Annotated in this window: 90 protein-coding genes and 1 other RNA gene (2 of these 91 running past the window's edge); 30 read left to right on the plus strand and 61 right to left on the minus strand. The window is 43.3% G+C overall.

Going from position 1 to position 115,343, the window contains the following annotated elements:
• Nucleotides 1-678, minus strand: the 5' portion of a protein-coding gene (locus PJIAN_RS00385; protein ID WP_068701056.1) for a helix-turn-helix domain-containing protein. Its footprint begins 426 nt before the window's first position; the window shows 678 of its 1,104 coding nt (coding positions 1-678); its start codon is at nt 676-678; its stop codon lies off the left edge, out of view.
• A gap of 311 nt (nt 679-989) precedes the next feature.
• On the opposite strand from PJIAN_RS00385, the gene gltX reads away from it, so the two are divergent.
• Nucleotides 990-2,507, plus strand: coding sequence for a glutamate--tRNA ligase (gene gltX / locus PJIAN_RS00395; RefSeq protein WP_068701058.1), 1,518 nt, complete (start codon nt 990-992; stop codon nt 2,505-2,507).
• A 59-nt stretch (nt 2,508-2,566) separates the two neighbouring features.
• Here gltX and PJIAN_RS00400 read toward each other — a convergent pair whose 3' ends face one another.
• The 9 genes from PJIAN_RS00400 to PJIAN_RS00440 all read right to left on the minus strand — a co-directional run bounded on the left by PJIAN_RS00400 (nt 2,567) and on the right by PJIAN_RS00440 (nt 12,960).
• Complete coding sequence (locus PJIAN_RS00400) at nt 2,567-3,796, minus strand: FtsX-like permease family protein (RefSeq protein WP_068701059.1); 1,230 nt, start codon at nt 3,794-3,796, stop codon at nt 2,567-2,569.
• A gap of 41 nt (nt 3,797-3,837) precedes the next feature.
• Entirely contained in the window at nt 3,838-4,173 is a 336-nt protein-coding gene (gene rbfA, locus PJIAN_RS00405) for a 30S ribosome-binding factor RbfA (protein ID WP_068701060.1), read from the minus strand.
• Between the two features lie 87 nt (nt 4,174-4,260).
• Entirely contained in the window at nt 4,261-4,806 is a 546-nt protein-coding gene (locus PJIAN_RS00410; RefSeq protein ID WP_236714351.1) for a DNA-3-methyladenine glycosylase, read from the minus strand.
• A gap of 94 nt (nt 4,807-4,900) precedes the next feature.
• Nucleotides 4,901-5,893 carry a class II fructose-bisphosphate aldolase gene (locus PJIAN_RS00415; RefSeq protein WP_068701061.1) on the minus strand — a complete coding sequence of 331 codons (993 nt, stop codon included), beginning with the start codon at nt 5,891-5,893 and terminating at the stop codon, nt 4,901-4,903.
• 84 nt (nt 5,894-5,977) lie between these two features.
• The gene (locus PJIAN_RS00420; protein WP_068701062.1) at nt 5,978-6,517 is read right to left on the minus strand and encodes a CvpA family protein; all 540 of its coding nucleotides are present in this window, start codon (nt 6,515-6,517) and stop codon (nt 5,978-5,980) included.
• Nucleotides 6,518-6,608: 91 nt separating this feature from the next.
• Entirely contained in the window at nt 6,609-9,605 is a 2,997-nt protein-coding gene (gene infB, locus PJIAN_RS00425) for a translation initiation factor IF-2 (protein WP_068701063.1), read from the minus strand.
• 101 nt (nt 9,606-9,706) lie between these two features.
• Nucleotides 9,707-10,957: a transcription termination factor NusA gene (gene nusA, locus PJIAN_RS00430; protein ID WP_068701064.1), complete on the minus strand. Its 1,251-nt coding sequence runs from the start codon at nt 10,955-10,957 to the stop codon at nt 9,707-9,709.
• A 2-nt stretch (nt 10,958-10,959) separates the two neighbouring features.
• Entirely contained in the window at nt 10,960-11,427 is a 468-nt protein-coding gene (gene rimP, locus PJIAN_RS00435) for a ribosome assembly cofactor RimP (protein ID WP_068701065.1), read from the minus strand.
• Between the two features lie 345 nt (nt 11,428-11,772).
• A complete protein-coding gene (locus tag PJIAN_RS00440) occupies nt 11,773-12,960 on the minus strand; it encodes an aminotransferase-like domain-containing protein (RefSeq protein WP_068701066.1) in 1,188 nt (395 codons plus the stop codon).
• Nucleotides 12,961-13,182: 222 nt separating this feature from the next.
• Here PJIAN_RS00440 and PJIAN_RS00445 point away from each other — a divergent pair, with 222 nt between their 5' ends.
• The 8 genes from PJIAN_RS00445 (at nt 13,183) to PJIAN_RS00480 (ending at nt 20,881) form a co-directional block, all read left to right on the plus strand.
• On the plus strand, nt 13,183-13,335 hold the full coding sequence (locus tag PJIAN_RS00445) for a hypothetical protein (protein WP_153802435.1): 153 nt from the start codon (nt 13,183-13,185) through the stop codon (nt 13,333-13,335).
• A gap of 130 nt (nt 13,336-13,465) precedes the next feature.
• On the plus strand, nt 13,466-14,488 hold the full coding sequence (ruvB, locus tag PJIAN_RS00450; protein WP_068701068.1) for a Holliday junction branch migration DNA helicase RuvB: 1,023 nt from the start codon (nt 13,466-13,468) through the stop codon (nt 14,486-14,488).
• 37 nt (nt 14,489-14,525) lie between these two features.
• Nucleotides 14,526-16,019, plus strand: a complete 1,494-nt coding sequence (locus tag PJIAN_RS00455; protein WP_068701069.1) for a lipopolysaccharide biosynthesis protein — start codon at nt 14,526-14,528, stop codon at nt 16,017-16,019.
• Entirely contained in the window at nt 16,016-17,134 is a 1,119-nt protein-coding gene (locus PJIAN_RS00460; protein ID WP_068701070.1) for a glycosyltransferase family 4 protein, read from the plus strand. Before PJIAN_RS00455 ends, PJIAN_RS00460 begins: the two co-directional genes overlap by 4 nt.
• Nucleotides 17,135-17,183: 49 nt before the next feature.
• The gene (gene glf, locus PJIAN_RS00465; protein ID WP_068701071.1) at nt 17,184-18,290 is read left to right on the plus strand and encodes a UDP-galactopyranose mutase; all 1,107 of its coding nucleotides are present in this window, start codon (nt 17,184-17,186) and stop codon (nt 18,288-18,290) included.
• On the plus strand, nt 18,280-19,056 hold the full coding sequence (locus tag PJIAN_RS00470) for a DUF4422 domain-containing protein (RefSeq protein ID WP_068701072.1): 777 nt from the start codon (nt 18,280-18,282) through the stop codon (nt 19,054-19,056). The genes glf and PJIAN_RS00470 overlap by 11 nt, the downstream gene beginning before the upstream one ends.
• A gap of 46 nt (nt 19,057-19,102) precedes the next feature.
• The gene (locus PJIAN_RS00475; RefSeq protein ID WP_068701073.1) at nt 19,103-19,966 is read left to right on the plus strand and encodes a glycosyltransferase; all 864 of its coding nucleotides are present in this window, start codon (nt 19,103-19,105) and stop codon (nt 19,964-19,966) included.
• A gap of 105 nt (nt 19,967-20,071) precedes the next feature.
• On the plus strand, nt 20,072-20,881 hold the full coding sequence (locus PJIAN_RS00480; protein ID WP_153802436.1) for a DUF5672 family protein: 810 nt from the start codon (nt 20,072-20,074) through the stop codon (nt 20,879-20,881).
• Nucleotides 20,882-21,150: 269 nt separating this feature from the next.
• Here the strand turns inward: PJIAN_RS00480 and PJIAN_RS00485 are convergent, their stop codons facing one another.
• Nucleotides 21,151-22,323 (minus strand): glycosyltransferase family 87 protein, encoded by a 1,173-nt coding sequence (locus PJIAN_RS00485; RefSeq protein WP_068701075.1) that lies wholly within the window; start codon nt 22,321-22,323, stop codon nt 21,151-21,153.
• Nucleotides 22,324-22,563: 240 nt separating this feature from the next.
• Here PJIAN_RS00485 and PJIAN_RS00490 point away from each other — a divergent pair, with 240 nt between their 5' ends.
• Complete coding sequence (locus tag PJIAN_RS00490) at nt 22,564-23,922, plus strand: M16 family metallopeptidase (protein WP_068701076.1); 1,359 nt, start codon at nt 22,564-22,566, stop codon at nt 23,920-23,922.
• Between the two features lie 42 nt (nt 23,923-23,964).
• Entirely contained in the window at nt 23,965-25,269 is a 1,305-nt protein-coding gene (locus tag PJIAN_RS00495) for a M16 family metallopeptidase (protein ID WP_068701077.1), read from the plus strand.
• A 69-nt stretch (nt 25,270-25,338) separates the two neighbouring features.
• Here PJIAN_RS00495 and PJIAN_RS00500 read toward each other — a convergent pair whose 3' ends face one another.
• From PJIAN_RS00500 to PJIAN_RS00510, 3 genes are read right to left on the minus strand one after another with little or no spacing between them, the layout of a single operon-like run.
• Nucleotides 25,339-26,322, minus strand: coding sequence for a M20 family metallopeptidase (locus PJIAN_RS00500; protein ID WP_068701078.1), 984 nt, complete (start codon nt 26,320-26,322; stop codon nt 25,339-25,341).
• A 12-nt stretch (nt 26,323-26,334) separates the two neighbouring features.
• Nucleotides 26,335-27,831 carry a DUF3943 domain-containing protein gene (locus tag PJIAN_RS00505; protein WP_068701079.1) on the minus strand — a complete coding sequence of 499 codons (1,497 nt, stop codon included), beginning with the start codon at nt 27,829-27,831 and terminating at the stop codon, nt 26,335-26,337.
• Nucleotides 27,828-28,970, minus strand: coding sequence for an LA_2272 family surface repeat-containing protein (locus PJIAN_RS00510; protein WP_068701080.1), 1,143 nt, complete (start codon nt 28,968-28,970; stop codon nt 27,828-27,830). The genes PJIAN_RS00505 and PJIAN_RS00510 overlap by 4 nt, the downstream gene beginning before the upstream one ends.
• Before the next feature lie 137 nt (nt 28,971-29,107).
• On the opposite strand from PJIAN_RS00510, the gene gldF reads away from it, so the two are divergent.
• Nucleotides 29,108-29,833, plus strand: coding sequence for a gliding motility-associated ABC transporter permease subunit GldF (gldF, locus tag PJIAN_RS00515; RefSeq protein WP_068701081.1), 726 nt, complete (start codon nt 29,108-29,110; stop codon nt 29,831-29,833).
• An 83-nt stretch (nt 29,834-29,916) separates the two neighbouring features.
• On the opposite strand, the gene nadC is transcribed toward gldF, so the two are convergent.
• The 7 genes from nadC to kduI all read right to left on the minus strand — a co-directional run bounded on the left by nadC (nt 29,917) and on the right by kduI (nt 37,064).
• Nucleotides 29,917-30,759 carry a carboxylating nicotinate-nucleotide diphosphorylase gene (nadC, locus tag PJIAN_RS00520; RefSeq protein ID WP_068701082.1) on the minus strand — a complete coding sequence of 281 codons (843 nt, stop codon included), beginning with the start codon at nt 30,757-30,759 and terminating at the stop codon, nt 29,917-29,919.
• Nucleotides 30,760-30,812: 53 nt separating this feature from the next.
• Nucleotides 30,813-31,208: a DUF4783 domain-containing protein gene (locus PJIAN_RS00525; RefSeq protein ID WP_068701083.1), complete on the minus strand. Its 396-nt coding sequence runs from the start codon at nt 31,206-31,208 to the stop codon at nt 30,813-30,815.
• A gap of 64 nt (nt 31,209-31,272) precedes the next feature.
• Nucleotides 31,273-33,360 (minus strand): NAD-dependent DNA ligase LigA, encoded by a 2,088-nt coding sequence (gene ligA / locus PJIAN_RS00530; RefSeq protein ID WP_068701084.1) that lies wholly within the window; start codon nt 33,358-33,360, stop codon nt 31,273-31,275.
• A 99-nt stretch (nt 33,361-33,459) separates the two neighbouring features.
• Nucleotides 33,460-33,966 (minus strand): 5-(carboxyamino)imidazole ribonucleotide mutase, encoded by a 507-nt coding sequence (gene purE / locus PJIAN_RS00535; protein ID WP_068701085.1) that lies wholly within the window; start codon nt 33,964-33,966, stop codon nt 33,460-33,462.
• 150 nt (nt 33,967-34,116) lie between these two features.
• Nucleotides 34,117-35,250: a BT3233 family polysaccharide utilization protein gene (locus tag PJIAN_RS00540; protein WP_068701086.1), complete on the minus strand. Its 1,134-nt coding sequence runs from the start codon at nt 35,248-35,250 to the stop codon at nt 34,117-34,119.
• Between the two features lie 97 nt (nt 35,251-35,347).
• Entirely contained in the window at nt 35,348-36,130 is a 783-nt protein-coding gene (locus tag PJIAN_RS00545) for a gluconate 5-dehydrogenase (protein WP_068701087.1), read from the minus strand.
• A 91-nt stretch (nt 36,131-36,221) separates the two neighbouring features.
• Nucleotides 36,222-37,064, minus strand: a complete 843-nt coding sequence (gene kduI / locus PJIAN_RS00550) for a 5-dehydro-4-deoxy-D-glucuronate isomerase (protein ID WP_068701088.1) — start codon at nt 37,062-37,064, stop codon at nt 36,222-36,224.
• 303 nt (nt 37,065-37,367) lie between these two features.
• On the opposite strand from kduI, the gene PJIAN_RS00555 reads away from it, so the two are divergent.
• Nucleotides 37,368-37,997 carry a TetR/AcrR family transcriptional regulator gene (locus PJIAN_RS00555; RefSeq protein WP_068701089.1) on the plus strand — a complete coding sequence of 210 codons (630 nt, stop codon included), beginning with the start codon at nt 37,368-37,370 and terminating at the stop codon, nt 37,995-37,997.
• A 53-nt stretch (nt 37,998-38,050) separates the two neighbouring features.
• On the opposite strand, the gene rlmB is transcribed toward PJIAN_RS00555, so the two are convergent.
• The 8 genes from rlmB to PJIAN_RS00595 form a co-directional block, all read right to left on the minus strand.
• Complete coding sequence (rlmB, locus tag PJIAN_RS00560; RefSeq protein ID WP_084252194.1) at nt 38,051-38,866, minus strand: 23S rRNA (guanosine(2251)-2'-O)-methyltransferase RlmB; 816 nt, start codon at nt 38,864-38,866, stop codon at nt 38,051-38,053.
• Between the two features lie 132 nt (nt 38,867-38,998).
• On the minus strand, nt 38,999-39,913 hold the full coding sequence (locus PJIAN_RS00565) for a ribonuclease Z (protein ID WP_068701090.1): 915 nt from the start codon (nt 39,911-39,913) through the stop codon (nt 38,999-39,001).
• 44 nt (nt 39,914-39,957) lie between these two features.
• Complete coding sequence (locus PJIAN_RS00570; RefSeq protein ID WP_068701091.1) at nt 39,958-41,127, minus strand: AIR synthase related protein; 1,170 nt, start codon at nt 41,125-41,127, stop codon at nt 39,958-39,960.
• Nucleotides 41,128-41,277: 150 nt separating this feature from the next.
• Nucleotides 41,278-41,676: a transfer-messenger RNA gene (gene ssrA / locus PJIAN_RS00575) on the minus strand.
• Nucleotides 41,677-41,881: 205 nt separating this feature from the next.
• Nucleotides 41,882-42,421: an ORF6N domain-containing protein gene (locus tag PJIAN_RS00580; protein ID WP_068701092.1), complete on the minus strand. Its 540-nt coding sequence runs from the start codon at nt 42,419-42,421 to the stop codon at nt 41,882-41,884.
• A gap of 219 nt (nt 42,422-42,640) precedes the next feature.
• Nucleotides 42,641-44,173 (minus strand): ribonuclease Y, encoded by a 1,533-nt coding sequence (gene rny, locus PJIAN_RS00585; protein ID WP_068701093.1) that lies wholly within the window; start codon nt 44,171-44,173, stop codon nt 42,641-42,643.
• Between the two features lie 99 nt (nt 44,174-44,272).
• Nucleotides 44,273-44,569, minus strand: coding sequence for a cell division protein ZapA (locus PJIAN_RS00590; protein ID WP_068701094.1), 297 nt, complete (start codon nt 44,567-44,569; stop codon nt 44,273-44,275).
• 5 nt (nt 44,570-44,574) lie between these two features.
• The gene (locus PJIAN_RS00595) at nt 44,575-44,871 is read right to left on the minus strand and encodes a coiled-coil domain-containing protein (protein WP_068701095.1); all 297 of its coding nucleotides are present in this window, start codon (nt 44,869-44,871) and stop codon (nt 44,575-44,577) included.
• 181 nt (nt 44,872-45,052) lie between these two features.
• Between PJIAN_RS00595 and PJIAN_RS00600 the strand changes: the two genes are divergently transcribed.
• From PJIAN_RS00600 to PJIAN_RS00610, 3 genes are all read left to right on the plus strand, one after another.
• Nucleotides 45,053-46,234 (plus strand): hypothetical protein, encoded by a 1,182-nt coding sequence (locus tag PJIAN_RS00600; RefSeq protein WP_068701096.1) that lies wholly within the window; start codon nt 45,053-45,055, stop codon nt 46,232-46,234.
• A gap of 985 nt (nt 46,235-47,219) precedes the next feature.
• Nucleotides 47,220-47,483 (plus strand): hypothetical protein, encoded by a 264-nt coding sequence (locus PJIAN_RS00605; protein WP_068701097.1) that lies wholly within the window; start codon nt 47,220-47,222, stop codon nt 47,481-47,483.
• Between the two features lie 88 nt (nt 47,484-47,571).
• Entirely contained in the window at nt 47,572-47,898 is a 327-nt protein-coding gene (locus PJIAN_RS00610) for a thiol-activated cytolysin C-terminal domain-containing protein (protein ID WP_068701098.1), read from the plus strand.
• Nucleotides 47,899-48,215: 317 nt separating this feature from the next.
• Here the strand turns inward: PJIAN_RS00610 and PJIAN_RS00615 are convergent, their stop codons facing one another.
• The 11 genes from PJIAN_RS00615 to PJIAN_RS00665 all read right to left on the minus strand — a co-directional run bounded on the left by PJIAN_RS00615 (nt 48,216) and on the right by PJIAN_RS00665 (nt 68,114).
• The gene (locus PJIAN_RS00615) at nt 48,216-48,836 is read right to left on the minus strand and encodes a trimeric intracellular cation channel family protein (protein WP_068701099.1); all 621 of its coding nucleotides are present in this window, start codon (nt 48,834-48,836) and stop codon (nt 48,216-48,218) included.
• 139 nt (nt 48,837-48,975) lie between these two features.
• The gene (locus PJIAN_RS00620) at nt 48,976-50,286 is read right to left on the minus strand and encodes an acetyl-CoA hydrolase/transferase family protein (protein WP_068701100.1); all 1,311 of its coding nucleotides are present in this window, start codon (nt 50,284-50,286) and stop codon (nt 48,976-48,978) included.
• A 155-nt stretch (nt 50,287-50,441) separates the two neighbouring features.
• Complete coding sequence (nfo, locus tag PJIAN_RS00625; protein ID WP_068701101.1) at nt 50,442-51,287, minus strand: deoxyribonuclease IV; 846 nt, start codon at nt 51,285-51,287, stop codon at nt 50,442-50,444.
• Between the two features lie 171 nt (nt 51,288-51,458).
• A complete protein-coding gene (locus PJIAN_RS00630) occupies nt 51,459-52,646 on the minus strand; it encodes an alginate lyase family protein (RefSeq protein WP_068701102.1) in 1,188 nt (395 codons plus the stop codon).
• Between the two features lie 21 nt (nt 52,647-52,667).
• Nucleotides 52,668-55,085 (minus strand): polysaccharide lyase family 8 super-sandwich domain-containing protein, encoded by a 2,418-nt coding sequence (locus tag PJIAN_RS00635; RefSeq protein WP_068701103.1) that lies wholly within the window; start codon nt 55,083-55,085, stop codon nt 52,668-52,670.
• Nucleotides 55,086-55,177: 92 nt separating this feature from the next.
• Entirely contained in the window at nt 55,178-56,347 is a 1,170-nt protein-coding gene (locus tag PJIAN_RS00640; RefSeq protein WP_439951387.1) for a glycoside hydrolase family 88 protein, read from the minus strand.
• 178 nt (nt 56,348-56,525) lie between these two features.
• On the minus strand, nt 56,526-58,742 hold the full coding sequence (locus tag PJIAN_RS00645; RefSeq protein ID WP_101750727.1) for a glycoside hydrolase family 3 N-terminal domain-containing protein: 2,217 nt from the start codon (nt 58,740-58,742) through the stop codon (nt 56,526-56,528).
• 58 nt (nt 58,743-58,800) lie between these two features.
• Nucleotides 58,801-59,436 (minus strand): hypothetical protein, encoded by a 636-nt coding sequence (locus tag PJIAN_RS00650; protein ID WP_068701106.1) that lies wholly within the window; start codon nt 59,434-59,436, stop codon nt 58,801-58,803.
• 130 nt (nt 59,437-59,566) lie between these two features.
• A complete protein-coding gene (locus PJIAN_RS00655; protein WP_084252270.1) occupies nt 59,567-61,390 on the minus strand; it encodes a RagB/SusD family nutrient uptake outer membrane protein in 1,824 nt (607 codons plus the stop codon).
• A gap of 65 nt (nt 61,391-61,455) precedes the next feature.
• Nucleotides 61,456-64,557, minus strand: coding sequence for a SusC/RagA family TonB-linked outer membrane protein (locus PJIAN_RS00660; protein WP_068701108.1), 3,102 nt, complete (start codon nt 64,555-64,557; stop codon nt 61,456-61,458).
• Between the two features lie 710 nt (nt 64,558-65,267).
• Nucleotides 65,268-68,114 (minus strand): helix-turn-helix and ligand-binding sensor domain-containing protein, encoded by a 2,847-nt coding sequence (locus tag PJIAN_RS00665; protein ID WP_068701109.1) that lies wholly within the window; start codon nt 68,112-68,114, stop codon nt 65,268-65,270.
• A 392-nt stretch (nt 68,115-68,506) separates the two neighbouring features.
• Between PJIAN_RS00665 and PJIAN_RS00670 the strand changes: the two genes are divergently transcribed.
• The 7 genes from PJIAN_RS00670 (at nt 68,507) to PJIAN_RS00700 (ending at nt 79,407) form a co-directional block, all read left to right on the plus strand.
• Complete coding sequence (locus PJIAN_RS00670) at nt 68,507-68,971, plus strand: Lrp/AsnC family transcriptional regulator (protein WP_068701110.1); 465 nt, start codon at nt 68,507-68,509, stop codon at nt 68,969-68,971.
• 175 nt (nt 68,972-69,146) lie between these two features.
• Complete coding sequence (locus tag PJIAN_RS00675; RefSeq protein ID WP_068701111.1) at nt 69,147-70,997, plus strand: glycoside hydrolase family 13 protein; 1,851 nt, start codon at nt 69,147-69,149, stop codon at nt 70,995-70,997.
• Between the two features lie 494 nt (nt 70,998-71,491).
• Nucleotides 71,492-74,179, plus strand: coding sequence for a TonB-dependent receptor (locus tag PJIAN_RS00680; RefSeq protein WP_068701112.1), 2,688 nt, complete (start codon nt 71,492-71,494; stop codon nt 74,177-74,179).
• 4 nt (nt 74,180-74,183) lie between these two features.
• Nucleotides 74,184-75,356, plus strand: a complete 1,173-nt coding sequence (locus PJIAN_RS00685) for a DUF4249 domain-containing protein (RefSeq protein ID WP_068701113.1) — start codon at nt 74,184-74,186, stop codon at nt 75,354-75,356.
• A 43-nt stretch (nt 75,357-75,399) separates the two neighbouring features.
• Nucleotides 75,400-77,061: a hypothetical protein gene (locus PJIAN_RS00690; protein WP_068701114.1), complete on the plus strand. Its 1,662-nt coding sequence runs from the start codon at nt 75,400-75,402 to the stop codon at nt 77,059-77,061.
• A gap of 85 nt (nt 77,062-77,146) precedes the next feature.
• Entirely contained in the window at nt 77,147-77,782 is a 636-nt protein-coding gene (locus PJIAN_RS00695; RefSeq protein ID WP_153802437.1) for a hypothetical protein, read from the plus strand.
• A gap of 197 nt (nt 77,783-77,979) precedes the next feature.
• Nucleotides 77,980-79,407 (plus strand): transglutaminase-like domain-containing protein, encoded by a 1,428-nt coding sequence (locus PJIAN_RS00700; protein ID WP_172795545.1) that lies wholly within the window; start codon nt 77,980-77,982, stop codon nt 79,405-79,407.
• A 64-nt stretch (nt 79,408-79,471) separates the two neighbouring features.
• On the opposite strand, the gene PJIAN_RS00705 is transcribed toward PJIAN_RS00700, so the two are convergent.
• The 14 genes from PJIAN_RS00705 to PJIAN_RS00770 all read right to left on the minus strand — a co-directional run bounded on the left by PJIAN_RS00705 (nt 79,472) and on the right by PJIAN_RS00770 (nt 94,810).
• Nucleotides 79,472-79,684, minus strand: coding sequence for a hypothetical protein (locus PJIAN_RS00705; protein ID WP_068701117.1), 213 nt, complete (start codon nt 79,682-79,684; stop codon nt 79,472-79,474).
• A 276-nt stretch (nt 79,685-79,960) separates the two neighbouring features.
• Nucleotides 79,961-80,437, minus strand: coding sequence for a DUF2147 domain-containing protein (locus tag PJIAN_RS00710; protein WP_068701118.1), 477 nt, complete (start codon nt 80,435-80,437; stop codon nt 79,961-79,963).
• A 39-nt stretch (nt 80,438-80,476) separates the two neighbouring features.
• A complete protein-coding gene (locus PJIAN_RS00715) occupies nt 80,477-81,727 on the minus strand; it encodes an Nramp family divalent metal transporter (protein WP_068701119.1) in 1,251 nt (416 codons plus the stop codon).
• Between the two features lie 90 nt (nt 81,728-81,817).
• A complete protein-coding gene (locus PJIAN_RS00720) occupies nt 81,818-83,092 on the minus strand; it encodes a magnesium transporter (protein ID WP_068701120.1) in 1,275 nt (424 codons plus the stop codon).
• 366 nt (nt 83,093-83,458) lie between these two features.
• Nucleotides 83,459-84,820, minus strand: coding sequence for a protoporphyrinogen oxidase (hemG, locus tag PJIAN_RS00725; protein ID WP_068701121.1), 1,362 nt, complete (start codon nt 84,818-84,820; stop codon nt 83,459-83,461).
• Nucleotides 84,820-86,196, minus strand: a complete 1,377-nt coding sequence (gene hemN, locus PJIAN_RS00730; protein WP_068701122.1) for an oxygen-independent coproporphyrinogen III oxidase — start codon at nt 86,194-86,196, stop codon at nt 84,820-84,822. Before hemN ends, hemG begins: the two co-directional genes overlap by 1 nt.
• A gap of 4 nt (nt 86,197-86,200) precedes the next feature.
• Nucleotides 86,201-87,232 carry a uroporphyrinogen decarboxylase gene (gene hemE / locus PJIAN_RS00735; protein WP_068701123.1) on the minus strand — a complete coding sequence of 344 codons (1,032 nt, stop codon included), beginning with the start codon at nt 87,230-87,232 and terminating at the stop codon, nt 86,201-86,203.
• 256 nt (nt 87,233-87,488) lie between these two features.
• Complete coding sequence (gene hemL / locus PJIAN_RS00740) at nt 87,489-88,781, minus strand: glutamate-1-semialdehyde 2,1-aminomutase (RefSeq protein WP_068701124.1); 1,293 nt, start codon at nt 88,779-88,781, stop codon at nt 87,489-87,491.
• A 14-nt stretch (nt 88,782-88,795) separates the two neighbouring features.
• The gene (hemB, locus tag PJIAN_RS00745; RefSeq protein WP_068701125.1) at nt 88,796-89,779 is read right to left on the minus strand and encodes a porphobilinogen synthase; all 984 of its coding nucleotides are present in this window, start codon (nt 89,777-89,779) and stop codon (nt 88,796-88,798) included.
• 32 nt (nt 89,780-89,811) lie between these two features.
• Nucleotides 89,812-90,567 (minus strand): uroporphyrinogen-III synthase, encoded by a 756-nt coding sequence (locus tag PJIAN_RS00750; protein ID WP_068701126.1) that lies wholly within the window; start codon nt 90,565-90,567, stop codon nt 89,812-89,814.
• Between the two features lie 15 nt (nt 90,568-90,582).
• Nucleotides 90,583-91,521, minus strand: a complete 939-nt coding sequence (gene hemC, locus PJIAN_RS00755) for a hydroxymethylbilane synthase (protein ID WP_068701127.1) — start codon at nt 91,519-91,521, stop codon at nt 90,583-90,585.
• Nucleotides 91,511-92,788: a glutamyl-tRNA reductase gene (hemA, locus tag PJIAN_RS00760; protein WP_068701128.1), complete on the minus strand. Its 1,278-nt coding sequence runs from the start codon at nt 92,786-92,788 to the stop codon at nt 91,511-91,513. Before hemA ends, hemC begins: the two co-directional genes overlap by 11 nt.
• A gap of 91 nt (nt 92,789-92,879) precedes the next feature.
• On the minus strand, nt 92,880-93,887 hold the full coding sequence (locus PJIAN_RS00765; protein ID WP_068701129.1) for a DUF3667 domain-containing protein: 1,008 nt from the start codon (nt 93,885-93,887) through the stop codon (nt 92,880-92,882).
• 80 nt (nt 93,888-93,967) lie between these two features.
• Nucleotides 93,968-94,810, minus strand: a complete 843-nt coding sequence (locus tag PJIAN_RS00770; RefSeq protein ID WP_068701130.1) for an MBL fold metallo-hydrolase — start codon at nt 94,808-94,810, stop codon at nt 93,968-93,970.
• A gap of 131 nt (nt 94,811-94,941) precedes the next feature.
• On the opposite strand from PJIAN_RS00770, the gene PJIAN_RS00775 reads away from it, so the two are divergent.
• Complete coding sequence (locus tag PJIAN_RS00775) at nt 94,942-96,168, plus strand: peroxiredoxin family protein (RefSeq protein ID WP_084252195.1); 1,227 nt, start codon at nt 94,942-94,944, stop codon at nt 96,166-96,168.
• 60 nt (nt 96,169-96,228) lie between these two features.
• Here PJIAN_RS00775 and PJIAN_RS00780 read toward each other — a convergent pair whose 3' ends face one another.
• The 4 genes from PJIAN_RS00780 to PJIAN_RS00795 all read right to left on the minus strand — a co-directional run bounded on the left by PJIAN_RS00780 (nt 96,229) and on the right by PJIAN_RS00795 (nt 99,643).
• On the minus strand, nt 96,229-96,759 hold the full coding sequence (locus PJIAN_RS00780; RefSeq protein WP_068701131.1) for a pyridoxamine 5'-phosphate oxidase family protein: 531 nt from the start codon (nt 96,757-96,759) through the stop codon (nt 96,229-96,231).
• Nucleotides 96,760-96,840: 81 nt separating this feature from the next.
• Nucleotides 96,841-97,503, minus strand: a complete 663-nt coding sequence (locus PJIAN_RS00785) for a pseudouridine synthase (RefSeq protein ID WP_068701132.1) — start codon at nt 97,501-97,503, stop codon at nt 96,841-96,843.
• Nucleotides 97,504-97,775: 272 nt separating this feature from the next.
• Nucleotides 97,776-98,237 (minus strand): IS200/IS605 family transposase, encoded by a 462-nt coding sequence (gene tnpA / locus PJIAN_RS00790; RefSeq protein ID WP_068701133.1) that lies wholly within the window; start codon nt 98,235-98,237, stop codon nt 97,776-97,778.
• Nucleotides 98,238-98,662: 425 nt separating this feature from the next.
• The gene (locus tag PJIAN_RS00795) at nt 98,663-99,643 is read right to left on the minus strand and encodes a hypothetical protein (protein ID WP_153802438.1); all 981 of its coding nucleotides are present in this window, start codon (nt 99,641-99,643) and stop codon (nt 98,663-98,665) included.
• A gap of 422 nt (nt 99,644-100,065) precedes the next feature.
• On the opposite strand from PJIAN_RS00795, the gene purT reads away from it, so the two are divergent.
• The 4 genes from purT to PJIAN_RS00815 all read left to right on the plus strand — a co-directional run bounded on the left by purT (nt 100,066) and on the right by PJIAN_RS00815 (nt 106,296).
• Nucleotides 100,066-101,244, plus strand: a complete 1,179-nt coding sequence (purT, locus tag PJIAN_RS00800; RefSeq protein WP_068701135.1) for a formate-dependent phosphoribosylglycinamide formyltransferase — start codon at nt 100,066-100,068, stop codon at nt 101,242-101,244.
• A gap of 124 nt (nt 101,245-101,368) precedes the next feature.
• Nucleotides 101,369-102,403: an agmatine deiminase family protein gene (locus tag PJIAN_RS00805; protein WP_068701136.1), complete on the plus strand. Its 1,035-nt coding sequence runs from the start codon at nt 101,369-101,371 to the stop codon at nt 102,401-102,403.
• 91 nt (nt 102,404-102,494) lie between these two features.
• Nucleotides 102,495-105,311, plus strand: a complete 2,817-nt coding sequence (locus tag PJIAN_RS00810) for a DUF8487 domain-containing protein (protein WP_068701137.1) — start codon at nt 102,495-102,497, stop codon at nt 105,309-105,311.
• 109 nt (nt 105,312-105,420) lie between these two features.
• Complete coding sequence (locus PJIAN_RS00815; RefSeq protein ID WP_068701138.1) at nt 105,421-106,296, plus strand: carbon-nitrogen hydrolase; 876 nt, start codon at nt 105,421-105,423, stop codon at nt 106,294-106,296.
• 123 nt (nt 106,297-106,419) lie between these two features.
• On the opposite strand, the gene PJIAN_RS00820 is transcribed toward PJIAN_RS00815, so the two are convergent.
• The gene (locus tag PJIAN_RS00820) at nt 106,420-106,887 is read right to left on the minus strand and encodes a GNAT family N-acetyltransferase (protein ID WP_236714353.1); all 468 of its coding nucleotides are present in this window, start codon (nt 106,885-106,887) and stop codon (nt 106,420-106,422) included.
• Nucleotides 106,888-107,012: 125 nt separating this feature from the next.
• Entirely contained in the window at nt 107,013-108,584 is a 1,572-nt protein-coding gene (locus tag PJIAN_RS00825; protein ID WP_068701139.1) for an aromatic hydrocarbon degradation protein, read from the minus strand.
• 367 nt (nt 108,585-108,951) lie between these two features.
• Here PJIAN_RS00825 and PJIAN_RS00830 point away from each other — a divergent pair, with 367 nt between their 5' ends.
• Nucleotides 108,952-110,307 carry an MATE family efflux transporter gene (locus tag PJIAN_RS00830; protein ID WP_068701140.1) on the plus strand — a complete coding sequence of 452 codons (1,356 nt, stop codon included), beginning with the start codon at nt 108,952-108,954 and terminating at the stop codon, nt 110,305-110,307.
• Between the two features lie 9 nt (nt 110,308-110,316).
• Here the strand turns inward: PJIAN_RS00830 and PJIAN_RS00835 are convergent, their stop codons facing one another.
• Entirely contained in the window at nt 110,317-111,780 is a 1,464-nt protein-coding gene (locus tag PJIAN_RS00835; RefSeq protein WP_068701141.1) for an ATP-binding cassette domain-containing protein, read from the minus strand.
• Nucleotides 111,781-112,698: 918 nt separating this feature from the next.
• On the opposite strand from PJIAN_RS00835, the gene gltB reads away from it, so the two are divergent.
• Nucleotides 112,699-115,343, plus strand: the 5' portion of a protein-coding gene (gltB, locus tag PJIAN_RS00840) for a glutamate synthase large subunit (protein ID WP_068701142.1). It continues 1,882 nt past the right edge of the window; the window shows 2,645 of its 4,527 coding nt (coding positions 1-2,645); it begins with the start codon at nt 112,699-112,701; its stop codon lies beyond the right edge, outside the window.

The following is a 115,343-nucleotide window of genomic DNA, read 5'->3' on the forward strand; positions in this document are numbered from 1 at the left end:
CGCAATAAAGAAAACAACAAGAACTGAGAAGAAAGTCATCAACGCAAGCGGAGAACTGATTAAACTGATGACCAACGCATATCCTCCAAACAACAGAGCTACATCATAGCAAATGCGAACCCAGGTCAAATGCAACTTCATATTTTCAGAAAAACACTCATCCAGGCGGGAATTATACAATGTTACTTCCTTCTGAAAAGAACAACAAAAATAGACTAATTGCGTAACACACATCAGCCAGGTGGCAATCCGGATTAAAATTTGAGGATGAGTCAGATTCTGCATCACCAGAGACAAATTTCCAAGTATAGGATTGCCAAATTTTATTGCACCAATCCAATACAAAAGATTGCAGAACACAAGAGGAGAAAGATGTAGGAGAATAAACTTTCGGGTGATGCGTTCAGGATGCAACAAATTGATCAATGCCATAGAAAACAGCATGATAAGAAAAGAACAAATGGAAAGAAGTACCATGGACAATACATTCACCAATACTTTATCGACAATCGCAATAAGAGCGGAAGCAACATAAGCAACAAACAAAATACGTAATGAGATGCGATAGCTCTTCAAACCCGCATTTCCCGGCAATGGAAGAGTGATAAATATGATAGCAAGAATCAGACAGGAAGCTGCTAATGCATTTGTCAACAAGACATACAGTAGATGATTCATAACTCAGGACAAATAAGAAGAATGTTTATCCAACAAGATCAGCCCGACGGCTGCTTAAAAATCGTCATGCAAAGATACATTTTTCGCAGCATTATATTTCACAAAACATATTGGGCCGACTGGCAAATGCCTATTTTTCAGATATTGACTCCACCCATACTTACAAATTAGCTAATGATATACAAAAGTAAATCTTTCGGGGGTCAACCCTTTTTGTTATCTTTGCAGGTCTGTTTGAAACACAAAAACAACAATTAAATCAATATAAAACAGACAATTACACAATCAATCATATAATAAACACCATACAAATGAAAGTAAGAGTTCGTTTTGCCCCTAGCCCTACAGGCCCGCTCCATATCGGAGGCGTACGCACCGCGTTATACAACTATCTTTTTGCCAAACAAAACGATGGAGACATGATTCTCCGTATCGAAGATACCGACTCCAACCGTTTCGTTCCCGGAGCGGAAGCGTATATTGAAGAATCGCTGGCCTGGCTGGGAATCAAAATCGACGAAGGCGTGCAACAGGGAGGCCCTCATGCGCCTTACCGCCAAAGCGAACGCAAAGATATTTACCGCAAGTATGTTGATCAGTTACTGAACGACGGCAAGGCTTATATTGCATTCGACACCCCCGAGGAACTGGATGCCAAGCGCAACGAAATCAAGAATTTTCAATACGATGCTTCCACCCGCGGCATGATGCAGAATTCACTAACTTTATCTGCAGAAGAAGTTCAAAACAGAATCGATGCCGGCAAACAGTATGTTGTCCGCATTAAGATAGAACCGAACGAAGAGGTACATGTACAGGATCTGATCCGCGGCGAAGTAGTGATTAATTCATCTATTCTGGATGATAAGGTGCTCTTCAAGTCTGCCGATAGCCTACCGACTTACCATCTTGCAAATGTGGTAGATGACCACCTGATGGAAATTTCACACGTTATCCGTGGCGAAGAGTGGCTACCCTCGGCTCCACTACACGTATTGCTTTACCGTGCGCTGGGTTGGGAAGATACGATGCCGCAATTCGCGCACCTACCCCTGTTGCTCAAACCCGATGGCAACGGTAAACTCAGCAAGCGCGACGGCGATCGTCTCGGATTCCCTGTATTCCCATTGGAGTGGAAAGATCCGAAAACGGGCGACATTTCGAGCGGCTACCGCGAAACAGGTTACGAACCAGAAGCGGTTATCAACTTCTTGGCACTGCTGGGATGGCATGCCGGTTCCGATCAGGAAATTTTCTCGATGGAAGAGTTAATCAAAGAATTTTCGATGGATCGTTGTAGTAAGAGCGGTGCCAAATTCGATTTCGAAAAAGGAAAATGGTTCAATCACCAGTACCTGCAACTAAAACCCATTGAAGAGCTTGCTGCTAAATTCAAGAAAGTATTAGAGGTAAAAGGTGTAGTTGCAACCGACGAAACTATCACGAGCGTAATTGCACTTATGCGCGAGCGCATCAACTTTATCAGCGAATTGTGGGACACGACCTCTTATTTCTTTGCCGCTCCGACAAGTTATGACGAAAAGTCGGTTCAAAAACGCTGGAAACCATTTACCGCGCAACAGCTTACCGAACTGTCTGCCTATATTGAAACGCTGGATACCTTTGTAACCGACAAAGCAGATACAGAAGCAAAGGTAATGGAATGGATTGCCGCCAAAGAGTATAAAACGGGCGACGTGATGAATGCTTTCCGCATTGCATTGGTAGGAGAGTCTAAAGGACCTCACATCTTCGATCTGACAACGATTATCGGTAAAGAAGAGACGCTGCGGCGTATTCAACAGGCAATAAACACCATTAAGCTCTAAAACACAAAAAAGGATGTCTTCTGCAAGGCATCCTTTTTTGTTATTAATTTTCAGTTCGCTTATCTCACCTTTTCAAGCAAGTTTCTCCTCAGGTAACGTACCGGATAAAGCGCCGCCAGGAATCCCATTACACTGACTGTTAAAAGCACAATTATAAGATCCGTCCAGACTACTTCCACAGGATAGGAATCGATAATAAAACCGGAACCCTGCAGTTTGATCCATCCAAAATAATATTGGCCCAAGCAAAGCATAACACCTAGCGCAACGCCTAGTAAAGCACCCCCCACGGAGATCATCCAACCTTCCAACAAAAAGATTCGTTGTATCAAACGATTGTCTGCGCCTAAATTTCGTAAAGTCTTAATATCATTCTCTTTATCAATAATCAGCATAGACAACGACCCGATAATATTAAATACTGCTATCAACAGAATGAAGGACAAAATGAGGTAAGTCATCCACTTCTCTATTTTCATAATACGAAAATAGTCGCTTTGCTGTTCATAGCGATTCAACACGGAGAACTTATCGCCAAGAATATCCCGTACCTCTTTCTTTACAACGTCGGGCTCTACTCCCGCCTTCAGCTTCAGACTTACCGAGGTCGCCACATTATCAGGATAATCAAACATACGACGTGCAAAAGGCAGTGATACCAAAAAATATTTATCATCGTAAGCGGCCTGTTTGATGGCAAAAACGCCTGAAACAAATATCTTATCGCTATTGAAGCTATTTTCCGGATTTACCAGATTAATCGCAGATGTACGTTTAGGCACATACACCAAAACCGGATCGAGCGCTTTAGAGCCGGTACCAAGAGCACCAGCAAGCCCCACACCCATAATACCATTTTCAAAAACGCCATCATTCAACACAAAACTGCCCGACACAAGCAGACTGTCAATTGCGGTCATTGCCTGAAAATGACTTCCAATCCCCTTGATGGTGGCAGGTAATTGTTTATCTTTATACCGAAGCATGGCATTATCTTCCACTACTTCGTCATAAAACGCAATATCCTTGAGCTGACGCACCGCATCCCACTCTTTGGTATGCGTATCGAAGGCTTTACCCTGCACCAATTCAATTTTCAAATCAGGATCAAATGCACTGAAAAGCTGCTGAATCAGCCCTTCAAAACCATTGAATACCGAAAGCACACAAATCATTGCCATGGTACCCACACACACACCTCCTGCAGAAATACCGGAAATAATATTGATCGCATTATGCGATTTCTTGGCAAACAGATAACGACGGGCAATATGAAATGCTAAATTCACTGGGATCTAAGTTTGAAAATTCGAATACGCTCTAACCTCTCTTACTTCTTCAACAACTTGTCGATATTTTCAAGATAATCGAGTGTATCATCCAAATAAAATGCCAGCTCCGGTACCACACGCATCTGATGGCGAATCTTTACGCCCAATTCGTAACGTATTGTTTTGGAATGTTCCTTGATAAGCGCCAAAGTTGATTCGGCCTTATCTCCGGGAAAGATACTCAAATACACCTTAGCTATGCTCAAATCGGGTGTAATCCGTACATTGGTAACGGTAATCATCACACCCGGATAGTTGCGGGCGATGCCGAGAAACATGCTACTCAGCTCTTTTTGCAACATCCGTCCTATTTTTTCTTGTCTTGTACTGTCCATAATTTGTTTTTATTTCAAAGCTCCAAAATTTCAGATTCCACACCGGCATTTCCGCGTGTCATTGATCTTTCGGATTATTATCTCACATTAATCATTAGCAATAAATCGCCATTCCATATCTTTCCATTCTTTGGCGTAATCTACCCCCACCCGCGGGGCTGTAGCAAAAGTGGTTATAACCGGTGTATCTTCCACCCACAATCGGTTCGAAGCACATAAGTCCTCTCCATAAAAGGATTTGTCGAGTTGCAACAAACGCCCTACCCTGCCCGAACCAATCACCTTATCGACACCTCTGATGAGTACTGCTTGCGGATGACCATCACCACCGGTAACAAAATTGAGCATCCAATACATGCCGTAAATAAGATACACGTAAATTTTGCCGCCTTCGTGGTACATCACTTCGGTACGTGGCGTACGCCCTTTACTTGCATGACAGGCCAAATCGTCTTCACCCAGATATGCTTCGGTTTCCACTATAACAAAACGTTTCTCCTCTCCGCTTTCAAAGCGACGCACGATGGTTCTTCCCAGCAACTCGCGGGCGACGGTAACGGCATCTCTTCTGAAAAAATCAGGATGTAAACGAGGGAAAGCGGTCATGTCTGTTTTACCTGCAAAATTAGGCATAATTTCTTGTTAGTGAAAGCACAAAAAAGCCGTCTGTTTCGAGACGGCTTTTATCCGTTCCCTGCATAAAGCAGGGAACTTAAGGAATATCTAATTAAGCTTTACCTGCGCTACCCAAAACGTTAACAGTTTTGTGCATGTAGAGTTTTTTCAACTCGTCGCGAGCCGGACCTAAATATTTACGAGGATCGAATTCGCCTGGTTTTGTTGCCAAAACTTCACGAACTGCAGCTGTCATAGCTAAACGACCGTCTGAGTCGATGTTAATTTTGCAAACAGCTGAAGAAGCTGCGTGACGCAATTGTTCTTCAGGAATACCGATAGAATCTTTCAATGCACCACCGAATTTGTTGATAGTTTCAACATATTCCTGAGGTACAGAAGAAGAGCCGTGCAATACGATAGGAAATCCAGGAATTTGTTTTTCGATTTCTTCGAGGATATCGAAACGCAATGGAGGCGGGATCAACACACCGTTTGCATCACGTGTACATTGTGCAGGTGTAAATTTGTTTGCACCGTGAGAAGTACCGATTGAGATAGCCAAAGAGTCAACTCCCGTACGTGTTACGAAGTCAACTACTTCTTCTGGTTGAGTATATGTGTGATGTTCTGCAACAACATCATCTTCAACACCTGCCAACACACCTAACTCACCTTCAACAGTTACGTCATGAGCATGAGCATATTCTACCACTTTCTTTGTCAAAGCGATATTTTCTTCGTATGGGAAGTGTGAACCATCGATCATTACAGACGAGAAGCCCATATCGATACAATCTTTACACAATTCAAAGCTATCGCCATGATCAAGGTGCAATACAACCGGAATTGCATAACCCAATTCTTTTGCATATTCAACAGCTCCCTGAGCCATGTAACGCAACAAGGTCTGGTTTGCATATTTACGTGCACCGCTTGAAACCTGCAAAATCACGGGTGATTTTGTTTCAACACAAGCAGCAATAATTGCCTGCATTTGCTCCAGGTTATTGAAATTGAAAGCCGGAATAGCATATTTACCTTCGATCGCTTTCTTAAACAACTCTTTCGTGTTTACTAATCCTAATTCTTTGTAGCTTACCATAGTATTTATTGTTTATTGTGTTTGAATTTTACGAGTGCAAAGATACTCATTTTAAGCAAGGAATCCCAGAAAAATAACATTTTTTCACGACACAGAAGCTGCATCGTTTGCATTCTTCCCGGCCGTCGGGGGCTTATTCCATTTGTCAAAATCCATGTATGGAAGAACAAGATCCGGAAACTGCTTCAAGGGCTTATACAGCAACGATCCGGGGGCATTTTCGGCCTCTTTACCGGTCACTTTATGGTGCGCCGACGAATATACATTTATCAAAACGCCCAACACCAACGCCACCTGTAAGACACCAATGGCACCGCCACACAAACGATTGAGCCACGAAAGTGCTACAGCTTTCGACACCTTGGTCATCATTCGCCCTAATAAATACAAGCCTAACCCGACTCCCACAAACAAAATAAAGAACGACAGGGGCAATGCCACCTTCGGAGAGAGATGTAACAACATTTCCAGAAACGAAGCAACCGGTTGATAAAAGAAACGGGCAAAGTAGATGCCCAGAACAATTCCTGCCAGAGTTGCCAGCAACCGAAAAGCTCCTTTTATAAAGCCGAAAATCATTCCGACACCCATCAGAACAAGAAAAAAACAATCCAATGTCGACATAAAACGGTATTAATATAAAAAACGGCCACGGATAACGACTCAGGTCTTCATCCGCAGCCGTTTATGTATGCTGCAATTAATTTAGTTACAATCAGAGGGTTTTCTTAACTTCAACTTCTTCGTAGCCTTCAATAAGGTCACCCGTCTTAATATCATTGTAGTTGGCTATATTCAAACCACATTCGTAGCCATTCCCAACTTCTTTGACATCGTCTTTGAAACGTTTCAAAGAGCCGAGCTCACCACTAAACACCACAATACCATCTCGAATAAGACGTATTTTGGATCCGCGTTTAATCTTACCTTCACGCACAATACATCCGGCAACAGAACCCACTTTGGTAATCTTGAAGACTTCCTGTACCTCGAGAGTTGCCACCACTTCTTCCTTGATTTCCGGAGAAAGCATTCCTTCCATAGCAGCTTTCAACTCTTCAATAGCATTGTAGATGATCGAGTAGAGACGAATATCGATCTCTTCTTTTTCAGCCAGTTTACGAGCAGACATTGAAGGACGAACCTGAAAGCCAATGATAATAGCATTTGAAGCCGCGGCAAGCATTACATCCGATTCGGAAATCTGACCGACCGCTTTGTGAATCACATTTACCTGAATTTCTTCGGTAGAAAGCTTAATCAATGAGTCCGAAAGCGCTTCGATAGAACCATCCACGTCACCTTTCACAATCACATTCAATTCCTGGAAGTTACCGATAGCAATACGGCGACCGATTTCATCCAGTGTAATGTGACGGCTGGTACGTAATCCCTGTTCACGTTGCAACTGTTCACGCTTGTTGGCAATATCACGGGCTTCCTGCTCTGTCGGCATCACATTAAATGTGTCACCGGCCTGAGGAGCTCCATCCAGACCAAGAATCAGCACAGGTTCTGAAGGACCAACACTTGTTACGCGTTGATTACGCTCATTGAACATTGCTTTTACACGACCAAAATGAGTACCGGCAAGAACCACATCTCCAATATTGAGCGTTCCGTCTTTTACAAGAACAGTAGCAACATAGCCACGTCCTTTATCGAGCGACGATTCAATAATTGAACCAGTGGCGCGTTTGTTCGGATTCGCCTTCAATTCAAGCAAATCGGCTTCGAGTAACACTTTTTCAAGCAACTCGTGCACACCAACGCCTTTTTTGGCGGAAATTTCTTGCGACTGGTACTTGCCTCCCCAGTCTTCCACCAGGTAGTTCATGTTAGCCAGTGCTTCTTTTATTTTTTCAGGATTTGCACCCGGTTTATCTATTTTATTGATAGCAAACACCATTGGTACGTTTGCAGCTGATGCGTGGTTGATTGCTTCAATTGTCTGAGGCATCACGCTATCGTCGGCAGCAACAATGATAATGGCAATATCGGTAACAGCAGCACCACGGGCACGCATGGCGGTAAATGCTTCGTGACCAGGAGTATCGAGGAATGTAATTTCACGACCGCTTTCCAACGTTACGTGGTAAGCTCCGATGTGCTGAGTAATACCACCGGCTTCACCTGCAATTACATTGGCTTTACGAATATGGTCGAGCAGTGAAGTTTTACCGTGGTCAACGTGACCCATCACAGTTACAATAGGCGGACGGGCTTCCATATCCTCCGCACGGTCTTCTTCCTGATCTTGTGCTATCGCGTCAATAACTTCCGAACTCACATATTCTGTTTTGTAACCGAATTCATCAGCAACAATATTGATGGTTTCAGCATCCAGACGCTGGTTGATAGACACCATCACTCCCAGATTCATACATGTACCAATAACCTTGGTTACAGGCACATCCATCATGGTTGCCAATTCTGCTACTGTTACGAACTCAGTAAGCTTCAGTACATTTTCGCTGTCGCGCTCCATTTCTTCACGTTCCTGCTGACGGGCTGAAACGCTATCGCGCTTTTCTTTTCTATATTTTGAGCCTTTAATCTTTTTCTCAGTCAAACGGGCAAGCGTCTCTTTGATCTGCTTTTGAACGTCTTCTTCGTTCACTTCCGGTTTGAAAGGACGTTTGGGCATATTTCCCTGACCTTTATGACGGTTATCATTGGGTCTTGCCGGATTATTGCCTTGTGGAACATTCGGTTTTGAAAGATCCACTTTTTCTTTGTGAATACGTTTCCGTTTTTCTTTTCGCTGGTCAGCATTCGCTGACCCTTGCTGGGTTGCAGGAGATGCCGCTGAAGGATTTGCCGGACGTTGTTGATTATTCGGCGTATTTTGTTGTTCGCGCTGTACACGTTCTTTCCGTTTTTCTTCTTTCGATTTTTTCTTCGGACGTGTTTGTTGGTTGAGAGCAGAAAGGTCAATTTTATCAACCACCTTTATATTCTGTTCTATCACTGTAGGTCTCAACTGGAATACTTCACCTTCATTTTGCACTTCCGGTTCTGCATTCTCTTTGGAACTATTATCTTCAGAAGGTTTTTCGATTACCTTCTCTACTACAGCCACAGGCTCTTTCACAACTTCTTTTACGGCTTCTACTTCAATTTTCTTTTCAACCACAACTGGCTCTGCTTTTGGAGATTCGGGTTCCGGAACAACTACAGGTTCTGGTGCCGGCTCTTCTATTTTTTCAGGTTTCTGTTCTACTACAGGTTCTGGTTTTGGTGCCGGAACTGGTTCTGGTTCTGGCGTAGGTTCCGGTTGCTTTTCGGGAGCCGGGGTAGCTGGAGCCGGTGCAACTTTTTTATCCAGTGCATCCAGATCAATTTTTCCTACAGTAGTAATATGTGGACGAATTTCATCCGACACAACCACCTTGATCTCATGCGTCACAGGCTTCGGTTCCGGTTTTGCTTCAACCTTGGGCTTATCTTTAGACACAGAAGCTTCGTAACCGGCAGCAGTAATCGTTTGTGCCTTTTCTTTTTCCTGGCGCATCTGAGTTTCCCGTTCCGACTTAATTTTCAGGTCTTTATCGTTGCTAAACTCTTTTACAAGAATAGTATACTGATCTTCAGAAATCTTGAAGTTGGGATTTTCCTCAACAACATGACCTTTTTTTCGTAAAAATTCGACTGCCGTCGAAAGTCCTACGTTCAAATCCTTAACTACTTTATTTAACCTGATACTCGACATAGTTTATATTTAGTGTGTTTGAAAAGATAAGCAAAAGTGATAGCCGATAAACCCAAAGACAATTCAGAACGTTTCTATTCCTGAACTTCGAAAACGCCCTATTACTCCTCAAATTCTGCTTTGATAATATTCAGCACCTCATCAATGGTTTCTTCTTCAAGGTCGGTACGTTGAATCAACTCCTCGCGAGAAATAGCCAATACACTTTTCGCCGTATCACAGCCGATAGACTTAAGCACATCGATTACCCATTGTTCGATTTCATCTGTGAATTCATCGAGATAAATGTCTTCTTCCTCTTCGCCTTCAATGTCACGGTAAACATCGATAGTATATTCGGTAAGCATCGAAGCCAAACGAATATTCATACCACTTTTACCAATAGCCATTGATATTTCTTCGGGCTTGAGGTAAACATCTGCTTTTTTATTTTCTTCATCCAAACGGATTGAAGATATTTTAGCCGGACTCAATGCTCTTGCTATAAACAAAGAAACATTAGCCGTAAAGTTGATAACATCAATGTTTTCATTACGCAACTCGCGAACAATACCGTGAATACGGGCACCTTTTACGCCGACACAAGCCCCAACCGGGTCGATGCGTTCGTCATAAGTTTCCACAGCCACCTTTGCTCTTTCGCCGGGGATGCGGGCAATTTTGCGAATCGTAATTAAGCCATCGTGAATTTCAGGAACTTCCAGTTCGAACAAACGTTGCAGGAATAATGGTGAAGTACGCGAAACGATAATTTTAGGATTACCATTACGATTATCTACCTTCACTACTACCATGCGAACAGTATCTCCTTTACGGTAAAAGTCGGCCGGAATTTGCTCTGTTTTAGGAAGAATCAGTTCATTGCCTTCATCATCCAAAAGCAGGATTTCCTTTTTCCACATTTGGTAAACTTCCCCTGTAACAATCTGACCGATACGATCTTTGTATTTGTTATAGAGATAATCTTTCTGAAGTTCCAGAATTTTTGATGCCAGCGTCTGACGCAAAGTCAAAATAGCACGACGACCAAACCCAAGGAAATCGACCGCATCGGTCACTTCTTCACCAACTTCGTAATCCGTGTCAATTTTTTTAGCATCGGTCAACGAAATCTGGCTGACAGGATCTTCCACTTCATCGTCTGCAACTACCTCCCGGTTATGCCAAATTTCAAAGTCGCCCTTATCTGGATTGATAATGACATCAAAATTTTCATCCGACCCGAACATTTTAGCTAAAGTGCCTCTGAAAGACTCTTCGAGTACACTGATTAGCGTAGGACGATCAATATTCTTCAGCTCTTTAAACTCGGAAAAGGTGTCAATTAAATTGACAGGTTCAACTTTGCTCATAGCTATTTGAATCTTATTAGATATTTTGTATATTTTACTTCGTTATAGGAATAAACCTCATCTTCTTCCACCGTGATTTTGCGCTTAGCTCCCTCCGGCTTTACCTGCTTTGTGACCGTCACTGTAAAAGCATCTTCAGCTGCATTTTTTAATATCGCGCTGAATTTTTTACCGCCTTTTGTAAGCACTTCCACTTCGTTGCCGATATTTTTCTGATATTGCTTTAACACTTTGAACGGAGAACCAAGGCCTGCAGATCCAACTTCCAGCTCATAATCTTCAATTTCTCTGTCAAGTTGCGATTCTATAAAACGACTCAATTCCGCACAATATTCAATATCGATGCCTTTTTCAGAGTCAATCTCCACCACGATATTGTTTTCGGGGTTCACTTTGACATCGACAATAAAATTCTCTGTATCAGCGATAAATGCCTCAACAAATTGATATATCTGTTCCTTTTGTATCATAAATTATCCGGATAGTGCATTAGCTGCAAAGATAATTATTTTTCATTGAATTACAACCGGTTATCACCCTCGACACATCACTCTGAAGAATAAAAAAACCCTATTGAAAGGACTTCAAAAGGGTTTCCCGGTCACTGCCTCGGCAGTATATCGTGTAAAACTATTATCCCTTTGAATTTAAGCACAAAAGACACATATCTCATTGAAAAACGGGTCTTTGGGTAGATGCTTAAATTGCTTTTGCGGTGAAGTTGCACGAACATTCCAACAGCAAAAACGTTGCAAAGGTACTATTAATTTCTTAAATAACAATAATCAGAACTTGGATTGCAATGGATTGAGAGATTATTTCATCATCTTTTTCATCACATCGCCAATAATTTTGATCCCTTTCTCAATTTTATCTTCCGCCGTATTGCAGTAAGAAACCCGGATATATCCGTTTGATGCCCCCTGGGGATCGAATGTTGAACCAACGACAAAAACAGCTCCTTCGGCAATAACCTCCTTGAGCAGTTCCATCTCATCAATTCCATCCGGCAGTTTTACCCAGATGTAAAATCCACCTTTAGGTTCTACAAATGAAGCTTCGGACGGGAAGTAACGTTTGATGGCATCAACCATGTATTCGCATCGTTTATGGTAAATACTGCGAACGCTTGCCACATAACTGTCAAGTTGTCCTGAAACAAGGAAACGGTGAGCCAACACCTGCGTAAATGTTGGTGAGCAGGCATCGATGCACTGTTTACAAAGTTCCGCTTTACGGTAAAATTCCTCCCCTACCAGCATCCAACCCAGACGCATACCTGGTCCGAAAATTTTTGAGAATGAACCGGTATAACAGATTTGTTGTTCTTTTTCCGACTGAACTTTCAACGGCACAATATGTTGTTTATCCTCTTCATCAAACCAAAGCTCGCCGTAAGCATCGTCTTCGAGAATAGGCACTTCTGTTGCATTCATCACGTCCAACAGCTCCCTGCGCCGTTCCGGGCTATAAGTCAAACCTGCAGGATTATGAAACGTCGGAGTAATATACAGAAACTTGGGATCTAATTTTAATGCTTCTTTCAACGGTTCAATCAATATGCCATGACCATCCATATTGATACCGTGGATAGTTGGCATGTAAGAACCAAATGCCGACAAAGCCCCGATAAAAGCCGGATTTTCGGTCAGCACCACATCTCCCGGATCTATAAACATCTTCGCCCAGATATTAATGGCCTGTAATGAGCCGGTGGTGATAATCAACTTATTGGTATCCATCGGAAAGCCTTTCTTGCGAAGCCACTCTCCGAGTGCTTCCAGCAATGGAGGATAACCGGTTGTAGGTCCGTATTGCATGGCAACCTGCTGTTCCTTCACCGACAAATTGTCGACTATTTCCTGCACCTCATGAATGGGAAAAAGCTCGTTATCGGGCATTCCTCCTGCAAATGAAATCATATCGGGACGCGTGGCCAGGCTCATCAGATCGCGAATGGCCGATGAACGCAACGCACTGACTGATTGTGAAAAACGAGTCATTTGAATAGATGTATTAGATATTAGAATTTTTTCAAACTTTGAACAGGTAAAGATACATTTTTTTGCCGACTTTTAGCTCCAAAACCGGCATTGATTACTTAAAAACAGACAGCTTCACCAAGCGAAAATTATGCATTTATGAATTTGGGAAGGGGTTTCCACCCCTAAACCCCCGACTTCCCTTTTGCCTTGAAGCAAAAAGGAAGCAAAAAATTCAAGGCGATGCTCGCTTCACTCAAAAAACTGGCGTTCGGAAGCGGGAAACGTCCAAACTTGTTTCCTCCTTTCGTCGGAAACTTCAAACAAGAACGGTTCTATCCGCTTTCTTACTTGTTTTTTGGTTCATCGAGCAAGGCCGTTCCTAATCTGACATAGCAACATTTACAAATTGAGAAGTATCCCTTTGCTAAATTTTTAAATACGGAATTCCCGCTTCACCTCCCGAAATTGCAACACATTAAATACAAATCGCTACCTTTGCACCACTTTATCCGATAGTTTAACAATGGAATCTTTCGACATTCGCGACCAACAACCACGTTCAGACACTGACAAAGAATACGAAAACGCTCTTCGTCCCCTTTCCTTCCTGGATTTCAGCGGACAAACGAAAGTCGTCGAGAACCTTTCTGTGTTTGTGAGTGCTGCCCGTATGCGGGGCGAATCGCTCGACCATGTCTTGCTTCATGGCCCTCCCGGCTTGGGAAAAACAACACTTTCCAATATCATTGCCAATGAATTAGGCGTCGGATTCAAAATCACCTCAGGACCTGTGCTCGACAAACCGGGCGATCTGGCCGGATTGTTGACATCACTCGAACCGAACGATGTGTTGTTTATTGACGAAATTCACCGTTTGAGCCCGATTGTGGAAGAATATCTCTATTCGGCCATGGAGGATTTTCGCATCGACATTATGATCGATAAAGGTCCGAGTGCACGTTCCATCCAGTTAACGCTCAATCCGTTCACACTGGTAGGTGCCACCACCCGCAGCGGACTACTCACCAGTCCGTTACGCGCCCGTTTCGGAATCAATTGCCATCTTGAATATTATGACGAATCGATCTTAAGCGCCATTATTCAGCGCTCGGCTAAAATCCTGAACGTGCCCTGCACCTACGAAGCTGCCGGAGAGATTGCTTCGCGCAGTCGGGGAACGCCGCGTATTGCCAATGCATTGCTGCGCAGAGTCCGCGATTTTGCCCAGGTAAAAGGCAATGGCACCATCGACCATCAAATTGCCTGCTTCTCTCTTGAAGCGCTCAACATTGACAAATACGGTCTGGATGAAGTGGATAACAAGATATTATTAACGATCATCGATAAATTTCAGGGCGGCCCCGTGGGTTTATCCACTATTGCAACAGCATTGGGAGAAGATTCCGGCACACTGGAAGAGGTTTACGAACCGTTCCTTATAAAAGAGGGATTTCTGAAACGCACACCACGTGGACGGGAAGTGACCCCTTTAGCATATAAACATTTAGGAAGAAAAAGTCCTGACGAACAGGGATTTCTTTTTTAAGTACATCAATCAACCTCTATAGTTTCAAAGGGAAAGCATGGCGGGAAAACAAATGAAATCGTTGGCGAAAGACACCGCCATTTACGGAGTCAGCAGTATTTTGGGGAAATTTCTGAACTGGTTACTGGTGCCTCTTTACACGTATGTATTAGCAAGCTCGGCCGATTACGGCGTGGTTACCAATTTATATTCATGGACGGCTTTACTGCTGGTTATTCTGACTTACGGCATGGAGACTGGCTTCTTCCGCTATGTCAACAAAGAAGAAAACAACCCCGACCTGGTTTACAGCACCTCCATGATTTCGGTCGGCATCACTTCGCTCATATTCGCAGTTTGGTGTGTACTCTTTGCGCCGCAAATCGGGCACTGGCTCGACTATGACAATCATCCCGAATACATATGGATGCTGGGATTATCAGTCGCCCTGGATGCTTTTGCGTCTATCCCCTTTGCATACCTGCGCTACCTGAAACGCCCTTTGAAATTTGCAGCGTACAAACTGCTCTTCATCTGCCTGAACATTCCGTTTAACCTCTTTTTCCTGATTGTATGTCCATGGCTGATGAAACACGCACCGCATACGATTGACTGGTTTTACAACCCGAATTATGGCGTAGGCTATGTGTTTGTATCCAACATCCTTGCAACAGCCATACAAACAGCATTTCTGGCTCCTTACATTTTTGCCGTTAAATTCAGGCTCGACACGGCTCTTCTTCGCAAGATTCTGAGATATTCGCTTCCATTGCTGGTGCTTGGTGTTGCCGGAATTATGAACCAGACGCTGGATAAGATTCTGTTTCCTTTCCTTTTACCCGGTGCAAAAGGAGCTTCGGAATTAGGTATATATGGCGCCACGTCAAAAATTGCACTAGTGATGCTCATGTTCACTCAAGCATTCAGATACGCTTACGAACCATTTGTTTTTGCACAAAAAAAAGACGAGAACAGCCTGACAGCATATTCCGATGCCATGAAATATTTCGTTATTTTTTCGTGGTTTATCTTTTTGGGCATGACATTATATATCGACGTGTTCAAATTCATTATCAAACACACTTATTGGACAGGATTGAATGTTGTGCCGCTGGTTTTGGTATCATTCATTTTTCAGGGAATATTTTTCAACCTATCGGTATGGTACAAACTGACTGACAAAACAATGTACGGCGCGTGGTTTTCTCTGATCGGAACTATTATTATAGTAGTTGGCAACGTACTCCTTGTTCCCAAATACAGCTATATGGGTTCTGCATGGGCAGCTTTCGGGTGTTATTTTGTGGTAATGCTGGTCTCTTATTTTATTGGACAAAAATACTTCCCCATTAATTACCAGCTAAAGACTATCGGGAAATATACCTTACTGTCACTTGTTCTGTTTTGTCTGGGCTGGTATATCAACCTGCATTACCTTCTGCTCAACTTGTTGTTCAGAACCGTTTTACTGGCAATATATGTTTGGCACATGACACGCCGCGATTTCCCGTTAACTCAAATACCCTACATCAATAAATTTCTGAAGAAATGATAATCGGATACGATGCCAAAAGGGCCTTTTGCAATCGTCGTGGATTAGGAAATTACAGTCGCGATGTTATTCGTTTAATGTCACAGTACTACAATGACAACCAGTATCTTTTATTCACGCCCTGCATCAGCGAAGGACTTTTCGTACCCGATACCTCGTCAACCCATACTATACTTCCACATCGTTTTCTGGATAAGAAAATCCCTGCACTTTGGAGAAGTAGCGGAATTTGCAATGACATCAAGGATCAACACCTTCACATTTTCCATGGGTTAAGCCAGGAATTGCCAGCCGGGATAGATAAAACAGGAGCCAAATCGGTCGTCACCATGCACGACGCGATTTTTGTACGTTATCCTGAATTATACGATCCCTTCTACAGAACAATTTTCACCCGGAAAAACCGTTATAGTTGTAAAGTTGCCGACCGGATTATTGCTATCAGCGAACAGACAAAAAGCGACATAATTGAATTCTTTGGGGCCGATGAATCCAAGATTGACATTGTATATCAAGGATGCAACAACATCTTCAGACAACCCGTATCAAAAGATCAGGTTGATGCCGTAAAGCAGAAATACAACCTTCCGAATGACTTTATCGTCACGGTCGGTGCTATTGAGAAGAGAAAGAATCAGGGCATTATTATTGACGCATTGCACCAAGGAAAAATAGATATTCCCTTAGTAATTATCGGAGGTAAAACAAAATATTCAGACGAAATCGCTCAAAAAATCAACAAATATTCTCTTGATCAGCAAATAGTTGTCCTAAGCAACGTTTCTACCGAAGATTTACCGGCAATTTATCATGCAGCATTATGCATGATTTACCCGTCTTTATTTGAAGGATTCGGAATTCCGATTTTAGAAGCTCTCTGTTCGCAAACGCCAGTTATAACATCGGGAGGAAGCTGTTTCGCAGAAACAGGAGGAGACGCGGCATTATATATCAATCCGAACAAAGCAGAAGACGTTGCTGACAAGTTAAGCAAAGTACTTTCAAACGAAGAACAACGTAAAACAATGATTACAAAAGGATTGATACACGCCGACAAATTCACAGACGAAAAAGTGTCACAACAATTATATAAAACATACAACTCCCTGTTGTAATAGAAAAACAGCTCGTGTTATAAAGAAATTGCCCTAATTATTCGCTTTTATGTTTGATTATTTGATTGTTGGAGCCGGCCTTTTTGGAGCTGTTTTTGCCCACGAGGCAAAGAAGAACGGAAAATCCTGTCTGGTCATTGACAAACGGAATCACTCCGGTGGAAATATTTATTGCCGCCAAACAGACAACATCAACGTACATGAATATGGTGCCCATATTTTTCACACCAGCGACAAAACAATTTGGGAGTATATTCAACAATTTGTACAATTCAATCATTATATAAACTCTCCCATTGCAAATTATAAGGGCGAGCTATATAATTTACCCTTCAACATGAACACTTTCTATCAGTTATGGAAAGTGCAAACACCCAAAGAAGCCCAACAAATAATAGCCAGCCAAATAGCCGACTTAAATATTCAGGAGCCGCAAAACCTTGAAGATCAAGCTTTGAAGCTGGTGGGAAAAGATATCTATGAAAAGCTAATTAAGGGATATACAGAAAAACAATGGGGAGTATCCTGTACGCAACTTCCACCGTTTATTATTAGACGGCTTCCAGTTAGATTTACTTTTGATAACAATTACTTTAACGACACTTATCAGGGCGTACCGGTTGGAGGCTACAATAAAATTATAGAAGGACTTTTGGACGGCATAGAGACACGGCTGAATATCGATTTTTTTACCGATCGGAATCAACTAACTAAGTTGGCTCATAAAATAGTTTATACGGGCTGTATCGATGAATATTTTGAATACCAATTGGGTGAATTGGAATATCGCTCACTCAAATTCGAACACGAACAGCTTGATATGCAGAATTTCCAAGGAAATGCTGTCTTTAATTATACTGATAGAGAAATCCCCTATACCAGAATCATTGAACACAAGCACTTTGAATTTGGTACACAAAAAACAACCATTATTACGAAAGAGTATCCGGTGCAATGGCAAAGGGGAATGGAATGTTATTATCCGATAAACAACGAAAAAAACACTCAATTGTACAATCGATATAAAGATTTGGCAAACGCTGAAAACAATGTGATTTTTGGTGGACGGCTTGGAGAATACAAATATTACGACATGCATCAGGTGATTGGTGCAGCATTAAAATCGGTGCAGAAAGAATTCAACCATGAAATTTAATACCATCTTATTCTCAGCATTCCACAAAGCTTATATACAACCTAAAGCCGAATGGATACAGCCCATTCATGTTGGAAAAGCTATATCTGACGATGATTTAGGATACCCGGGCGACGATACGGGAGATAACATCTCAGCTCTTAATCCAATGTTTTGCGAACTAACAATGCCTTACTGGATCTGGAAGAATGCTGACCGATCGGCTTGTAACTATTGGGGGCTCATGCACTACAGGCGTTATCTGGCACCCCCGACTCTGAATGATTATATCAGAATGCGGAAATCACGCTCCATCCAGTCTGATGAACTAGATAAATATCTTGGTGAAAAGACTAAAGCAAGAATAGACAAAGATCTGCAACGCTACGATGTCATCATGCCCTACAGACGAAGGCTGATCGTGGATGAGCAAAATATGACGATGGAAGAACAGTTCAACATGCTGCATATTACCGAACATTGGATAGCTACTCTGCAGGTGATTCGCGAAAAATTCCCGGATTACGAACAAAGTTTTCATCTTTTCCAAAAAGATAAAAGAATGTATTATGCCAATATGATGATCACTTCCTGGACGATTTGGGATAATTACCTTAGCTGGTTGTTTGAAATTCTTTTTGAAGTAAACACGAGAATAACCATTCCGGAAGATAGCTACCAAAAAAGAGTCTTTGGTTTTTTGAGTGAACGGTTATTAAATCTCTACGTATATCACAATCGACTAACGATCAAACGATACATCACACTCAACATCGAAAGTTATTGAAAAAAAATAACAAGGATATCTGCTAATAATCACATCTAAGGGCATAATGATTCAAAAAGACGATTTATTCGGAATAGTTGTATGGTATAATCCCTGCGAAGTTAATTTATCGGCCACAGACAGCTATGTAAACGAAGTCAACAAACTGATTATCGTAGATAATTCTGATGGAGACAATTCCCATTTAATTGAACAAAAGGGTTGGAAAAATACGATCTACCTTCCCAATCGTCAAAATAAAGGAATTGCAACGGCGTTAAACCAGGGATGCAGGCTTGCACTTGAACAGGGGGCTCAATGGGTTCTAACCATGGATCAAGATAGTTTTTTTGATAATGACGGAGTAAAATCTCTCATTCAGAAAGCCAACCATTACTGTAATTTTAATGAAACAGCTATTTTTTCGCCCCGGCATAACATCGAAGATGAGATAACGAAAGACAAGGTAAAACCAGAATATACAATAGAGAATGATGTTATGACTTCTGGCAACCTACTTTCTTTAGCGGCATTTCAAGCCACTGGTGATTTTTTGGACGATTTTTTTATTGATTTGGTTGATCTTGAATATTGCATTCGAATTAAGAAAAACGGATTTTTAATTGTCATGATTAATGATGTAACATTACATCATTTTTTGGGAGGAGGAACATATCAAACCACATTTCTGGGATTCAAAAAATCGTTTTATAATCATTCTCCTCTAAGAAAATATTATATTGCCCGCAATTCTCTTTACGTGGCCAGTCTGCATAAAGAGCAAAGCAAGAAGTACAGAAAATATCTTTTAAAACAAATCAAAAAGGTAGTTCTTTACGACAACTGTAATAAATGGATCAAATTGCGATTTATGATAAAAGGAATTCTTGACTACAGAAAAGGGATTAAAGGACCTTACACTGCACACTGACCAAACCTGTTTGTATCATAAATATTGCAACTAAGTTCTGTTATAAGGCTTTTCAGACTATGGACTATTCCATATTGCTTAATGAAAGAAAAACATTACACACTCATGAAAGAAAAAGTAGCTATCGTAATACCAATATACAAGACATCACTTACTCCTTTTGAACAGGTGGCTCTCGACAAGTGTGTGAACATATTGGGACACTATCCGATTTATTTTGTAGCTCCTAAATCGTTGCATATTGAAGAGATTGTTAATACAAAGACAGGATCAAAGATCATCCGTTTCCCCAACTATTTCTTCAAAGGAATTGCAGGATATAACCAACTGATGTTGAGCAGTTGTTTTTACGAAGCATTTACCCAATACGAATACATACTTATCTACCAGTTAGATGCTTACATTTTCGAAGACGAACTTTTAAGCTGGTGCGACCGAAACTATGATTATGTGGGTGCTCCCTGGATTCCAGCTCAAAAATATGAGCAAGCTTCCTACCAGCTGGGGCTTCGTGTCATGAATTTTTTAGGAGATATGGTTAGAATTAAAACGGGAGCTCAGAACTATTACAAGGTCGGAAACGGAGGGTTCTCTTTGCGAAAAGTAGATACATTCCTAAAAATAACACAGTTAGAAGAAAACCACATCAATTATTACTTATCGAAGAAGGGACCCCGATTTCATGAAGATATCTTTTGGGGTGTTGATATGGCAAAACGTCATAAAAACTTCAAAGTTCCAAAATGGGAAGAGGCTTTGGGCTTCTCTTTTGATGTAAGGCCTCATCTGGCATATAAATATGCCAATCACAAGCTTCCCTTTGGATGCCATGGATGGCATAAGCAGTCTCATTCTTTGTTTTGGGAAAAGCACATCCTCGATTATCCAAAGTTTAGAATACAAACAATTAAATAATATATAAGCTCATTTGGTGGCTTAACACACGCTCAAATATTTATCAAAATATGCACTCCTTTGTTTATACAAATGGACGCCTCTCTATTTTGTAAAATAATCACATGCCTTATCATGGCATCTATCGTGTTCGAAATCTTTTCCGGTCCTTTGCCATCCCCCATATGAGTAGAAAGAATCTACTTAACCACCTACTTCTTAAAAGCCATGCACCTATGTTCCTGGCATGATAATGCTTGAATGTTATCCCCTTTTTTTAAAACTACAGGTTAAACGTGATCTTGTTTCCTAACGCTTACCATCTCCCAAATGATTCGTAACCATAACAATGAACATGGCAAAGCCTGAAGGGCATTCGGCAGTATATATTGTTTATAAATAGTTCGAGGGAACAAATCGGACGGCCCGAAGCTAGCAAGCAACATCACGAAGATTAACAATCCCCAATCCCAGTACGAAAACGGACGTTGCTGGACGACAAACCAAATGGCAGCTCCCACTATGGCAATTATATAAGTATTCGGTTCGCTCCCGGTGCTAAACAACACAACAAACAGCAACACTGAAGCTAACATCCGTAATTGATATCCTTCATTTTTATATGCTTTGAAATTCAAAAAAGATATAGCGACAAGCAAGATTCCGGGCAAGATAACAAGCAAGCTTGACCACTCAAAATGACCGGTTGTTTTTTTGATCATTCCAATAAGAGAAACATTTTGCATCAATGCCGTATTGTTGTCTCCATTTTTCATAATAAGACCTTGCAACCATTCCTTGTGTTGGCTTACTACAAAATCGAAAGAAGAAAATAACATTGGCAATGCAAAAAAGACAATTCCCCATATCACGCTCCACAACACAAGCTTTGTTTTATGTTTTGAAAAGAAGAAGAAGGCAAATCCTACTATCCCATAAATCTTTACGAAGGTTCCCAACATTATCATAAATGCTGCCCAGCCGTCTTTCTCCTTTTTGACCATTGTATATGACAGAACAATTAATGCCGCAGTCGCTGTATTAAACTGCACATTAGTTTGGGCGATTATTAACGAATTGGTAACCAACCAGCACACGACCACTATTTGCCATTTCTTCAACGGAAGTTCTTTTAACGCTACAAACAACAGCAAACAAAGACAGAGCAGCCACAATGCACTTCCCAAAATATCGGGCAACAAAGCGAACGGAGCCATAATGACACTAAAGATGGGGCCGTAATGATTTAAATCTCCATACGCTTCAGGGCGGGGTTGGTATAAAGGATATTGCTCTACAAGATTCAAAAATGCATATTTATATATCTTGTAATTCCCGTGTATACCATGCGTAAGTTGCTTGATAACAATAACACCTACTGAAAGAACTGACCATACAGCCAGAATAAAGCGATAATCTGAAAAAACAGGTTTCTTAAAAAACCGAACAACGCTTTGTAACATAAAATCAATTTATTTTTTTAGACCTACAAAGATACACCTTTTCTACCAAGCAACCCCTATTTTTAGCATTCCCGGATTCATTCAGATGAGCAGTCATCGTTACAATACATTCTAAAACATTTTTTTATTTAATACATAAAAGAGTAAAAATAAAAAACTAATAGCTATTTTTGTACCGTTTGTTTGGCAACAGACAAAACCAATTTGTCAACTAAAATCATTACTTATTAATTACACCTTATGATTAAAAAGATGCTTTTTTGCATGAGCATGTTTGCTGTGCTCCTGCCTGGGGTTGCTCAAAAACCTGCCAATTTTTTCAACACAAAATTAGCTAACGGACTGGAAGTGTTGGTTGTTGAAGACAAAAGCGTTCCTCTTGCCACCGTTGAAATTACGACCAAGAATGGTTCTTACACAGAATCTCCGGAGTTCAACGGACTGAGTCACCTGTATGAACATATGTTTTTCAAAGCGAATAAGGATTATCCAAGTCAGGAAGTCTATATGGCCAAAACACGTGAACTTGGAATCATATTCAATGGAACAACCTCAGAAGAAAAGGTCAATTATTTTTTCACCTTGCCCAAGAATAATTGGCTAGCCGGCCTTAAATTCATGAATTCGGCTATCCGTTATCCATTGTTTTTGCCGGAAGAAATGAAAAAAGAAAATGTTGTTGTTGATGGTGAATTTCAAAGAAATGAATCCAACCCTTATTTTCCTCTGTATATGGCAATGAACAAGGCCTTGTGGGGTGATCTTTTCAGTCGCAAAAATGTGATTGGTGACCATACAATCATCAACACGGCCACTCCTGAGAAAATGCAGGCTATCAAAGACAAATACTATTGGCCAAACAATTCGATGCTTATTATCTCGGGAGATGTGAACCACTCGGAGGTTTTTGCCAAAGTGAAAGAAATCTTCAGTTCGTGGAAAGCATCCGGCTTTGATCCTTTCAAAAAGTGGCCGATTCCCGAATTCAAACCTCTGACAAAGAATGACTATTTTGTTGTTGAGTCAAAAAACGCAAGAGTACCTATGTTTATGCTTGGCTGGCATGGCCCGGACACCCGCAACGACCGTCCGGCAACCTACGCTGCTGATGTATTTTCTTTTATCCTGTCTCAAAACTCGAATAAATTCCAGAAAGAGCTTGTAGACAAAGGCATCGCTTTGCAAACCCAGGTCAATTATCAGACCTTGAGCCATGTAGGCCCTATTCGTGTAATTGTAGTGCCCAACCCGGGCAATGTCGCTGCATGTGCTCAAGCGTTGAAAGAACAAATTGCCCAGTGGGATTCTCCCGATTATATCACAGACGAACAACTGGCAAATGCAAAACGTCAGCTTGAAATTCAGAACCTTCAGGAATTTGATGTAACCTCATCGTTGTCGCACAGTCTGGCTTACAATTGGTGTACTGCCGATCTGGACTATTTCTACAATTATGTTGCCAATGTAAAGAAGGTAACCAAAACCGACCTCCAGAACTACGTTCGCAAATATATTAAAGGCAAAAACTATTGCGCGGGATTATTAATCAATCCAGCACAAAAAGATCAGTTAAAGCCGGAAACCTTTTGGAAAGAATAACTGAACAACTAACAAAATTATCAACTACTAAATATTAAACAAATGAAATTCAAGATATTTGGAACTTTGATGATATTATTGGCCTGCAATTTTTACATACAGGCTCAGGATGGTGTCACAGAAATCAACATAAACGGGTTAAAGGTGATTTTCAAGCCTTCAACCAAACAAACTGTCAGCGCTTATCTGTTCTTCAGAGGCGGAACTTCCAATTATTCGGCACAGGAACAAGGTATCGAATCACTTGCCTTAAGCGCAGCGATAGAATGTGGCACTGAAAAATATCCGAAAGATGCATTCAAAGATATGGCCGACAAATATGGCATTAGCCTGGGGAATAACTCAGCATTCGATTTTGGCTATATCAGCATGAGCTGTGTCAAACCTTACTTTAACGAAGGATGGGATTTGTTCACCGAAGCAGTAAAACATCCGGTATTCGACACGAAAGAGTTGGCGTTACTTCAACAAAAAATGATTGCAAACCTTAAATCCATGGAGAGCAATCCGGACAATGCGCTCACAAAACTCACTATGCTCGATGCATTTAAGAACACGCGCTATGCCATTCGCCCGGAAGGTTCGGTAGAAACCGTTAGCGCTTTCAAACAGGAAGATATCAAGAAATATTACACCCAACTATTGAACGCAAATCGTTTATTATTGGTTATCGTGGGGAATATGACTGCACAGGAAGTAAAACAAAAGGCAGAAGCTGCATTTTCACAATTACCATCAGCTCCGGTTGCAAACGTCAATGCTCCGGTTGCTACTCAAATAGATTCGAATTCGCTAAACGTTGAAAGCCGCAAAATTGCGACCAATTACATGGCCGGAATCATGGGAGCTCCGTCTATTGCCGATCCCGATTTCAATGCTTACAGATTAGCATTCACTATCCTGTACGACAAACTTTTTGAAGAAATAAGAACAAAAAGAAATCTTTCTTATGCACCATCAGCCTCATTATCAAGCGGGCTCATTCCATATTCACGCATATATGTCACAACCACCAAACCCAAAGATGCTGTTGTTGCCATGACTGATGAAATTAAACGGTTGCGAAACGGAGGCTTTACTGCAACTGATCTCAGAGATGCAAAAAGTCAGTTATCCACTTCTTATTTCATGAGAAATGAATCCACCTCAGCCAACGCTATGGCATTGGGGATTGCAGAAATCAAGGGCAGTTGGAAAAATGAAATCTCGCTCTTAGACAAAATCAATGCAGTAACACTTCCTCAGATGCAGGCGGTATTTACCAAATATGCTGATGGTATCAAATGGAGCTATCTGGGCGATGAAACATTAGCCGACAAAGAAGCTTTTGGGAAAACAGTGAAGTAACTTTACCCGAATAAATGACAAAGGCAGTCCGTTTGAGACTGCCTTTGTTGTTTTATATAGTGCGACAATCTATTTTTCGCCGTAAATAACGCCAAGCAATGTTTGTCCTACCACGAGAAGGGTTTGTTTATCGACATTATCCATTGTATCATGAGTAGTGTGCCAGTAACTGCCAAAGCCGGTCTGACTGTGTGGATCGAAATGAATTATATCAATACAGGGAATTCCGGCCAACCGATTGACATAAATATGATCGTCGGTAATTGCGCCACCGGTTCCGTCGACAAAATTGGAAGTAAAACCATATTCGCGAGCCTTATTCCAGACTTTATCTACAATTGAAGGGGCAAAATTCAACGATTCCTGTTCTTTATAAAAGACAGCTCCAGGGGCTCCCACCATGTCCAGTAAAATTCCGAAACGAGCCTTATATCCTTTTACATGCGGATTTTTAGCCCAGTATTGGGTACCCAGACACCACGAATCTTCATCGTGCGTACCCTGATAAAATTCAGGAGTTCCATAGTCTTCCGAATCAAGAAAGATAATATCAACCCCGACCGCCGGCTGTTGCTTATTAAGTTGCCGGGCTACTTCCATCAGCACCCCCACCCCGCTGGCAGCATCGTTAGCACCCATAACAGGCTTGTGATGGTTTGCCGGATCTTTATCCTGATCGCACCAGGGACGACAATCCCAGTGAGCACAGAGTAAAATCCGCTCTTTCAGCTCAGGTTTATATGAAGCAATAATGTTGGTCGACTTCAGAATAGTTCCGTCATATCCTTTCAAGTCGGCTTTTTGCCGAATTACCTTTGCACCAAAAGCCTCCATCTTTGACACCAGATAATCCGCACAAGCATCATGCGCCTTTGAATTAGGAACCCGTGGACCAAAATCGCATTGGCTTTTCACATAAAGAAAAGATGAATCGGAATCAAATTGCGGTACAGCTACCTGTGCTGTCTGATCGGTGGAAGTCGACTGTTTGCTGGCAGAACTGCAACCAATCACGAAAAGCAGAAGACAACATACGGTTGTAAATTTATTCATATGGATAATAGCTTAAAACTTATATTTCAATGAAACTTTGGCATCAAATGTAGCATAGCTCACAAAAGGGAAATGTACATAATTGGATGTACGGATAAAACTCCGCTGTTCAAATGCCAGACCTAATGAAGGGGACAGGTCAAAATCAAAGGTTGGCGTAATCATAAAGATAGACGTACGTCCCTTATCTCCCTGAGCATTCAAATACAACTGCTGTTCGTGAGTAAGGGTCGTCAAATCAAGTCCGTTCGGATAGCCTTTCCACGTATAAATACTTAGATTGTACAATTTAATTCCGAATTCACCAACGCCTTTATACTGCAATGTTGCACTCAGATTAATACTAAATCCCTGTCCCATACTATATTCCCGGTTCATTAGTTTGAAGTGGTCCGACAAAGACGCTCCCAACAAAACAACACTCGCATAACTTGCTCCAATAAAACCGAGTTTTTCATTTTCGGTATCCAGCTTATAAAGCAGTCCCGGCCCAAACGAAACAGTTTCTGCAATTTGATAAGGCGTAACGTTAGAACCAGTCGACAAAACCGGGTTTGAATCGAAAAAGTTGAAATGCTGGTAAAGGCCAAGAACCAACTGTTGCTTATTTGACAGTTCGACATTGCGACCGGCAAGTAAGCCGACTGCATTGACAGAGCTAATGGTAGGTTGACCACCCCCGAAACTAAAATTCATCCGGATATTAAACCAGTCGTACGGTTGATAATTCTCTTTCTCAAACGGGTTACCGTGTTTTGCCTGAAATCCCCAGTCTGTCGTATATGCGCCCTGAAAAGCATGGCCTTTTTCAGATACATATCTTTCACCAATTGAAACTTCAAACACTGTAGGGTTATAACGAAAATACTCCGAACGGCTATTCCGTTTTACCCTCCATGCTTTTCCTGTCAGAATACGGTTAAAGCCCTGCAACGGAGAAAGAAGTCCCCCCAGAAGTTCTCGTCCCAAACGAGCAGTACCGGTTCTGGAATCATCATACACTGACGATGAAAGCCTGAATAGCATTTCACCCATCATTGCACCTCCCAGAGTCGTCGCCATTAAATCATTGATTGCCGGAGGTTCCGTCTCCATCAAATTTTCCCACATCAGGCTTCCGCAAAAGGAATAGGGCAACGATTGCCAGAAGTTCATTCCATTGGAACGGGCTGCAGCAAAGTACAAACCACCGTGGTACGGGTGAGCAAACAGGTTCGTATTTAATTGGTCATTATCCCATACCCATTTATGCGTAAGATTCTGCTTCATGCTGGCCAAACTGATTTTCGCAAACTCAGCTCCTCCCAGATAATCCACACCCCATACGCCCAGATTCAATCCAACTACTTCGGCGGCGGCGACCAACGGTTTTTTCTTCAATTTCTCTACAGTCTGCTGAATACTATCAGAATACGCAGGCACCCCGTGTGACTCTGCGATGCCCTGAGAAAATACGGGCAGACAAGAAGTTAATGCAAGTAGCAATATATAAATTATTCGCTTCATCATCTGCTTGATTTCAACAAATTAGGCAACACAATACCTAATTCAATAATTGGTTTAATATCCGCAGAGGTTTTCCGGGAAAAGAATTTACGCACAGAATAACCTCCCGAACAAATCACGGATACCTGCTTATCAAGTGCCAGTTCAAAATTCACCCGGCCTTCCGCCGACAAAGCTGTCTTTTCTCCCGTATCTATGAATTTGGAGATAAAACTAGCGCCGGCATCCGAGCTCAACGTAAGTCTTCCGATCTGTTTGTACAATCCTAAACGATAAAAGAACGCACCCGAAGAAGTTGAATGCGGCGCATCATAAGGCGTTCCTAATCCGAGAATTGTGTATGAAATACGGTTCATAAAGCGAAATCCAACATTCAAGGTAGCCAGATTGCTGTAATAAATCACAGGGCGTATTTTCGTTTTGGGAGAGATGGAGACTAATCCGATTTTGAGAGTAGAAGAATCTGCCGAATAATTTACGAGACCCAGCTGAACACCTTTCATTCTACGGGCAAAATTGGCAACTCCAACTTGCACACCCCGCATGGATGTTGCATAATTAAATCCAGACAGCTGAAGGCCACTACCATTATTCAATGTAAAGTTAACAATACCTGACAGCTGGGCTCCATGCATATCGTTAGCCACGTTAAAACCTCCGGCTACCTGCACTCCTGACAACATCTGTCCGGTTATATTCATAAGAGCCGCAGACTGAAGACCATCGGTATTAAACATACAGATATTTTGCACACCTGACAATTGAACCCCATGCTGATTTACAAGATTCATATTGGCCAAACCCCCAATCTCAACGCCACTCATAGACGCTTTATGAATATTGTAAAGACCTGACACGGTGAGACCTTTGGCGTTTCCTTCAATACGGGAATAGAAACCGGCCACCTGTACGCCTGTCATCTTACCTGTCGTAATCCCACTAAATCCATTTGCACTGAATCCATAGAGATTATTTACTTTGGACTGCAACAGCCCGACAGAAACCATCAATGAATTATCGTAAGTATAAGGGGCAATCGCTACAGGATTCCATAGCGATACATTCAAACATTTAACATCTGTTTGAGCAGAAAGAGAGCCTGTCAGTAAGCAGGTAAATATCAAAATTAAAATATTACGCATATAGGCTCTTCTATAAAAAAGGTACACAAAGGTATTTATTTTTCGTTTTACTGCAAGCAAGGCTTTTATTTTTCATTTTTCTCCTATATCTATTTGCACTATCTTTGTCAGTGTATTTTATATAACCAGATTGCATCATGCTTGTTTTACTAAAAAAAGAATTTGCCAACTTCTTCAGTTCAGCGGTAGGTTACATCATTGTTGGCATCTTCCTTTCCCTTACCGGACTTTTCTTATGGGTATTCCCCGGAGAATATAATATTCTCGATTCGGGTTACGCACAGCTAAACGGACTTTTTTCGCTCGCTCCCTGGCTCTACCTGTTTCTGATACCGGCAATTACCATGCGGCTCTTTGCCGAAGAAAAACGGATGGGAACCATCGAACTCATCTACACCCGCCCTATCAGTAAACTACAAATCGTTGCCGCCAAATATCTTGCAGGCATGCTTCTGGTAGCAATCTCTCTTATCCCCACCATCATCTACTATTTTTCGGTCTACCTAATGGCTGAACCGGTAGGCAACATTGACTCCGGCGCTTTTTGGGGATCTTTCATCGGACTGCTCTTTCTGGCCTCTGTTTATGTAGCAATCGGGATATTCACCTCCGCATGTACCAGCAATCAGATTATCGCTTTTGTATGCGCTGTAACTCTAAGCTTTGTCTTCTACTTTGGGTTCGACCTTGTCGCTTCACTCTCCCTTTCCGGCGCCATGCAGGCATTTATTGCCTCCATTGGCATCAACAGTCATTACATTGCAATGAGCCGGGGAGTAATCGACAGCCGCGATGTTGTCTATTTTCTGAGTGTAATAACCGTGTATTTCCTGTTTACACGTTGGATTATCAGGGCAAAATAAAATAATTGGCGCCGTATCGTGCTAATACAAGAAAATCCGTCGTACAGATTGTGTGCGACGGATTTTCTTATTTATAAGTCAATTTATTTTACCGCCTTGAAGCTCATATCTAGACTCTTCACTGAGTGAGTCAACGCCCCGACTGAGATATAGTCGACACCGCATTCGGCATAAGCGCGAAGCGTGTCGAAGGTGATGCCGCCCGACGATTCTGTTTCGAAACGGCCCGCGATCAGTTCCACCGCCTTTTTTGTATTTTCAACCGAGAAGTTATCGAGCATAATGCGATCAACGCCCCCCAAATTCAATACCTGATTGATTTCGTCAAAGCTACGCACTTCAATCTCGATTTTGAGCGATTTGCCCTTTTCTTTCAGATAGTTTTGCGCCGAAAGAATCGCTTTATCGATACCACCGGCAAAGTCGACATGATTATCCTTCAACAGAATCATATCGTACAAACCGATCCGATGATTAACTCCGCCACCAATATGTACCGCTTCTTTCTCCAGCAAACGCAAGCCGGGAGTGGTTTTGCGGGTATCGAGCACACGGGTTTTCAGTCCTTCGAGCTGTTTCACGTATTTGCGGGTAACGGTTGCCACGCCGCTCATGCGCTGCATAATGTTCAGCATCAGACGTTCGGTTTGCAACAATGAAAGAATTTTTCCTTCCACCACAAAAGCAATATCGCCCGGATTTACTTCGGCACCGTCGTTGATAAACACTTCGATTTTAAGCTCCGGATCGAAGGCTTTGAATATTTCTTTGGCAATTTCGACACCGGCCAAAACGCCCTTTTCTTTGATGATGAGCTGCGATTTCCCCATTGCAGTTGCAGGGATGCAGGAAAGTGAAGTATGGTCGCCATCGCCTATATCTTCGGCAAACCAGATCTTGATCTGTTCTTGTAAATTGTCAATCATTTTTAAGTAGAAAATAGTCGGTAAAAAAAAGCCGATAGGCAGTCACCGACTTGTTATTCAATGCGTAGTTGATATATTTTCAGCACATTCCCCTCTTTCTTGAAGAGCATATTTACCCGGAAAGAAGAAGTAACTGTAGTAAGTTGCCCCACAATAAAGGAAACATTGGCACGAGATCCCTGATGGAGAATCTCAAAAGATTTAGTTGGCTGTTTGGCAAAAAAATCGGCTACATGATTGCGAGCCTGAACTTTGGGATAGGTATCATCCAACCCGGGAAGCACAAGTTCTACGCTGTTGCAAAAATAAGCCGATAGTGCGGTTGCATTCTTGGCATTGAAGGCAGCTGCAATAGACGCACTCTGGCTTTCAAAGCTTTGTGCGTTACAAAACTGAGCACTTACGAGCGTAGTCAGTACAATCGATAAAAGTGCAATACACCGCTTCATAATCTATTGTTTTTGAATTGTAAATTGCAGTGCAAAGGTACGCACTTTTACACCAAATAGCAAGTTAAAACAGCGTTCCCTGTGGATTGACGGGAGTTGCAGAGGTTGGCTCCTGCCCTATCATCGCCAGAAACTCTTCTTCATTAACAATTGCCACGCCCAACGCTTTGGCTTTCTCCAGTTTGGCAGGCCCCATATTGGCTCCAGCCAGAATAAATGAAGTTTTAGCCGATACAGATCCGGTTTCCTTGCCGCCGTTTTGCTCAATCAGAGCCTTGTATTCGTCGCGGGAGTGATGGGTAAACACTCCACTCACAACGACAACCTTACCTTCGAGTAAAGAGCTTTTGGCTGCAAGTTTAGCCTCCGAAGCAACCAATTGCAGGCCATATTCCTTCAGGCGTTCGATCAATGTCCGGTTACGTTCGTCGGCAAAATAGTCAACCACGCTTTGAGCAATACGTTCGCCCACATCGCGTACGGCAGCCAATTCGTCCTCTTTGGCCTGCGCCAATACTTCGATACTTCCGAAAGCTTGCGCCAGCGTCTTAGCCACCTTTTCACCCACAAAGCGAATGCCCAGTGCAAACAGTACCCGTTCAAACGGTACCTGTTTGGAAGCTGCAATGCCTTCTATCATGTTCTGAGCCGACTTCTGCCCCATCCGTTCCAGACCGACAATCTGCGGCACTTTCAACAGATAGAGATCGGCAATATTTTGAATCAGACCCTGCTGATAGAGCAGATCGACTGTTTCGGAACCAATGCCGTCGATATTCATCGCCTTACGACTGATAAAATGCTCGATTTTTCCTTTGATTTGAGGCGGACAACCATTCTCGTTTGGACAATACCAGGCCGCTTCGCCTTCGTTGCGTTGCAGTTCGGTGCCGCAATCGGGACAATGGGCAATGAATTGGATCCGTTCGCCGGCCTTTGCCCGCTGCTCCAAATCGACGCCCACAATTTTCGGAATAATCTCACCTCCCTTTTCCACAAAGACCGAGTCACCCAAATGCAGATCGAGGTTTTCGATAAAGGCGGCATTGTTCAGCGTTGCCCGTTTCACGGTAGTTCCGGCAAGCAAGACAGGTTCGAGATTGGCCACCGGAGTAACTGTTCCCGTTCGCCCCACCTGAAACTCCACGCTCTTGAGCACCGTAGATACCTGCTCAGCCTGATATTTGTACGCCACTGCCCAACGGGGTGACTTGGCTGTAAAGCCCAGCTCCTGTTGTTGACGCAGCGAATTTATCTTCAACACAATGCCGTCGGTTGCCACTGGGAGTTTGCTCCGCTCTTTGTCCCAATAATGAATAAAATCGAATACGTCGTCCATGCTATTGCACTTACGCATAGCATCGGACACCTTGAATCCCCACGATTTTGCCTTTTGCAGGTTCTCATAGTGGCCGTCGCACGGAAGATTTTCGCCCAACAAATAATAGAGATAAGTATCGAGTTGTCGCTTGGCCACCTCGGCAGGATTCTGTAATTTCAGTGTTCCTGAAGCTGCGTTTCGGGGATTGGCAAACAGAGCCTCTTCCTGCTCCTCGCGTTCCTTATTCATACGGTCGAACGACTCCCAGGGCAATAAAATTTCACCCCGAATCTCGAACGAAGCAGGATAATCATCGCCCTGCAAACGCAGCGGAATAGCGCGGATCGTCTTCACGTTAGCCGTCACATCATCGCCATTCACGCCGTCGCCGCGGGTTACGGCACGCACAAGGACGCCATCTTCGTAACTCAAAGAGATAGAGACTCCGTCGAACTTCAGTTCGCAAACGATCTCGAACGGTTCGTCAATCAGTTTCGCAGCCCGGTTGAAGAAGTCAGCCACCTCGCTTTCGGAGTAGGTATTGCCCAGCGAGAGCATCGGATAACGGTGCGCCACCCGCTCGAACTCCTTGGCAAGGTCGCTACCCACTCGCTGCGTAGGTGAACTCGGGTCGAAAAACTCGGGATGCGCCGCTTCGAGCTGCTGCAACTCTTTCAGCTTCATGTCGAACTCGTAGTCGCTGATCGAGGGTTGCGACAACACGTAGTAACGATAGTTATGATCGTGCAATTCGCGACGAAGGGTTTCTATTTGTTGTTGGACTAAAGCCCCACCCGACCTCCCCACAGGGGAGGAGATTAAATCTGACATTGCGAGATATTTATAAAGAAATTCAACAGCTTAGCACCTACCAACTCTTCCTGATTTACCATTTAAGAAGCCTCCCCCTGAGGGGAGGTTGGTGGAGCTTCAATTCGTTTTAAACTTAAACTTCACCTCTTTCAACTCTTCGTTGGCCTTCACGATTTTCTTTTTCAGGCCTTCTTTGTAGTCGATCAGTTTGGTTTGCAGACTTTCGTCGCCGGAAGCTAAGATTTGTACCGCCAACAGAGCCGCATTCATCGAAGCGTTGATACCAACAGTTGCCACGGGAATACCCGGAGGCATTTGCACGATAGCCAGCAGGGCATCCATACCGTCGAGCGAAGCGTTGATAGGCACCCCGATAACAGGTAGCGGAGTCATCGAAGCAATTACACCGGGAAGGTGAGCCGCCATACCGGCCGCAGCCACAATCACCTTGATGCCGCGTTCGCGGGCGCCGGTGGCAAATACTTCCACCTCTTTGGGAGTACGGTGAGCCGAAAGCGCATGAATTTCGAACGGAATCTGGAACTCGTCAAAAACCTTGGCGGCTTTTTCCATAACGGGCAAATCGGAGGTACTGCCCATGATAATGCTAACAACCGGAGTCATAATAAAACGATTTAATGATTTGATATTATATTGATTACTTCTTTACAACGTGATTTCGTTTTGCTTCAACGAAATTACATCAAATTTCGCCAAAGACAAAAAAGCCGCACAGGAAATCCCGCACGGCTTTCGAACAAATATCAGCTCAGTTTATTTTACAGTTACCTTCAACGGACTTTGGAGTTTGAGACTAAAATCACGCAGGTAATCGAACCACGACTGATCGTTGGGGAAACCCCATTGGCTCCAACCTGCGCCGAAGTAATAGGTAAATTTGGTGCCGGGTTTGTAGTTGGCAAACGCGAGCACATGATCGCCCTGCAACTTACCGGAAAGCATCTTCCCGCTTCCAAGAACAGCTCCTACATAATCGCGTCCGGCAGGAACACCGGCATCGGAAGTTGCCACCTCGCCGTAACCAATACAACCGGCTTTGGCATCTATTTTAGAAACACCCTTTTTATCGTGCAGGAACAATCCGGCAGCCAGTTTCATTCCGGTAGGAACTTTACCCACATACGACACAACGGCTTTGTTCAGCTGCGAACCGGCATCGATCGAAACGGTATAGTATTCTTTCAAGCAGGTTTTTCCCACCTTCACTGAGTCATAGGTTAACTGAAAAGTGGTGCGCAACGGCCCGTTTTCAATCACTTTCCACGTACTGTACTGGTTCTGCACCCACAACGTAGAATCGGTGTAAGGAGCAATACCTCCGGCACCCAGCGTGTGAGCCACCTTGTAGCAGTCGATCCCTTCGCCATGATCCACGTGATAGTGAATTCCCTTTTGAAGATCGTTGTAGTAGAATTTATCCACAATCAGGGCTTCAGTCTTTTTTAACCAAACATCCACCCCGTTACTGGGGTTTTCGTTGGCAAGTTTCGGACCATACATGCGGAAAGCAATGCGGTCGTTTTCCCAGGCAAAGTCGTCTTTCCGTTCGGGGACAAAGCGTCCGAAGGTTTTCACGGCAAACTTCTCGGGAGTACCGGCTTTGATTTCGTACACCGCCGAACCGTTGGCTTTCACCGTTGCCGGAAAAATAAGCGTCAGTTTATTCGCCGTTACCTGATAGGGCACCTGATTTCCTTTGGCATCCACCACAATAAAACTTTTGGCATCTGTCCCCAGTTTTTGCTTCACCACAGCCATGCTCACCGAAACGATCTCTTTGTTGCGGTCGAAACCCAGCGTGTTGGCTACCGTCACCTTCAGCGAAGCGGCAAATGCGGTTGACGTAACGACAATTGCCATTAATGCGATTACTAATTTCTTCATCATCGTGCGTTGTTAATTCAAAAACAGAAGAATCAAGACAAACAACCGGGCGATACCGGCTGTTGCTTGATTCTACAGGATTGAAATTTATAAAACAAATTTATTTGGGTTGTTTACCGATGTAAGCCAAAATACCACCATCAACATACAACACATGACCGTTTACAAAGTCAGAAGCGCTCGAAGCGAGGAATACGGCCGGTCCCTGAAGATCTTCGGGAGTTCCCCAGCGTGCAGCCGGAGTCTTGGCAATAATGAACGAGTTGAAGGGGTGTCCCTCTTCACGTAAAGGAGCAGTCTGCGGAGTAGCGATGTAACCCGGACCGATACCGTTACACTGAATATTGTATTCGCCATATTCGGAAGCGATATTCTTAGTGAGCATTTTCAAGCCACCTTTGGCAGCAGCGTAAGCCGAAACAGTTTCGCGTCCCAGTTCGCTCATCATCGAGCAAATGTTGATAATTTTACCGCCACCTTTCTGAATCATTCCGGGAATAACGGCTTTCGAAACGATAAACGGAGCATTGAGGTCTACGTCGATCACCTGACGGAATTCAGAAGCCTTCATTTCGATCATCGGAATGCGTTTGATGATACCTGCATTGTTAACTAGAATATCGATCACGCCCACTTCTTTGGCAATCTGAGCCACCATAGCGTCTACCTGATCTTCGTTGGTCACGTCGCAAACATAACCATGAGCTTCGATACCGCTGTTTTTATATTCCGCAACACCTTTCTCAACGAGTTCTGCATTGATATCGTTGAAAGTGATGGTAGCGCCAGCACCGGCAAGTGCTTTGGCAATAGCCATCCCAATACCGTAAGAAGCGCCGGTTACCAACGCTACTTTTCCGTTAAGTAAAAATTGATCTGTCATTGTTGTAGTGATTGATGTAAAATTGTGTGTATTCTTTGTATGAAAACAGGATTATCGCAGACAAAGGTCGGCAACAATCCTGCAAAATGTTTTATCTGAGTTCTTCGATTTTAAAGAAGTCCTGATCACCGTAGTCCACGTTTTCGCCGCCCATACCCCAAATAAAGGTGTAATTAGCGGTTGCTGCTGCCGAGTGAATCGACCATTGCGGAGAAATCACAGCCTGATCACCCTGCATCCAGATGTGGCGTGTTTCGGTAGGTTCGCCCATAAAGTGACACACGGCCTGACCTTCGGGTACTTCAAAATAGAAGTAAGCCTCCATACGACGGCTGTGAATGTGTGCCGGCATGGTATTCCACACGCTGCCCGGTTGCAATTCGGTCATACCCATCTGTAACTGACAAGTAGGCAACACCTGATTTACAAGCATTTTATTGATATTTCTGTGGTTCGAAGTTTCCAGTGCTCCCATTTCGGCAACCACGGCATCGGCTTTAGTTACTTTTTTGTCGGGATAGGTTTGATGAGCCGGAGTTGAGTTGAAGTAGAATTTAGCTGGCGACTTGGCATCGGCGCTTTCGAAATAGACTTCACGATCTCCCATACCCAGATACAAAGCCTCTTTATAACCTAATTCAAAGGTTACTCCATCCACTGTAACTTTTCCGTTATCGCCCACGTTAAATATTCCAAGTTCACGACGCGACAGGAAATAGGGCATTTTAAGCGGATCGATAGCTTCAAGCGACAATTTTTCTCCGGCAGGCATTGCTCCACCCACAATCAAACGGTCGTACATGGTATAAACCATATTCACTTCGTTGGGTGCGAAAATTGTTTCAATCAGGTGCTCTTTGCGGAGACGTGCGGTATCGTAATGCTTTGCATCCTCAGGATGAGCAGCATAACGAATTTCATAATTTGTTTTCATGAGTTATTTTTTTTGATATAAAAGTCCGATTTCATGCAGGAAAACTTTTTTTCATCGTTTTACCGCAAGAAAAATTGGTTTTCCAGTTCACAAAAATAGTAATTTATTTTCAGAACAAAGACGGAAATCACGTCATAAAACACATAAAATGGCGGCATTTTTAATCACTACCGACGGAGTGGTAAACCAATCCTCACAACCGCCTCCTCTTCAATCTTTTTTAACTAAAAATTTCAGTGTTCAAACGATGATTTCCTGCTCAAAATTAGTAATTTTGCGCAAGAAACAACAATACATTTCGCAATGCCATCAATCGCTTCACTTACAGGACAAAAAACGCGCACCATGCTCATTGATGTCGCCCGAATGCTTTTTGCCAAGTGGGGAAAAGCAAACACCACAATGAACGACATTGCCAATGCCTCGAACAAAGGCAGGCGCACGTTATACACTTACTTTAGCAATAAAGATCAGATTTATCTTGCGGTTATCGAGCAAGAGTTGAATATCCTGAATGAGAAATTACAAAAAGTTGCGGCCATGGATATACCACCCGACAAGAAATTGGCGGAATACATATTCACTCGATTAGACGCAGTGAAAGAATCCATTACCCGAAACGGCTCATTAAAGTCTGATTTTTTCCGCGATATTTATGAGGTAGAAAAAGCCCGTCGACGTTTCGACATCAAAGAAATCAAACTGCTGGTCGGTATTTTTCAGGAAGGAAAAGAGAAAGGCTATTTCAACCTGCATGATGCTGAGCTATCTGCACAAATTTTCCACTATGCTCTGCGTGGTATCGAAACGCCTTATGTTCGCGACAGGGTAAGTGAAAAAATGAAATACAACAAACGGTTTATCATCAACGCATTTATGCACGGGATATTAATCCCAAAACAAAACCGTCCGCACAATGATGAAAACGAATAAAAAAAATGGTGGTTACTTTGAGGGTAACCACCATTTTTTATCACGATAGCTCTTTATTGACGTTGCTTTACTGCTTCATACACCAGAACACCGGCAGCCACAGACACATTTAACGATGCGATAGTTCCCAAAATAGGAATGGCCACCAACTCGTCACACAAGCGAAGAACGTCATCCGAAATTCCCACATCTTCGGAACCCATCACGATAGCAACAGGCTCTTTATATGACACTTCCGTGTAATTTTTCACAGCCTTCTCTGTTGCTGCTATAACTTTAAGACCTGAACCCTTCAGAAATTTCACGGCCTCCAACAGGCTATTTTCACGACAAACAGGAATCACATGCAGAGCTCCCGCAGAAGTTTTCACAGCATCGGCATTAGCTGCTGCTCCTCCTCTCGAAGGAACCACAATGGCATTGACACCAGCACATTCACAAGTACGGGCTATTGCTCCGAAATTACGAATATCGGTTACACCGTCGAGCACCACCACAAAAGGATTCTTACCTTCTTCGTACAACGCTGGAATAATATTTGATATCTGCTGATATTCAATAGCAGCCGCATAAGCAATTACGCCCTGATGGTTCTTTTGCGTGATAGCATTCAGTTTTTCGACCGGCACACGTTGCACCGGCACATTACGTCCCTGTAAAGCAGCAAACAATTCTTTCGCCAAGTCGCTTGACAACTCTTTTCTGACGAGAATTTTATCCACCTCTTTCCCTGCCTCGAGTGCTTCAATCACAGCTCTGATACCAAAAATCAGATCAGAACTTGGAGGACGATGCTCCCATTTGGGGCGAAAAGGATTGGAATTGCCGCGCGGCGGCTGTGACCGACGTTGAAAAGGATTACGTTCCATAGATAATATTTCGTTTGAAAGATTTACAAATAATTAGTTCAAAATTTACAAGTTCAAAATTCCGGAACAACAAAGATACTCCGTTTCCTTTCGATATTTGAATTTCGGAATTTGAATTTTTGGAATAAAAAATCAGACATCTAACCTCATTCCGTCAAATGCGAGGTGTGTCTCCGGAAAAACAGCACGAGCTTCAGCCAAAAGCCCTGACTGATTGTCATAACGAGCTGAATAGTGCCCAATGATAAGCTTCTTTACATTAGCCATTTTTGCAATTTCGGCTGCCTGTTGTGCTGAAGAATGAGCCGTCTCTTTTGCCCTGACAATCTCACTCTGCATAAAAGTTGCCTCGTGATACAAAAGGTCTACACCTTCGATAATAGGCACTATCTTTTCCGAATAAGCAGTATCGGAGCAATAAGCATATTTGTGAGCTGGGTAAGGAGCTGTGGTTAAACGCTCATTAGGAATCACTTCACCATCTTCCCGTACAAAATCAGCACCTTGTTTGATACGGGCAATGTCTCTCACCGGAATCTGGTAAAAATCGATCATATCACGAATGATATGACGTTCTTTTTCCCGTTCGGAAAACAAAAAACCGGCTGTAGGAACACGGTGTTTCAAAGGAATAGAAAAAACCTGCAACGATCGGTCTTCGTACAAAAGCGCATGTTGCCTTGGATTGAAAGGCTCGAATATTACCTTGTAACCGGCATCAGCACAATAATAATTTATTTGCGGTTGCAATATTCCTTCGAGATCGGGATGTGAATGAATGACCAAATCGGATGTCCGTCCCAACATTCCCATCGATGAGATCAGACCTATCAAGCCAAAACAATGATCACCGTGCAAATGAGAAATAAAAATATGATTCAGACGGGAAGCTTTGATTTTCAACTGACGAAGCCGGATTTGAGCCCCTTCGCCACAGTCAATCATAAACTGCTTTTCGCGTAATGAAAGCAGTTGCGATGTCTGAAAGCTACTAATAGAAGGCAGTGCCGAATTACAACCCAATATGGTTAAACTCATTTTCTCCATGAAACTTCTATTAGACGCGGAACAATACAAATGAACAACTGCTCTTATTTCGTGTATTCAAACACCCCTTTTTCACCACGGATAGTCACCTTAGCTCCTTTTGAAGCTTCTACATGACCTATGATCTGAGCATCAACGTTATATTTTTCAGAAAGGATAATGATATCTTCGGCCCATTCCGGGTCAAGATATACTTCCATACGGTGACCCATATTGAAGACCTTGTACATTTCCTTCCAATCCGACTCCGATTCTGCCTGTATCATTTCAAACAGCGGAGGTACAGGGAAGAGATGATCCTTTATAACATGTAGATTATCAATGAAGTGCAAAACTTTAGTTTGTGCACCGCCCGAGCAGTGAACCATTCCGTGAATATGTTCGCGATGATGTTCCAGAATATCACGGATAATCGGAGCGTAAGTACGGGTAGGCGACAACACCAGTTTACCGGCATCCATCCCCACATGCGCTATTTCATCTGTCAGTTTCTTCGATCCTGAGTAAGCTAAACCGGAAGGCATGCTTGCATCATAGCTTTCCGGATATTTCTCGGCAAGATAATACGCAAAAATATCGTGACGGGCAGAAGTAAGTCCGTTACTTCCCATTCCTCCGTTGTAGCCATCTTCGTAGCTAGCCTTGCCACAAGAAGACAAACCAACAACCACGTCACCAGCCTTAATTTTATCATTCGAAATCACATCCGCACGTTTCATGCGGCAAGCAACTGTACTATCGACAATAATTGTACGAACCAAATCACCCACATCAGCAGTTTCGCCACCGGTAAGATGGGCATTCACACCCAGGCTACGCAATTTGGCCAATAAAGCTTCCGTACCGTTAATCACTTCTGCAATTACTTCTCCCGGAATCAGGTTTTTATTACGCCCAATGGTTGACGACACCAGGATATTATCGGTAGCCCCTACACAAAGCAGGTCATCGATATTCATTATCAATGCGTCCTGAGCAATCCCTTTCCAAACAGAGATATCGCCGGTTTCGCGCCAGTACAAATAGGCTAGTGATGACTTTGTTCCAGCACCATCAGCATGCATAATATTGCAATACTCGGGATCTCCACCCAAAATGTCGGGGATTATTTTACAAAAAGCGTGAGGAAAAATACCTTTATCCAAATTACGGATAGCGTTATGAACGTCTTCTTTAGAGGCAGAAACGCCTCGTTGACTATATCTTTCGTTCATTGAAGTAGTTTATATGCGAAGGATTAAAAATTACGATGCAAAGGTACGACATTTCCGGTGCATATCCCACAAGAGAACATGAATATTCGGGTAATAATCAAATAAAAAACGGATTGTCATCCTCTATGATAACAATCCGTTTTAATCGTTTTGTGGAGCCGGCGGGAGTCGAACCCGCGTCCAAACGAGGAAGCAATACGCTTTCTACATGTTTATCTTCGCCTTCATTTTTCGAGTACCGGCAAGACCGAAGCCACCAACCGTTACCTTATCCTCTGAATCTCATCGAACGCACGAGGCTATGTTCGACTATTCCCGATTTAGCTGCACCTCCTGATCAAAGAGCCTCGAGACCACGGCATTTGGGAGATGTCTCGTCCCGACACTATGGCCGGGATAAAGCTAGAATCTACTATACTTCGATTAAGCAGCAAGAGCGTAGTTATTTTCGCCAGTTACAATTTTGAGAATCGAGATTTACGAGCCGACATCCCAGCGCTCGACATGCTTACATACCTCTTCTACCCGCTGTCAAAACCAAGCGACCCCGGTTTTTAATGCACAATTGACAGGTGATAATTGACAATTATTTGTTAGTAAAACCTGTGCCAATTCAAGGTTGATAAATCGACAAGATTCCTCATAATTATCAACTGCAAAGATACAACATTTTCAGGCAAAATAAAAGCTATTTAAAGTTGGCACAAAGAAGATTCTCTCTACCAAACATTACTCATTTTATTTAACACAACGACTAATCTTCTCTATGAAACCCAACCCGTCTACGTGGTTTATCGGAGAACCGCTTGTCGGTTTGTAACTCTGCCAACGTTTGATTAATAAGTTCCAACTGCATACGGGTATCTTCGTTAATGTCGTTCTGGTCGATCAGTATCTCATCCATATATTGCTTTAACTCCTCGTACCGGTCAGCCTGTGGATATGCCAAAGCCTGACGTATCGTAACGAATGCCCGCATAATACCCATGTTTATCTCTATGGCAGTATCTGAATTTAACACACTACTAAGCATGGCTACGCCTAACTCTGTAAACGCATAGGGAAGCTTCCTTGTTCCTCCCCAACTTGATGTCGCAAATTGCGACATCAAGATTTCAAATTCTTCTCTTTTGAGTTGAAACATGAAATCATCGGGGAACCGTCTTATGTTTCGTTTGATTTGTTCATTCAAACGTCTGGTTTCGACACCATACATCTCAGCCAAATCTCGGTCAAGCATTACCCGCTGACCTCTAATTGTGTAAATTTTACTCTGTATTAATTGTATCTCCATAGATATTGAAATAAGCCGTTTGATTCATTCTCTACTGCGGTCTACTCTTCAACACCCCGACAGAAACACTATTATCAATGTATTTCTGCCACATTCGGCAAAGCATAGCAGTTCTCTTTGTTCTCGTACCGCAAATATAACCAATGCATTACATTGTACAAAAACAAAAAAGCTCCTGCAAATGCAAGAGCTTTCAGAAATCTATTTGAAAGAATAGCTTTACTTCGCGTAGCTTACCGAACGGGTTTCGCGGATAACAGTAATCTTCACCTGGCCCGGATAAGTCATCTCGTCCTGAATCTTTTTAGCGATATCAAACGAGAGTGTTTCTACTGATTTATCGTCTACCTTATCAGCACCCACAATCACACGCAATTCGCGACCTGCCTGAATAGCATAGGTTTTCTGAACGCCGGGATACGATAATGCCAGATTTTCAAGATCGTTCAAACGTTTGATATAAGCCTCAACGATTTCGCGACGTGCTCCCGGACGTGCACCCGAGATAGCATCACAAACCTGAACAATAGGCGCCAGCAAGCTGGTCATTTCGGTTTCTTCGTGGTGAGAACCAATAGCATTGCAAATATCCGGTTTTTCCTTGTATTGCTCTGCCAGTTTCATACCCAGTAATGCGTGTGGCAATTCCGGTTCGTCATCAGGCACTTTACCAATATCGTGGAGCAGACCGGCACGTTTTGCTTTTTTCGGATTAAGACCAAGTTCGGCAGCCATCACGGAGCAGAGATTTGCCGTTTCGCGGGCGTGCTGCAACAGGTTCTGACCATAAGAAGAACGGTATTTCATCTTACCGACCATACGGATCAATTCAGGATGCAAGCCGTGAATACCTAAGTCGATGGTAGTACGTTTACCTGTTTCGATAATTTCTTCTTCCACCTGTTTTTTCACCTTGGTTACCACCTCTTCGATACGGGCAGGGTGAATACGACCGTCGGATACCAGTTGGTGAAGTGCCAGACGAGCAATTTCACGACGAACAGGATCGAATGCAGAAAGAACGATAGCTTCAGGAGTATCGTCAACTATAATTTCCACTCCGGTAGCGGCTTCCAGCGCACGAATATTACGACCTTCGCGACCGATAATACGGCCTTTTATTTCGTCAGATTCGATATTGAATACAGTCACCGAGTTTTCGATAGCAGCCTCGGTAGCAACACGTTGAATTGTCTGAATGATAATTCGCTTTGCCTCTTTATTGGCGTTCATCTTAGCCTCTTCCATGATCTCATTGATATAAGACATGGCTCCTGTTTTAGCCTCATCTTTCAACGATTCAATCAGCTTATCTTTAGCTTCTTCGGCCGACAAACCCGAGATAGTTTCGAGCTGTTCCAACTCTTTGCGATGAAGAGCTTCCAACTCTTTTTTCTTCTTGTCTACCAAGTCAATTTGCGATTCAAGATTTTCTTTGATCGCATCTACTTCGGTATTTTTACGCTGAAGTTCACCTTGCTTCTGATTCAGGTTCATTTCCCTTTGCTGAATACGAACTTCGGCCTGTTGCATTTTAGCATTACGCGACGCAACTTCCTTTTCGTATTCCGACTTCATCGAAACAAATTGTTCTTTAGCTTCAAGCAATTTATTCTTTTTCAGCACTTCAGCCTCAGCTTCTGCATCTTTGAGAATTTTTTGCGATCGACCATTCAATACAAAACGCATGACAACCCATGTGGTAGCCACGGTAACTATTATGGTCAGTACAACTAACAATATTGAACTCATAGAATTATTAAGGTGTTAAATATAAAAAACGCATTGACTCACTACCATTTGCAGCAAGATCAATGCGGGAATATTGTTCTTTCCAAAGTATTGACGAACTTATTGAAGTTCCTTCAAATATTTATCCAATTCTTTATTCAACAGATCCATTTTCTCTACCACCGGTCCGACATCTTCCTTACACTTCAGTTCCTGAGTTTCTATTGCAAAATGGTAAGCTGCCATCACCAATACTGTTTCATAAGGTAACTGAGCATGTCGTTCCCGATAAGAGTCTATTTTTTCTTTCAGATTTTTGGCAGCATCACGATACAATTGTTCGTCGCTCCTGTTGATTGTCAACGGGAACCGATGCCCTGCCAAATTGACGTTTATGGTAAATAGTTCGTCGTTCATTTGCTTTATTGATTCAGCAAATCAATACATTTGTCAATTTCCCGCACTAATTGTGAGATTCGTTTGTGAGCCAGTTCTCTTTCTCCTTCATTTCCACCGACAAACATTTGTGCCATTTTCAGGCTCTCATAATCAGAACGTAATTCAAGAATGACCTTGTGCGCCTGCATCAAATCATCTTCTTTCCGTTGCAATTGTTCTGTAAGCTGCTGAATTCTGGCTCTATCATCAGCATGTAATTGCAACAGTTTGCGGAGCTTTTTCTCAAAGCCATCGATCAGTGATTGATGTCTATTTGTCATTCTGAAAACAAAATCGTTGTCAAAGGTATATCGAATTTATGAATGAACAAAATTTTTATCTCTTTTTTTAATTGGATTCATTCTATTTTTTCGGGTAAAATTCACAAATGTTTATATTGCCTTTCAAGAAGTTAATTTTATCTGATTTGCACATTTATCAGATTAACTATAAGTTTGCAGAATGAATCGCCCGTTATATTTTTTCAACCCCGAACACGACCTGGCATTGGCCAATAGCGACCGGAATTTCAACGCTCCGCTTCAAGCAAAAAAGCTGGCTCACGATCTGGCCGGCCTGCCTCTTTGGTATGCCACGCCGGGTAGCATCGTATTGGATACAAATTCCGACAACAATTGGCTTGAAGAAATGCAACTTTTATTCCCTCAGCTGAATAATTCACAACTGACATCAGCACCTGATTTTTCGTCGATCACCACCTTATTTCCCTGGGGATGGGACAACGTTGTTTGTAAACATTTTTCTCTTTTGGGCGCAGATAGTGCGTTGCTACCAAGTACTGTTCAATTGGAAGATATTCGACGCTTGTCCCACAGAAACATTTCCATACGCGCCCTAGAATATATCCGCCAAAACATCCAATTTCGCGACCAGCTGCCTGCACCTGCAAAAGAACTGACATCGGCATGTGAAGCAGATGAATATGCATCAACACATAAAAAAGTGATATTCAAAGCCCCATGGTCGGGAAGCGGGAAAGGGTTATGCTGGTCAAAAGATAAAATGACGGAAAGTCGTCGGGGATGGTGTCGCAACACAATCGAAAAACAAGGAAGTGTAATCGCCGAACCGATCTATGACAAACTGTTGGATTTTGCGATGGAATTTTCGTGCAACGACGGGGAAACATCTTTTGCCGGCTATTCTCTGTTTGAAACCGACAAAGGGATCTATCGTGGTAACTTTTTGATGAGCGATGAATCGATTGTCCGTAAAATTGAAGGATATGGCGTACCGGCAACTTTTCCGTTAACAATACAAAACCAGTTAAGCACCTTCATCACAAATAATATTGCTCCTTTCTATACCGGACTACTTGGCGTTGACATGTTCATTTATCAGGAAAACGGCTTTATCAAATTACACCCCTGCGTAGAGATTAACCTGCGAATGACCATGGGATGCGTTGCCCGTATTTTCTATGATAACTTTATGAATCCCGACAAAACCGGTCGTTTTTATATAGATCACTATCCGTCACCAGGAGCTCTTTTCAACGATCATTTGCAGCGACGGAACGAAACGCCTTTAGCCGTAACAAATGGACGTATCTCAAAAGGATATATCTCTCTAACCAACATCACTTCTCACTCTCATTACAGAGTTAGAGTGGAGATTGATTGAAAACCTTCCATCATTATTCAAAGATAAGATACTGCTTATTAGCAATTTAAATCCTTGAACAACAACACCTGTACTCTGCATAGAAAGAAAAAAACAAAGCTACGCTCTCTTTACTCACACAACCTCAATCAGAAAACTGGCTCTTTCCTGCAACATTTATAGAGACATCCCCTCTATTTAAAGTTCTATCCTGCCACAGCACCATCTCAACCAGCCAAGATTAATCCGATGATAATCAGAAATAAACTGACAGCAAAAGCAAAATACGAGCTGCATGTGAAATTATAATTTTCATTAAAATGAAAGTTATTTTTAATACAAATCTTGCATTTCAACTTACACACCCTTATATTTGCAATAAAGCAGTAATATAATAAAACATATTGATTGCTTTTTTATGTCTATATTTATTTAATATAAAAATTAACATAGGCATATTCTTTGAAAGCTAAGCGCACACGACGAACAGAACAGCCTCGCATAAGCACCAAGACTGGTTGTACTCGCGGCCTTAATACAACACCAACAAAAAAAACTGACAGACAATAAAGGCAACATCCAATATCCAATCAAATTGTGATTTTACCTAGCGGATCACATCAAAGCACCCCATTGGTTGCCTGACACATTCATTGCGATTAAACTGACTTTTTCGGTTTAATACTCACGTCGATATCACTCCTGATATCACCCAAGACTCCAAACCAGAATCATCAAAAGAGAACTCCGGCTCAAAAGGACACCGGACGTCACCTCACCTTCAAGGCATATTTGCATAATATGCACAAAGGAATTGTATGCTTGAATCTCTTTATATCAACTTGTCTTCAGTCCTTAATTGAAGCAAAATATACCCAACTTGCATTGCAACGGATCGTTTTAAGTTGATATTCTCGAATATATAATAGTGGAGCTGGAAACCATTCAAACAGGGAGAATTCCGAAACGCCTTACGAGTAGGAAAAACTAAATTAATCTAAGTATTATGGAAACAGGAAGAACCGGAGGCTGGACTCCGTACAGCACGACCATTTCAAAAGAAGCAATGGACCTTTTCAACAAAACAAAACCAATTGGAGTAAACTACACCCCGCTGGCTGTCGCAACCCAAGTAGTCAATGGCACAAACTATCGATTTTTCTGCAATGCTCACGTGGTATACCCTGATGCCCCCAATGATGCCGTGATCACCCAGATCTACCAACCATTGAATGGAGAAGCACACATCACTTCCATTACTAAAGTTTAAGCATGCATTATGCCGGAGCCGAAACCACTAAAAACGGGGCGGAACCCGAAAAGCCTTACGAGTAGGAATATTTTAAACAACGCAGATCATGAAAGACATTTTAGTAAAGCATTTAGAAGCGGGAGTCGCCGGTTCAATCACCGTTAGAAACGAAGGTGGCTATGTAGCAAAATTCAGCATCACCTATGTATTTCAGGGCAAAGAACTAACCAAAGAAAGCGACAAATTTACTGCCGGAGTAAATAAAACAATAGAAATCCCGGAAGGGGCAACCAATATTTATTTGAAAGTTGAAGAATATTGGTTTATCGGACAAACCACAACTATTTTCACTCAAAAATTCGATGCTCCTGTAACGAAATCTTATAAAATTTGGGGCACTACGCTAAATCCAAAATGGGAAGAAACCACTTGAGCACAATGTTTCGAGAGTGTCTGAAAAGAAATTTTCGAGGCACTCTCGAAGTTTTTTTAGACATGTAGCTGATCAAAAGAAGATGCCTGAATATTTATGGTCAATTAAACGTGACCTTTAAGAGACAGGCTTGCAACCAATTCAAATCTTAAAACATTTCTACCCTTCAGACAGAGAAATAGAAAACTGTACAGAACAGACACCAATTCATCAACATTTAGCCTACGAGTCAAAGAGAAGGCATTTTGCTCACAGAGCATTTCAAAATTGCTTTCTATAAAACAAGAATAGAAGTTTCAGAACGATGCAAAAGCATACTACCGTTCCTCGTCAAAGGTATCTTTCAATACCGGCACGCCAATATGAAACTTGACCGCCAGAAGGCGAATAGCAATCACTGAAAGGGCAGAAAAAAGCTGTGTCATTCCTGATGGAACTCCAAGATACGAGCAGATCATAAAGACGACACCGCCTGCCACACAGGCCAATGCATAGATATCTTTGCGGAAGATAAGCGGCGTTTCGTTGATCAGCATATCACGAATCACACTCCCTATCGAACCCGTTATCATCCCCATCACAATAGCCACCCAAAAAGGGAAATGAGCATCGAGCGTACGTTCGATGCCAACCACCACAAAGAGCCCCAATCCGATGGTATCGAATATAAAGAAAGGATTTTCGAGTTTGACGAGGTGCTTACTAAAAAGAATAACCACCACAAGAGCAATACCGGTTACAATCAGATAAGATGGCTGGTGCATCCAAAAGGGAGAGACACCCAGCAATACATCTCGCGTAGTACCTCCGCCGATAGCCGTCACCAGACCCACAATATACGCGCCAAACCAGTCGAAACGTTTGGCTGCCGATAGCCGAATACCACTAATAGCAAAAGCAAATGTCCCTAAATAATCAATTAAGTCGATCAAATTCATAGATAGATGATATTTTCAAGAAAACCATCACATAATAACTGTCTATAGCAACTCGATATTTATGCCGCGAACGAAATAAAAAAGCAGGAACCGGTTCAGTTCTGACCGATTCCTGCCCCTTGAAATATTTTATCTGCAATTATTTCGTAACGAAACGGAAATGAGAACCAAAACGTTCGAAAGCAGCCTGTTCCAAAGCTTCACGATGATCAGGGTGAGCCACAGTAATCAACAGTTTAGCACGTTCCTGCAAGGTTTTACCATAAAGGTTAACTGCACCGTATTCAGTTACAAACCAATGCATGTGGTTACGTGTTGTAACAACACCAGCACCCGGAGCCAAAACAGGAGCAATTTTACTTACACCCTTGTTCGTTACTGAAGGCATTGCAATGATAGCTTTACCGCCCTTAGAACGAGAAGCACCGTAAACGAAGTCGATCTGACCACCTACACCTGAGTAAAATTTAGTTCCCAGTGAGTCGGCACAAACCTGACCAGTGATATCAACCTGTAAAGCTGAGTTGATAGCGGTAGTTTTCGGGTTCTTAGCAATCAGGAACGGGTCATTTGTATAACCTACGTCCATCATCAATACCTGAGGGTTATTGTGGATAAAGTCGTACACTTTCTGAGAACCCATCAGGAAGGTAGAAACCATTTTACCTTTATCGATACCTTTGTTAGCGCCGTTGATAACACCGCTTTCAACCAAAGGAAGAACGCCGTCGGCAAACATTTCGGTATGAATACCAAGATCTTTGTGATTACCCAATTGAGCCAAAACAGCGTTCGGAATAGCACCGATACCCATTTGCAAGCAAGCACCATCTTCAATCAGTTCAGCACAGTGCAAACCGATTAATTTTTCCACTTCGCTTGGTTCGCTGAAGTGAGCCGGTTCAAGAGGGGTATCATCTTCAACGAAGATATCGATCAAACTCATTGGAATCATTGCCTGACCGAAAGCACGGGGAACGTTTTTGTTGATAACAGCAATAACATGATCTGCAGTTTCTACAGCAGCCAAAGTTGCATCTACCGAAGTACCCAAAGAAACATAACCGTGTTCGTCGGGAGGACAAACCTGAATCATGGCAACATTACATTTGATATAGCCATCGCGATACAAACGCTGTGTTTCACTCAGGAAGATGGGTATATAGTCTGCAAAACCAGCCTGTACAGACTTACGCACATTAGCACCCACAAAGAAAGCATCATGTTGGAATACACCTTCATATTTTGCTTCAGTATAAGGAGCCGGACCTTCGGTATGCAAGTGGTGAATATGCACATCTTTCAATTCGCCAGCATCACCACGGGCACACATAGCGTTAATTAAACATTGGGGAGAGCTGGCCACACTGCTCAAATGCACGTGATCGCCCGACTTGATAACTTTGACAGCTTCAGCCGGAGTAACGACTTTGTAATTTTTTGTTGTCATGTTTGATTTATCTAATGGTTTAATGAATCATCAAATACCTGCAATACAGGCGAATACATAAAATATTCAGCCAAAAAATTTGCATTGCAAAGTTATTGTTTTTTCATCACATTACCATTGATAAATAGCATATTAAAACCGCATTTTAAGACTTTTTATTCACCCGCAAATTCTTTCAATATAGCAATCTCTTCTTTCCAAAGGGTTTCATCAGGTGTTTCAAGAATAATCGGGATATTATCAAAACGTTTATCGGCCATAAAACGTTTAAAGAATTCCAGACCCAAATAGCCTTTCCCCACGTTATCATGCCGGTCAACCCGGGTGGCAAGTTCTTTTTTGGAATCATTGAGATGTATGCCTTTCAGATAAGCTAAGCCCACAATTTCATCGAATTCCGACCAGACTTTTTCGTACTCAGCAGCATCTTTCAGATTATATCCGGCAGTAAAAGAATGACAGGTGTCCACACAAACCCCCACTCTGGATTTATCCTCCACCTGAGCAATAATATCGGCCAAATGTTGAAAACTAAAACCGACATTGCTGCCCTGACCGGCGGTATTTTCAATCACAGCTGTTACTCCCTGCGTTTCGGACAAGGCGATATTGATCGACTCCGCAATACGAGAAAGGCAATCCTGAAGAGATATTTTATTCAGGTGTGATCCCGGATGAAAATTCAACAGCTTCAAGCCAAGCTGTTCGCAGCGTTGCATCTCATCAAGAAAAGCCACCCGAGATTTTTCCAAACCCTCCGTTTCCGGGTGCCCCAGATTAATCAGATAGCTGTCGTGGGGCAATATGTACTCAGGTAGAAATCCAAATTTCTCACAGTTAGCCTGAAATGCTTTGATACTCTTGCCTGAAAGAGACGGCGCCACCCACTGACGCTGATTTTTTGTAAACAAAGCAAAAGCCGTTGCTCCTATTTCCGATGCATTCACAGGCGCATTTTCCACACCTCCCGATGCACTTACATGTGCTCCGATATATTTCATGTTGCTTAATTTTATAAATGTAAAAATGAACAACAAAAGTAACACATCCGCCTACGGAATGCAAATATTTATCACTGCAAGAAATTCAAAAAAGGCTTATCGTAAAAATGTGCCGGATACCGCACAATAGCCAACGGAACCATTCACATGATAACTGATAAGCCTTAGTTTTTACATAGGAAACAACATCAGGAGAATATCGTCGGGAGCTGTTTTGCCAAACACTTCCCTCTGTTTTTCATATTTCAGGTCGCCACCGACAGATGCTACTTTCCGCAATTCTTCGCAAAGTTCCTGTTCTACCATATCCCAACCATGAATCTGCTTCCACTTCCAATCATTTTGCCGACCAATGTAGTCTGTCAGAAAACCAAGCGCCTTATCCAACGAACGGCCATCGGACGAAACCGCATTCACAATATCCACCCCATGATGTTTTGCGATAGCAGCCATATCAATGATATGCGTCACATTGTACCACGAATAGTGAAAAGCCAGCGTACGCGACAATTCCAGAGGTTGCGAACCGTCGGGTTCTATTTGCTTAAACATGCGACGTTCTGCAAACTGACGCATCGTCTTCATGGCCACGTCATTTTTCCCTGAAAATAGCGCGCAAGCTGTCAACTGAACATCATACGCCGTTCCATGATTGTTCCTGGTTACCGATTCATCACGACCGTTTTTGCTTTCCAACAACCAATCAGTAAAGCGGAAAAACCATTGCTTCAGACCTGCAAACTGAGATTCGGACAATCGGCCTGACTCATGCAACAACCGAATAGCATCCGTCAGGGAGACAAAATTGTATGTGTCGATAATTCCGATACCCCTACCATCGCATATTCCAGGAATGTGTTGGGCATAATCCAGATTCGGATTCATCCGTGTTGCCGGATCGAGAAACCATTTATCGAGCAATTTGGCAGCAGCATCCCCGTATTTGGCATCCCCGGAAAAATAATCGGCCAAAGATAAAGTGACAACCCCATCAATCATTTCCGATTTCGGTTCAGCATCAAACTTCTTCAATTCAGGATTACGGATGCCATCCCTGTTCACATAAGGAACTCCATCTTTTTTTGTTGAATCGGGCCAAAAATAGATCGCAAGGCTCATATAATCGTGTTTACTTCCACTAGGAGGTGTTTTGGCTTTATCCATCACGGTGCGATAATTCGTAAGAAGTGCCTGCTCAGCCCGTCTTATAAGAGTTTCATACGCGGGGCGATAAGTATTTGATCGGAGGTTCATTTTCACGGCTTTCAGCTTTTGTTCGTCCCACAATTCGGTATGGGGAGGGATGGCGAAACCCGAGATACAAGTTCCCAAAAGGAAAATTATTAGTAACTGTTTCATTTGAATCGGTTTGCTGCGTTTCTATTTATTTTTCACAAAATCTTCCCGAGCCGGAGAGAATGAGTCTACTAATACGCCAGCCTCTAAGCATTTCACTCCATGAATTTGATTGGGAGCAACATAAAAGCCATCTCCAGCTGAAAGAATCCTCATCTTTCCATCAATCACCACTTCAAATTTACCGGAAGCAACAAAAGTACTTTGGGTATGAATATGGGTATGCGGCATTCCTACCGAACCTTTTTCAAAAGCCACTTTCACCACCATCAGGTGTTTATCGTACCCCAAAATCTGACGTTTTACACCTCCGCCAAGGATTTCCCAGGAGAGTTCTTTCTCTAATAAAAAGGTGCCTGTTGCATACACTCCATTAAGAAGAGTAAAAGAAATCCGTTGGGATTTACCTCGTTCATCCTCAGAAGGAAGTTTCACAACCTGAGACTCTTTGATTCCATTTTTTTCGAGAGTCAGAGTCACACTTTGCAGTTTCCCGGTAGGATCCGAAACCCATACCGCAGAACGGTTGATCATAACCAGGCAAGGCTGATCGACTCCAAGTGTCATGCTATCTGCTTCCACTTTCCCCGGCTGATGAAAAATTACCTGCAAAACATGTTGCTCTGGTTTGGAAACAGCCTGTACATTGGAGTTATTAGCAATAATCCGCACCGGTATTTTCTCAGAATACATTTTCATATCCTGCTCCGAAACCGACGGAACGACAATGTAAGCATAAGAAGCATTCTCAGGCTGAATTCCATGAGGTACCGTCATTAAGAAAACATCTTTATGCTCTTTCTCCTTCGATCCGAAAGCATAAATATCGCTGTGTGATCCACTCTGTTCTCCTGCACTTACAGTTATTTTTTCATTTTCAGGAAACACATAACCGATGCTGTCATGCAACACCCATCGGGGATTATCCAAATTAGAAATACCTCTCTCCTCAGTTCCTTTATCGGTCTTCACATCCGTTTTCAGCAGGCATTGATTGAGCGTGGTTGCCACAGCATGCCTATCTGAAGATGAAATCCCGCATCCAAGAGCCACCCATTCCTTATCGAAAAAGAACCATGCTTTTTTTGCCTTTGTATTGCAATAATCAAAGTCCATCACGGCAGCACCAACGTTTCCATCCGATACGCCTCCCACGAACTCCGTTTGCTGCGTAATGCCCGAAATGCCCAATTTGAGCGTATCCGGATTGGTAGTTCCCGGCAAACGATTCCAGTTGAACACATTGAAAATGTCACGATATTCATCACCGCGACGAAGAATATAATTGACTCCAAACGGCTGCCACATTCCCTTCAGATTTTCATGATTCAGGCTCTCCATTCCGATTGTACGTGCCGAACACAAATGCAGCGAAGTATAAAATTCCATCGAGCGATGAATCATAAAATCGGAATTCCAGTGGTAAAAATTTCCGGCAATATTCTGCGGTTTTTTACCAACTATTCCGTCAATCATATCCTGATAAAAGGGAACACGCTGCGGAAACATCGATTTCATAAATTCGAGATGTTTGACAAAACCATCAATATAACGGGATGTCGAGGCGATTTGCCTCCCCATTGTACTGTAATCTAACTGATTGCCATATACAACACGAGCAATTCCGTTGGTCAAAAACTGATCGAGCAATTGCTTTTGAGCCAATGTAAAATCGAGCTCGGTATCTTTCACCAAAGGCAAAATTGTGAGTGTAAAATTCAGCAGATCGAGTCCATAACCGGCATTATACAGCAAGGGACCGTGATAATGATACGACCAGTCGGGTTGAATTCCATCTCCGGTGGTTTGAACATACGTAGCGGCAATACCATTGATCGCCACACGTATCAGAGCCGGATCTTTTTGTATGACACCCCTGTGCAGTACACAATAAGCCGAACGCACGCGGTCAGTGGTACTGCGGATAGGTGCTGCCGGAAGCACATTAACAATATTGGCAAGAGTCGACTCTTTGATTTTCCCCTGCATTAACAAGCCGATGGTACTGAAGTGTATCGGACGGGTAATATCATTCTTAAACCAGTTGACACATACAGGCTTGACAGCAAACCAACAATCCAGTCCATTTTGAATGGCCTTTTGCGCTGCCGAAGACTGATACAAAGAGTTGCCCGGCTGGCTGTAGGCATATGAAAGCACCAACAAACGTTCGAGATGAACCAGCGGACTCCAGTCGTTATCCGTATCCTTATAATCGACATCCGGCCAGCTGCCATCCGGACGAATCGATTTCAAAACAGATGGTGCTTTTGCCAGATAAGCTCCATTGATACTTGTAACCTGAGAAAATAACTGATTTTCAATTGTCTCTTTTTTTAATCGCCCGGCGATTACGGAAGAGTCATTTTGGGCAAACAGACAACCTGTCCATACAAGACAAACAGTCATGATGATCCAAAACCGCAAACTATTCTGTTTCATTTTATTCTCAAATAAAAAACAGCTCTGTAAAAGCAGAGCTGCTTAAGTTAACAACACATCACAAACCTGATTTTAACAGGCATACTTATTGATTATTCGTGCAAGACCGTCTTTTTATAACGCATCAGAGCCTCTACGAAATAGTAATCGGCATACGACAATGGCACATCCACTTCCGAATTAGCAGGCTTATTTCCCACGCTATGACGAAGAATAAAATTTCCGTTTTCGCCAGCATTTGCCCGGTAAGAAGGAGAACTCAGGGAACGTAACTGCGTCTCTGCAACCTTTAAATAACTTTTCGAAAGGGGTGCTTCTACATACCGACTCAATTCAATTAATGCAGAACAAACGATGGCACCCGCCGATGCATCACGATAGGCATTCGTAATGTCAGGAGCATCAAAATCCCAGTAAGGTATCTTATCTGCCGGCAAATGGGGATTCGACAGAATAAACCGGGCAATATGCTTGGCTTGTTCCAGATATTCCGGTTTTTTCGTCTCACGATACATCATGGTGTACCCATAGAGGCCCCAGGCCTGCCCTCTTGCCCACGAAGAAGCATCGCTATACCCCTGAGCCGTGTGCCGGAATTCGGGCAAACCGGTTTTGGGATCATAGGAAACCACGTGAAAACTGCTGTAATCGGGACGAAAATGATATTTCAGAGTTTTGTCGGCATGGGAGATGACGATATCTCTCAATTTTTCATTTTTGAATGTCTTTGATGCCCACATCAACAATTCCAGATTCATCATATTGTCAATTATGACAGCATATTGCCAGTTGCGCCCCGGATAGGAAAAATTCCAGGATCGAATAGCTCCCACCGCAGGATTAAAACGCGTAGAAAGCGACCGGGCTGCTGTATCGATCACGGCTTTATAATCGGGATTACGAGTCAATCGGTAACCGTTTCCAAAGCTACAAAAGATCATAAACCCGACATCGTGATTATCTGTAGTATACATCTGACTCCTCACCCGTTGAGTAAACTCATCGGCATATTTTTTCAATTCAGCGTCTTTTGTATACTCATAAAGATACCAAAGCTCGCCGGGAAAAAAGCCGCTGATCCAGGCAGATGGCTTAGCCGTCTCCAATTTACCTTCCGCCGAAATAGTCCTAGGCAAGACTCCCGGTTTTGATTCAAGCGATTTTACCATCAGCAAACTCTGCCTTACAGCAAAATCAAGAGAGTTGCGAACCACGTCATGCATTGGCACAACCTGTTTTCTTGCAGGAGAAGTGGCAAACATCGGACATCCAAAGATTAAGCACAAAAAGCTAACAACTAAACATTTAACAACAGCTCTATTCATCGCAATATAAATTAATCATGTATAAAAATCGCAGAACATTCAGCAACCTACTAAGAATCAAATCTTTGATTTGCAGACAAGAGAGTTCATGCAAATTTATACTTATTCCATTAAACTATTCAGTTACAATCAGTTTTTGACAAAGTTTTGTATCACTATCTCCGCCTATAAAAATCAGAAAATCGCCCGGTTCCACTTTTTTCACATTATCAATTCCGTAAAATGCCAGGTCTTCGGCCTTCAGCTCGAACGAAATCTTTTTCGTTTCGCCGGAGCGAAGAGCAATGCGCTGAAACCCTTTCAGCTCTTTCACCGGACGGGTAATGGAGCCTGCAATATCGCGCACATAAAGCTGAACAACCTCGGTAGCATCTAAAGTTCCGTTATTTGTCAGATCGCAGCTAACCGTCACGTATCCCGTTTTCTTCATCGATCCGGAAGATAATTGCAGATTGCCATAAGCGAAATCAGTATATGACAAACCAAAACCAAACGGCAGCCATGGACGATTTCCTGAATCGAGATAATAGGATGTATTACCCAGAGAGGTCTGGCCGGCATTCAGAGGAATCCGATCGAGAGTCATCACATTTTCGGGTGCCGGACGACCGGTATTGTTATGATTGTAGAAGAACGGTATTTGTCCGGACTCCTTCGGAAAAGTAGCTGGCAGTTTACCACTTGGCACTTCCTTCCCGAACAATAGATCGGCAATGGCAGGACCTCCCATGGTACCCGGATGCCAGACATAAAGAGTGGCATCTGCAGCCGCAACTTCTTTCATAATAGTCATTGGCCTACCTGCCATTACTACCATCACAATTGGTTTCCCGGATTTCTTCAGTTCTTGCAACAGTTCGGATTGAGCTCCTTTGAATCCCAGGTTTGAAAAGCTGTGAGCTTCTCCTGACATAATAGACTCTTCTCCGACAAACAAAAAGACTACATCTGCCTTTTGAGCAGCCTCTAACGCCTGTGGGAAGCGGGACTTATTGGTATCGCGGCAAAAAGCCAGACCTTGTTCATATAAAACATTGACTCTGTCGCCATACATTTTACGAATAGCCATAAGTGGAGTCTGTGTATGTCCATTTTCTCCGTCAAAAACCCAGGTTCCCATCTGGTCGTGTTGAGCATCTGCCAACGGACCGATAACCGCTACCGTTTTCACAGCACTGGTCAACGGCAACAGGTGATTGGTATTTTTCAATAAAACAACCGATTCCACAGCTGCTTTCTTTGCTTTTGCAAGATTGTCATCTGTATAAAACGGATTCGTTGAAGGAGTGTCTGTGTAGGGATGATCGAATAGTCCCAACCTGAATTTTACCCGCAAAATATTTCGAACTGCATTGTCAATAGTTGAGATAGAAACTTTTCCCTCTTTTACCAGCTCTTCCAGATTGTTCAAATAGCATTTGCTTACCATCTCCATATCCAAACCGGCATTCACCGATCTCAATGCAGCTTCCTTTCGGTCGGCAGCAAAACCATGATTGATCATTTCTTCCGGAGAAGTCCAGTCGGACACCACAAAGCCGTCGAAATGCCACTCGTCACGTAACACCTTTTTCAGTATAAACGGATTGGCAGTAGAAGGCACACCGTCATTGTCATTGAACGAGGTCATCACAGTAGCCGCGCCAGCCTGAACGGCTGCCTGAAATGACGGAAAATATACATTTCTCATCAAACGTTCGGGAATATTGGTGGAATTATAATCGCGTCCACCTTCGGCAGCACCATAACCGATAAAATGCTTGGCACAGGCAGCCAGAGTTCCTTTGTCTGAAAGGCGTTCGGTCTGAAATCCCTTTACCATAGCAGCACCCATAACCGACGCCAGAAAGGGATCTTCACCGAAGCTTTCGGCAATACGCCCCCAACGGGCATCGCGAGCAATGTCGAGCATAGGAGCAAAAGTCCAGTTAATACCATCAGAGCTTGCTTCCTGCGCCGCAACCCTTGCACCCTCCTTCACCAGCTCGGGATCAAAAGTTGCCGCCTGGCCCAACGGAATAGGGAAAATGGTATGATACCCGTGAATTACATCTCTTCCTACAATCAAAGGAATCCCGAGACGAGTCTCAGTTACCGCCAAACGTTGCAGGCGATTGATATCTTCGCGATTATTCACATTGAGAACCGATCCCACACGTCCCTCGCGGATGAGTTGCATAGCCGCCGCATCACGGGTTGGTCCCGAAACCTGATACATCTGCCCGATTTTCTCTTTCAGAGTCATTTTACCGAGCAGCCGGTCAATTTTCTTTTCAATAGCCGCATCTGCACTTTTTTGTGCAAAAATTGTTTCCGGACCAACGATTAGCATTAGCCCGAAAACAATAAGCGAAAAAATCTTTTTTGCCATAAATACAATACCTTATATCCTATTTGAAATCTACGAATGTATGATTATAGTCATTGCTGATTCCCCTGATTTCATATTGGTCGGTATGGTTATTCACAAATAAAGAAATGTCATTTGTGTTAATTACTCCACCGGCAGGATTGAGAACATTCAGTGTCAGTCTTCCTGTTTTTGTGCTCAGACGCTGTATGACCAAAGACTGCATTCCTTTTTTTGCTTGAGGCCAGGTCATCTCGTAAGCTCCGGAACTATTGGGGACCAATGTCGTTCCACTTGCGGAAATGACTTGATAGTCTGTACCTGCAACCAAAGAATTGGTCACCGTGATCCAAACAAAACTCACCGGATTGTACAAAGCGGTACGTTCGCTGTTCAACCAAAAAGGAACATTCACTTTTCCGGTTGTACCCACAGACTGCCAGGCCTTTCCATAATCACCAAACGTACCATTAGTCGCATTACTACCTTCTTTACTGCGTGTACTGCCATCATTAGCAATCTCGTAAGTCAGAAAGTTGCTGTAAGTATCTTTGTAGCTTGTAACATAATAGGTGTTGTCGTATTTTGCCAAGCCATCACCCCACACGTTATCTTTTTCGCAGCTCACGAGAAAGATTAACATTGGAGCCAACAGGATGAATAATATTTTTTTCATAAATATGAATCTTATCATTAAAAATTAGGGCAATATCCATGCTATCCAACTATGCATTCGAATAATCGAATAGCATGGACATTTTTATATAAGAATAATTAGAAAACCATATAACCTATGGAGTACTTAGTTACCAATTAGGATTTTGAATGATCTTACCACCCGATTGCGCCACGTCAAAGGAAGGAATCGGATAGAAATAATCTTTTGTAGCATCAAATTTGCGCATCGTTTTCGATTGCAGCACATAAAGTCCCGGTTCCGGATTGGTTGAGTATTCTACCGATCCATTAGGCGTTTTTCCTGTTGCGTCAGTAAGACGTGCTGTTCTGGCCGGGTCTTCAACGGTAATACCATTGTCAGCAGCCACATATTTTGCACCTACCATAGCTTGAGGCAATTCGGTTTCTGCTATTTTCCAACGAATCAAATCGGAATAACGAAGGTTTTCGCACATAAGCTCTACTGTACGTTCGCGGCGGATTTCGTTCAACAGGTTCAATCCATTAGCAGTAACGAAAGCATTTGTAAGTTTCACTGTAAAACCAACACGTGCACGCAATGCATTTACCGTTTCATCCAATTGAGCATCGGTAATACTTCCATTCAGTTCATACAATGCTTCTGCGTATGCGATGAGCATTTCTCCCCAACGAATGACAATGCGGTCGGTATAATCAGATGCTTGAGAAGCATTACCGTAACGGTCATTGCCACCAAACATTTTCTTCTGCACATAACCTGCCGGGTGAGTCGACATCGTTCCGAAAGGAGCAAAGGCGCCTTTACCTACAGTAATCCAACCGATTTTTGCATCACCTACAGTGGCATTCGCGTTATCCTGAGGATCTCCAATACGCCAGAAACTCATAATCAGGCGTGGATCGCGTTTGCCTATATTGCCTGTTCCTGCCGGAGTAACACCATCTTTCATATAGCCAAATGCAGTATTGAATGAGGGTTCTGGAGTAATTCTCAACGTGGTTTTGTCAATAGGCAAACCATCGGCATACAGGTACATATCAATCATTTTTCGGGTCACTGCATTAGATCCTTCGCACTGCAAGGTATACGTATGGTTGGTATAACCCGTACCTTTACCACCGTTAGGTCCGTATGCTTTCGCAAAAATAATTTCTTTGTTGGTCAAGTTGCTTTCATCAAAAAACAAAGCCTGGTACGATACAGCTGGACCTCCGACTGTATAGAGGGCATGTCCTTCTGCTTTCAGCAAAGTGTAAGCATCTATCGACTTTTGCAAGTGCGCTTTCCACTGGCTGTCGCTTCCCAATTTATGGTATTTTTGCATGGTACCTTCGTGCAAGCCAATTCTTACTTCCAAGCCCAGCGCCGATGAGCGGCTCACCCGGCGACGGTCAAACTCCGAAGTTGTACTCAATGCACTTACTTTGGGCAAGTGGGCAGCTGCAAAGTCCAAATCTTTATAACATTGTTGAATCACTGCTTCGCGAGGGGTTCTTTCAGCCTGAATATCCGGATCCTGAGTACTTTTGAAGGTTTTCAGAATTAAAGGCACATCTCCATATTTACTCACTAACTGAAAATAATAATAGGCACGGAAGAAGTAAGCTTCTGCAAGGTATTTGTCACGGGTAGTCTGATCTACAGATGCCTTACTACCTTTGTCTATAATGTTGTTTGCAGTCGCAATCTGACGATAGGGCTTACTCCAGTCATCACTTTCTGCAGGTACTGTCCAGGCACCTGTGCTGACATCACTACCCATGCATTGATCATCGCCTCGTGTATCATGGCCACCAACTTCATCGAACTGATCGTACAAACGGTTGCAAGCCCCTTTCAGGTCAGCTTCCGATTTCCAGAATCCGTCGTCTGTAAGGTCACTTTTGGGTGTAACATCCAGCAGGCTGTCGCAACTTGAAAAAGTGGCGCTTGCCAACAAAATGGCTGTATAAAATAGTATTTTTTTCATACGTTTATGATTTTGTTTTTTGTCTACATGAAATTTTCCCTGATGTGGAATTCGTTTCATTGATTTTAAAAAGTAACATTGAGTCCGAACATCCATGTACGGAAGAATGGATAATAAGTAGGACTTTGGTTATTGCCGACTTCCGGGTCAAACACACTCAATGCTTTGCTCGATTCCCATACATCGGAGCCGGACACATAAGCGCGAATGGATTGTATGAAAGAAACTTTTAATGGAATATTATATCCCAATTGAATGTTTTTCAAACGGATATAGGCACCATTCTGAACCCATCTGTCTGCCGTATGGTAATTGAAGTTGCTGCCTTTATACGGGCGGGCAAAGTAAGCGTCTGTATTTGTAGGAGTCCAGTAGTCTTCCTGAATTGTCCATGGCATTTGATACGAGTTTGCGTTGATAGCCAATGTACTTGCATCAACAATGAAAGTACGCTGGCCTACGCCCTGAAAAAGTGCCGATAAATCAAAACCATTCCATTGGATACCCAGGTTTACACCAAAGTTGTAGCGTCCATTGGAATTCCCGAGGTAAACCAGGTCGCCGTGGTCTGCAGGAGTACCTTTACCTACGCCAATAGTATGGTCAGGAGTGCCTTGTGCCAAGTATTTGGCATCACCCCCGGCAATCATACCGTCATTCCAGCTTTGGTAACCGGGATGCGCAGTTTTATAGTCAAGGTATTCCTGACGACTGTTCCAGAATCCGTCTGTCTTGTATCCCCAAATCGTGTTCATTGCATAGCCTTCAATCAGACGATTGGCACCTTCTTGAATCACATTGTTTCCGGCGTATTTATCCAGACGGTTTTGGCTGTCGTCAATATTAAATCCGACATTGTAACCTACTTTTCCAATTTTATCTCTCCATTGAAGTGAAACTTCCCATCCCCAGGTTTTCAAAATTCCGGCATTCTGATAAGCAAGATTTTCTGCTTTATATCCAACAATGTTACCCACACGTACACGAGCCAACATATCATCGTTGGTTTTCCAATAATAATCACCGGTGAATGTTAAGCGGTTTTTGAACAGACCTAGATCAACACCGACATTGGTAGACGTTACGGTTTCCCATGTTACATCATTTGACACCATGTTACCCTGGTAATAGATTGGGTTACTCATAATCTGACCACTGGAGATGGTTCCGATATAAGGATAATACATGCTATTCAACGCGGTACTATTCCCTAATTGTCCCCACGAAGCACGTAACTTTAAGTTTGAGATGACAGGCACTTTAAAGAATGGCTCTTCACTCACTCGCCATCCTCCCGAAACAGAAGGGAATAAACTCCAGCGATTGCCCGGAGCCAAGCGGGAGCTACCATCGTAACGTAACGTACCTTCCAGTAAATAACGGCCGGCATAATCATAGTTTATCCGTCCGAATAATGAAGCCATTTTCCAGGGCTGCACCGCATCGCTCACGACCGTATTAGTAGCTAAATCTTTAGCATAGTAATTCAAACTGAAGAAATCGTTACTCAAGAGATTGGAAGCAGAAACAGATATTTGATCCTTGTTATACTGCTCATATGATGCTCCGGCCAATGCATGAAAAGTATTTTTGTTCAGTTTCAGGTTGTAGTTAACCAAAAGTTCCAGTTTGTCCTGGTAATCGTTGTTCTTAGTTTTAGCCACTCCGTTCGGATTGTTGATTGGATAAGAGCGCTCAGCTCCATTTCTTGCATTTCCTTTACGGTATGGTTTATCGATTTCCTGACTCCAGAATCCGGATTTACGCGATGCATTTAAGTCGACTGTAAGACCCTTTACTAAATCCTTCAAATGTAAGTTCGCATTTCCTGTAAATGCTTTCCACCGGGCTTGAGAAAGACCGCCTTCTTTTTCTGCTTGTACCGCATTCATTTGCAAATCTGAACTATAAGGGCTTTGAGAATAAAAAGTATCCTCTTCCGGCAGATAAATTGCCTGACGTTGACGCGCTGTATACAGAGCCTGTAAGATCGTGGTTGCTCCCACTGGGTTTTCGTTGGTTACACTCTCTTCGTAAGATGTAATCAAATTAAAATCAAGATATTTACTCAATTCCGTACTCAGCGAAGAGCGTAAATTGGTTCTGTGATAGTCATCAGGCCCATATTTAAGCAACCCGTTCTTTGTATAATAACCTCCTGATACGTAGTACTTCGTTGCTCCTTGACCTCCACTTACTGTAACAGAATGACTTTGCTGAGTTGTATAGTCCTTTGTACCTTCATTCAACCAGTTGGTCGAAGCATAAAACTGGTTCCAACGTGTACCGTTTGGCAAGTAATTGAAGTTCGGATTACCGATCCACTCCATTTGTTCGGGGTTGAATTCGTCGGTGCCTCCGGAATTGACCTGTGCTACGTTCAGAATAACCTGTTCATCCCAGGACGGCATGCGTTTAGGCATATTGCCCGGAAGGTTAACACCAAAAGAGCCACTGTAGGTTACAGATAATTTTCCGGCTTTTCCTTTCTTAGTGGTGACAAGCATTACACCGGCAGCCGCACGAGCTCCATAGATAGAAGCAGCCGCTGCATCTTTTAGGACTGAAATCGTTTCGATGTCATCTGGATTCAATAATTTAAGATCGCCTTCCACGCCGTCAATCAGCACAAGCGCGCTTGCATCATTGGCTGATGAAAACCCACGAATACGCAATCCGTTAGCTTCATTCCCGGGACGCCCGCTGTTACGCAGCACTGTAATACCCGGCATTTGCCCCTGAAGTGCAGTAAGTGCGTCGGTAGTGGATCTGGATGCAATGTCTTTACCCGAAATAGCTTCAACGGCACCTGTCAGGTTTACCTTCTTTTGAACACCATAACCGACGACAACCACTTCGTCCAGTTTTTTTGTATCTTCAATCAACTTGATGCTGAGAGGAGCACTTCCTTTTGCCTCGACTTCCTGCTTAATGAAGCCGATATACGAGAGCACAAGGATCGCTCTGGGATTTGTTTTGATTGTGAACTGCCCGTTCATATCTGTAACCGTTCCAGTAGTAGTTCCCTTAATAACAACAGAAACACCTACAAGAGGTTCGCCGCCTGCATCACGGACAACCCCCTTGACGGAAGCTTCCTGAGCATAAATTGTGCCGAACAGACAGCACAACAACAGTAAGATTAGATTTTGTCTGATTTTCCTCATGTTTACAATTTTAAGTCATTAACTAACATTGGATCATTTCTCATAAATTAATTTCAATTGAAAAGTATTTATCACACATACCGTGTATTACTTTGGACTTAATCAACCTTGACGCACATATGGACGTCATCTGAAAAGGAAACTTATTCTGTCAATGAGAAAGGAATCTTGGCTACATGTTTGTACGGCATGCAGAAGGAAGGAACCAAAAGAGGCAGAATAGCAGTTACATAATTCCATCCGGAGAGTACAAGGTTTCTCATGAAAAAAGACATTCAGGTTGGCCAAATCAGAATGCTCCAGCAGGAGCAAATGGACGGACACATCTCACTGATTTCAGCGAGTGCCTGTTTCTAAATTTCCGGCTGCAAAAATAGAGGGAAGATGTGGAAGGGAAGGCATAATTACCCACGACAAAAACACGTATACCGGGTACAAAAAAACACAACAACAATACGACATTAAAATTTTACAACTTACAAAATCAACTATTTACAATTTATTTTAACACAACAAACACCCACACGAACATTCTGACTATTTCGTATCCGGCAAAAAGTAACTATAAGAGATTTTTCAGACTAAGCATTACGAGATGAGACCGTAAAAGAAGAAAAACGGACATGAAACGTGCAACAATCTTGCGTTGACACCAACAAAAAATGCCACCTGATAACAGCGGCATTTTTTATTACTAAATAAACAATAACTTACAGCTTACTTAAGAAGTCACGCAGATTTTCGTCCCTTTCCATCCCAAATTTTTTTCTCAATCTGTAGCGAACGGTCTCCACGCTACGAGGCGAAATATTGAGCAAAGAGGCAATTTCCTTCGAAAGCAGATCCATTTTCAGATATACACACATTTTCCGTTCGCTGTAGGTAAGTTCGGGATACTGATCCGTCAATTTCTGCAGAAACCCGTTGTTGACATAATCGAAATTCTGTTCAAACTTCTTCCAGTCCTCGTCGTGCTGCATATTTTGATCAATCTTACCAGAGAGAGCTAAGAGGCGTTTCTTCATATGAACGTTTTCCTGTTCTGGTATTGCCGTAGATATTTTTAGCAAGTCGCTTTTCAGATCCTGTAGCATTTCGTTTTTGCTCACAAAATTGAGCATAACATTAGACAACTCACGACTTTTATGCATTAAATCACTTTCCAACTGTTCGCTTTTCAAGTTAATAATCTCTTTTTCCCGCTCCATTTCCAGTCTGCGAAATTCCTCTTCACGAGCTGCAAGTTCTGCCTGTTGCCGCGCTTCAATTTGCCGGCTATGACGCCGTATTCTTCTTTTATCAAGAGTAACCAAATATCTGCCTGCAACATAAAGCAGTATCAAATAAATAATATAAGCCCACCACGAACGATACCAGGGAGGCCTGACCCTGAAAACAAACTCATCAACAGCAATCTGACCGTTAGCTGTGCGGGCTTTCACCTTAAATGTATATTCGCCCTCGTGCAAAGCGGTATATTCTTTCGTCGTTCCATGACTCCAGGGCGACCAGTCATCATAACCTTCGAGCTTATACGAATACTCTACTCCCGAACTAAGCAAATAATCGACCACTCCAAACTCAAACCGGAGAGAATTGTATCTATACGAAATTTTTGGCATCATCTTTTCGGCGCCAAAAGAGGCTGAATAAAGAAGAGAATCATAACGCGATAACACTACACGGTTGACTTTCAGAAAGAGGTTTGCCTGAGCAGACTGTTTCTTTTGAAATTGTGCCATATAAAACCCTTTTTCACTGGCAATCAGCGCGGACAGACCAGACAACGGATAAACCATTTCATAGCCCTCCTTCAGTTCCAGCCCTCCTTTTATATTGTCGCAAAGCCGACCCTGAGGAGTGTATAGATTCAGCTGACTTTCAGACAGAGTCCACACATTGCCAAACGATTCAGCCAACCGCTTGATGCCCGGTTGAAAGTATTTATTGAAGCTTCCTACACCATTATCCGGCTCCATTCTATCACGTTTCCCATTGTAACGATAAACGCCGTTTGGAGTTATAAATAGAATTTTCCCTCCAATTTTTTCAATTCCCACTTTCTGGTTCGACGGCAGGCCTTCGTTAAATCCGTAGCTTTTAACACGTAGAAGTGTCACGCCATCGGCAGCCAGTTGCAATCTTATTATTCCTTTCTGGTCATGACTAACCCAGACTCCATACCGATCTTCTTCAAAGAATTTAGTCGATTCGTAAAATCCCTTGATACGGCTCAGTTTGGTCCAATGCCCATCTTGTTTCCACAACACAAACATGCCACTGTAACAACCTATCAACACGCGATCCGACTTTTCCGAAAGTTTACACGACCAGGCACCTCCCGTATCGAAACTACTTTCAATATGGTCTCCATTAAGAATAAACACTCCTTTGTCATGAGAGCAAAATATTTTATTTTCAATCACATTCAGATCCCACACCTGCCCGTTAAGACTGCTTATAGAATTGAGTTTTAGCGAATATGGTGAAACAGCAATCGGCCATGAGGTATAATAAAGACCTTCGTTAGTCCCCAGATAAACATGATTTCCAAGCAGTTTGGCCGTATATCCAACTCCGTAAAAATTAGGCGAAGAATACAAGGTTGAAAGTGCACCACTCAATCGCAACGTACTGATTCCCCGATTGAGCCCCATCCACAGATTTTCGGACATATCAAAACTCATGCTCAATACGGTATTGTCCTGCAAGCCGTTATTCATATTTGAAAAAGTAACGGCTTTACCTTGCCGGTTAAGAATAGCAACACCATTACGGATAGTCCCGATCGCTATAAAACCAGGTGAGACGGCACAACAAAATAGTTCGTTCTCACGGATAAAAGCGTCAATTTCTGTATTAAACTTCTTAAGCGAATCGTTTTCATAAATAAACAGTCCGTCGTTAGAGGTGGCAATCAAAAGCTGATTTGCAGACAACGGAATCAACGAACGAATCCGTTTTCCAACAAGCTGTTCACAGTTTTTGGCCATACTAAAGCGGTTCCCCAACAACATAAACAACCCTTTTTTAGTCCCGGTGTAAATTACTCCATTGAACAAGACCGAGCAATCGAGTTTCATTCCGGCATCAATGTAACTCACAGCATTTCCGGTTTGTTTAATCAACACTCCGTCAGTCTGGTAATAAATTACCTGATCCGACTGAAAAATATTCCACACGTTTCCAAAAGAACCCTTTTGCCGAATTACATTTCTGGAAATGGAGTGATATTGCTGTCGTCCCGACTTATCGGCTTCAAAGTATCCGAACTCGGCAATACCGCCCACATAGAGTCGCTTGCCGGGCACCATCATCATACTTCTCACATTATCGTTCGGCACCACATAACGGTTCCAGCTCTGCCCGTTATATTCCAGCAGGCCCTTGTTATTAGCCACATAGATCCAGCCATTTACACCCTGTCTGATTTGCCAGCTCTGCGAACCTGCCTTATACTGTTGTCGTGTAAAATTGGTTACCGGATAGCTCCATTGGGGGAAAAGAGAAAATGGAATAACTAACAAAAAAAGAGATAGTATGATGTGCTTTTTCATGTTTCTGACTCAAGATTGACTCAACAATTGTAAAATTATTTTCCTGAAAACTGAAAATCAATCGATTTCACTCTCAAGACAAGGGTGCAAAGATAATAAATTTACAACGAGGTGGCGATGTCGCGTGGACGACACGAAAACAAAAAAAGGTTTGATTAGCGGGCGTTTTTATTCCCATAATAACACAAAACAAACTTAATTTTTGCCTGTTTTAGATAATTTATGCAGTCTCAAATCACTTTTCACCCCACTGCAAAGCTCTTTCTATTTTACTATACGTCAGTTAATAACAGCATTTTCGTTCCTTTTGAAAAGAATACAAGTTAAAAGCATGCAAAAAGCTTTGAAGTTTCATATTTTTTGTATCTTTGTAAACTATTTTCTTATATCATATGGAAAAAATAGACAACCTAGATCGCAAAATATTAGAAATCATCACGCAAAATGCACGGACTCCATTCAAGGATGTAGCCGAAGAATGTGATGTTTCGCGCGCAGCCATTCACCAACGTGTGCAAAGGCTGATAGATATGAAAGTAATAACCGGTTCCGGATATTATGTTGATCCCCGAGCACTTGGTTATAGCATGTGTACCTATATCGGAATTACTCTCGAAAAAGGTTCCATGTACAAAGAGGTGGTGCCAAAATTAGAGACAATTCCTGAAATTGTAGAATGCACCTACACCCTCGGACCGTACTCGCTTCTTATAAAAATGTATGCAAAAAATCCCGAACATCTTCTTGAATTGCTCAACGGACGCATTCAGGAAATCGACGGCATTGTTGCTACCGAAACTCTCACGGTACTGGATCAGCGCATACTGCGCCAAATCCCGATATTAACCGAAGAGTAACTTTTGACGACGCAAATTACAACCCTGTCTGACTTAGTCCGGCAGGGTTGTTCGTTTTAAATGCAATTGGAAACGTTTGCAGAGGCGCTCATCGCTTTTCAATCAGGACAACAATCTAAATAGCTCAAATTGTTCTATATTTGACCCCTATCAATTTTCCAACATTACCTAATCTATGTACAAATCCATTTTTGTTGTCTGCCTACTTGCAATCTCAACAACCATTCTGAATGCACAAATTGAACGCGTCGAACCTGCCTTTTGGTGGGTTGGAATGAAAAATCCAAAACTACAACTGCTGATTCACGGAAAAGATATTTCCAAAAATCAGGTTTCGATCAGTTATCCCGGAGTTAAAATCATCAAAGTCAACAAGGTTGAAAACCCCAATTACCTTTTTGTTGATCTGACCATCGACTCTAAAACAGCCAAAGCCGGCAAATTGAATATTAGTTTGAAACAAAACGGAAGAACAGAAGCGACTTACACGTACGAACTAAAAAAACGCAAAGCCGGCTCGGCAAACCGACAGGGCTTCACCTCTTCCGATGTGGTTTACCTACTGATGCCCGACCGTTTTGCCAATGGAGATCCTACTAACGACAATGTGGCTTCTCAACCAGAAAAAGCCAACCGCACCATCGACTACGGTCGCCATGGCGGAGACATCAAAGGCATTGAGGATCATCTTGACTACATCAAACAACTGGGTGCAACTGCCATCTGGAGCACGCCGTTACTTGAAAACAATTATACACAATACACGTATCACGGTTATGCCATCAGCGACTTTTACAAAATTGACCCGCGTTACGGAAGCAACGACGATTTTGCAAAGCTGGTAGCCGCAGGGCATCAGAAAGGTCTGAAAACCATTATGGACATGGTCTCTAACCATGGTGGAATCGGAGCCTGGTGGATGAAAGACCTGCCGATGACAGACTGGATTCATCAGTGGCCGACATTTACGCGAAGCAACCACAAAGCAATCACAACCAAAGACATACACACCGCACAATGCGATCTGAAATTGGATCAGGAAGGATGGTTCGACACCACCATGCCCGACATGAACCAAAACAACCCCTATTTTTGGACCTATTATATTCAGAATAATATCTGGTGGATCGAATTTGCCGATTTGGACGGCATTCGTATGGATACGTATCCTTACAACGACCGCAACGCCATGGCAAAATGGGCAAAAGCTATTCTCGAAGAATACCCCCATTTCAACCTTGTGGGCGAAACATGGCAACACAGTTCGGAAGACATTGCCTTTTGGCAGAAAGATGCAGTAAACTCTCTACACTACAATTCTTATTTGCCTACTCCAATGGATTTCGTAATGAATGACGCTCTTTCAACCTGTTTCAATGAACAAGGCAATGGATGGAATGAACAAGGGATGAATAAACTATACAATACCATTGCAAAAGATTACCTTTTCGCCAATCCGAATAACCTCTTCATTTTTGCCGAGAACCACGACACGCAACGCTACAACAACACCTTGAAAGGCGATCTTGATAAATATAAGATGGCAATGTCGTTTTTAATGACTACAAGAGGAATTCCCCAAATATATTATGGCACAGAAATAGGAATGACCGGCGACAAAAATAAAGGTGACGGCGATATCCGTCGTGATTTTCCCGGAGGATGGGCAGGTGACAGTATCAATGCTTTTATTCCACAGGGAAGAACTCAATTCCAGAAAAGCTACTATGATTTCACATCAAAGTTGCTCAACTGGCGCAAAAGCAAGGAGGTAATTCATACCGGAAAACTGTTGCATTATGTTCCTGAAAACGATATTTATGTCTATTTCCGCTATAACGACAAAGAAACCATTATGGTTATTCTCAACAACAACGACAACGAACAAAACCTCAAAACAGATCGGTTTGTTGAAGGAATTAAAAGCCACCAAGAAGGAACAGACGTGATTACCGGAACAAAATATCTTTTGGCCAACACAATCACCCTCCCCAAAAAGTCAGCTTTAATATTGGAACTAAAATAACAGCAAAACAAACTCGTAAATAAGAAAGCAGGAACCGGTTTCGGTTTCTGCTTTTTGTTTATACGCCTCAACACTTTTACCTCACTCCAATCCGGACTCATCCATTTCTTTCGTTATTTTTTCCTCCTAACTACCTATCTCTCATCCGAAAACAAAACAACAGACACGCTAGCACACAAAAAACAATAACAAGGGCTTCCCTTGTGAAAAACCTAAGTACTTAACAAACAGATTAATAAACACAACAAACAATAAATCAAGCATATAATTGAACAATAAAAATATTTTTTCAAACATAAACCCCTCATTATGAAATAAAATATCTATATTTCGCTCGATTTATTTAACAAAATATATCTTGATAAAATAGTTTTGGTAGGGATGTTTATCTTAACACACCGACCAAAAAGGGATCAGAAAAACACACTTTTCATCTTCTTCTGTAAATACACAGACGATAGATTGTTCGCGTTCAATTACTAACCTTAAAGTTGATGAAACCAATTCTTGTGCTTATCATTTTTATTATAAGCATGAAAGCCCCTTTCATGCAGGCTCAGCAAATCACCTTAGCCGAACAAAAGAACGATTTGGTTCCTATTGATACCTTAGCCCGAAGAATTGAGGCGAACCACCACATCAAACTTTACTTCAATCCGCAGTGGTTTGCCGCCAAAAAATTCCGCGAGTCAATTGCAAGCCGCCCTCTCGATGAATGCCTTACCATCATCAAACGAATCTCCGAATTGGATTGCATACGGTTAAATTCTGACATTTACGCATTCGCACCTCCAAGGTTAAAAAATTATTCCAACAAAAAAGACTTAAATGGAGTCTTAATTATTGGAGACAAAAGCAAGAACGAAACTCCGACTCTGGCACAACTAAAAGGAAAAATTCTGAATGCTAAAACCGGAGCTCCATTATCAGGCGCAAAACTCTCCATCGACAAAATCAATCTGAGCTGGACAGCCGACAAAAACGGATCTTACAAAGCAACCATTCCGCCGGGCGAATATGACATCCGCCTGTATTATCCGGGGCTGAAAGAAGAAATCCGTATGATTCGAGTCAACGGTAGCGGCATTGTTGATTTTGAGATGGCAGAAAGCTCCATTCTTCTAAAGGAAGTGCTCGTTATGGGCACCGCCATGGATCAGAATGTCAATCGTGCGCAAATGAGCACACTCAAACTTACATCCAAAGTAATAAAAGAACTTCCTCTAACTTTGGGAGAACGAGATATTATTAAAAACATGACACTACTGCCCGGAGTACAGTCGACAGGTGAATTTGGTACTGGCTTTTTTGTACGGGGCGGAGGGTCTGATCAAAACCTGATTCTGTTGGAAGATGTTCCGTTATTCAATTCGGCTCACGTTTTCGGGATGAATTCGGCCATCAACTCCGATGGCATCAACAGTGTTTCCTTAATGAAAGGAGGAATTCCCGCCAAGTACGGAGAAAGAGCATCTTCGGTAATGGATGTACGCTTCAACAACAATGGAGAAAAGCCTTCCTTGCGAGCCGGCATCGGGCTTCTTGATTCTCGCATGAATTACGAAACGCCCCTCTTCAACAAAAAAGTTTACTGGCAAATCAGTGGCCGGTCATCTTACTCCGACTGGTTACTTCACGCCATGCCCGATGAAGACCTAAAACAAAGTTCGGCAAGGTTCTACGACATCAATTCTCTCGTCAGCATAGCCATAACACCCAAGGACCACCTTTCCGTTTTTGGCTATTACAGCAACGACCATTTCGGCTTTACGAAACAAAACCCTTACCAATACGACAATACGCTCGCCTCAATTAAATATAAACACATTGTGAACGACAAAATCAATGCGAGTATCGTCATAGGGATGAGTCGTTATCAAAACAACCAAAACGAAAGAGACACATTGCAAAAAACAACCGCCTATAAGTTCAAGTCGTCCGTCCAATATTACACGACGAAAACGAATGTTGGCTGGAGACCCAATGACACACACTCACTCGAAGGCGGCATCAATGCCACCCTTTACAAAATTCACCCGGGCTATTTGAGCCCTTACGATTCACTGTCGACTGTTCAAGCTAAAAAAATCAATTCGGAACAAGGCATCGAAGTAGCATCGTATCTATCTGACAGTTGGACGATTTCTCCAAAAATCAGTGCCGATTTGGGGTTGCGATTTACTCAATATGCCAACCTAGGTCCGAGCGAGGTTTTGATATTCAAACCCGACGCTGCTTCCACGCAGGAAAATATCATTAACACCCGATCTTATGGCAACCATTCCATTGTCAAATGGTATTCAAGCCTTGAGCCCCGCTTGTCGGTTCGTTATTTAATTGGAAAGTCAAGCTCCATAAAAGCAAGTTACAATCGCATCAGCCAATTTATAAACCTCATTTCAAACACATCGGTAATGTCGCCTTCGGATGTGTACAAACTAAGCAGCCCCAACATCAAACCACTCGTTTGCAATCAGATAGCGCTGGGCTATTTCAGCAACTTCATGAACAACAGCATCGAGACATCCATAGAAGTATACTATAAAAAACTGGACAACTTAATCGACTATCGCAATGGAGCCACCATCTTCATGAACAACCAGTTAGAAGCTGACTTATTACAAGCATCCGGGCATAATTACGGAGCAGAACTGTTTGTCAAAAAAAACACCGGGAGTCTAACAGGATGGATCAGTTACACCTATTCTCGCTCACTTCGCCATACCAACAGCCCATATGCTACCGATCAAATCAACTCAAACAAATACTATTCCTCTACGTTTGATATACCACACAATCTGGTCGTTACAGGCAATTATCATCTAACCCGCCGCTGGTGGCTTTCCGGCACATTTACCTATCGAACGGGGCAACCGGCCACATTGCCGGAGTACAAATATATATTTCAAGGCAACCAGTACCTCTACTATTCTGACAGGAACAAGTACAGGCTCGAAGATTACCACCGTTTAGATATTGCCATTACACATGAAGAAAATCTGAGATTGAAACGGGTTTTCAAAGGAAGCTGGACGCTTTCCATCATTAATGTATATGCACAAAAGAATCCTTATTCTACCTATTACAAGAATTCATCCAAGATTTCGCAGGCATTCAATCTGTATGAACTCTTTATCATTTCAAAACCGATTCCCACATTAACCTTTAATTTCTCATTTTAACACTATGTCTCGCTACTTCAATTTATCCATATTGGCATTGTTGATACTTTGCACTACAGGTTGTTCGGAAGTTTACTACCCCAAAGTTATTTCCGACAACGAGCTATTGGTAGTAGACGGACTCATTACCAATGCAAGCGGGCCATTCGTAATAAAACTGAGTAAGGCGGTAAAATACGGTTCAGGTTCCGTTTCTTCCCCCGATCCTGTATCTAATGCCAAACTTACTATTTTTGACAACAATGGATCATATCCACTGCAAGAAACATCACAGGGAGAATATACCACGCCGCCATCTTTTGTGACCAAAATCGGAAACAGTTATAAACTACAAATTCAAACAGAGGATGGTTATATGTATGAATCAGACCCTCAACAACTTCCAGCCCCTCAGTCATACGACAGCATCAAATCCTATTATACTACTGAAAAAATTCTGGATTCAGACAAATCGTTGCTGACACTAACGGGGGCTGACGTTCGGATTGACCTGTTAAATTCTTCTTCTGATAAAATCAAGTGCAGATTTACAACAAACTTAACAGTTCAATACAGATATTCTATACCTCCGGTTACCCCATATGGTTCTATAGACGCAACCGACATCAGCTACTGCACCGGATATTTATGTCATGGATGGGCAACAAATTTATCCATCGAAAACAATGTAAATATCACGGATGAGATTTCTACGAGCGCAAACAACAGTATATCAAATCATAAAATCGGATTTATCCCATTTTCGATTGCCGGATATCAGGCCGATCAAGATCTCAAATTTGTTCCCAGTGTGGCATATTTATATTTTTATTTAAAGATTAACCAATACACATTAAATGACGCAACCTATGCTTTTTACAAAGCAGCCAAAGGACAACTCAATGCTTCCGGCAAAATATTTGATCCAATTGCATCACAACTATATAGCAACATAAAATGCACAAATAATCCTTCAAAAACGGTATTGGGATTCTTTGAAGCCTCATCAGTAGTCAACACAGCCTTCTTCATACGACAAGGGGATAATTCTGTACTAATTAACAAAGTACCTACTGTTAAAATACCACCAAACACTCTTGTTGAAAATAAATATTGGGCATGCGAAAGCCTGCCACCAAAGGACTTCTACTTAGGAAACCTTCCTTATCCATCCTGGTGGGGACATGGGGTATTATAAAACATGAGTTCCATATGACCATTATACAACAAGCTATTTGCAAATGAAATATCTTCTTTCAATCATATTTGTTCATTGCATTTTATACAGCGCCTTTGCTCAGAATTTCCCCATAGAGAAACTCGCTTTGCAAACCGACAGGGAAACTTATGTTACAGGCGAGCCGGTCTTATTCAAGCTGGACGTTCTGGATGCCGCCACCCACCGTCCTTCCTCTATAAGTAAGATTGGGTACATTGTGCTTAGAAACGCCAACTCGACAACTATCCGACAACTCCGAATCCGCATCGACGACGGCGCAGCCAACGGTAATATTTCGTTGCCCGACACCTTGAGCTCCGGTTTATACCAAATTGTAGCGTTTACAAACCTACTACGCAATTACGGCGAAAAATTCTATTTCAAAAAACAATTAACCATTATCAACCAATCGGATACAAACTTTGATTTTTATAAAAATAAATCCAAACCGACCAGTGAGCAATCAGCAAATACGGATAGCCCGTTAAGCATTGAATGCGATTCTACCCACTACAAGCCCTGCCAGAGAATAGCCGTCAAATTGCATTCGGTATCATCCGGAGCCAATGTTGCCGTTTCTGTTTTTGAAAGCAACAGTCAATACACCTGCAAACCGGCCGAACCCGCTAATAATTTTGACCATAAACTCATTACAACTTACGCATATTTGCCCGAGACAAAAGGAAATATCCTAAAAGGAGAAGTCCTTGATGCAACCAGTCAGCAAAAAATCAAAAACGCTGTCGTATTATTATCCCGTATCGACACAGTTCCGAATCTAAAATACGCTATTACAGATTCCGAAGGAAAATTTCGCATGTTTTTAAGCAATTATTACGATGGGAAAGATCTGTTTCTAACCATAAAAGATGTCCCCAAAAATGCAAACTGGAAAATCAAAATTGAAGACAAATTTGCTTTGAATCAGAAATTCACACCATCTCCCCTTGCTGGCATCGACACTGCTTTTTTTACTAAGAGTCAAAACGTTGTCTACATCAATAAATCATACGAAATAGATCCACACAAACAAGAAAAAGCAAATGAGGTAAAACCAGCTCCTGCCCCACGGTTTTATTTCGGATCCGCAACTACCATTTATCCGGCAGACTTTACCCCTCTGGATAATTTTTCGGAAATTGTAACCGAGCTGGTTCCCCTACTTTATATCAGAAAGCAGGGAGACAAAAAATGGCTGGATATTTTAGGCGCAGCAAGCAATCAATTCGAAAACAAAGGTGCCGCCCTATTTCTGGATGGCGTTTATGTCGATGATATAAATAAAATCTTAGACTTCGGATCGGATATTATCAAAAAAATAGACGTTCTCTATAAAGAAAGGTGCTTTGGAGATTTAGTTTTTCAGGGAATGGTAGCCATTAGCGGGAAAGAAAATCTCATTCGGACACTCACTCCCGCCAGTTACTCGTTACGAATTATGAATCCGGCAATCGCCAATAATTATTTTTTATCGGCCAATGCAGATCCTGCAACAGCAAACAAAAACAAACCGTTTGTAACACAACTGCTTTATTGGAATCCCAACATTTTCATTTTCGACAAGAAAGATACTGAAATTGTATTTTTTACTTCCGAAAACAAAGGAACTTACACCATTAAAGCGGAAGGATTTACACAAAACGGAGAACCCGTATGTACCAGCACAAAAATTGAAGTAAAATAATGCATTTATGACACAAAAGAAAATTCTGATTCTCCTCTTTATGGCATGCTGGAACCTCGTCGTTTTCTCGCAAAACCATAGTCAGTTGGATTCGCTTTATACCCCAAAACTGACCGGAGACATCTTTGTGGAAAAGAAATACGAAGGCTCTCCGTTCGTTACACCAGAATGGACCAAGAGTAGCATCGTGCTCAACACGGGAGATACGATTATTGGCGAGAAAATAAAATATAATGGTTATTTAGATGAAGTTATCTGGCTTAACCCAAGCAACTTCAAAAGATTCAAGTTAGACAAAGCAAACATTGCCGAATTCTGGATACAACCTGAAGGTGATCAATCAATACATTACAAACAAATATTCGTACCAATAGCATCTGACAATCAGAAAATATTTCTGGAAACAACCTATGAGGGAAATCTGGCTTTATATATTTATCGCAAAATTAAGCGTACAGGAATGGTAATTAAGAGAGATAATGACATCCTGTATGAACTCGAGATATTGACACCAAAAGATATTTATTTTTTCAAACTGCCGGATGGCAGATGGATGGAGATGCACAAATTACGCATGCGATATTTCTTAAAGTATTTTCCGGAACACAAAAAAGCAATCGTTCAATTAGCTAAAAAAAATCATTTGGATTTTAGCTCCGAGGATCAGTGTATTGAATTGACCCACTTAATAGACCAAGAAATTTTGACAACAAACAAATAAGCCCGAATCGTCCACCCAGCTTAATTGACATATTATACTAACTGACAAAAAACAGTGCATTAAAACACTCAGTTATTTGCAAAATCAATCCGACCGGGCATTTCCGTCCCGTTGTCTGCAAAATTTCATGTAACTTTGCAAAGTGAATTAAAAATCTATTCCACACTTACTTTCATTTCTGTTGATTAGCTATGTTGATGATGAATAAAAAGCTCTTATTTTCACTCTTATTTTGCTGCGTTACAACCGGACTTCTGCTTGCGAACAAATCCGAATTCACGAAGGCGGAACACTATTTCAATCATGGAGAATATTCCGAATTGAAACACTTTTCTGATTCTATACGACGCGCAAACCCGACTAACGAAGACGCTAGTAAAATTGACTCTTTGTGCGAAATTGCCTCCCGCATACAACTGGACTTCAGCCTATCCGAGCCAAAAACCGAAGCGCAAATCAGAACTAAAATCGGCAATTTCACCCTGAACGACAAAAAGCTTTGGGAGGAAAACAATTGGCTGGAATGCAAAATCATAGATGGGCAGAAACGTTACTTCAACCGCGCTGTCAGCAATCTGAAATTACGACTTAACCAATACAACGACAGTGCAAATCACCGACCCGCTCCTATTGATTCGCTTACTGCATTCAGACTGAGACACACGGCTCATGCCATAGCACAAACCACACAACCGGGATCACTTTCGTCTCCGGTTCATTACACACTTACATACACCGTCTCTGTCAAACCCGATGTTGTCCCTGCCGGAGAAACATTACGTTGCTGGCTGCCTTTTCCAAAAGAAAACCGAACCCGTCAAAGCAATGTACTGTTGCTCGAAGCTTCGAAAAAAGATTACAAAATAGCCCCCGATTCGTGCGGGCATCGCTCCATCTATATGGAAAAGAAAGCAGTCGCCAATAAACCCACTGAATTTAGAATCAAAGTATCTTACACCGGATCTGCCCAATATTTTGACTTAAACAAAACCCGAATTGCTCCCTACAAAAAGAAATCGGAGTTATACAAAAAATACACTGAACAACAAGGAAAGCACATTCTTTTCACCGCTCATATCAAATCTTTGGCCGACAAGATTGTAGGCAAAGAAAAACGCCCAGAAAAGATTGTACAGAAATTGTATGAATGGATTGATGGACATATCATTTGGTCTGGCGCGCTGGAATATTCCACCATGGACAACATTCCCGAATATGTGCTCGAACATCGCCGCGGTGATTGTGGCATGCAAACGCTTTTATTCATGACAATGGCGCGTTACAAAGGCATTCCTGTGAAATGGCAAAGCGGGTGGATGTTGCATCCCAACGAAGTAAATCTGCATGATTGGTGTGAAGTTTATTACGAAGGAGTAGGATGGGTGCCTCTCGACATGTCGTTTGGATTACAACCCAGCCACAATCACTCGGTGCGCTACTTCTATATGAGTGGCATGGATGCTTACAGATTGATTGTCAACGATGAAATTAGTGCGCCTTTCAATCCAGGAAAGAAATTCATGAGAAGTGAGCCTGTCGATTTCCAGAGAGGAGAAGTCGAATGGAATGGTGGAAATCTTTATTTCGACAAGTGGGACTATCACATGGACGTCGATTATCAATAACAGAAAAAGCCGGAACATGATTTTTCATGCATTCCGGCTTATTTTTTATATCATATCAGAACCGCTATGGTTTTTTCAGTTTTTTGTCCTCCTGAACAGTAGCAAATATTGAGAATACGGTAAAAATTGCAACGGCAGAAGCAGCTCCGACTATTAAATTCAACTTATCTTCCGGCTTATCCAATGGAAGAACAAAAAAGATTATCAACGCACAGATGCCTAAGATACCAAAGGCAAGTGCGATCTTCGATATAATTTTCCCTTTGACCGTTTTCATTTTCTCTGATTTTAGGTGTTAGTAAATTGCTCATTCCATATCGGCTATAGCCTGTCTCATCAGCAAAGCATAAAGCTTGTATATCCTACAATATGCCATTAACGGACATTGTTGTTTATCAATCAGAACACTACAAATATAAAGTGAAAAAATGCATTTGATTCAACTGTGCAGGAAAATTCAGCAGAACTTTTCAACAATATAAATCCGCACAAAAAAAGCGACAAATTCGCATGCTCAGAATTTGTCGCTTCAGTATATTTCTTTTTAAGTTACCTACCGGGAATTGGCTTCTTTGGTCCAATAGGCTGTTTTTCCCAGCCCCATCCAGGATGAACCGATAAATCCTCTGATTTTTAACTTAGAAGCGTTCTCAAATTTCATAAAACAGTTATACGTTTTCCCGTTTGCCGGGTTGTAGATCGATCCTTCGCTCCATTCGTCCTTCGAAGCATTATACACAAAGTTCTTCAACATCTGAAGTCCCAAAATTGGCTTGGTTTGCAATTGCTTATCCGGATTTTTAGCATCCAGCTTCGGCTTTCCATTATCTGTCGGAACTTTCAACCAAACTATCTGTCCGTAATATTTTCCATTAGCTGCTTTGAATATCTGCACCTGCGATTTTTCTTTGCCTGTTTCGTCATCGTACGTAAGGTAATACCCAACAATCCGATCTGCTTTCGATTGTGCCAACATTGAAGAAGACAGAGACAGAAACAAGACAAACGCTGTAATATATAGTTTACTCATATTCAATATTTTATTTTTTATTTCGACACAAAGATACAATTATTTATGAATCATCGGCATAATCAGCAACAACAATGACAAACTGATAAGTATTCCCACTGTTATCCAGCCAATTGCGTTCACCACCGGTTTATTGGTATGCTCGCCCATAATTTTTTTCTTATTAACCAACAAAATCATGCAGATAAGGACAACCGGCAATAGTATCGCATTGATAACCTGCGACCAAAGGGAAATTCCGATCAACGGAGCATTTGGCCATAATATAATACCAGCAGCCAACACAAGAATGACGGTATAGAGCGTATAAAACTCCTGCGCTTCGTTCCACTTCTTATCGATACCAGCTTCAAAACCAAATGCTTCGCAAACATAAAATGCAGTAGCAAGCGGAAGAATTGTTGCCGAAAAGATAGATGCAATAAACAGACCGAAAGCAAACAGTTGAGAAGCAAATTCGCCTGCCAGAGGTTTCAAAGCCATAGCCGCATCTTTTGCCTCGTTAATCACCACATTGTTGACATGCAGCGTAGATGCACAAGCCACAATAATAAAGAAAGCCACCACCACCGTTGCAATACAACCGATAACGATATCGGCAAGCACGTATTTATACTGTGTAATTTTCAGCCCTTTTTCGATTACGGTAGACTGCATATAAAACTGCATCCAGGGAGCAATGGTAGTACCAACAATACCCAACACCATGGTAAGTGTCTGGTTATCCGCTTTCATCTCCGGGTGAGCTATAGAGTGACCGATGGTTCCCCAATGCGGATGACCCAAAATTGCCGAAACCACATAGGTTAACAGAGAGACACTAAAAATCAGGAAAATCCGTTCGGCAATGGTGTAGGTGCCTTTCACCACCAGTATCCAGACAATAGCAGCCACCAGCGGTACCGAAATATATTTACTTACACCGAACACTTCAAGACTACCTGCCACACCGGCAAATTCGGTGGTAGTATTACCAATATCAGCCAGTAATAATCCCATAAAAATAAAGAAGGTAATTTTCACACCGGCATTTTCGCGAATCAGCGTAGCTAATCCTTTACCCGTAACGATTCCCATGCGGGCATTCATCTCCTGAATGACCACCAGGACTATGAAGGACGGAATCAGCGTCCACAGCAGATTATAACCATACACAGCACCGGCAACCGAATAAGTGGTGATGCCACCCGCATCGTTATCGACACTGCCGGTAATCAATCCCGGCCCCAGGACTGCCAAAAACAATCCTATCTTTTTGTATAAGTTCTGATTATATTTTTTGAAAACCATGAGTCTAATTTGAAAATAAATAAGCAGTTCAATTAGCACATTGGCATATTGACTAATTTTAGCTTCGCTGATCGTCGATTCAAATTGAGTTTACGTTGTTCTCCGTTTACCGAGCAAGTCGTCGATAATATCATCGACCACCACCATTCCTTCCAGTTCGTTATTATCGTTGGTAACAGGAACGGCCAGCAGGTTGTACTTGGACACCAGCTCCGAAAGAGAATCGAGCTTGTCGTAGTCGTTGACGCAATTCAGATTATCATCCATCACATCTTCCAACGGGGTTGTCGGATCGGAGATGAGCAAATCACGCATGGTAATCGTACCCACCAGTTCGTTATTCTTATCCAACACAAAGAGTCCATAAAGCGACTCCATATCAGGCTCTTCTTTACGAATAAAATCGAGCACTTCCGCTATTGTTTGATCTTCGGTGAAGGTGAGTACATCCGTGGTCATAATACTACCCACGGTACTATCAGGATATTCGAGCAAATCGCGCACCTCTTCGGAAGCCTCAGGCTCCATCTCATGCAGCAACTGTTCTGCTTTTTCGTCTTCCAGATAATCCATCAGGTCGGCAGCTTCGTTAGCCGGCATCTTTTCGAGTACATCGGCAGCTTTTTCGACCGGAAGGCTTTCGATGATATGAATCTGTTCCTTCACCTCGAGTTCTTCCAATACATCGGCAGCCTGTTCTTCGTCCAAAGACGAGAAAAGAGTAGTTTTGGAGGAACGACTCAAATCCTCAATAATATCGGCAAGGTCGGAAGGGTGAAGCGTATTGAGCTTGGAACGCGATTTCGAAAGCTGAATACTGAGAGTACTCAAATCAATAGCTTCCACATCGTCCCACAAAATAAACTTGGAAGGAATACGTCCGTTGAAAGGTAGCAAAATATACTTGATTACCTGATCAATGCCGATACGGCGAAGCAAACCTTCGGTTCCCACATCCACAGCAACAACAAAAACGCCTGCCGCAATGGCTACCATACGGATATCATTGACCCGAACCAGTTTACGGCCGGTAATATCCACAATTTGCTTATCAAGAATGCTGTCTTTCAGCAAAATTGCATCCGACAGATGATCGGATTGCACGTAAATCATTGACTGACATTGTACCTTGTAGCGTATTCCGAACTTTACAATTTGCAGATCGTTGAGAATAGCATCTTTCTTTTTGCCATCCACTTTCACGGCAAACCCAACTACCTGAGGGCGTTGTGATTCGTCGCTTTCGGGATCAACAACCGGAACGCGTACATATACGTCAGTGATTTTGCCCAGAATATTTTCACGGGCATCAAAAATTGGACAGCCTATCAAGCGGCTGAGATAAAATGTAGTTAAAGAAGTCATGAAAACCCTCCTTCTTTGTGCGGTGTCGAAGGAAGGCATGAACCGGCCTTCCCGCTAATCGCAGGTTAATACTTTTGTACTATTCGCCGGACCATCATCCATAATTGGTGAGTTTTAAAATTTCGTTGCAAAGGTAATTCTTTTTCTTTCAGAAGGTTTCCTGTTTTGTTTTTTTGTGACATTGCAGATCAACAATTTTTCCTGCTATTTTTCAGCATGTTACAAACACAAGACAAAATTCCTCAACATTAACAAAATAGCAAATTGGTATTTTACATACAAATACAAAAGAAAAAAATCCATCGGGAACACGACTTTATGGTCATCCCGATGGATTTTTTCTTTCAAATTGACAGCTATTCTATTTTACAACATTTCTGCTATCGTTTTTCCTTGTTTAATACGATCGGCCATACCGATACCATTACGGAGGTTCCCAGCCAGAATGAGACCCGGGTACTGTGCTTCGAGTTGTTCGATTGCCTCAAAACGTTCCTTGCTATCGGCCCGATATTGCGGAATAGCATGGGCGTGACGCATAATTTTGAAAAGATCGGGATTAAAATCGTCGAGTTCCAGCAAATCTTTGGCTTCACGTGCCACTAGTTCGCGAATCGCACTATCGTCCAGATCGCACAACTCCTGACGGCGTACGCCTCCAATAAAGATGGTAACCAATGCTCCATCTTTCGGCGCACGGTTTTCAAACAATGTTGACATGAACATAATACCAAGGATGTCGCGTTTTTCGCGGAACGGGATCAACGCCCCAAAGGCATCAAGCGGACGACCTTTCCATTGTTTGAACCCAAGCGCCACTTCAACAACCCGTGTATAATGAAGATTCTTAATTTTGTCGACCTGCGAAGTTGGTAAAAACGGGAAAAGTTCCGGCAGAGCATAAGCACCAGCGGTACTAACTATCTGTTTTGCCTGAATTTCAACCGGATTACCATCAGCATTAATTGCTTTCAGCAGATAACCGCCTTCGTTTTTTTCAACGAAAATATTCTGTAATCCAAGTAAAATACGATCTTTCCCGATTGACGATTGCAGCGCTTCCATCAAATTGGACAATCCGCCTTTGACAGAAAATATTTTCTTGGTCGCTTTTTGCATTTCAGGATCTTTCGGCTCTCTCATTTTCTTGACCGAACCTCCGATAAAACTACCGTAATTTTGCTCTAAATTGTAGAGTTTCGGCAAGGCGTATTTGGTAACCAATTGGGCAGGATCGCCGGCATACACACCCATAATAAAAGGATCAATGGCATAGTTCAGAAAGCTCTTACCCATGCGGCGTTTGACCATTTCGGCAAGCGTCTCATCGGGATTGGTTCCCGGCTTGCGGAAAGGTTCGCCCAACAGACGGAACTTATCGTACCAGCTGAACAATGGCGTGGTGATTCCCCCGATCAGTCCTGAAGGTAACGCAACCCATTTGCCATTTTTGAGTACATACCGTTTTTTCGAAAATTCATCCGGCACCTCATAGGTCATCTTATCTTTCAGATCTTCAAAAAGATCTGCCACTTCCGGTTGCGAAATCACACCGGTATTGGGTCCGGTTTCGTAAACAAAACCATTCTCTTTTTCGGTATTGATAACACCTCCGACATGATTCAGTTTCTCGACAACGATAAAGTTGCGATTCTTTTTTGCCAAATGGTGAGCACAGGTAAGCCCTGTGAGTCCGGCTCCAATTACAATAATATCAGTCTGTTGCATTATATCGTTTTTGAATATGTATTTTCTTTTACAGAAAGTTGGGGATCGAAAGTCATAGCAATGTTACGAACCACCAGCGAACCGTCGTCGTGAATACGAAGCTGATCGCCCTGTATTTCCAGCAATTCATCCTCAATGAAAGGCGTTAATTTAGCAGCATCGTATCCTACAACCTGCTTTATGGTAGCAACATCCGTTTTGTAGGTCTGAGCCACCGCTTCGAAATCGAGGAAAAGATTGCACATCACCTCTTCGATAACGGTACGGATAATCTTTTCATTTTCCGTAAGCTGATATCCTCTTTCCAACGCCAAGCCGCTATTATTCACACTTGCAATATAAGTCTCTATGACTTTCGTGTTTTGGTAATAGCCGTTTTCCAGTTGGGTGATGGCCGAAGAACCGAAGCCGTAGACCTGACCGGTAGTTTCGCGGGTGCAATATCCCTGGAAATTACGGTGCAATTTTTTGTTTACGAGCGCTTTCGTCAATTCATCTTCCGGTTTGGCATAATGATCCATACCGATGGGAACATAACCGTTTTCGGTCAGCAAATCGTAGGCCATTTCCATCAGCGCCAGCTTTTCGGAAGCATTCAGAATGCCTGTTTTTTCAAGCACTTTCTGGGCACTTTTCACCCAGGGAACATGCGCATACGAAAAGGTTACCAAGCGGTCGGGGCTTATTTCAATCGCTTTTTCGATACTTTTACGGAAACCATCGACCGTTTGTCCCGGCAGCCCGTAAATCAAATCGAGATTGACGCTGTCGAAACCGTTTTGTTTCATTCGGGCAACCAGCTCTTCCACCGGATGTTTCGAAGGCTCACGATTGACGATCTTCAAAACATTTGCATCAAAATCCTGAATACCAAGACTGAGACGATTGAATCCGAAAGAGGCCAATCGGTCAATATCTTCCAGTTCCAGATAAGCCGGACTGCACTCCATGGCAATTTCGGGATGCGATTCGAACGTAAAATTCGCCCGAAACAAATCCATCACCTCCTGCACCATTTCCAACGGAATAGAGTTTGGCGTTCCCCCACCCCAATGCACCTGCGACACCTTCCGGTTTTTGTCGATCAGGCCGGCCACATTTTCAATCTCTTTTTTGACGGCATCAATATACCTGCGAAACAGATCTTTATCTCTGCTCCCCGAAGTGGTACATCCACAAAAATGGCACAGTCGCGGGCAAAACGGAATATGCACATAAAGCGAGATATTTTGAGGCATCTCGCTGTTCGACTGCACAATAGCCTGTTGATACTCCGCATTACCAATGTTGGTGTGGAAGTAATTGGCAGGCGGATAGCTCGTATAACGGGGCCCCGCCTGATTGTATTTCAGAAGTAAATCTTTACGTATCTGCATGATGTTAATCTCTTTTCCAGTCGGCCGACTTGATCCAGTCAACGACAAATTTGGCATTTTCGAAGGGAGTGTTCGGCAGTACGCCGTGCCCGAGATTGAAAATCCACTTGTGTTCTTTACTGCCGAATGCTAGGTATTTCTCCAGTTCGCGACTGATGGCAGATTGATCGGCTGCCATAACGCGAGGATCCAGATTGCCCTGAACGCCGGTTTGCTCGCCAAGCATCTCCTTCGCGTCTTCGATCGACATTTGCCAATCGACACTAACAAAATCGAATCCTTCGTTTTTCAATACTTTCATGCCGTTGCCCAATCCTTTCGGGAAAAATATAACGGGCGTACCGGTAGCCTGAACAGCCTTCAGAATTTTCCGTACGTATGGTAAAACCACCTCGTTGTAAAGCGGATAAGGCAACATGCCTGCGTGAGTATCGAAAAGCTGAAATGCGCTAATGCCGTGTTTCACCTGATTGAGTGCATACTCGATGGAAAGATCGGTAATGGCCGAAAGCAATTTTTCGGTTGTCGCCCGATCGCGATAAATCATGTCGGCAGCTGCAGGAAACTGGTGATTAGAGCTGATGCCCTGCACCATGTAAAACAACGTGGTGAGTGGTGCGCCGCAAAAACCGATCAATGGTGTATCGGCAGGACGGGTAGCCATAATCACGTCAATGGCATCGTACACATGCTGCAATTTAGAAGGATCAGCATGCAGGGACGACACCGGATCTTTCTCATCCTTCAAAGGTGTTTCGAAACGTGGGCCATGGTCGGTAAATTCCAGTTTCATGCCCATTGCTTCGGGAATCACCAGAATATCAGAGAACAAAATGGCTGCATCCACACCCAAACGATAAACCGGTTGAAGCGTGACCTGTGCAGCCAGCTCCGGAGTGTTCATCATCTCGTGGAAACTATATTTTTCTCTCATCTTCAGGTACTCGGGAATAACTCTTCCCGCCTGACGCATAAACCACACCGGTGGACGCTCACGCTTTATGCCGTGGATTGTATCTAAGAAAATATTGGACATATTCCGTTTTGATTGAATTTTGAATAATTATCTATTGATCTTCAAAAGTGTACATATGCAATAGATCATGATTATATCCTGATGCAAAGGATTTTTTACCCCAAACCCCTTAAGGGGCTTTGAATCTGCTTGTATTTCCAAACCGAAAGTCCCCTTAAGGGGATATAGGGGTAGGAATAAAAGGCAGAACGTTCTATTTATTAAGTCCCAATTTTCTTTTGCTATTCAGGCAATATGCATGTAAAATAGTAGCATTCTACACCAGCTTCTTCATTGCTTCAAGGCTGGCCGCAATGCAACGATCGATATCTTCGTCGGTATGCGCCTGCGAAATAAACATGGCCTCGAACTGCGACGGTGCCTGATAGATTCCGCTGTCGAGCGAAGTTTTGAAATAATCGGCATATTTCTTCGTATCCGAAGTCATTGCTTCGTCGAATGAAGTCACCTGAGCACTTTCCGTAAAGAAGAGTGTCATCAGCGAACCCACACGATTGATGATTCCTTTTACACCCGTTTTCTCCAGATTGGCTTTCAAACCTTCTTCCAGACGTTTGGCTTTGCGTTCCAGTTCTTCATAGAAGCCCGGAGTCTCGTTCAACGTTTTCAGCATGGCAAGACCGGCAGCCATAGCCAATGGATTTCCGGACAGAGTACCGGCCTGATAAACCGGTCCGTTGGGAGCCAGCATATCCATAATTTCTTTCTTGCCTCCATAAGCACCTACAGGCAGACCACCACCTATAATTTTGCCCAGTGTGGTAAGGTCGGGAGTGACGCCGAAATATTCCTGCGCGCCGCCTTTTGCTAAACGAAAGCCGGTGATCACTTCATCGAAAATCAGCACAGCACCATATTCGGTAGTCAATTTGCGCAATCCTTCGAGGAATCCTTTTGCCGGAGGAACCACGCCCATGTTACCGGCAACCGGTTCCACAATCACAGCGGCAATATCGTCACCCTGTTCCACGAAAAGCTTTTCAACCGAAGCAAGGTCGTTGTAGGTAGCCACCAACGTATCCTGAGCAATGGCCGCAGTCACGCCCGGACTGTCGGGTAAACCGAGCGTAATGGCTCCCGAACCAGCTTTTATCAGAAAGCTGTCGGCATGACCGTGGTAATTACCGGCAAACTTGATGATTTTGCTGCGTTGTGTATAGCCGCGAGCCAGACGCAAAGCACTCATGGTCGCTTCCGTTCCCGAATTGACCATCCGCACCTTTTCAACAGAAGGAACCATTTTTACAATCAGTTCCGCCATTTCGGTTTCGAGCAACGTGGGTGCTCCGAAACTGGTGCCTTTCTGTGCCGTTTTGGTGATGGCTTCCAGAATGGTTTCGTTGGCATGACCAAGGATCAGCGGCCCCCACGACGATACGAAGTCGATGTATTCGTTGCCGTCGATATCTTTGATGCGGCACCCTTTGGCGCTTTCAATGATGACCGGATTGATGCCGACGCTTTTGAAAGCCCGTACAGGAGAATTCACCCCTCCGGGAATTACCTCTTTCGCCTTCGCAAAAGCCGCTGTACTTTTTTCGTAGTTCATTGAATATCGGTGAATTATTTATTTTCTCGTATCAGAATTTCGGCCATTTGAGCCGCATGGTAAGTGATGATGATGTCGGCACCGGCTCTTTTGATAGAGGTAAGAATCTCTTTTACAATGCGTTCTTCGTCAATCCAACCGTTGGCGGCAGCAGCCTTTACCATTGAAAATTCGCCGCTCACGTTATAAGCCACGATAGGCATATTGAACGTATCTTTCACACGACGAATCACATCGAGGTAGCTCAATGCCGGTTTTACCATCACCATGTCGGCTCCTTCGATAATGTCCTGTTCCACTTCGCGCAAAGCCTCGTTCGAGTTAGCCGGATCCATCTGGTAACTTGCGCGGTTACCGAATTTCGGAGCGCTTTCGGCAGCTTCGCGGAAAGGTCCGTAAAAAGCAGAAGCATATTTAGCCGAGTAAGCCATGATGGGTACATTGTAAAAGCCGTTTTTATCCAGTTCTTCACGAATTTTACCCACGCGACCGTCCATCATATCGCTCGGAGCAATAATGTCAGCGCCGGCTTCAGCCAGTGAAACCGATTGTTTGGCCAAGGTTTCGAGAGTCAGGTCGTTATGAACGTCGCCATCGACAATGGTACCGCAGTGACCGTGAGTGGTATACTCGCAATTACAGACATCGGCCACAATCATAATATCGCTGATTTCGGCCTTGATGGCGCGAATGGCCTGTTGAACGATTCCGTTGTGTTCGCAGGCAACCAGTCCGTGTTCGTCTTTGTGCTCGGGAATACCGAACAACAATACGGATTTAATGCCCAAAGCCACCAGTTTTTTACACTCTTCCACCAACAAATCGACAGAGAGTTGAGAGTTACCCGGCATGGAAGTAATCGGATTGCTTACATTTTTACCCGGACATACGAACAGCGGCATGATCAGATCATCCACCGACACTTTGGTTTCGCGAACCATATTACGGATTGTTTCAGTGCGTCTCATTCTTCTGAGGCGCGTTTGCGGAAAGGCCATAATTTCTTTGTTTTTTAATGTTCTCAATATCGTTAAAGCTGTCGTTCGGCAGCGAAATAATTTTCAATCGCGTGTATCAGTCCTTTTTTGCCCGATGTGGTAGCTTCCACACAAGGATGAATGCCTGCTTCGAGCAGGGCTTTCGTAGTGGACGGACCGATGGAGGCGGCTTTCAAATGCGCAAAATCAACCTTATTTTGAACCTGATGCACAAAACTCTTCACGCCCGAAGGGCTGGTAAACAAAATCAGGTCGTAATTCGCGGCTGCAATGCGTTGCATCGTTCCTGTCGGCACTTTGGCCACAAACTGAGTGTGATACACATCCAGACGTTCTGCAGTCACCACCTCATTCAAACGATCTTGCAAAACATCAGGAGCCAGATTGCCTGTAACAATCAATATTTTGTCTTCTTTTCGAAGGAGAGGAATCAGATCATCGAGTAGTTCCGCCCCGGTATTTCCCTGATTGACCAAATCGGCCGAATATCCCTGTTCTTGCAAAGCTTCGGCAGTACGAAGTCCGTAAACCGCTATCCTGAAAGGCAATTTTTCCGGTTTGGAGAGTTGGTCAAAAAAGCCGTCCACCCCGTTTTTACTGGTAAAAATCAGCCATTGGAAAGCTCCGCCTTGAATTATTCCACGGAGTAAAACCTTATCGATCGCAATCGGTTTGATCTCAATCAGAGGCATCGGCACAACGGTGGCATTCAGTTTGCACAGTGCTTCGGCAATCTGATCGTCGGAAGCTTCCGGCCTGGTATTGATGATAATCTTCCCGTTCAGCATCCGTCCGTTTTTAAGTTAGATGCAACTGTTTTTCCTGATATCGTCGAGTATCTCTTTTGCTCCCTGCTCTGCCATTTGCCCCGATATTTCGAGTGCAATTGCCCGGGCATCTTTCAATGATCCCTTTTTTGACAGCCGGATGATTTTCTCGCCTTTCAGATCAGAGACGAACCCTGTAAAGACGATTTCATCGCCCGAAACCTCCGAATAGCAGCCGATCGGCACCTGACAACCTCCATCCATTGCTTTGAGAAAAGCTCTTTCAGCAAGAGCAACCTGCATGGTTGGCTGATGGTTAATGCCGTTCATAACGGTTGCAATTTGTTCATCGTCTGCCCGCGTTTCTATTGCAATAATTCCCTGGCTTACTGCCGGAATAATATTTGCAGGATCAATAATTTCGGTGATTCTTTCATCGAGATTCAGGCGTTGCAGGCCCGCTGCCGCCATAATCATCGCGTCGCAGTAGCCGTTGTCCATTTTGCTGAGGCGGGTATTGACATTTCCGCGTATATCGACAATCTTAAAATCCGGGTTATACGCCAAAAGTTGAGCTTTACGGCGCAGACTGGAAGTGGCAATCACGTCACCGGCGCCAAGCTCTTTCAGGGTTTTACCGTTTTTGCTTACCAGAGCATCGCGCACTTCGGCTCTTGGAAGTACGGCTCCGAGTTGCAATCCTTCTGGGAAAAACGTGGGTAGATCCTTGAGGCTGTGAACCGCCATATCCACTTCATTGCCCAGCAAAGCGACTTCCAGTTCTTTTGTAAAAAGTCCTTTGTCACCGATTTTCGAAAGCGCAACATCCAGAATTTTATCGCCTTTGGTGTGGATAATCACAATTTCGGCCTGCAAATCGGGAAAATTAGTTTCGATGCTCAATTTCACCTGATTGGCCTGATAAAGTGCCAGAGCGCTTCCGCGGGTTCCTATCCTGACGATATTATTTTTCATTTGCTGCAATTAGTTCAAAAAGACTGTCTAACAGTTGTATGTGTTCGGTATTTTTGCCGTTGTCGGTAAGTTCCTTGAGGTTTTTAATGATCAGTCCGGAGAATTTGTCGACCATGTGTGAACTGTAGTAATCGACCATCCTGATCTCCGATTCATTCATGCATTTCCGGTAATTTTTGAATTCGGATGCGTGAATCTGGCGGAAATTTTCCTTGATGCGGCGAATAGTCGGCGAAAGGCTCAACAGGTCGAGCCAGTCCATAAATTCGCTCACCAGCGTGGCAATAATTTCCTGCGCTTTGATGATTTCGGCTTTCCGTTTTTCAAGCGTTTCGTGAATCACCACAGCGGTATTATCGACATCATAAAGGGTTACATGTTCCATATCACCTACCTCCTGCGACACGTTGCGCGGCACCGAAAGGTCGAAGATGGTGACCGGACGGTTATTTCTCAGAGGCATCACCTCGTCTATCATTTTGGTAGTGATAAGCGGGGTTGTGGAGGTGGTAGCCAGCATGATAATGTCGCATTTGGCCACGTACTCCTTCATTTTGTTCAGAGGAACGGCGGTAGCGTGAAATTCGGCAGCCAGCTCTTCGGCTTTGGTATAGGTGCGGTTGATCACAAAAAGGTTTTTGCACCCTTTTTCCACCAAACTCATCATCGATAGGCGGCCGGTTTGTCCTGCACCAATCAGCAGGATGGAGCGAGAATCGATGTCGCTATACTGCCGGGTAGCCAGCGAAACGGCAGCCGAACTTACCGAAGCGTATCCTTCGTTAATATGCGTTTCGGTGCGCACTCGTTTTCCGGCATTCAACGCACTGTTGAACAGGCGTGTAAGTACCGGACCGGCGCAATGGGTGCGTTCACTGATGGTATATGCGCTTTTGATCTGACCAACAATTTGATCTTCGCCCAGCACCATCGAGTCGATACCTGAAGCCACCGTAAAAATATGCTTTACGGTTTCGATTCCGCTATAATGATAGAAATGTTTTCTGACAGAAGAATCCAGTTTTTTGAACTCAAAAAGGCGGTTATAAAGAATTTCGCACCCTTCTGCCGACTGGATATTTTTGAAGTGATAGTATATTTCAACGCGGTTACAGGTCGACAAAACAATAATTCCTGCAAAAGATTCGGATTTCTTTAGATTCTTAACAAACTCTTCTATCTCCTCTTCGGTAAACGATACCGTTTCCCTGACTTGCACAGGAGCAGATTTATAATTCAAACCGATAACTCCAATCATCCTTTTCATTAGCCTGTAACTTACTTCGCGGTGAATTTATATGCAAAGAAACAGAAAAATCAGCAAACAGGGTATCCCCATTTAAAGGGATACATAAATGTTAAATAAAGCTGATTACGACTCCAAAAATAACGACGACCAGCAACGAAACGGAATAGAGAAAACCGGCACTCAACACCTTGCTGGTAGTTCTGACCCATCCCGTTCCATACACGTTACGGGCACACAACCAGCCATAAACCAGCGTAATCAAAAACGGCCACCACAACGAAACGGAGAACAATGCAGATAGCAGCATGTATAATGTCAATACGAGGAATACAATGCAGTGAATATGAATAGAAAACACGAGATGCTCGGTGTAGTACATCCTGCTACGCCGGAAAAGCAGCCACAGGAAGAGGGCAAAAAGCGGCATCAGGAAAAACATCAGGGTAGAGATCGTCTTTTGCAGTTTGTGTTTGAATTCTTCGAAAGAGAAATGACCGGTATTGATTTTCACAAGATTGCGTTGGAAATTGCGGTTATACCAGGTTACATCCCGTTTAGATGCAGCCAGATATTGATCAATCAGCTCATTATCGGGCACCGGAGTATGTCGTATAGAATCGAAAAGCGCCTTGGTTTGGGCATTGCGCTGATGACCCACATAAGGTGAAAGTGCTTTATCCACAGCATCTGTAGAATCGACGCTATCTTCCACCAATTCCTGCGAAGATCCAAGATTCAAGTTATTGATTTTGACCTCTGACTGCTCCTTTTTATCGGATTTGCTAGTCTTTTTTGGACCTTCCGGCAACACCGCCAACAGAAAGAAAAAGATGAAACTGATGAAGATGTAAAGACGCATCGGAGGAACGTAGCGCGCCCGTTTATTTTGGTTGTAGTTGGTGGTAATTCGACCGGGATGTACCAGCAAATCACGCAAAGTCGCCAACATTTTTGTGTCGAAATGGAATGCACTTTCGAGGTATTCCATCACAAAATGTTTTACCGGAAGCTTATGCGTGTGGTTTTCCTGCCCGCAGTTGGGACAAAAGTTGTCGGTTTCGTCAAATTCGTAGTCACAGTTAGGACAAATCTGTTGCTTAATCCGGTTCTTTGCCATATTTGCATATTTTTACGCAAAGATACGAATTTTCCATTATCCTAACCCAGCCAAAAGATCCGTAATTAGGGCAATCCCGACTATATTTCAAAAACTTTCCCGGTCGACAATGCCTCAATTTTATCGCCCAACACCGCTCTCAACAATTCGAACCCTTCCGTTCCGGTACAATGACCCGTCAAAATTTTATCAACGCCGGTTTTCTCCAGTTCTTCTGCCAATTTCCGAACTGTTTCGGGCGCTTCACCGAGCGCTTTAGTGGCTGTATTCAGCAGATGAAAACCTCCCACTACCGCATGAACAGGCGTGTCAGGCATCTTTTCCTGCACCGTCCGCACCATATTGAGAATGCCACTGTGGGCACAACCCGTAAAAATAGTATTTTGTCCGTTCTCGGTAATCGCCATCACCAACTCGTGCCGGAAATCGTCGCGCGTCATCTCCCCGCTCCGTTTTGTGTAGAGCAACGAATTGAACCGCGGTCGGAAGGTATTGAAATCGTGAACCGAAAAAAGGCAGATAGAATCGTTGATCGAAGCCTCGTTAGTTACGAAACAGAGTCTCTCACCGTATTCTTCAAACAGTTTCGGGTCGATACCGATATAACGGGGTTCAGGTGTACGACCGACGGAATAACATTGATCGGAAGCAAATTCCGAGAGCCAGACTGTTGCTTTGTCATTCATCGACAGAAAGGTACGCAGCCCGCCACCGTGATCGTAATGAGCATGAGAGAGCACATACAGATCGACCTCCGCTAGGTCAATGCCAAGCAAAGAAGCATTCTGCACAAACGAATCATCGGGACCGTTGTCAAATAATAATTTCAGTCCGTTCGTTTCCACGTACAAACCCAATCCGTGTCCAATAGCAAACGAAGTTCCTTCCGGTTTGGTATTTTCGATTAATGTCGTGATTTTCATATTTCAATCAACTTTATATTCTACAAAGGTACAAAAAACGACCTCTTCCGGTAGAGTGAAGAACAATTACTCACTGTTCCTTTTTATATCAAAACCGATTACCTTTGCATCTTCATTCAAAAATCATTCTTATGCGCAAAATTCAAACTATTATAACCTGCATGGCTCTCGGATGCAGCATTGCCGCTTTCGCTGCTACTCCTAAACTGAACGATGGTATCTGGCGTGGTACGCTGGAAGTGAAAGAGAATACGGCTCCTTTCCTTTTTGAGGTTTCTCACCGCGGAGCCGACTCGACGGTGGTTACTCTGATGAACGGAGAAGAACGGGTGGTACTGAATGGTGTTTCATTCAAAGGAGATTCAGTTATCATACCCATCGAACCGTTCGATGCTCAGATACGGGCAGCCGTAATGGAAGGTACTCTCAGCGGACGCTTTCTGAAGAACTACGTCAAAAACGATGCGGGAGTTCGTTTTGCAGCTCGCTTCGACAACAAACTACGTTTTGAACCGGTTGCCACTCCGATTTCTGTTGCATTGGATGGCAAATGGGATGTTCTCTTTATCGATCCGAAAGGAGAAGCAGAGCACAATGTGGGCATTTTCCAGACCGACAAAGGGATTATTACCGGTTCGGTGCTGACGCCCAGCGGAGACCTGCGTTTCCTCGAAGGCGCTTACACGCAAACGGGTGCGCACCTCTCGGCTTTCGCAGGCCAAAGTCCCTACCTGCTGGAGGTTTCGTTCAAAGACAACAATCGTTTTGAGGGAACATTCTTTACAGCGAAAGGCAAAACACGACTGGAAGGCACTCGCAACGACAAGGCGGGACTTGCCGATCCTTACAACCAAACACACATGAAACCGGGCAAGGATCATCTCAGATTCAGCCTGCCCAATACCGACGTGAAGAAGGTTTCGCTCACCGACGAGCGTTACCGCGGTAAAGTGGTGATTGTCTCCATTCTCGGAAGCTGGTGTCCCAACTGCATGGACGAGATGAAATACCTGGCTCCGTGGTACAAAGCCAACAAAGACCGTGGCGTGGAGGTTGTCGGGCTGGCGTTCGAGCGAAAAGACGATTTTGATTATGCCCGTGCCGCCCTGTTACGGATGAAAAAGCGCTACGGCACCGAATACGAACTGCTCTTCGGTGGACAGGTGGGTTCGGAAGCAACCGGCAAAGCATTGCCGGAGATGGAGAAGGTGGCCAGCTATCCCACCATGATTTTTATCGATAAAAAAGGGAAGGTCCGCAAAATCCATACCGGTTTTAACGGTCCGGCCACCGGATTGTTCTACAAGGAATTCCAACACGAATTCAACGCGCTGGTAGACGAATTATTGGCTGAATAAAACGGCAACAATTTTTATTGGAGGATTGTCGGGACGCGATGAATCGCGTCCCGACGTATTTTAAAATACCACCACCGGTGCCCTAGATGTTTTCGGGTCGTTGGCCGCACCGTACGCATAATTGATCACCTCCAATTTTTGAGGAACCACTTTAATCAGCACAAAAATATCCTGCCACCCGGATATTCCGTTCCAATAGTCGCGCTTCATCTTCATCAACAAATCTTTGTCATCGATTACGGTTGCCGTACCGGTTATCGTCACGTAACCGTTTCCCTTCGCATGATCGGCATAATAGACGGCCACCTTCGGATTATTTCTGATCTCTCTGACTTTGGAGCTGTAGCGTGAAGAGGCAAACCAAACGACAAATTCTTTCGGGTTAGGAAATGGATTCATAGTGCGTATCTGCGGTTGCCCGACAGAATCGACCGTTACCAGCGAACAGTAATGGTTTTGTGAAATAATATCGGAAGCCGCTTTCATCAACGAGTCTTTCGGTAATGGTTTTTGTGCAAAAAGCGACGACTGGGAAGAAATTCCGGCAAACAGAAGGATTGCCGACAGAAAAAGGAGAGCTCTGTTTTTCATTTTGTGAGGATTTTAAGAGATATTTCCCTCTTAGACCCTCAAAATTCCATCTACCCTAAAAATATTCTCAAAAAAGCGCTTTCAAAGAAAATTATTCCAATGAGCAGGAAAAGGCGCCTCGATCGTCAGTTCGTTGGATAAAACAGGATGCTTCAAGCACAACGAACGTGCATGTAGGAACATCTCGCGAATGTCGAGTTGTTCGGTGAATATGCGGTTCTGTTTGCCGTCGCCATGCACCCGATCGTTGATAATATAGTGACGTAACTGTGCCAGATGCTGCCGTATCTGATGCCAGCGGCCGGTCAACGGGTATGCCTCCACCACGGAAAAACGGGCCGTCGGGTAACGATCGGTAGCCAGCGGCAGTTCCAGCTGTTTCTCAGGCACGAAACGGGTAACGGCATCCTGCAAATTACCACGATCGTTTTTCACCTGTCGGTCGCAAATCATCTCTTCCGGAAACCAACCCCGCACCAAAGCCACATACTTTTTATGCGATTCTCCATTCGTTAACTGATCGTTGAGCGACCGGGCCACCTCCGGCGAGAAGGCAAAAACGAGTACCCCCGACGTCGGCCGGTCGATGCGGTGCACCGGAAAAAGTTTGCGTTCCACCTGATCGCGCAACATCTGCAGAGCAAACACCTCGTTCTCTTCTGCGATGGAAGTACGATGCACCAGCAATCCACAAGGCTTGTTGATGGCAATCAGATATTCGTCCTGATAAAGGATGTCGAGCATAGGGTAGGAATTTGAGGTGCAAAGGTAGGAGAATTCCTTTTATTAATTCCGCCGTCTCCGGGGGCTTAAATTATAACCTTTGAATTGAATTTATTATTCGACTCCTACGGAGCCGGAATTGGATATTGAGAAATTCCTTCCTACCATAATTCGACCCCTCCGGGGCCTCGAAGCTCATGTTTGGATATATCAGACGACTATGGCTCCTTAGGAGTCAGGATTATGGTAGCAGAGGGCGTTAGGTGTGGAAAGGCACTCCGTTAGGAGTGAAATTATTCATAAAACTCAAACAAATATTCATTCTTGAACTCAATATCAAAATCTGCCAGAAGTTTCATATATTCTTCCCTGAATGATTTCCCCTGATGGTGTTTTTCCTGATTCATGATATACTTTATCACGACATCCCGTTGCGAACGGGAATAGGAAAATCCGCCATACCCTTCCTGCCAACTAAACTTACCGGGAACAAGTTTTCGACTATTGATCCACACGGTCGAAGCTGATTTTACATCCCGGATCAAATCTGAAACGGAAAAGGCCGGATTATATTCAAAAAACAGGTGAACATGATCTTTATATCCGTTTACAGCCAATGCGTAGTGTTTCTTATTATTGACAATACCTGCAATATAGGGGAATAACTCTTCTCTGATCTTGGTTGATAAAAAGTTTCCCCGGCCTTTCACTGAAAAGACAACGTGCAGGTTGAATTGGGTGTATGTGTTCGGCATAAACGGTAAGGCAATTAGGTTATAATGACAAATATAGCAATAAAGGTTTATTCCCCTGACGATTTTTCTATTGAATCTATTATTCGACTCCTACGGAGCCGCAATTTGACATTTCGGCATTCCATTCTACCATAATTCGACCCCTCCGGGGCCTTGAAGCATAATATTTCGTCATTCCAATAGAACTTTGGCTCCGTAGGAGTCTGTATTATGGTAGGTAAAGAGCATTATGTACGAATAGAGCTCCGCTAGGAGTGAAATTACGATTGCATTGATCTGTTACCACAAAATTCTATTCTGCCATCTTAACCCGATGGGTTTTTAATCAAATATCAATATGCCCATGTTAAAAATGGCTCCGTAGGAGTCGCATTATGGTAGGCAGAGAGCATTACGTGCGGGATCGAGCTCCGTTAGGAGTGAAATTATTTGTTTGCTTGAAGTATATTCTCAAGTTCAAAAATCAATTTTTCCTTATCATATTTTGTTCCACAAAATATTTGCGTGTCGTATTTTTGATCAAGACCAAGTTCAATAATTTCATGTTTGCGTTGTTTGTCCGTTAAAAAAATATTAGATATTGGGAGTCCTGTTGCTATTCGCATAATATCAATCTGATCGTTTACTGTCTCATTTTTATTATTTACTGCAATAATTGCAGACAATGAACTCCGAATATTTAATGTTGGAATATTATTAAAGCCGTTATGTTCAATTTCGTTAATAATTAGCTTTGCTTCCTTTGGCGTCATTCTATGGCGATTTATTAATTGATAAATTATCTCATCAATCCAGTCAGGTACATCTCCTGAAGTAAAATGGACTCCTCGTATATAAATATGTCCATCCTGCAACAGTTCTTTCAATCTACTAATCATACTAGAAGATAAGATATCTTGTTGGATTTTTATCAATCGGCTCTTCATAAGCTTATCTGCATAAACATGTCTTGACACATTCCTTATGCCGTTTACAATTTGAGTACACTCATTAATTTTTTTATCAAGAAGTTGTTTGCTATAAGAGAAGATCTTAAAATTATCCTCATCAGACATGGGATTTTCAATGATTTTATCATGCAAATAGGTCTTAAGAGTTATGTTATTTTTTCGAATCAAAGAAATTATTAGTTGAGATGTTACGAACATTTCAGATTTAAATGAAAAACCTCCAGATATTTTATAAAATTCCATATCCAATTCAATCGCTTTGTTCTTTTCTTTTTGCGATGTTTCAATGCAATGTTCTGAAGAGATGGGGCAGATCATTTGTCCCTGCCCAACTCCTTTCTTTATTATATCTCTAATTTTCAACCAGTCTTGTGAATCTGAGTCAAACATTCCACTTGTTGCAAATTGATCAAGATAAATTATACTTACATTACGATGATTGAGAACCGATTTCATAATTTGTCTGTAAACGATGGATATCTTATTAGTTTACGGTCTGCGGTACCAGTTCACCACACAAGTATTTTTTATTAACGGTTTACACAGCGCCACCACTTGACAAATGTACTCTTTTTCTCAGAACAAACTGTCGATAATATCTTTACAAAAGCCTACTTTTGCCTATCTTTGGCTATTGCAGACATAATAAGGATTGATCTAACAACTGACTTCCATGTCACATGATTTATTAGAGCTGGAATGCCAGTAGCGTTCTATCTATACACAAACTATTCTTCCTGCCCACTATTGGGAAGTGGTAAACTAAATTGTCTGCCACTGCGGAAACCATATTAAACCCGGAAGGTTTTGAAAACCTTCCGGGTTTAATTTTACCCATCGACCGAAAATGGTTATTTTTGTAGCATAAAAATACAACTATGTCAACTCTTTCAATCGGCACGCCTCTGCAGAAGGGTGCCACCCGTGTGCTCTTCCTCGGAAGCGGCGAATTGTGTAAGGAAATGGTGATCGAGGCGCAACGTCTCGGAGTGGAAACCATTGCAGTAGATTCATACGAAAATGCGCCGGCCATGCAGGTGGCTCACCGCTGTCATGTTATTGATATGAAGAACGGTAAGGCGCTGCGTGCCGTCATCGAACGCGAAGCTCCGGCGCTGATCGTGCCAGAGATCGAAGCCATCGACACCGTGATGCTGGAACAACTGGAGAGCGAAGGTTTTCATGTAATTCCCAAAGCGCATGCTGCCCGTCTCACAATGGACCGCGAAGGCATCCGCCGTCTGGCTGCCGAAACGCTGCAACTGCCTACCGCCCGTTATCTCTTTGCCGACACCGCCGAAGAGTTCCGCGCTGCCGTGAAGGAGATCGGCATTCCCTGCGTAACGAAACCCATTATGTCGTCGTCGGGCAAGGGCCAAAGCACCATCAAGAGCGAAGCCGATATCGACAAGGCATGGAACTACGCCCACGAAGCTGCCCGCGGCATCGGGAGCCGGGTGATTATCGAAGAATTTATCACATTCGACTACGAAATAACGCTGCTTACCGTCCGCACCGCTTTCGGCACCAAATTCTGCGCACCGATCGGTCACGTGCAGATCAGCGGCGACTACCACGAGAGCTGGCAACCCTGCGCCATGGAGCCGGACACCATCCGTCAGGCCGAACAGGTTGCCCTGAAAGTGACCGACGCGCTGGGCGGTTATGGCATTTTCGGTGTTGAACTGTTTGTAAAAGACGGCAAGGTGATCTTCAGCGAAGTATCTCCCCGTCCGCACGATACCGGCATGGTAACGATGGCCACACAGGTAATGTCAGAATTCGAGTTGCATGTTCGGGCTATTCTCGGTCTACCGGTCGATACCCGACTGTTGCAATGCGGTGCCACACATGTCATCAAAGCTACCGAAGAGGCCTGGAACCCAACGTTCGATATTACCGAAGCAGTACATGTTCCCGATACAAAGATCCGTCTTTTCGGCAAACCGCTCTGCAAACCCGGTCGCCGCATGGGAGTAGTGTTAGCCACTGGCAACGACACCGACGAAGCCCGCGCCAAAGCCGAAGAGGCAGCGCACAAGGTAAAAATAATCTGAGTCCACGGATGACACGGATAACTTCGTCAACACGGATTATCAATTCAATTTAATTGCGACTTTCAATCACTGCGTACTGAATACTGTGTACTGAATACTGTGTGCTAAATACTGAGTCCTTTTTATGTCGAATCAAATACAAATAGTTTTGCCCGCCGAATGGGCGCCCCAGAGTGGCATTCAGCTCACCTGGCCGCATGCGGATACCGACTGGAATTACATGCTGGAAGAGGTAACCCAATGCTACGTTGCTCTAGCCAAAGAGATCGTGAAACGAGAAAAGTTGCTGATCGTTTGCCACGACAGTGCAGCCGTGCGCGAACAACTGGGCAACGGCATCGACTTCAGCCAGATCATTTTCCGCGAAATAGAGACCAACGACACCTGGGCACGCGACCACGGCACCATCACGGTGATGGTGGAAGGCGATCCTTATCTCTACGATTTCACCTTCAACGGCTGGGGCATGAAATATGCCGCCAACTTTGACAATCAGATCACCCGTCGACTCTATGATTCGGACACCTTTCAACCGACGGTGGCTTATCAAAATATGCTACAATGCGTGTTGGAAGGCGGCAGCATCGAGTCGGACGGAGAGGGAACCATCCTCACCACAGAGGAATGCCTGCTTTCGCCCAACCGCAACGATCATAAATCAAAAGAGGAGCTGGAAGAATATCTGCTGATGGTGTTTGGTGCCAAACGGATACTCTGGCTGAAGAACGGCTATCTGGCCGGCGACGACACCGACAGTCACGTGGATACGCTGGCTCGTCTCTGTTCACCTGACACGATTGCCTACGTAAAGTGTGACGATCAAAACGACGAACACTACGAAGAGCTCAGCCTGATGGAAGAGGAACTGATGGCTTTCCGCACGATGGAAGGCAAACCCTACAACCTGATTCCACTGCCGATGGCCGATTGCGTACTGTTCAACGAGGAACGTTTGCCGGCAACCTATGCCAATTTCCTCATCATGAACGGAGCCGTGCTGATGCCGACCTACGATTCACCGAAAGATGAAATAGCAAAAGCTCAATTGCAGGCAGCCTTCCCCGACCGTGAGATTGTCGGCATCGATTGCCGTTCGCTGATCAAACAACACGGCTCACTACACTGCGTGACGATGCAGTTTCCGGAAGGAGTATTGTAAACGAATATATCGATGACGTTCATAGTGACGGCTTCGCTCAGAGCGAAACCGTCACTCTCTTTTGAAACGCAACCTTAAATATTAACCTGATATGACCTCACTCCGAAAAGCACCCCGCCTCAAACCTTTTGTTTTTCTTTTGTTGTGTATTCCGGCACTGTTCTCTTTCAAAGCTGCCGACAAGCAATATCGTGAAACCATCGATCTATCGGGTCGTTGGCAATTTGCACCGGACGAGAAAAATGCGAATATCGGACAAAAATTATTGTCCCCCACATTTGCCGATTCAATCCTGTTGCCCGGCACTACCGACACCAACCACAAAGGCAAAAAAAATGACACTCGCACCACGATGCACCTCAACCGCAATTACGTGTACGAAGGCCAGGCATGGTACCGCAAGGAAGTGGTCATTCCGGCTAACTGGGAAAACCGTTCGATCTGCCTGTTTATGGAACGCACCAAGCCGACGAAAGTATGGGTTGACGGACAATTTGCCGGAGAATCGATTCTGCTGGAGTCTCCGCAGGAGTACGATCTTTCACGCCTGTTGACTCCCGGCCGACACATCATTACCCTTTGCATAGATAACAACGCGAAGCGAACTCCCTATGGTGGCGTGCACATGTACAGTGACGATACCCAAACCAACTGGAACGGTGTTATCGGGCGCTTCTGTCTGGAAGCATCGGCACCGTTACGCATCACCGACCTGAAAATCACTCCCGACATTGAAAACAAAAAAGCAGTTTGCAAAATCAAACTGAATCGTGCGCCAAAATCGGGCAATGTTTCACTCGACCTGTTTATTTCCAAAGAAGAAAACGGGAAAACCGAGGCTCTGCCACCTGCCGGTTTAACGCTGAAATCTGACTCGACACTGACGGCCACTTATAATTTTTCCGACATCAGCCTTTGGGACGAGTATCACCAACCGCTTTACAAAATCAACGCGGTGGTCAGTGACGGCAAACAAGCTGATAACCGTTCGACAACTTTTGGGATGCGGAAATTTGCCACACGTGGCACACAATTTACCATCAACGGCAGAACCACCTTCCTACGGGGAAAACACGACGGGTGTGTCTTTCCTCTCACCGGATTTCCTCCCATGGACACAGCCGGTTGGATGCGGGTGTTCCTCATTGCCAAATCGTACGGCATCAACCATTATCGTTTCCACACCTGGTGCCCGCCCGAAGCTGCCTTTACCGCCGCCGACCATCTGGGTATCTACCTGCAACCGGAACTTCCTTTCTGGGGCGGTCTCGATGCCGACAGCACAGCAACGATGCTTACCAAAGAAGGTATCGCCCTGCTTAAAAACTATGCCAACCACCCTTCGTTTGTGATGTTCGGCATGGGCAACGAAATATGGAGCGGTCACGAACGGGTAAAAAAAGTACTGACGGCTTTGAAGCAATCCGATAGTCGCCCACTCTATTCGGAAGGGTCGAACAACAACATTGGCTATGCGCTCTCCATTGACGAGGAAGACTACCACGTGGCGGCCCGCACCCCGTTTGCGCACGATTCCATCCTGACGCACATCCGGTTGATTCATGCTTTTTGCGATTCGAAAGATGGCGGCATCCTCAACACCGTGTCACCTTCGACGCAAATCAATTACGACTACGGAGTAACCCATATCACCAAACCGCTGATCAGTCACGAGATTGGACAATATCAGGTTTATCCCGATTACAAAGAGATTGCAAAATATACCGGTGTACTGAACGCTGCGAATCTGGAAGAGTTCCGCGACCGTCTGACCAAAGCCGACATGATTGACCAAAATCAGGCTTTCACAAAAGCTTCGGGAGCTTTAGCGGCACTCTGTTACCGAGCTGAAATCGAAGCCGCATTGCGCACAAAAGGCATGGCAGGCTTCCACCTGCTCGACCTGCAGGACTATCCCGGACAGGGAACTGCTTTGGTAGGTATTCTGGATGCGTTTATGGACAGCAAAGAGGTTATCAGTCGCGACGAGTGGAGCCATTTTTGCAACGATGTCGTGCCACTGCTGTCGTTCGAAAAATATTGCTGGAGCGATCAGGAGACCTTTTCTGCCAACGTAGAGGTTGCCAATTATTCAGACAAAACCATTCACAACAATATTTCCTGGAAATTAGTGGGAGAAAACGGAAGAGTGTGGCGCGAAGGGAAACTCAAAAAGCGCGATATCGCTAACGGACAATTGAGCAATCAGGGCACGATCAGCTTCTCGTTTTCCAGTATGCAAACGCCGGAACGACTGAATCTCGAAATCTCGATTGACAGTACAACCTACAGGAACAACTATCCCATCTGGCTTTATCCGACTCCTGAAACCATCGAGGCTGATCCGGCAATCATCGTCACCGAATCATTGAACAAGGAAACCATGGCATTACTAAAAAACGGAGGTAATGTCCTGTTATTTCCTCAGCCCGATTCCGTTGCACACAACAGCGTCAAAGGATTATTTAACCCCGAATTCTGGAACTTTGGCATGTTCAAATCCATTTCCGAATCGAACAAAAAGCCGGTTTCACCGGGCACCATGGGCTTGTTGATGGATCCAATGCATCCGTTGTTTGATCTTTTTCCAACCGATTTCTACACCAACTGGCAATGGTGGTCGATTATCCGCAACAGCAATCCGCTCAACCTGAACACGACGAGCAAAGCCTATCGCCCCATCGTGCAGGTGATCGACAATCTGGAGCGTAACAACAAATTCGGACTTATCTTTGAATTCAAAATGGGCAAAGGGAAATTGTTGATTTGCATGTCGCAACTCGGTAAAATTGCCGACAAGCCGGAAGCCAATCAGCTGTATCGTTCTATACTCGATTATATGCACTCCGAAAAATTCAATCCGGAATTTTCGATAAACGAAGAAGAATTACGAACTTTGCTGAAGTAAACAAATTCGATTTGGGAATTTGAGGATGTGAAGATTTGAGGATGTAAATGAAGAATATCCACAGTCTTGATTCTTGGTTCTTGATTCTTGGTTCTAAAAAAAATCGTAAATGAAAATAGCCCTTATCCAACAAGCCAATACCGCTGACACCCGCGGCAACATCGAGAAACTGAAACAGAACATCACCACCTGTGCCCGTCAGGGTGCGGAGTTGATCGTTTTGCAGGAGTTGCACAATGGACTCTATTTCTGCCAGGTGGAAGACCCTGCCAATTTCGATCAGGCCGAAACTATTCCGGGACCTTCCACGGATGAGTTCGGAGCTTTGGCAAAAGAGCTGGGCGTGGTCATTGTGCTTTCGTTGTTTGAGAAAAGGGCTCCGGGCTTGCATCACAACACGGCCGTAGTGATTGAGAAAGACGGCTCCATTGCCGGAAAATACCGCAAGATGCACATTCCCGACGATCCGGCTTACTATGAGAAATTTTATTTCACGCCGGGCGATTTGGGCTTTGAACCGATCCAGACTTCAGTTGGCAAATTGGGCGTACTGGTTTGCTGGGATCAGTGGTACCCGGAAGGAGCGCGACTGATGGCATTAGCCGGATCTGACGTACTTATCTACCCTACTGCTATCGGATGGGAATCGACCGACACCGACGATGAGAAAGCCCGCCAACGCGAGGCATGGATCATCTCACAGCGAGCTCACGCGGTGGCAAACGGATTGCACGTAATTTCAGTGAACCGTACCGGCTACGAAGCCGATCCGTCGGGCGCCACCAATGGCATCCAGTTCTGGGGCAGCAGCTTTGTTGCCGGACCGCAGGGAGAATTCCTTGCGCAGGCATCGTCCGACAAAGAGGAAAACCTGATTCTGGACATTGACCTGTCACGCACCGAAGCCGTACGCCGCATGTGGCCTTTCTTCCGCGATCGCCGAATCGATGCTTTCGGCGACATCACCAAACGCTTCCGGGATTGAACTAAAATCTGAGCACACGGAGTACACGGAACAGACGGATAATAACAGAATGTTATAGAAATAACTTTGTCCGTGTATTTCTGTTTAATCCGTGTCTTCTGTGTGCGAACAACTTACAAACAACTACAGACTGAATTCCAGAATTCCCTGGCGGTCGAAGTCGCAGTTGGACCACTCGTTGTCGATGGTGGCACCACATTTCTCGTAGAGTTTGATAGCATTCACGTTCCAATTGAGCACCTGCCAACGCACCCGTTTGCAGTTCTCTTCGCGAGCCACATCAAATATTTTTTTCAGCAAAGCCGAAGCAATTCCCTGTTTGCGGAAAGGTTCGCGTACGTAAAGATCATCGAGGTAAAGCGACTTGCCCACCCAGGTATAGTAGGCAAAGAAATAGAGCGAAATAGCCAATACTTCGTTTTGATCGTTCACTGCCACAAAACAGCGGAAACAATCTTTCTCTTCGAGCATCTGCTCAACGGAATTAGTTACCTTTTCAGGGGCTTTTTCAAACAAAGCCAGCTCTTTGATGATGCTTAAAATAGCGGGAAAATCGGCTTCCTGAGCCGGACGTATGGAATAATTCATCATAGGAATTTCAATCGTATTTTTGTTAATTGGCTGCAAAGATAGGCATCCCGCTCCAAAAACGAAAGGCATAGCCTCATCACGAGACCATGCCTTCACTTACTTATATATCACGAAAAATAAAAAAATCAGAATTTATAATCCAATCCGATGCCAAACACTTTATTGGTACGGTAAAAGACGTCAGTTCCGGCCAGATTTGTTCCGTTATAGTTTGACGAAGTCTTTGTCCATTTATTGTAATTGGTAAAGAAGTAGGCAAGGTTTAATCTCATTTTCGGAGAAACATTAATTGCACCACCAAAACCAACTGAATACGAACTCAGACTGAAACTCATATCGCTCTGATAATTATCTGTGACACCTGTACGGGTGATCTGACCACCAGCGCTTACCAGAAACATGTCGCTAATTTGATATTCAGAACCGAACAAAAATTCATTCACACCTCCGTTGATAAACTTTTGTTTGTCGTTGGCCATTTTGGCATCCGAATCGAAGAAATGGTGATAGCCACCCGACACTTTCCATTTTTTGCACAACTGGTATTCAGCACCCACAGCAAAATAAGCAGGAATATCACTCGGAGTATTCACCCCATCGGCAAACAGACCGGTATCATCAACGATGGTATTGTTCTGAATATTCAGTTTGGTGATGAATTCGTATTTTGCACCGATATTCAAACCTGCATAATGATAATTCAGGCCAATGATTGGAGTCACACCCCAACCCGTTTGCGTACAGTCCAGTTCTTTATCGGCAGTAGCCTTCGCACTGGCGGTGTAAGTTGCGGCTGCGGTATTATATGCACCCTGGACCTGTGATGCCTGCAACGAGCTCACATTCTGCCCCAAACCTGTGCTCAACTGTGTAACCTGAGCCGAAGTAAGTACACCAGCACTTACCAACTGAGCCATCGTGGAAGAACCATATCCGGCAGCAATAATAGGCGCCAACGAATTGGATGCACCCTGAGCCGCAGTCGCCGCATTGGAGAAAAACGTATTGGCAGAAATCGTTGCACCGGTAGGATTCAATGTAGGATGTACCGGATTGATCTGAATGCTACGCAAATGACCCTGATATGCGTTATTTACAATATTCAGGCGCATCCCGAGAGCGCCGGAAAACATATCGTTGATTTTATACGTCCCGTTCAACTGGAACCCGAAGATAAACTGACGGCCTTCCATAAACTCATCTACCGAATAGGCGGTTGTATTGACACCCTTTGCCGTCAACGAGACCGGAATCATTGAGATGGGAGCTTCAAAAGAAGCTAGGCCATGATTGAAGGTTGCCTTGCCACCGCCACCGGATATAGCAAAACCAGCAGAAATCACAAAACGGTCTTTTTTATACGCCAACTGAAAACTTGGAATAACCGGAGGCGAAGCCTCTCCCTTGTATGTTTTAGTCGGACTTCCGTTGTTGTTAGCTGCAAATGGGGCAAAAGTAGAGGTAATTTCACGTGTCTGAAAAACACTCTGGTTAGTCAGCGACAAATGAAAACCATCTGTAAGGAGAGACAAACCTGCAGGGTTGGTGTAAACGGCATCAATTTCGGTAGATGCATCTCTGGCCGGATTGCGTAAGAAATGTACGCTCTGATTTGTATTGGTAAGTAATCCTCCGGCAAAAACCGGACTTGTTGCCAAAGTCAGCAACAGAAGAAAACATGTTTTTTTAATTGTCATTATTTACAGATTAAAGAAGATAAGAGAGCTAATTAAAGTTGAACCCCTATCTTAAATTAAAAATTAATTAATTTTTCCGCCGACAAAATTACACATTTTTTCATCGTTTGTGCAATATCAAATTATTTATGGCACATTTTCATATTTAATGGGCAAATTAATCTTCAGCAAATTCATCTCAAACAGTTGATATTGTTTCACTTGCAACTGTTTCAAACAAAACCAAACAACATACAGACATCTCTCCCTTCTGCTTTAAATAGAGAGAATAGTCATTAACTTTGCAGAAATTTTAAGGCAAAAAAAGCAGGAAATCGCAGGCTGTCGGTAGAAAATCCTATTTTCCGGCTATCAAAACGAAGTTATAATGCATCAAAACGACAAAGGAGCGCCAAACCAACTGGGCACGGAACGCATAAAGAAGTTACTTATAGAGTATTCTGTTCCGGCAATAGTTGCAATGTCGGTCACTTCCATTTACAATATAATAGACAGCATTTTCATCGGACAGGGAGTTGGTCCGATGGCGATCGCCGGGCTGGCCATCACGTTTCCGTTTATGAACCTCGGAGCAGCCTTCGGGTCACTGGTTGGAGCCGGAGCATCAACTATGGTTTCGATTTATCTGGGAAGAAAAGACAGAGACGGAGCGATCCGCATTCTGGGTAATGCATTTGTGATGAACCTGACGGTAGGACTGACGTTTGCCATTTCAATGCTCCTATTTCTCGACCCTATCCTGCGACTCTTCGGCGCCAGCGACCAGACTCTTCCCTATGCCCGCAGTTTCATGCAGATAATTCTGGCCGGTAATGTCTTCAACCACATGTTTATCGGTCTGAACAATATCATCCGCGCCTCAGGCTATCCGAAAAAAGCAATGCTCATGTCGCTGCTCACGGTCGGTGTCAATCTGGCATTGGCTCCAATATTCATTTTCATTTTCCACTGGGGCATTCGGGGTGCCGCTACAGCCACAGTTGTTGCTCAGATAACCGGATGTTGCTGGGTATTGACACATTACATCAACCCGAAAAACTATATTCATTTCAGGAAAGGCTATTTTGCACTTAAAAAGAAGATTATCGGTGACATATTCTCCATCGGCATGTCCCCCTTCCTTCTCAACTTATGTTCTTGTGTCATTGTTATCATCATGAACAAAAGCTTCATGTCATACGGTGGTGATATGGCAGTTGGAGCCTTCGGCATTACCAACCGTATCCTAATGCTATTTATAATGGTAGTATTCGGGTTCAACATGGCTATGCAGCCGATTGCAGGATATAATTTCGGAGCAAAGCTTTACGACAGGATGCTGCATGTCTACAAACTAACGGTAATTGCAGGAACAACCACCACCACAATCGGATTCATCATTGCTCAACTGATTCCGCATTCCATTGCCAGAGCATTCACCTCCAATCCACAATTGATTGACATCGCAGCACATGCCCTTCGGATCAACATGGCGATATTCCCCATTGTTGGTTTTCAGATTGTGACCTCCAGCTTTTTTCAGTCGGTAGGAATGGCAAAAACAGCCATCTTTCTTTCGTTACTGCGGCAGGTACTCGTAATGATTCCGGCACTATTCATTCTACCGCGCCTGTTCGGGTTATACGGCATTTGGGCGGCTGGTCCAACCAGCGATTTAATTGCCAGCATTATCACTTTCGCTGTACTTCAAATGCAAATGCAAAAAATTAAACGGAACAGATAACACTGAGAATCACCCTAGTTCCATATAATTATCCACGCAAGCCGGAATCTCTTCTCTGCGGTGGGTAACATAAATAAGCGACTTGTCCGGTTGTTCGCAAAAGCTCTCCACCACCCGACGGCACAGTTGCTTTTTGGCTGCATCAAGGCCGTGAAATGGCTCATCCAAAATCAGCAATTCGGGATTCTTCACTAGCGAACGGGCAAAAAGCACCAGTCGCTGTTCCCCCGAGGATATTTTAAGAAACGGCTTTTCTTTGAGATGTTCACATTCGAGCAAAGCAAGCATTTGCTGGGCAATTTCCAACTGCGATTCCGAACATTTACGAAACAGCCCCACACTATCAAAGAACCCCGAAGCGACTACCGACAAGCATGGAACATTTTCTCTGTAGTAGAGATGCATTTCCGAAGAGGTAAAACCAATACGCGCTTTGATTTCCCATATACTTTCTCCGGTTCCACGGCGACGGTCGAACAATGTAAGCTTTTTTGAATAAGCCTGCGGATTATCGGCAAAAATATAGCTCAGAAGCGTCGACTTACCCGAACCGTTAGGCCCCAGTAATGCCCATTTCTCACCTTTTCGTATTGTCCAGTTCACTCCCTGACGAATAATCTGCTTACCATAGGAAATTTCTACATCCTCCATTTTAACGACATTCTCACAAGCCTCCGGTTGATCTGCAGGAGCTGGAAATTTAGCCCAGTCGATACAAATTTCAGATGCACGCTCTTGCTTTTGTTGATGCATTGCCCTGAATTCTGAAGCACTCATAACAGAAGCCACGCGGCATTGATCCATTACAAGGACCCGCTCCGTGCAATCGGGCAAATCGACTGGTGACGGCACAAGAAACATAAGTTGAATACCCTGCATATTCATCCGCACAAACAGATCATTCAACTGGTTTCGGGAGGCGACATCCAGACCGATAAACGGATTATCAAAAATCAGCATACGGGGATTGATCGCCATTATCTTCGCGATCAGCAATTTTCTCAGCTCCCCGCTCGACAGTTGAATCAGCTTCCGGTCAAGCAGCTTCGCGATGTTTAACGCCTCTACAATTTCGTCTGTTACCGGATGTTTTGAACCATCGCCCATCAACAAATCTCTCACATACGGCGAATCTTCATACTCTGTACTGTTGAAGCGCTGCTGATAATACATCGGTCGAAAATCAACAATGGAATAGGTAGAATTGAAACTTACCAATTTTATAAAATCCCAGGCATGAAGCATTTTATCCGGGCTATCCTGCTGCAGCACTTCCAAAAAATGATAGGTTATATCACCCTTATTTAATCCATATTGTCCGGTTATAAGTTCGGCAAGCAGAGACTTTCCACTTCCATTTTCACCGGCAACAGCCCAAATTTCTCCACTTTGAACCTGCCAGTTGATAGGAGTACTAAAAGAGGCTCCCGGGATTCGGGGCAGAGCATTTTCAAGAGATAAAAAAAGATTCATTCGCATTCCGTTTAGAGAGTGCAAAGATGCCAAAGAATGATGGGACCGGCAACACCTTTTGAATAAAACACCTGTTTCAACCAAACAAAGCCGGATAAAATCCTTTGAGTATCTTTAACTGCATAAAATTGACTTTGGATTTTCACGGTTGTACCTTTATAACTCGTTATTATAAAGGAATCAAAGTTCGCACAACAAGCTAATTCGCTTGTTTACCAATAGCTTTTAAAACATGCTATTCGGTTATTCATGTAAAAAACATGTTCGTTAAAGAATATAATGGTAGTGTTTGCCCGGTTGTTATCCGACACAAGAGATGATGAGTATTATACCGAAGCGTTGTTGAATTGCCTGGCAGATATTGATAGTTGCAGTTTTCTTACAAGCAAGGAGGGAGATGACCGGTAACATCTCCCTTTTTTCATTTCCGCCAACTGTCGTTACAATCCACAATATGCGCCCACATACCACTTCTGGATCGAATTAGGAGTCTCTTTGAATAAAAAAACAAGGGGAGATTTGCTATCTTTGAAATCAATTAATATCGCTGAAAAGGCCGCTGAAAAAATCGAGATAGCACGAAGCATTCGGGTATACATAAAAACCGAATATCTTTCCTTTTTAAAGCATATATTTTGTTTTTAATTATCAGAATTTCTTTCGTAATCTTTGTTTTCACAGTACTGAACAGGATTACAATTTAAGTATAAGCTGTTCTTTTTGCTGTATATTTATTCACAAAAGTCATTTTTTTTGCATAAAATCACATGTTTTCACGTCAAAAATTTTGACATCACGTAAAAAATTCGGACATTTGTACCCGAAAAAAGAATAATCTGTAACGTATTGTCATGTCAATCTTAAAAAAACACAGCATTGGCATAGTTACACGACAATAATGCAAAGCCAAAAATCAAAATGGAACAACAAAGAATGAACTATCCGAACTTTCCACAGCCCCAAGGCTTGTACCATCCTGAAAATGAAAAAGACGGATGTGGAGTAGGCTTAGTGGTGAATATCAAGGGCGGCAAATCGCATGATATCGTTGAAAACGGATTGCAAGTGCTTGAGCACATGATGCACCGCGGAGCTGAAGGTGCAGATAACAAAACCGGAGACGGAGCCGGAATTTTAGTGCAGATTCCTCACGAATTTATTCTTCTGCAGGGAATTCCTGTTCCGGAAAAAGGCAAGTATGGAACAGGATTATTTTTTCTTCCGAAAAACGAATCCGATCAGGAAATTTTTCTTTCAATCATCAAGAAAGAAATTGAAAAAGAAGGGCTTACATTGACCCACATCCGTAACGTTCCTGTTGACAGCGAAGTATTGGGAGAAGTTGCTCTTGCAGCAGAACCCGATGTAAAACAGCTGTTCATCACCGGAGGAAACGACCAGCTTGCATTGGAAAGAAAACTGTATATTGTTAGAAAGAAAATCGAAAACGCAATTCTTGGCTCCAATATTCAGGACAAAGGACAGTGCTATATCGTGAGCCTTTCCACTCAAAAGATTATTTATAAAGGGATGTTATCTTCCATTCAATTGAGAAGTTACTTTCCTGACCTGACAAACCCATATTTCACCAGTGCTCTGGCATTGGTTCACTCACGTTTTTCCACCAACACCTTCCCAACGTGGGCTTTGGCTCAGCCATTCCGCATGTTGGGTCACAACGGTGAAATCAATACCATCCGTGGTAACCGCAGCTGGATGGAATCTCGCAAGAGCGTTCTCAATCCCGAAGAACTCGGCACGATGGAAAACCTCGAGCCGCTGATTCAACCGGGCATGAGCGATTCTGCATCGCTTGACAACGCACTGGAATTTTTCGTAATGAGCGGAATGAGCATTCCTCACGCCCTCGCCATGATGGTTCCCGAAAGTTTCAACGACAAAAACCCGATTTCTCCGGAACTGAAAGCATTCTACGAATACCACAGTATCTTCATGGAACCGTGGGATGGCCCTGCAACTTTGCTGGTTTCCGATGGTCGTTACGCTTGCGGTACGCTCGACAGAAACGGTTTGCGTCCTACCCGTTACCTCATCACCAAAGACGATGTGATGGTAGTTGCTTCCGAAACCGGAGTATTAACGATCGATGCGTCTCAAATCAAAGAAAAAGGTCGTCTTCGTCCGGGTAAAATCCTGATGGTGGATACCGAAACCGGTACCGTTAAATACGATGCCGAAATCAAGGAAGAACTGGCCAACGAACATCCGTATAAAACATGGCTCGAAAAGAACCGTGTAATTTTGAGCAAATTGTCATCCGGTAGAACTGTAAAAAATACCGTTGACAACTACGAAACAATGTTGCGCGTCTTCGGGTATAACCGCGAGGATATCGAACGCATTATCCAACCACTGGGTGTTACCGGCGTTGAACCTACCGGTTCGATGGGTAGCGACATTCCATTGGCAGTAATGTCTGATCAGCCACAGCGTTTGTTCAACTACTTCCGTCAGCAGTTTGCTCAGGTAACCAACCCTCCTATCGACCCGATTCGTGAAGAGCTGGTAATGTCAACCACGAACTATATCGGTTCCATCGGAGGCAACATTCTGAAACCGTCGGCAGAACACTGCAAGGTTGTTCGCCTCCCGGTTCCCGTATTGACCAACACCGAACTGGACATTTTATGCAATCTAAAATATAAAGGATTTACAACCAAGCGTCTGCCGATGTTGTTTGATGCCGCAGCCGGCACCAAAGGCATGGAAGAAGCTATCGATAGTCTTTGTAAACAGGCAGAACAGGCTGTTGACGAAGGTATCAATTACGTAATCCTGAGCGACCGTGGCGTTTCTGCAGAAAAGGCTCCTATTCCTTCTCTGCTGGCACTTTCAGCTGTTCATCATTACCTCAACGACAAATGCAAACGCGCACAGATCGCGTTGATCGTTGAAACAGCTGAAGCTTACGAAACAATGCACATCGCATTGCTGGTTGGCTTCGGAGCAAGTGGAGTGAACCCATACATGGCTTTTGCGGTTCTGAATGACCTCGTAATTCGCAAAGAGATCCAACTTGACTTTGCAACTGCCGAAAAGCATTTTCTGAAAGCTATCCACAAAGGATTGCTCAAAGTGATGTCGAAAATGGGTATTTCAACTATCAAGAGTTACAACGGCGCCAAAATCTTTGAAGCAATCGGTCTTTCAAACGACCTCCTTGAAAAATATTTCAGAGGAATGTCTTCGAAAATTGAGGGAGCTGGCCTTAGTGATATTGCCAGTGACATTCTTAAATCTCACAAGAATGGATTTGAAAGCGATGTAGTCAACGATTTGCTTGACAACTACGGCAACTACGCTTATCGCGTTACAGGCGAACAACACGCATGGAATCCGGAAACGATTTCAAAACTTCAGTTGGCAACCCGTTTGGGCAGCTACAAGAAGTTCAAAGAATATTCCAAATTCGTTAACGAGAAAGAACATCCGATCTTCCTCCGCGACATGATGGAGTTCAAGAAAAACCCGATCGACATTTCGTTGGTTGAACCGGCAAGTGAAATCACCAAACGCTTTGTAACAGGTGCTATGTCATACGG

This window comes from Paludibacter jiangxiensis, from assembly GCF_001618385.1.
In the GTDB taxonomy this organism is placed as follows: Bacteria; Bacteroidota; Bacteroidia; order Bacteroidales; family Paludibacteraceae; genus Microbacter; species Microbacter jiangxiensis.

Bases quoted from the DNA above. Each gene is read 5' to 3' on its own strand.
- PJIAN_RS00670 (WP_068701110.1), top strand. From the start codon at position 68,507: ATGGAAAAAATAGACAACCTAGATCGCAAAATATTAGAAATCATCACG.
- PJIAN_RS00410 (WP_236714351.1), bottom strand. From the start codon at position 4,806: ATGCCTAATTTTGCAGGTAAAACAGACATGACCGCTTTCCCTCGTTTA.
- PJIAN_RS00825 (WP_068701139.1), bottom strand. From the start codon at position 108,584: ATGACAATTAAAAAAACATGTTTTCTTCTGTTGCTGACTTTGGCAACA.
- nfo (WP_068701101.1), bottom strand. From the start codon at position 51,287: ATGAAATATATCGGAGCACATGTAAGTGCATCGGGAGGTGTGGAAAAT.
- PJIAN_RS00620 (WP_068701100.1), bottom strand. From the start codon at position 50,286: ATGACAACAAAAAATTACAAAGTCGTTACTCCGGCTGAAGCTGTCAAA.
- PJIAN_RS00705 (WP_068701117.1), bottom strand. From the start codon at position 79,684: ATGAAAACGGTCAAAGGGAAAATTATATCGAAGATCGCACTTGCCTTT.
- PJIAN_RS00505 (WP_068701079.1), bottom strand. From the start codon at position 27,831: ATGATGAAGCGAATAATTTATATATTGCTACTTGCATTAACTTCTTGT.
- PJIAN_RS00480 (WP_153802436.1), top strand. From the start codon at position 20,072: ATGAAAGAAAAAGTAGCTATCGTAATACCAATATACAAGACATCACTT.
- PJIAN_RS00785 (WP_068701132.1), bottom strand. From the start codon at position 97,503: ATGCTCGACATCCTTTATCAGGACGAATATCTGATTGCCATCAACAAG.
- hemC (WP_068701127.1), bottom strand. From the start codon at position 91,521: ATGAAAAATAATATCGTCAGGATAGGAACCCGCGGAAGCGCTCTGGCA.
- gltX (WP_068701058.1), top strand. From the start codon at position 990: ATGAAAGTAAGAGTTCGTTTTGCCCCTAGCCCTACAGGCCCGCTCCAT.
- PJIAN_RS00630 (WP_068701102.1), bottom strand. From the start codon at position 52,646: ATGAAACAGTTACTAATAATTTTCCTTTTGGGAACTTGTATCTCGGGT.
- PJIAN_RS00655 (WP_084252270.1), bottom strand. From the start codon at position 61,390: ATGAAAAAAATACTATTTTATACAGCCATTTTGTTGGCAAGCGCCACT.
- PJIAN_RS00635 (WP_068701103.1), bottom strand. From the start codon at position 55,085: ATGAAACAGAATAGTTTGCGGTTTTGGATCATCATGACTGTTTGTCTT.
- PJIAN_RS00690 (WP_068701114.1), top strand. From the start codon at position 75,400: ATGAAATATCTTCTTTCAATCATATTTGTTCATTGCATTTTATACAGC.
- PJIAN_RS00495 (WP_068701077.1), top strand. From the start codon at position 23,965: ATGAAATTCAAGATATTTGGAACTTTGATGATATTATTGGCCTGCAAT.
- PJIAN_RS00640 (WP_439951387.1), bottom strand. From the start codon at position 56,347: ATGTTTGCCACTTCTCCTGCAAGAAAACAGGTTGTGCCAATGCATGAC.
- PJIAN_RS00445 (WP_153802435.1), top strand. From the start codon at position 13,183: ATGCTCGCTTCACTCAAAAAACTGGCGTTCGGAAGCGGGAAACGTCCA.
- PJIAN_RS00490 (WP_068701076.1), top strand. From the start codon at position 22,564: ATGATTAAAAAGATGCTTTTTTGCATGAGCATGTTTGCTGTGCTCCTG.
- PJIAN_RS00565 (WP_068701090.1), bottom strand. From the start codon at position 39,913: ATGGAGAAAATGAGTTTAACCATATTGGGTTGTAATTCGGCACTGCCT.
- hemA (WP_068701128.1), bottom strand. From the start codon at position 92,788: ATGAAAAGGATGATTGGAGTTATCGGTTTGAATTATAAATCTGCTCCT.
- PJIAN_RS00645 (WP_101750727.1), bottom strand. From the start codon at position 58,742: ATGCTAATCGTTGGTCCGGAAACAATTTTTGCACAAAAAAGTGCAGAT.
- PJIAN_RS00500 (WP_068701078.1), bottom strand. From the start codon at position 26,322: ATGAATAAATTTACAACCGTATGTTGTCTTCTGCTTTTCGTGATTGGT.
- PJIAN_RS00770 (WP_068701130.1), bottom strand. From the start codon at position 94,810: ATGAAAATCACGACATTAATCGAAAATACCAAACCGGAAGGAACTTCG.
- tnpA (WP_068701133.1), bottom strand. From the start codon at position 98,237: ATGCCGAACACATACACCCAATTCAACCTGCACGTTGTCTTTTCAGTG.
- PJIAN_RS00460 (WP_068701070.1), top strand. From the start codon at position 16,016: ATGATAATCGGATACGATGCCAAAAGGGCCTTTTGCAATCGTCGTGGA.
- PJIAN_RS00615 (WP_068701099.1), bottom strand. From the start codon at position 48,836: ATGAATTTGATCGACTTAATTGATTATTTAGGGACATTTGCTTTTGCT.
- infB (WP_068701063.1), bottom strand. From the start codon at position 9,605: ATGTCGAGTATCAGGTTAAATAAAGTAGTTAAGGATTTGAACGTAGGA.
- PJIAN_RS00835 (WP_068701141.1), bottom strand. From the start codon at position 111,780: ATGAATCTTTTTTTATCTCTTGAAAATGCTCTGCCCCGAATCCCGGGA.
- PJIAN_RS00440 (WP_068701066.1), bottom strand. From the start codon at position 12,960: ATGACTCGTTTTTCACAATCAGTCAGTGCGTTGCGTTCATCGGCCATT.
- PJIAN_RS00750 (WP_068701126.1), bottom strand. From the start codon at position 90,567: ATGCTGAACGGGAAGATTATCATCAATACCAGGCCGGAAGCTTCCGAC.
- kduI (WP_068701088.1), bottom strand. From the start codon at position 37,064: ATGAAAACAAATTATGAAATTCGTTATGCTGCTCATCCTGAGGATGCA.
- PJIAN_RS00455 (WP_068701069.1), top strand. From the start codon at position 14,526: ATGGCGGGAAAACAAATGAAATCGTTGGCGAAAGACACCGCCATTTAC.
- PJIAN_RS00595 (WP_068701095.1), bottom strand. From the start codon at position 44,871: ATGACAAATAGACATCAATCACTGATCGATGGCTTTGAGAAAAAGCTC.
- PJIAN_RS00675 (WP_068701111.1), top strand. From the start codon at position 69,147: ATGTACAAATCCATTTTTGTTGTCTGCCTACTTGCAATCTCAACAACC.
- PJIAN_RS00525 (WP_068701083.1), bottom strand. From the start codon at position 31,208: ATGAAGCGGTGTATTGCACTTTTATCGATTGTACTGACTACGCTCGTA.
- rimP (WP_068701065.1), bottom strand. From the start codon at position 11,427: ATGATACAAAAGGAACAGATATATCAATTTGTTGAGGCATTTATCGCT.
- PJIAN_RS00775 (WP_084252195.1), top strand. From the start codon at position 94,942: ATGCGCAAAATTCAAACTATTATAACCTGCATGGCTCTCGGATGCAGC.
- ruvB (WP_068701068.1), top strand. From the start codon at position 13,466: ATGGAATCTTTCGACATTCGCGACCAACAACCACGTTCAGACACTGAC.
- PJIAN_RS00510 (WP_068701080.1), bottom strand. From the start codon at position 28,970: ATGCGTAATATTTTAATTTTGATATTTACCTGCTTACTGACAGGCTCT.
- ligA (WP_068701084.1), bottom strand. From the start codon at position 33,360: ATGTCAGATTTAATCTCCTCCCCTGTGGGGAGGTCGGGTGGGGCTTTA.
- PJIAN_RS00685 (WP_068701113.1), top strand. From the start codon at position 74,184: ATGTCTCGCTACTTCAATTTATCCATATTGGCATTGTTGATACTTTGC.
- hemN (WP_068701122.1), bottom strand. From the start codon at position 86,196: ATGCAGATACGTAAAGATTTACTTCTGAAATACAATCAGGCGGGGCCC.
- PJIAN_RS00700 (WP_172795545.1), top strand. From the start codon at position 77,980: ATGATGAATAAAAAGCTCTTATTTTCACTCTTATTTTGCTGCGTTACA.
- PJIAN_RS00715 (WP_068701119.1), bottom strand. From the start codon at position 81,727: ATGGTTTTCAAAAAATATAATCAGAACTTATACAAAAAGATAGGATTG.
- hemL (WP_068701124.1), bottom strand. From the start codon at position 88,781: ATGAACTACGAAAAAAGTACAGCGGCTTTTGCGAAGGCGAAAGAGGTA.
- PJIAN_RS00605 (WP_068701097.1), top strand. From the start codon at position 47,220: ATGGAAACAGGAAGAACCGGAGGCTGGACTCCGTACAGCACGACCATT.
- PJIAN_RS00680 (WP_068701112.1), top strand. From the start codon at position 71,492: ATGAAACCAATTCTTGTGCTTATCATTTTTATTATAAGCATGAAAGCC.
- PJIAN_RS00540 (WP_068701086.1), bottom strand. From the start codon at position 35,250: ATGATGAAGAAATTAGTAATCGCATTAATGGCAATTGTCGTTACGTCA.
- PJIAN_RS00810 (WP_068701137.1), top strand. From the start codon at position 102,495: ATGACCTCACTCCGAAAAGCACCCCGCCTCAAACCTTTTGTTTTTCTT.
- PJIAN_RS00665 (WP_068701109.1), bottom strand. From the start codon at position 68,114: ATGAAAAAGCACATCATACTATCTCTTTTTTTGTTAGTTATTCCATTT.
- purE (WP_068701085.1), bottom strand. From the start codon at position 33,966: ATGACTCCGGTTGTTAGCATTATCATGGGCAGTACCTCCGATTTGCCC.
- PJIAN_RS00545 (WP_068701087.1), bottom strand. From the start codon at position 36,130: ATGACAGATCAATTTTTACTTAACGGAAAAGTAGCGTTGGTAACCGGC.
- nusA (WP_068701064.1), bottom strand. From the start codon at position 10,957: ATGAGCAAAGTTGAACCTGTCAATTTAATTGACACCTTTTCCGAGTTT.
- PJIAN_RS00590 (WP_068701094.1), bottom strand. From the start codon at position 44,569: ATGAACGACGAACTATTTACCATAAACGTCAATTTGGCAGGGCATCGG.
- PJIAN_RS00720 (WP_068701120.1), bottom strand. From the start codon at position 83,092: ATGACTTCTTTAACTACATTTTATCTCAGCCGCTTGATAGGCTGTCCA.
- PJIAN_RS00600 (WP_068701096.1), top strand. From the start codon at position 45,053: ATGAATCGCCCGTTATATTTTTTCAACCCCGAACACGACCTGGCATTG.
- rbfA (WP_068701060.1), bottom strand. From the start codon at position 4,173: ATGGACAGTACAAGACAAGAAAAAATAGGACGGATGTTGCAAAAAGAG.
- rny (WP_068701093.1), bottom strand. From the start codon at position 44,173: ATGAGTTCAATATTGTTAGTTGTACTGACCATAATAGTTACCGTGGCT.
- hemG (WP_068701121.1), bottom strand. From the start codon at position 84,820: ATGCAACAGACTGATATTATTGTAATTGGAGCCGGACTCACAGGGCTT.
- rlmB (WP_084252194.1), bottom strand. From the start codon at position 38,866: ATGGAACGTAATCCTTTTCAACGTCGGTCACAGCCGCCGCGCGGCAAT.
- PJIAN_RS00555 (WP_068701089.1), top strand. From the start codon at position 37,368: ATGCCATCAATCGCTTCACTTACAGGACAAAAAACGCGCACCATGCTC.
- PJIAN_RS00470 (WP_068701072.1), top strand. From the start codon at position 18,280: ATGAAATTTAATACCATCTTATTCTCAGCATTCCACAAAGCTTATATA.
- hemB (WP_068701125.1), bottom strand. From the start codon at position 89,779: ATGGCCTTTCCGCAAACGCGCCTCAGAAGAATGAGACGCACTGAAACA.
- PJIAN_RS00650 (WP_068701106.1), bottom strand. From the start codon at position 59,436: ATGAAAAAAATATTATTCATCCTGTTGGCTCCAATGTTAATCTTTCTC.
- PJIAN_RS00660 (WP_068701108.1), bottom strand. From the start codon at position 64,557: ATGAGGAAAATCAGACAAAATCTAATCTTACTGTTGTTGTGCTGTCTG.
- PJIAN_RS00415 (WP_068701061.1), bottom strand. From the start codon at position 5,893: ATGGTAAGCTACAAAGAATTAGGATTAGTAAACACGAAAGAGTTGTTT.
- nadC (WP_068701082.1), bottom strand. From the start codon at position 30,759: ATGATTGACAATTTACAAGAACAGATCAAGATCTGGTTTGCCGAAGAT.
- PJIAN_RS00485 (WP_068701075.1), bottom strand. From the start codon at position 22,323: ATGTTACAAAGCGTTGTTCGGTTTTTTAAGAAACCTGTTTTTTCAGAT.
- glf (WP_068701071.1), top strand. From the start codon at position 17,184: ATGTTTGATTATTTGATTGTTGGAGCCGGCCTTTTTGGAGCTGTTTTT.
- PJIAN_RS00475 (WP_068701073.1), top strand. From the start codon at position 19,103: ATGATTCAAAAAGACGATTTATTCGGAATAGTTGTATGGTATAATCCC.
- hemE (WP_068701123.1), bottom strand. From the start codon at position 87,232: ATGTCCAATATTTTCTTAGATACAATCCACGGCATAAAGCGTGAGCGT.
- PJIAN_RS00830 (WP_068701140.1), top strand. From the start codon at position 108,952: ATGCATCAAAACGACAAAGGAGCGCCAAACCAACTGGGCACGGAACGC.
- gldF (WP_068701081.1), top strand. From the start codon at position 29,108: ATGCTTGTTTTACTAAAAAAAGAATTTGCCAACTTCTTCAGTTCAGCG.
- PJIAN_RS00780 (WP_068701131.1), bottom strand. From the start codon at position 96,759: ATGAAAAACAGAGCTCTCCTTTTTCTGTCGGCAATCCTTCTGTTTGCC.
- PJIAN_RS00420 (WP_068701062.1), bottom strand. From the start codon at position 6,517: ATGTCGACATTGGATTGTTTTTTTCTTGTTCTGATGGGTGTCGGAATG.
- PJIAN_RS00795 (WP_153802438.1), bottom strand. From the start codon at position 99,643: ATGAAATCGGTTCTCAATCATCGTAATGTAAGTATAATTTATCTTGAT.
- PJIAN_RS00805 (WP_068701136.1), top strand. From the start codon at position 101,369: ATGTCGAATCAAATACAAATAGTTTTGCCCGCCGAATGGGCGCCCCAG.
- PJIAN_RS00765 (WP_068701129.1), bottom strand. From the start codon at position 93,887: ATGGCAAAGAACCGGATTAAGCAACAGATTTGTCCTAACTGTGACTAC.
- PJIAN_RS00820 (WP_236714353.1), bottom strand. From the start codon at position 106,887: ATGATGAATTATTCCATACGTCCGGCTCAGGAAGCCGATTTTCCCGCT.
- PJIAN_RS00610 (WP_068701098.1), top strand. From the start codon at position 47,572: ATGAAAGACATTTTAGTAAAGCATTTAGAAGCGGGAGTCGCCGGTTCA.
- purT (WP_068701135.1), top strand. From the start codon at position 100,066: ATGTCAACTCTTTCAATCGGCACGCCTCTGCAGAAGGGTGCCACCCGT.
- PJIAN_RS00570 (WP_068701091.1), bottom strand. From the start codon at position 41,127: ATGAACGAAAGATATAGTCAACGAGGCGTTTCTGCCTCTAAAGAAGAC.
- PJIAN_RS00710 (WP_068701118.1), bottom strand. From the start codon at position 80,437: ATGAGTAAACTATATATTACAGCGTTTGTCTTGTTTCTGTCTCTGTCT.
- PJIAN_RS00815 (WP_068701138.1), top strand. From the start codon at position 105,421: ATGAAAATAGCCCTTATCCAACAAGCCAATACCGCTGACACCCGCGGC.
- PJIAN_RS00580 (WP_068701092.1), bottom strand. From the start codon at position 42,421: ATGGAGATACAATTAATACAGAGTAAAATTTACACAATTAGAGGTCAG.